63 protein-coding genes and 3 pseudogenes are annotated in these 85,746 nt (G+C 42.5%); 31 read left to right on the forward strand and 35 right to left on the reverse strand.

All coding sequences use genetic code 11. The annotated features are described in order from the left end of the window. The coding region (locus V7K62_RS22425; RefSeq protein WP_334867971.1) for a WD40 repeat domain-containing protein at window positions 1-236 on the forward strand (236 nt) is incomplete at its 5' end. 420 nt (window positions 237-656) lie between these two features. Further along, window positions 657-1,325 (forward strand): HAD family hydrolase, encoded by a 669-nt coding sequence (locus tag V7K62_RS22430; RefSeq protein WP_334867973.1) that lies wholly within the window; start codon window positions 657-659, stop codon window positions 1,323-1,325. A gap of 466 nt (window positions 1,326-1,791) precedes the next feature. Here the strand turns inward: V7K62_RS22430 and V7K62_RS22435 are convergent, their stop codons facing one another. The 3 genes from V7K62_RS22435 to V7K62_RS22445 all read right to left on the reverse strand — a co-directional run bounded on the left by V7K62_RS22435 (window position 1,792) and on the right by V7K62_RS22445 (window position 8,019). Next, window positions 1,792-2,229 (reverse strand): DUF6918 family protein, encoded by a 438-nt coding sequence (locus V7K62_RS22435; protein WP_334867975.1) that lies wholly within the window; start codon window positions 2,227-2,229, stop codon window positions 1,792-1,794. A gap of 372 nt (window positions 2,230-2,601) precedes the next feature. Continuing rightward, window positions 2,602-5,943 carry an efflux RND transporter permease subunit gene (locus V7K62_RS22440; protein ID WP_334867977.1) on the reverse strand — a complete coding sequence of 1,114 codons (3,342 nt, stop codon included), beginning with the start codon at window positions 5,941-5,943 and terminating at the stop codon, window positions 2,602-2,604. Between the two features lie 429 nt (window positions 5,944-6,372). Next, window positions 6,373-8,019 (reverse strand): mechanosensitive ion channel family protein, encoded by a 1,647-nt coding sequence (locus tag V7K62_RS22445; protein ID WP_334867979.1) that lies wholly within the window; start codon window positions 8,017-8,019, stop codon window positions 6,373-6,375. Window positions 8,020-8,411: 392 nt separating this feature from the next. On the opposite strand from V7K62_RS22445, the gene ahcY reads away from it, so the two are divergent. Further along, complete coding sequence (gene ahcY / locus V7K62_RS22450; protein ID WP_334867981.1) at window positions 8,412-9,689, forward strand: adenosylhomocysteinase; 1,278 nt, start codon at window positions 8,412-8,414, stop codon at window positions 9,687-9,689. Window positions 9,690-10,093: 404 nt separating this feature from the next. Here ahcY and V7K62_RS22455 read toward each other — a convergent pair whose 3' ends face one another. After that, entirely contained in the window at window positions 10,094-10,348 is a 255-nt protein-coding gene (locus V7K62_RS22455) for a hypothetical protein (RefSeq protein ID WP_334867983.1), read from the reverse strand. Between the two features lie 1,093 nt (window positions 10,349-11,441). Between V7K62_RS22455 and V7K62_RS22460 the strand changes: the two genes are divergently transcribed. The 7 genes from V7K62_RS22460 (at window position 11,442) to V7K62_RS22485 (ending at window position 19,143) form a co-directional block, all read left to right on the forward strand. After that, window positions 11,442-12,734: a hypothetical protein gene (locus V7K62_RS22460; protein WP_334867985.1), complete on the forward strand. Its 1,293-nt coding sequence runs from the start codon at window positions 11,442-11,444 to the stop codon at window positions 12,732-12,734. Window positions 12,735-13,432: 698 nt separating this feature from the next. After that, window positions 13,433-14,602: a PAS domain S-box protein gene (locus V7K62_RS22465; protein ID WP_334867987.1), complete on the forward strand. Its 1,170-nt coding sequence runs from the start codon at window positions 13,433-13,435 to the stop codon at window positions 14,600-14,602. A 799-nt stretch (window positions 14,603-15,401) separates the two neighbouring features. Then, on the forward strand, window positions 15,402-16,937 hold the full coding sequence (gene glpK / locus V7K62_RS22470; protein WP_334868081.1) for a glycerol kinase GlpK: 1,536 nt from the start codon (window positions 15,402-15,404) through the stop codon (window positions 16,935-16,937). A 109-nt stretch (window positions 16,938-17,046) separates the two neighbouring features. Then, window positions 17,047-17,202 carry a hypothetical protein gene (locus V7K62_RS31615; protein ID WP_442937323.1) on the forward strand — a complete coding sequence of 52 codons (156 nt, stop codon included), beginning with the start codon at window positions 17,047-17,049 and terminating at the stop codon, window positions 17,200-17,202. After that, window positions 17,187-17,672, forward strand: coding sequence for a hypothetical protein (locus tag V7K62_RS22475; protein WP_442937324.1), 486 nt, complete (start codon window positions 17,187-17,189; stop codon window positions 17,670-17,672). Before V7K62_RS31615 ends, V7K62_RS22475 begins: the two co-directional genes overlap by 16 nt. A 197-nt stretch (window positions 17,673-17,869) precedes the next feature. Continuing rightward, complete coding sequence (gene argC, locus V7K62_RS22480) at window positions 17,870-18,844, forward strand: N-acetyl-gamma-glutamyl-phosphate reductase (RefSeq protein ID WP_334867989.1); 975 nt, start codon at window positions 17,870-17,872, stop codon at window positions 18,842-18,844. A 200-nt stretch (window positions 18,845-19,044) separates the two neighbouring features. Further along, a complete protein-coding gene (locus V7K62_RS22485; protein ID WP_334867991.1) occupies window positions 19,045-19,143 on the forward strand; it encodes a MoaD/ThiS family protein in 99 nt (32 codons plus the stop codon). Between the two features lie 2 nt (window positions 19,144-19,145). On the opposite strand, the gene V7K62_RS22490 is transcribed toward V7K62_RS22485, so the two are convergent. The 5 genes from V7K62_RS22490 to V7K62_RS22510 all read right to left on the reverse strand — a co-directional run bounded on the left by V7K62_RS22490 (window position 19,146) and on the right by V7K62_RS22510 (window position 31,347). Then, complete coding sequence (locus V7K62_RS22490; protein WP_334867993.1) at window positions 19,146-22,013, reverse strand: isopeptide-forming domain-containing fimbrial protein; 2,868 nt, start codon at window positions 22,011-22,013, stop codon at window positions 19,146-19,148. A gap of 451 nt (window positions 22,014-22,464) precedes the next feature. Beyond that, entirely contained in the window at window positions 22,465-26,349 is a 3,885-nt protein-coding gene (locus V7K62_RS22495) for an Ig-like domain-containing protein (RefSeq protein ID WP_334867995.1), read from the reverse strand. Beyond that, window positions 26,346-27,896: a hypothetical protein gene (locus V7K62_RS22500; RefSeq protein ID WP_334867996.1), complete on the reverse strand. Its 1,551-nt coding sequence runs from the start codon at window positions 27,894-27,896 to the stop codon at window positions 26,346-26,348. Before V7K62_RS22500 ends, V7K62_RS22495 begins: the two co-directional genes overlap by 4 nt. A 165-nt stretch (window positions 27,897-28,061) precedes the next feature. Continuing rightward, the gene (locus V7K62_RS22505; protein WP_334867998.1) at window positions 28,062-28,625 is read right to left on the reverse strand and encodes a hypothetical protein; all 564 of its coding nucleotides are present in this window, start codon (window positions 28,623-28,625) and stop codon (window positions 28,062-28,064) included. 181 nt (window positions 28,626-28,806) lie between these two features. Beyond that, entirely contained in the window at window positions 28,807-31,347 is a 2,541-nt protein-coding gene (locus V7K62_RS22510; RefSeq protein WP_334868000.1) for a beta strand repeat-containing protein, read from the reverse strand. Window positions 31,348-32,176: 829 nt separating this feature from the next. Here V7K62_RS22510 and thrC (V7K62_RS22515) point away from each other — a divergent pair. Continuing rightward, window positions 32,177-33,487, forward strand: coding sequence for a threonine synthase (gene thrC / locus V7K62_RS22515; RefSeq protein WP_334868002.1), 1,311 nt, complete (start codon window positions 32,177-32,179; stop codon window positions 33,485-33,487). 83 nt (window positions 33,488-33,570) lie between these two features. Continuing rightward, complete coding sequence (locus tag V7K62_RS22520; protein WP_179064724.1) at window positions 33,571-33,846, forward strand: ubiquitin-like small modifier protein 1; 276 nt, start codon at window positions 33,571-33,573, stop codon at window positions 33,844-33,846. Between the two features lie 260 nt (window positions 33,847-34,106). On the opposite strand, the gene V7K62_RS22525 is transcribed toward V7K62_RS22520, so the two are convergent. Both V7K62_RS22525 and V7K62_RS22530 read right to left on the reverse strand, forming a co-directional pair. Further along, on the reverse strand, window positions 34,107-34,460 hold the full coding sequence (locus V7K62_RS22525; protein ID WP_334868004.1) for a hypothetical protein: 354 nt from the start codon (window positions 34,458-34,460) through the stop codon (window positions 34,107-34,109). Window positions 34,461-35,354: 894 nt separating this feature from the next. Then, window positions 35,355-37,022, reverse strand: coding sequence for an iron uptake porin (locus V7K62_RS22530; protein WP_334868083.1), 1,668 nt, complete (start codon window positions 37,020-37,022; stop codon window positions 35,355-35,357). A 269-nt stretch (window positions 37,023-37,291) separates the two neighbouring features. On the opposite strand from V7K62_RS22530, the gene V7K62_RS22535 reads away from it, so the two are divergent. Beyond that, on the forward strand, window positions 37,292-39,652 hold the full coding sequence (locus V7K62_RS22535) for a hypothetical protein (RefSeq protein WP_334868006.1): 2,361 nt from the start codon (window positions 37,292-37,294) through the stop codon (window positions 39,650-39,652). Window positions 39,653-39,714: 62 nt separating this feature from the next. Here the strand turns inward: V7K62_RS22535 and V7K62_RS22540 are convergent, their stop codons facing one another. Continuing rightward, complete coding sequence (locus V7K62_RS22540) at window positions 39,715-39,906, reverse strand: hypothetical protein (RefSeq protein WP_334868008.1); 192 nt, start codon at window positions 39,904-39,906, stop codon at window positions 39,715-39,717. 744 nt (window positions 39,907-40,650) lie between these two features. On the opposite strand from V7K62_RS22540, the gene thrC (V7K62_RS22545) reads away from it, so the two are divergent. Next, window positions 40,651-41,742 (forward strand): threonine synthase, encoded by a 1,092-nt coding sequence (gene thrC, locus V7K62_RS22545; protein WP_334868010.1) that lies wholly within the window; start codon window positions 40,651-40,653, stop codon window positions 41,740-41,742. 94 nt (window positions 41,743-41,836) lie between these two features. Here thrC (V7K62_RS22545) and V7K62_RS22550 read toward each other — a convergent pair whose 3' ends face one another. After that, window positions 41,837-42,298, reverse strand: a complete 462-nt coding sequence (locus V7K62_RS22550) for a hypothetical protein (RefSeq protein ID WP_334868012.1) — start codon at window positions 42,296-42,298, stop codon at window positions 41,837-41,839. A 184-nt stretch (window positions 42,299-42,482) separates the two neighbouring features. On the opposite strand from V7K62_RS22550, the gene V7K62_RS22555 reads away from it, so the two are divergent. From V7K62_RS22555 to V7K62_RS22565, 3 genes are all read left to right on the forward strand, one after another. Continuing rightward, window positions 42,483-43,382, forward strand: coding sequence for a YihY/virulence factor BrkB family protein (locus tag V7K62_RS22555; RefSeq protein ID WP_334868014.1), 900 nt, complete (start codon window positions 42,483-42,485; stop codon window positions 43,380-43,382). Between the two features lie 87 nt (window positions 43,383-43,469). Continuing rightward, a complete protein-coding gene (locus tag V7K62_RS22560; RefSeq protein WP_334868016.1) occupies window positions 43,470-43,976 on the forward strand; it encodes a DUF4112 domain-containing protein in 507 nt (168 codons plus the stop codon). A 19-nt stretch (window positions 43,977-43,995) separates the two neighbouring features. Continuing rightward, window positions 43,996-44,928, forward strand: coding sequence for an alpha/beta fold hydrolase (locus tag V7K62_RS22565; protein WP_334868017.1), 933 nt, complete (start codon window positions 43,996-43,998; stop codon window positions 44,926-44,928). A 1,156-nt stretch (window positions 44,929-46,084) separates the two neighbouring features. Here V7K62_RS22565 and V7K62_RS22570 read toward each other — a convergent pair. Next, on the reverse strand, window positions 46,085-46,579 hold the full coding sequence (locus V7K62_RS22570) for a hypothetical protein (protein ID WP_334868019.1): 495 nt from the start codon (window positions 46,577-46,579) through the stop codon (window positions 46,085-46,087). A 356-nt stretch (window positions 46,580-46,935) separates the two neighbouring features. After that, window positions 46,936-48,036 carry a D-alanine--D-alanine ligase family protein gene (locus tag V7K62_RS22575; protein ID WP_334868021.1) on the reverse strand — a complete coding sequence of 367 codons (1,101 nt, stop codon included), beginning with the start codon at window positions 48,034-48,036 and terminating at the stop codon, window positions 46,936-46,938. A gap of 141 nt (window positions 48,037-48,177) precedes the next feature. Here V7K62_RS22575 and V7K62_RS22580 point away from each other — a divergent pair. Further along, window positions 48,178-48,270, forward strand: a pseudogene (locus V7K62_RS22580) (S-layer homology domain-containing protein); the annotation flags it as partial. Window positions 48,271-48,273: 3 nt separating this feature from the next. Next, window positions 48,274-48,417: a hypothetical protein gene (locus V7K62_RS22585; RefSeq protein ID WP_334868023.1), complete on the forward strand. Its 144-nt coding sequence runs from the start codon at window positions 48,274-48,276 to the stop codon at window positions 48,415-48,417. A gap of 187 nt (window positions 48,418-48,604) precedes the next feature. On the opposite strand, the gene V7K62_RS22590 is transcribed toward V7K62_RS22585, so the two are convergent. The 5 genes from V7K62_RS22590 to V7K62_RS22610 form a co-directional block, all read right to left on the reverse strand. Continuing rightward, window positions 48,605-49,918, reverse strand: a complete 1,314-nt coding sequence (locus V7K62_RS22590; protein ID WP_334868025.1) for a helix-hairpin-helix domain-containing protein — start codon at window positions 49,916-49,918, stop codon at window positions 48,605-48,607. A gap of 42 nt (window positions 49,919-49,960) precedes the next feature. Beyond that, on the reverse strand, window positions 49,961-51,292 hold the full coding sequence (locus V7K62_RS22595; RefSeq protein WP_334868027.1) for a PP2C family serine/threonine-protein phosphatase: 1,332 nt from the start codon (window positions 51,290-51,292) through the stop codon (window positions 49,961-49,963). 20 nt (window positions 51,293-51,312) lie between these two features. After that, window positions 51,313-51,987 carry a vWA domain-containing protein gene (locus V7K62_RS22600; RefSeq protein ID WP_334868028.1) on the reverse strand — a complete coding sequence of 225 codons (675 nt, stop codon included), beginning with the start codon at window positions 51,985-51,987 and terminating at the stop codon, window positions 51,313-51,315. 38 nt (window positions 51,988-52,025) lie between these two features. Next, window positions 52,026-53,936, reverse strand: coding sequence for a tetratricopeptide repeat protein (locus tag V7K62_RS22605; protein ID WP_334868030.1), 1,911 nt, complete (start codon window positions 53,934-53,936; stop codon window positions 52,026-52,028). A gap of 609 nt (window positions 53,937-54,545) precedes the next feature. Then, the gene (locus V7K62_RS22610) at window positions 54,546-54,872 is read right to left on the reverse strand and encodes a site-specific integrase (protein ID WP_334868032.1); all 327 of its coding nucleotides are present in this window, start codon (window positions 54,870-54,872) and stop codon (window positions 54,546-54,548) included. 277 nt (window positions 54,873-55,149) lie between these two features. Between V7K62_RS22610 and V7K62_RS22615 the strand changes: the two genes are divergently transcribed. Next, entirely contained in the window at window positions 55,150-56,841 is a 1,692-nt protein-coding gene (locus V7K62_RS22615; protein ID WP_334868034.1) for an NAD-binding protein, read from the forward strand. Window positions 56,842-57,153: 312 nt separating this feature from the next. Here the strand turns inward: V7K62_RS22615 and def are convergent, their stop codons facing one another. Together def and V7K62_RS22625 are read right to left on the reverse strand one after the other, a co-directional pair. Beyond that, entirely contained in the window at window positions 57,154-57,684 is a 531-nt protein-coding gene (gene def, locus V7K62_RS22620; RefSeq protein ID WP_334868036.1) for a peptide deformylase, read from the reverse strand. Window positions 57,685-57,775: 91 nt separating this feature from the next. Beyond that, the gene (locus V7K62_RS22625; protein WP_334868038.1) at window positions 57,776-59,035 is read right to left on the reverse strand and encodes an HhoA/HhoB/HtrA family serine endopeptidase; all 1,260 of its coding nucleotides are present in this window, start codon (window positions 59,033-59,035) and stop codon (window positions 57,776-57,778) included. Between the two features lie 164 nt (window positions 59,036-59,199). Between V7K62_RS22625 and dnaA the strand changes: the two genes are divergently transcribed. Both dnaA and V7K62_RS22635 read left to right on the forward strand, forming a co-directional pair. After that, entirely contained in the window at window positions 59,200-60,582 is a 1,383-nt protein-coding gene (dnaA, locus tag V7K62_RS22630; protein WP_334868040.1) for a chromosomal replication initiator protein DnaA, read from the forward strand. Between the two features lie 351 nt (window positions 60,583-60,933). Then, window positions 60,934-61,179, forward strand: a pseudogene (locus V7K62_RS22635) (MFS transporter); the annotation flags it as partial. A gap of 56 nt (window positions 61,180-61,235) precedes the next feature. On the opposite strand, the gene V7K62_RS22640 reads toward V7K62_RS22635, so the two are convergent. Next, a complete protein-coding gene (locus V7K62_RS22640; RefSeq protein ID WP_334868042.1) occupies window positions 61,236-61,499 on the reverse strand; it encodes a phosphopantetheine-binding protein in 264 nt (87 codons plus the stop codon). Window positions 61,500-62,004: 505 nt separating this feature from the next. Here V7K62_RS22640 and V7K62_RS22645 point away from each other — a divergent pair. From V7K62_RS22645 to V7K62_RS22655, 3 genes are all read left to right on the forward strand, one after another. Further along, entirely contained in the window at window positions 62,005-67,209 is a 5,205-nt protein-coding gene (locus tag V7K62_RS22645; protein WP_334868044.1) for a GAF domain-containing protein, read from the forward strand. 200 nt (window positions 67,210-67,409) lie between these two features. After that, window positions 67,410-68,531, forward strand: coding sequence for a hybrid sensor histidine kinase/response regulator (locus tag V7K62_RS22650; protein ID WP_334868046.1), 1,122 nt, complete (start codon window positions 67,410-67,412; stop codon window positions 68,529-68,531). Window positions 68,532-69,207: 676 nt separating this feature from the next. Beyond that, entirely contained in the window at window positions 69,208-70,005 is a 798-nt protein-coding gene (locus V7K62_RS22655; RefSeq protein WP_334868048.1) for a sulfite exporter TauE/SafE family protein, read from the forward strand. Between the two features lie 43 nt (window positions 70,006-70,048). Here the strand turns inward: V7K62_RS22655 and V7K62_RS22660 are convergent, their stop codons facing one another. Next, complete coding sequence (locus V7K62_RS22660; protein WP_334868050.1) at window positions 70,049-70,711, reverse strand: cadmium resistance transporter; 663 nt, start codon at window positions 70,709-70,711, stop codon at window positions 70,049-70,051. 184 nt (window positions 70,712-70,895) lie between these two features. On the opposite strand from V7K62_RS22660, the gene V7K62_RS22665 reads away from it, so the two are divergent. From V7K62_RS22665 to V7K62_RS22675, 3 genes are all read left to right on the forward strand, one after another. Continuing rightward, on the forward strand, window positions 70,896-71,099 hold the full coding sequence (locus V7K62_RS22665; protein ID WP_334868052.1) for a hypothetical protein: 204 nt from the start codon (window positions 70,896-70,898) through the stop codon (window positions 71,097-71,099). Window positions 71,100-71,548: 449 nt separating this feature from the next. After that, window positions 71,549-71,722 carry a hypothetical protein gene (locus V7K62_RS22670; RefSeq protein ID WP_334868054.1) on the forward strand — a complete coding sequence of 58 codons (174 nt, stop codon included), beginning with the start codon at window positions 71,549-71,551 and terminating at the stop codon, window positions 71,720-71,722. A 113-nt stretch (window positions 71,723-71,835) separates the two neighbouring features. Further along, on the forward strand, window positions 71,836-72,546 hold the full coding sequence (locus tag V7K62_RS22675) for a cadmium resistance transporter (RefSeq protein ID WP_334868056.1): 711 nt from the start codon (window positions 71,836-71,838) through the stop codon (window positions 72,544-72,546). Between the two features lie 236 nt (window positions 72,547-72,782). Here the strand turns inward: V7K62_RS22675 and cysK are convergent, their stop codons facing one another. Together cysK and V7K62_RS22685 are read right to left on the reverse strand one after the other, a co-directional pair. Continuing rightward, entirely contained in the window at window positions 72,783-73,745 is a 963-nt protein-coding gene (gene cysK, locus V7K62_RS22680) for a cysteine synthase A (protein WP_334868058.1), read from the reverse strand. 18 nt (window positions 73,746-73,763) lie between these two features. Further along, window positions 73,764-74,246 (reverse strand): RrF2 family transcriptional regulator, encoded by a 483-nt coding sequence (locus V7K62_RS22685; protein ID WP_334868085.1) that lies wholly within the window; start codon window positions 74,244-74,246, stop codon window positions 73,764-73,766. A 212-nt stretch (window positions 74,247-74,458) separates the two neighbouring features. On the opposite strand from V7K62_RS22685, the gene cysE reads away from it, so the two are divergent. Then, the gene (gene cysE / locus V7K62_RS22690; RefSeq protein WP_334868060.1) at window positions 74,459-75,187 is read left to right on the forward strand and encodes a serine O-acetyltransferase; all 729 of its coding nucleotides are present in this window, start codon (window positions 74,459-74,461) and stop codon (window positions 75,185-75,187) included. A gap of 364 nt (window positions 75,188-75,551) precedes the next feature. Next, window positions 75,552-76,142, forward strand: a complete 591-nt coding sequence (locus V7K62_RS22695) for a Crp/Fnr family transcriptional regulator (protein ID WP_334868062.1) — start codon at window positions 75,552-75,554, stop codon at window positions 76,140-76,142. A 6-nt stretch (window positions 76,143-76,148) separates the two neighbouring features. Here V7K62_RS22695 and V7K62_RS22700 read toward each other — a convergent pair whose 3' ends face one another. Continuing rightward, window positions 76,149-76,487, reverse strand: coding sequence for an NIL domain-containing protein (locus V7K62_RS22700; RefSeq protein ID WP_334868064.1), 339 nt, complete (start codon window positions 76,485-76,487; stop codon window positions 76,149-76,151). Between the two features lie 22 nt (window positions 76,488-76,509). Then, window positions 76,510-77,196: pseudogene (locus tag V7K62_RS31620) on the reverse strand (NIL domain-containing protein). A gap of 792 nt (window positions 77,197-77,988) precedes the next feature. On the opposite strand from V7K62_RS31620, the gene V7K62_RS22715 reads away from it, so the two are divergent. Then, the gene (locus tag V7K62_RS22715; protein ID WP_334868069.1) at window positions 77,989-79,500 is read left to right on the forward strand and encodes a hypothetical protein; all 1,512 of its coding nucleotides are present in this window, start codon (window positions 77,989-77,991) and stop codon (window positions 79,498-79,500) included. 213 nt (window positions 79,501-79,713) lie between these two features. Here the strand turns inward: V7K62_RS22715 and V7K62_RS22720 are convergent, their stop codons facing one another. From V7K62_RS22720 to purE, 7 genes are all read right to left on the reverse strand, one after another. Beyond that, complete coding sequence (locus V7K62_RS22720; protein ID WP_118168346.1) at window positions 79,714-79,980, reverse strand: NIL domain-containing protein; 267 nt, start codon at window positions 79,978-79,980, stop codon at window positions 79,714-79,716. Window positions 79,981-80,338: 358 nt separating this feature from the next. Continuing rightward, window positions 80,339-81,214: a sulfate ABC transporter permease subunit CysW gene (gene cysW, locus V7K62_RS22725; protein ID WP_334868071.1), complete on the reverse strand. Its 876-nt coding sequence runs from the start codon at window positions 81,212-81,214 to the stop codon at window positions 80,339-80,341. After that, window positions 81,201-82,061 carry a sulfate ABC transporter permease subunit CysT gene (cysT, locus tag V7K62_RS22730; protein WP_334868073.1) on the reverse strand — a complete coding sequence of 287 codons (861 nt, stop codon included), beginning with the start codon at window positions 82,059-82,061 and terminating at the stop codon, window positions 81,201-81,203. The genes cysW and cysT overlap by 14 nt, the downstream gene beginning before the upstream one ends. A gap of 93 nt (window positions 82,062-82,154) precedes the next feature. Further along, on the reverse strand, window positions 82,155-83,309 hold the full coding sequence (locus V7K62_RS22735; RefSeq protein ID WP_334868075.1) for a sulfate ABC transporter substrate-binding protein: 1,155 nt from the start codon (window positions 83,307-83,309) through the stop codon (window positions 82,155-82,157). A 481-nt stretch (window positions 83,310-83,790) separates the two neighbouring features. After that, entirely contained in the window at window positions 83,791-84,570 is a 780-nt protein-coding gene (locus V7K62_RS22740) for a class II glutamine amidotransferase (protein ID WP_334868077.1), read from the reverse strand. 219 nt (window positions 84,571-84,789) lie between these two features. Further along, window positions 84,790-85,032, reverse strand: coding sequence for a putative quinol monooxygenase (locus V7K62_RS22745; protein WP_442937325.1), 243 nt, complete (start codon window positions 85,030-85,032; stop codon window positions 84,790-84,792). A 91-nt stretch (window positions 85,033-85,123) separates the two neighbouring features. Beyond that, entirely contained in the window at window positions 85,124-85,642 is a 519-nt protein-coding gene (gene purE, locus V7K62_RS22750) for a 5-(carboxyamino)imidazole ribonucleotide mutase (protein ID WP_334868079.1), read from the reverse strand. Window positions 85,643-85,746 lie beyond the last annotated feature (104 nt).

Genomic DNA, 85,746 nt, shown 5'->3' on the forward strand with positions numbered 1-85,746 from the left:
TGCAAGGGCAACTGCTCCATGAATTCAAAGGGCATCAAGGCATTGTCAGTAGTGTGAGTTTCAGCCCGGACGGCAAAACCATCGCCACGGCATCATCTGACAAGACAGCGCGGTTGTGGCCTGTGGAGAATTTAGATCAATTGCTGGTGCGGGGTTGCAATTGGCTGCATGATTATTTGCAGAATAACCCGAATTTGAATGAGAGCGATAAGCATCTGTGTGATGATATCAAGTAAGAGCCAATCTCTTCTCTAAGAGGATGTTTGAAAAGTCCTCTTCTCGGTAATAAAACGTTCTAGATCCCCCTAAATCCCCCTTAAAAAGGGGGACTTTAATTCCAGTTCCCCCCTTTTTAAGGGGGGTTAGGGGGGATCAACAAGTGCCTATAGCGGTTCTCAGTTGAGTCCAATACAGACCTAACCCCCAGCCCCTTCCCTAGTAGGGAAGGGGAGTAAGATTCAAAGCCTCTCCCCTTTTAGGAGAGAGGAATGGAAGTGAGGTCAAAGTATATTGCATACAAACGAAAAGCGCTATAAAATCACACCTAACTACTTTTCAAACAACCTCTAACCCTTTTCTCTTCAGATGGGATGATGAAGTAAACTATTTGTCATGCCATGATGAGCAATGAAACAAAACGTCAGCCGAGGTTTTTCATGGCATTAGAAGGAGTGATTTTAGATGTTGATGGCACACTGGTTTTAAGTAATGATGCTCATGCAAATACCTGGGTAGAGGCATTTGCAGCTTATGACTTAGAAGTGCCATTTGAAACAGTTAGACCACTTATGGGCATGGGTGGAGATCAACTGATTCCCAAAGTAGTGCCAGAATTAAATGGTGAAGAAGGAACTGGTAAAGCGATCGCTCAACTACGCAAAGAACTATTATTTGATAAATATATACCGCAAATTACTGCTGCCAATGGGAGCAGAAACTTAATATTAAAGATGCAAAAATCGGGATTGCATCTGGTTGTTGCTAGTTCAGCGAGTTCTGAAGAACTTGACATCATGCTCAAAATCGCCCAAGTAGATGATTTGCTAACGGAAGTAACTACATCCGATGATGCCGAAGCATCTAAACCTGCTCCTGACATTGTAGAAGCTGCCTTGAACAAAGGGCAAATGACACCTGATAAAGTAGTGATGCTAGGAGATTCGCCCTACGATATTGAGTCTGCCGGCAAAGCCGGGGTAGGTGTGATTGCTTTACGCTGCGGTGGCTTTAGCGATGAACAACTGTCGGGAGCGATCGCAATTTACAACGATCCAGAAGATTTGCTACAGCACTATGACTCTTCTATTCTGGGCGCAAATGCTTAAATACTAAAAGGGTATGCGATCGCACTTCTACCACAACTATACATATTTTAGATGTGAACTATAAAATTGCCGTGCAAGACAAAGCAAAAAATTATACATAGCCGGATTAATATTACCTTGCCAGAACGGACAATTGACTAATCGATCGAGTCATTCAAAAAGGCGATTTTCCGAAACAGACGGTATGCGATCGCAGTCAATTCATCAACGAAGCTGTGCAATATTATATTACTCAAAAAGCCTTAATTCAATCTCAGAGAACAGTTAAAAGAAGGAGCCATCCAACGGGCGGAACTTGATTTAGAGTTGGTGAAGTTTTGAGGCGATGTCTGGCGACAAGCCGCTTCTCTAAGAGACGCTGCGCGAATGCGTCTACGCACTTTCCCCAATTTAATATCTGCCCCGTATGCCAGCCACCGACGCATCGAACGGCGGCATACGTTTATTGTGATTCTTCTCTTCTATCTCAAACCTTAGTGTAATTATTGATTACCTTAGCTAAATCTGGCACTGCTTCTTCTACGTGCTTCTTGGCGGAACCGCGAAATTTTTCATAGGTTCCTCGCACGATTTGGCGGTTTGAGTTCTTGACTCTCGCATCAGTAACACTCAATAGCGCATCTGCCGTATGAGAGCGATTCGCACTCAAGTATTCAACTGGGTCGCCTTTTTCTACGCCTTTACTCCAAAGGGGATCAAGTGCTGTGAAGCATTGCGGTAATATCTGCTCAACCACATAGGGGATGTACCCTGGCTTAACCCCCTTCAGGGCGGCAAAGGCAGCTTTTAAAGCCATGCCACTTATGCCTGACTTGGATGCAAGCTGCCCTTCGATCATCTTGCAACAGTCATCTATGACCATAGCCTTTTTGGTCGGGTTCAAAAGTCCGTCGCTAAGTCCCATTTCACTCTTCCTTATCTAAGTACTTAATTCTATTCGACTAGTTTTTTTAGCAAGCAGGAAATTACAGAAAATGGTATCAGAGTTAAGTCATATTATGTCCGCATAATTAGTTATGCTAACCACAGTCATTACACCCCACCCCCAACCCCTCCCCGCTCTTCGGGAGGGGAGACAAAGCGTAGCTTTGGCGGGGTGGGGAACTCCTGAGTTTAATAAGCAATCAAGCGGACATGATATCAATTGCTGTCAACTTAAGTTTGCTGGGTAAGCCAGTTCGTAGTAAGGACTTTATTCCTTATTTTCTAAGCACTAAAGTCCTGACTACAAACCCTCAAAACTAGGCACTTTGCTAAAGAGACTTAAGGGCAAAAATCAGGTTATCCCATCCTGCTGAGACCTGAGTTGTGTGTCTGGCTGACTTGGGCCAGCAGGTAGAGCTTCATGTCTAGATCCGGAAGTTCCATTTGGAGAATCTGGAGGGTTTGAACCTCCCGATCGCTTCCGAGAAAATATAGCTTGAGCCAAACTCTTAACCAAAATATATAGAATTGGCACTAAGAACAAACTCAAGAACGTCGAAAGCATCAGCCCCCCAAACAGCGCTGTTCCTAAAGACCAACGACTGCTAGCTCCAGCCCCTTGAGAAATCACCAAGGGTAAAAATCCTAACAAGGCTGCAAAGGAAGTCATTAAGATCGGTCGCAGACGTTCTTGTCCCGCTTTTACCGCCGCCCGCGTGTAGCTCATGCCCTGCTCATGCAGTTGATTGGCAAATTCCACGACTAAAATCGCGTTCTTGGCAGCTAGACCAATCAAAGTTACCAAACCTACCTGGCAATAGATATCATCCACCACTTTCGGGAAGAGGCTACCTGCCATGAAAATATTGGAACGTATCCAAATCGCCGTCATTGCTCCTAAAACTGCCAGGGGAACTGTCAGCAAAATAATGATTGGATCAACGTAGCTTTCATACTGAGCTGACAGCACCAGAAAGACAATAACGATCGCTAAGGCAAAAATCAAGCCTGTAGATCCCCCAGATGTCTTTTCCTGGAGATAAGTCCCTGTCCACTCGTAACCAAACCCTTGAGGTAAAACCTCTGCTGCTACCTCCTCCATCGCTTTAATTGCCTCTCCAGAACTAGAACCGGGAGCCGGAGCGCCCTGGACTTTGATTGACCTGTACAAGTTGTAATGAGAAATGGTTTTTGGCCCTACAAAGGGAGTAATTTTCACCAAACTGCTCAATGGAATCATCGTCCCACTGGCAGAGCGAACATACAGCTTGCCAATATCATCTGGATTAGAGCGGAAAATCCCATCTGCTTGGACATATACTCGATACTGTCGCTGTCCCTGCACAAAGTCATTCACATATTGCGACCCCAAGTAACTTTGCAATGTCCCAAAGATATCGTTGAGTTCGACGTTGAGAGCTTTGGCTTGGTTGCGGTTTACCTGAATATCAAATTGGGGAGTGTCTGCGGTGAACTGAGTGAAGACTCGTTGGAGAGCAGGCTTTTTATTTGCCGCCGCAATCAATTTTTGAGCAGTAGCAATCAGGGTTTCAATCGGCGCACTTCCGGTTTTGTCTTGAATGATAAACTCAAAACCACCTGTAGTACTTAATCCTCTAACTGGAGGAGCATTCACCGCGATCGCTCTAGCATCTGTAATTGTAGAGAGCTTTTTGTTCAGCCTCTGAAGTATGCCATAAACAGACTGAGATTCTTGAGTTCTTTCTTTCCAGGGTTTCAGGTTAGCAAAGGCAATGCCTAAATTAGAAGCATTGCCATCGAAACCAAAGCCACTGATCATAAAACTAGCTTGAACTTCGGGAAGCGATGTTACTTCCTTGACAACCCGATTCATGACAGATTCGGTGTATTTCAAAGAAACCCCATCAGGCCCCTGAACAACTACAAAGAAGTAACCCTGGTCTTCCTCTGGAATAAATCCGGTAGGCACTGCTCTGTACATCAAAACTGTTGCGACTAAACCAGTGATGAAAACCCCAATTACAATCGGTTTGATATGAGTAAGATAGCTAACAAACCCCACATAGCGGCGTGTGAACCAGCTAAATGCCCGATTAAACTGCGTAAAAAACCACCCCAAAGGGCCCCGTGGAGTCTGAGCAGGGCGCATGAGGATAGCTGCCATACTCGGAGAGAAGGTTAAAGCATTGAAAGTCGAAATGCCAATGGAGCAAGCAACGGTTAACGCAAATTGTTTGTAGACAATCCCAGTAGTACCCGGAATAAATGCAACTGGAATAAATACCGCCATGAGTACAAGTGAAGTGGCAATGATTGCCCCAGTCAACTCTTTCATCGCTTCGACAGCTGCCTCAAAGGGCCTCATACCCTCCTCTAGTTTGACTGCAACTGCCTCCACCACAATAATGGCATCATCGACGACGATCCCGATCGCCAGAACGAAACCAAATAAGGTGAGTGTATTAATCTGAAATCCTAAAACCAACAGAGCCGCACACGTCCCAATCAGGGAGACGGGGATCGCCACAGTGGGAATGATCGTGGTACGCCAGTCTTGCAAAAAGACAAAAATTACCAAGACCACCAGAATAATCGCTTCAACCAGAGTGTGCAGAACTTCTTCTAAAGAAATTTCTACAAATGGAGTGGTATCAAATGCTAACTGGGCTTTTAGTCCAGGTGGAAAACTCTTCTCTAATATTTTGATCTGGTTTTCAACAGCATGGGCAACATTCAGGGCATTACTACCCGGAAGTTGATATATACCCAAACCCACGGCTGCCTTGGGAGCATTTCCGGGAATAGTGAATTTGGCATCAGCAAGATAGCTCTCGGCTCCCAGTTCAACTCGACCGACATCTCTGACTTTAACTAGGGTGCTATTAGTAGTGCTATTAGTAGTGCTATTAGTAGTGCTATTAGTAGTGCTATTAGTGCCACCTTGACTCACCTTCAGCACCATATCTTCAAATTCAGCCGCATCTTTAAATCGACTAGTTGCCCGTAAAGCAAATTCAAAGCTTTGATTATCTGGTGCTGGTTCCTTACCAATCGCCCCTGCACCCACCTGAATATTTTGTTCTTGCAGGGCGGCTGTCACATCTTGAGGAGTTAGTTGATGTTGGGCAAGCTTGTTGGGATCAAGCCAGAGACGCATGGCATATTTGCGCTCCCCAAAAACCCTGGCACTTCCTACACCAGGAAGCCGTTTGATCTGATCGAAAATATACAGATCGACGTAGTTACTGATAAAAATGTTGTCATACTCATTATTTTCTGAGTAAAACCCGTAGACCAGAAGCAGACTGCTCGATGCCGTTTCAACGGTGACACCTGTTCGTTGAACAGTATCTGGCAGTTGAGGATCAGCAAGTGCTTGTTTATTTTGAACGTTTACTTGAGCAATATCGCTATTGACATTGGTTGGAAAGGAGACAGTTATATTGCTAGAACCATCATTACCCGTGTTAGAAGATATATAAGATACATCTTTAACACCATTAATTTGTCGCTCAATGATGTTGGTAACAGTATTTTCTGTTGTTTGAGCATCCGCACCAGTATTGTTGGAGCTAACGGTGATTTGCACCGGAGCGAGGTCTGGTAGCTGAGAAATGGGAAGGATCGGAATACAGATGCTTCCCAGCAGCAAAATGATGAACGTACAGACCGTCGTCAAGACTGGACGTCTGATGAAGGTATTGACAAACATAAATCCAGGAATAAAGGAAAAGTTTAAGACTGGTTAGGAACGTAGTAGCTTTTTATTAATATAAGGATTTATTAAGGTTTAATGTTGGCGATCGCGCCAGATTGAGGATTGGGGATTGGGGATTGGGCATTGGAGATTTTTCTCTGAAGTTGATACGCAATACACAGATGTGCATTTATCCCGTGTCTTGTATTCTCTCGTTCCTATACGGAGCATAGGAACGAGTCATATCATGTCCGCTTAATAACTTACGATAGTCGTTGCGAGTGCAACGAAGTGGAACGTTCGCAATGACAACTAATCAGCCGGACATGATATCAAGCCTGATCAAGCTAGGTTTTTAGGACTTGTGTGTACACCGTAGCTTGAGAAAAGACAGGTCAGGGTTTGGTTTAATAAAATGAAAAATGCGGTAATGAATCCAAATTTCTAATTAGCTTTGCCATTACTCTGAAAATTTAACAGATGATCGTCATTGACCCAAATTGCTTGTTGAGGCACAGAGATGGAAATTCCAGCTTCGTCTAGGGCAACTTTCAGGCGGCGGCGAAGTTCCCGTGCGACATCCCATTGCTTGAGAGGCTGTGTTTTAATCCAGACACGAATAATCAAACCGCGATCGCCAAATTGATCTATTCCCAAAACTTGCGGCGGTTCCAAAATTTGACGCTGCCATTGCATTTCTTGATTCATCTTATCGGCAATAGTTGCAATCAACTTCAAAGCCTCTTCTGTATCAGCTTGGTAGGCGATGGGAATTGTTAAATCGGCTCGTGACCAACGACTAGAAAGATTGGCAACAACTTTAATTTCACCATTGGGAATCGTGATCAAGCGCCCTTCGGAATCCCGCACTTGGGTCATCCGCAGATTCAGATTTTCTACTAAGCCTCCCACGTCTCCCACAGTAATCACATCGCCTAAAGCGTACTGGTCTTCTAAAATGATCAGGAAACCGTTAATCGCATCTTTAATTAAGTTTTGCGACGCCAAAGACAATGCAACACCAACTAAACTAGCACCCGCTAGCAAGGGAACGATATCTATCCCCAAGGATACCAGCGCTAGCAAGAAGCCTACTCCTATCCAGATAGCAGTAGTGATACTTTTAGTTACACCAGAAAATGTAGAAACTCGCAGTTGCAGCCGTGCAGAACTTTCTGGGGTAAGGAAAGCACCACTGCTAATCAGAGTGGAGGCGAAGCGGTCAATCAGGGCGTAGGTCAAACGAATTGCTACATAGGTTCCCAGGCATACGACACCTAATCGCAAAGGAAATTGGGCGGCGATGAGAATTGCTACCTGAAAACCTCGTGTATAGGGAAATAGACCCAAAATAAAGAAGCTTCCACCTCCCCAAATTCCGGCTTGACTTAGCTGAAACAATCGTCTCTTGGCTTCTTGGAGATGTTGCTGTTGTCGTTGATTTAGTTGTGTTGTAATTGCTTGATCTACTGGTGTTGCGTAGTTGAAGAGTTCCCTTTGGGGTTGGGCGGCAATGGGGTGTTCTAAATTCTTTTGGGAACGCCGCTGCCAGCTATATACCCCCCAACTCATCAGAATCATTGCCAGTCCGGTACCGGCAGCAATTTTACCTTGGTCGATTAAAGATTGAGTTTGCCTTTCTTGCTTTGCTTGTTGCAAGTCTTCTTGTAATGATTCGGCGACTTGATTTGCCGATGTCGATATATCTACCTGTCGCAGTGCAGCATCTTCAGAAGTAACGGTCATCAGATACTGTTCGTTGACATAAATTACTGGTAATTCGTTTACTTTGCGAACTTCTACCTTGACTGCTGTTTTTGCTGGTGATTGAAAGTAATTTTGAGCAATTTTCTGCAACTTCTTTTGAATATCTTCTGAACGCTCAGGAAAGTTGGTTCTTGATGCCGCTATTTGAAATAACCGACGACCATCTAAATAAATCCAGCCCGAAACAACTCTGTTATCGGAATCATTACTGACACTGCTGGGAGCTTGCAGTTGCGGTACAAAAGGAATCTGGGCTGTGGCTTTTGGCACAGATACAACGCCTATAGCCATTGAACTGGCGATCGCCAAAAATTGAAAGCGCACTCAAACACCTCCTTGAGTAAAATCTACTAGTAACTACTTCTACAACCATCCTCCGCAATAACTTTGGGTAAATGTACTTATCTTAAGTTGAGGTTTTCCCTTTAGACGATGAAATTCTCATGTTTTTTTATTTGTCCTCTATCTTTAGACAGATGACAAGGTACTGAAAATCAGCATGTAAGGCAGATAAGAGTCTTACTCTTACCAAAGATAAAACAAAAAGGAAGAAGCTGGGGAGGAAGTTGACATTCCGCCGATCAAACGTCAAGCTAGTTTTGAGGACTATTTACTAGTGATTTGCTTTCTTTCAAGCAAAAATCGCCAGTAGTAGAATAACCTAGTAGAGTGCGTAAATTTTACGTAGCTTTTTTTATTTTTTGAGGTAACTTTTGATGACCGCAACTTCTCCCCGATTAAAGCACGAGGTTAAAGACCTCGGCCTAGCTGCCTTGGGAAGACAGCGCATTGAATGGGCTGGACGCGAAATGCCAGTTTTGCGGCAAATTCGCGATCGCTTTGCTATCGAAAAGCCCTTCGCTGGTTTACGCCTTGTAGCTTGTGCCCACATTACAACAGAAACAGCACATTTGGCGATCGCTCTGAAAGCTGGTGGTGCAGATGCGCTTTTAATTGCTAGCAATCCCTTATCAACGCAAGATGATGTCGCCGCTAGCCTCGTCGTCGATCATCAAATTCCCGTCTTTGCTCAAAAAGGCGAAGATAACGAAACTTATAACCGCCACGTCCAAATAGCTTTAGATCATCGCCCCAACATTATTGTTGATGACGGTAGCGATGTAGTTGCGGCTTTAATCCAACACCGCCAACACCAAATCGCTGATTTGATTGGTAGCACCGAAGAAACCACCACCGGTATTGTGCGCCTACGCGCCATGTTTAGAGAAGGCGTTCTCACCTTCCCCGCCGTCAACGTCAACGACGCCGACACCAAGCACTTCTTTGATAATCGCTATGGTACTGGGCAATCAACCCTAGATGGCATTATCCGCGCCACGAATATTTTGTTGGCTGGTAAAAACATTGTTGTCGTCGGTTATGGCTGGTGTGGTAAAGGTACAGCCCTCCGCGCCCGTGGGATGGGTGCTAACGTCATCGTCACCGAAATCGACCCCATCAAGGCAATTGAAGCCGTAATGGATGGCTTCCGCGTGCTGCCAATGGCTGAAGCTGCACACCAAGGTGATATTTTTATCACTGTGACCGGCAACAAGCACGTGGTTCGCGGTGAACACTTCGATGTGATGAAAGATGGTGCGATAGTTTGTAACTCAGGTCACTTTGACTTGGAACTTGATTTGAAATACTTGGCTGCACAAGCTAAGGAAATCAAAGATGTTCGTCCTTTCACCGAAGAGTATAAATTGAAAAATGGTAAATCAGTTGTCGTTCTTGGACAAGGACGCTTGATTAACCTGGCTGCGGCTGAAGGACACCCCAGCGCAGTTATGGATATGAGTTTTGCAAACCAAGCTTTGGCTTGTGAATACCTGGTGAAGAATAAAGGTAAGTTAGAACCTGGTTTGCATTCAATTCCTGTTGAAGTTGATCAAGAAATTGCTCGGTTGAAGTTGGAGGCTATTGGTATTAAGATTGATAGCTTAACTGCTGATCAAATTGAGTACATCAACTCTTGGACTTCGGGAACTTAATACATTGATTAGTTAATTTTTTGAGGGATAGGCTTTTGGGCTTATCCCTTTTTTTGTTAAAGGCGCAAAAGAAGAAGCAAGTTTACTATTCATTACCTTTGATTAAAATTCGCAACTTTCTTCAGGGGGCTTTTTGTTTGGAATTGATACACTTCATCAACTGTAACTGTATTAATTTCTAGTGTACTAAATTTGTAGTCTACTCAATTGAAAACTGCTGTAATGAAGATCGGTATCATATTATGTCCGCTTGATTACTTATTAAACCCGAATCACCCCGCCAAAGCTAGGCTTTGTCTTCCCTGCCCTTAACAACGGCAGGGGTGCAATGACTGTGGGAATCATAACTAATTATGCGGACATGATCTCAGCCCAAGCAAGTAAACTAAATGTTTAGCCGCTAATTATTGCTGCATCGAAGGTGTGGGAAAAATTCTGCTGAAAATAGGAATCCGTGGCTGAGGCTTATTTGCTGTTATATTGGCATTGGCAGCAGAAGGGTTATTAACTGCCTCAGAGAGGATGGGTGGTTTGCTATTAGTAGAATTGACCAAATCACTCAATTGGATAGCCGCAGGTGAACTTGAAGATATGGAAGCAACATTCTCAGCATTTTGACTGTTGGTTTTTACCGGAGTTTGAGCTTGACATGGAGTCATGAGTAAAGTTGAACTTGTTCCTAATACCATTACGAGCAAATGAGAAATATATTCTTGCATGGGGACTGGTAAAATGGGTTGATAAATATTCAAAGCTTAAAGAAGTTGTGTTTGTTCTTAGTTAGAAATAAAACTGCAATTTTCCAATAGAAATCATGACGCTGTTATCCAATAAAACTTGAACACAGCGATTTACAAATGAATAGACTATTAATGCTTAGTACATTAATTCGCTAACAACAATCCAACCTACCTCAATCAAGGGCAATGTAAACTTCTCTTTCGTAAAAAGAGAGCGTTTATTTTCAGACTCCTGAATCTGCCTGAAAGAGAATTAGCAAATAGATACACTTGGAATAATTGGCGTTTTTTTATCAACTAAGCCAGCACAACCATTAATATCTTAGTTATATTTTACTTATTAATAAAAGAGGAATTTCACTGAACTTTTTGAAAAGGCTGATTTATCTAGGATAAAATCTAATTCGCATATTTAACTAAGTAAAGCAAAAAGTATATGAACTTTTAACAAAACCTAAGTTTGATAAATTAGCTTTCGTCAATAAAAAAGCATTTATAAAGTAAAAATAAAATTACTGTATAGTCTGTTAGGCGCATATTTAAATATGGTTTGTCACTAAAAATTTTGGTCAAGCGCCTAACGCACCGTACTCTGTGGCGGTGCGTTAGGCTAAAGCCATAACACACCCTAACTTTTGATTTACTTTATAAATCAACTCTCAATACGTGTATAGTTCAGCAATATATACTAATCTGACTATGTTAGGTAGATACTGAGAATAGAAACCTACAGAACCCCGACTTATTTGAGAAGTCAGGGTTCTTGTTTCTCATAAATGATTTAGGATTGCTAGATATGAGTTTAGCTGTAGACATCCTCAAGCCGCAACTCATTCCTATTAGACAAGACAGGCAACAATTGATTAAATGATAATTTTTTGATTTATGTTGATATTGTAAGGTTTACCACCTCATCAGAAACTTTCAGAGCAACTGTTGATTATTACAAGTTAAAGTAGACTTCTCTGGTGACTAATGGCGAGACCCGCACCCCCTATTTTTGTGAAAATATATGAAATTTAGAACCTTCAAATATCCTTTTGCACTCATGCTAGTCAGCTTCAGTTTTTTGCAGACAGCTGATGCTCAAACACCTGGAACTGAAATCTCCAAGCTATCTCAAGAAGTTTCTGTACTTCGGAAACAGGGCCCAAGAGGGTTACAAGTATTTCTTAAATCCTATGCTAATACGCTAAATACCGATTCTTTAGGTGCAGTTATACCTTCCCCTACGCTTCGGGTAGCTTTAGACGAACTTTGCCAACAACGGGACTGTTACGCCTCTCATCTGTACTGGTACACTGATATAGAACAGGCCAAAGCTGCTGCTAGAACCAGTGGTAAACCCATTCTATCTCTGCGGTTATTGGGCAGGCTCGATCAGGATTTGAGTTGTGCTAATAGTAGGTTCTTCAGAGTAGCGCTCTATCCGAATGTTGAAATTTCTAAATTACTTCAAGACCGCTTCATTTTGCACTGGGAATCAGTGCGCCCTGTACCCAAAGTAACTATTGATTTTGGCGATGGACGCAAGTTGGAGCGAACGATTACAGGCAATAGCATTCATTATATATTAGATGCATCAGGTCGTCCAATCGATGCAATTCCAGGGTTATATAGTCCCAAAGCATTTTTGCGTCAGCTACAGCAGGCTGAATTAGCAGTAAAAAATTACAGTAAACTTACACCAAGCGATCGCGAGTCTTATTTAAGAAAATACCACAGCGATCGCCTAAATTCTATCCAAGCCCAATGGGTTGCAGATTTATCCCGCCTGGGTATCCAGTCTCCCCCTAAGTTGGTGCAAATTCCGAGCAATCCCAGTCAACCACCGACAGCAGAAATAGCAAGCTCTCTAGCAGTTTCTAAAATGAGAGTTGAAACACCAATGCTAACTGCTCTCCAATCTAATGCTGAACGAAATCAAAACGCCTTAGCTGAAATTACTGACCAGAAAGTTTGGAACAAAATCGCTCAACTTTATGCCGCAGATGTCAAGCTAGATCAAAACAGCATCTCTCTAATCAGAGCTAAAAAGTCTCAGTCTGCGAACACTCAAGAAGATAATTTGCCGATAATCCTGAAAAAATTTGAAGCCACAATGGCTTTAGATACAGTCAGAAATGAATATATGTTGCATAGCCAAATTCATCAATGGTTTATGCAGGGTAAGCAAACAAGGAGTGTGGAAGCGCTCAATGAACAAGTATACGCCCAACTATTTTTAACCCCTAGTTCTGACCCTTGGTTGGGGCTTTTCCCCAGCGACAGCTACAGCGCCATTGATAATGATGGCATCCGTTAAGCTAATAAACTGAAGTAAGTAAAAAGGAGTGACGAGATTTTATAGTATTGACACCTCACCCATCACTCCTTATAAGTTGCGCGTTGATTAGCTGTTACGCATTGTTAAATTACACCAGCTTAGTACTTCATTTATCCTCTAACTAAAGAGGCGGATAATTGTTAAGTTAATACGTGCTTTTATATACAAACATTTTTAACTTATTAATCTCTATCTTTGGAATTCTAGATATAGTAGTTCGACTCTTGCTTGTTTTCAGTAGTTTTACTCTTGCCTGTGCCAGATAGTTCCATAATGAATTTGAAAATCGAGAGGCTCAGATTCCCAACTTTTTTAAGAAGTTGGGAATCTTGTTGTAAATTTTATTAATATGCAATGTATTCAGGATCACAAACAAACTTAACTTTCATTCTATGTCTTTGGTGGTATTAGACTAATTCTTGTGATGGAAGTTGAGGAAAATCTTATCAGTTATTCTGGGTAGCAATGGAAACAATTATCATTAGCAGTAAATCATTCACTGGGGGAATGACAAAGCGGGTTAAACAATAACAGTCAGAAATTAAGGTTCAGATGCAGGGTTTTTACAAATAGTTAAATTTATCACTCAGTAAAGTTAGGAATGCTGCAATTTTTTCAAGGATTTACCTAGTAGATTTTTTTGCTCAACCTCTGCAAGTAAGTAGCGGGAATTTAAGGTGAACATAGAAAAATTTATCCAACGCGCAGAAGTATTGCACAAGCGTTTAGCAGATTTATACCAAACTGCTAGTGTATTACCTTGGATTTCCCCAGATTTGCTGCCGCAAGCTTTTAAGGAACTCTATAACACCTCAAAGATAGTACAGTTAGCGGCGGAGGAACTTTATCAGCAAAATGAGGAACTAGTAAAAACACGGAATTGGCTAGAAGCAGAACGCCAACACTACCAAGATTTATTCGAGTTGGCACCAGATGGCTATTTAGTGACTAATACAGAAGGGATTATCCAAGAAGCTAACCTCACCGCAGCTAAGTTGCTCAATGTTTCAAAGCATTTTTTAGTGGGCAAACCAATAATTAACTTCGTCCTTCTAGAAGAACGTCAGCAAGTTCGCAACGAACTGATGCAGCTATCGCAATCAGACAGAGTTAGAGAGTTATTGGTACGTTTGCAACAACGTTATGGCGAGTTCTTTGAGGCAGCTTTGACAGTGGCAGTTGTCCGCAATCGCCAAGGTAAGGAAATCTCTCTGCGCTGGATGCTGCGTAATATTACTGAGCGTCAGCACTTAGAATCAGCAATAGTCAAGGACGACGGCGACATCTTCAACGACCGTCCCATACACAAACATACTAAAGGAGAAACTATTCCCCTAAACCCATTAGTAATTTGGTATGTTTGTCAGGGTTTGGTTAAACTCAGTACCTACTGTGAAACCGGTGAAGAAGTGCTGATAGGATTGGCAACAGCAGGAATGGTTTTTGGTTCTAGTTTGACATCTTTAAACATTTATCAAGCAACAGCTCTTGCTGATGTTGACTTGGTGTCAATTTACACGGCAGAGATAGCAGCTTCTCCAACACTAAGCCATACGCTTTTACCAAAAATTAATCAGCGGTTACAGCAAACAGAATCTTTTTTGGTCATTTGTGGAAGACGACGGGTACAAGAACGCTTGCACCACCTATTACAACTTTTGAAACGAGAAGTGGGTGAAACTGTACCAGAGGGAACTCGCCTAAGTGTTCGCTTTACTCACGAAGATTTTGCTAGCGCTTGCTGCACCACCAGGGTAACGATTACACGATTGATGGGTAAATTACAAGAAGAAGGTATAATCAGTTTCGATTTCAAAAAACACATTATCTTGAGAGATATTGATTAATTAGTTCACTGTAGATTGATTATATTTTTGTTAAGCAAAGATCAGTATAGTTGAGTTGTAATACCAATGCTCGGAACTGGCACAAGTAACAACAGAGCTAGTAGTGCATTTTGATTTTGGTTAGCTTTTAGCATGGGGAGATTTTATTGTATTTCGCTAGTTTTAACTTTTAAACCACATCTAGTTTTAAATCCATAGTTTTTATATCAAGTTAAGATGATTACTTGTAATAAAATCTATATTAACGAGGTTTACTCTCAATACTGTTCGGTTAAGCAAGAGACGCGATGAATCGCCGTCTCTACAATAATTAGTCTTTTGAGAGACGACGATTTGCGTCTTTGCGATCTAAAATTTTCATCAAAAAACCTTAACAGAACCGTATTGGGTTTACTATTATTTTTTATATGCAAACTATAAAACATGAGTATCATATAGCGGTTCTCGCTTAAGTGAGGTACAAGAACCCCACCCCCAACTCCCTCCCCGCTCTTCGAGAGGGGACTATGATGTACCTCATGTGATTAGGAAACGCTATAAGTACAATTTTGCGTAAAATTGTAGCGTTTTTCAACTTACAGAGACGTAACGCTATGCAAACAGGGAATTCAAAATGTACCCAAAATAATGTATATGTGATTGAGGGCGTATTGCTAAAATCGCGATGTCTAGTACAGCACGGTGGAAGTAAACCACCCATTTCAAATCTATGAAACGCTTACGCTGTATTAATTTTTAATTTTTAATTCCGCTTTGCGGTACTAGGTTGGGCTACGCCTACGCAGCATTCAAAGCAGCTATGCACACATTTGGCAAAAAAACTCCATCATTGGGCTACATCTTAGCACTGGATTTAGGTACGACAGGCAACCGCGCCTTTGTATTTAACGCAGACGGCAAAATTGTTGGGCAAGCATATAAAGAATTAACTCAGTATTATCCTCAGCCTGGATGGTTAGAACATGACCCTCAACAAATCTGGCAGGATACCTGTTGGGTGATGCAAACCGCAATTGCAAATGCCCAGATTGCGCCATCAGCGATCGCCGCCTTGGGACTAACTGTACAGCGCGAAACCTGTTTGATTTGGGACAAAACTACTGGTAAACCACTCCATAGAGCGATCGTCTGGCAAGATCGCCGCACTGCTCCCCTTTGCCACCAGTTACAAGAGCAAGGCTACGCTGAAGAAATTTACGATCGCACCGGATTAATCATTGATGCTTACTTTTCTGCTACCAAACTCCGATGGCTATTAGACAATTTTACTGATATTGACCTGAACAATATCTTAGCAGGTACTATTGATACCTGGGTGTTGTGGAATCTCACAGGTGGGAAAGTCCATGCTACTGACCACAGCAACGCCAGCCGTACAATGTTGATGAATCTCAAAACCTGTGAGTGGGATGAGATTTTGCTGGATCTGTTTCAAATTCCGGCTCATATTTTGCCCCAGATTCAGCCGAGTTTAGGAGTATTTGGAGTCACTGATGCGACATTGTTAGGTGCAGAAATTCCCATTACTGCCATCTTGGGAGATCAGCAAGCTGCTCTATTTGGTCATGGCTGCGTAGGCGTAGCCCGTCGTAGACATCGCCCCGGTTTGATGAAATGCACTTACGGGACAGGTAGCTTTTTAGTAGCTCACACAGGCGATCAAATTGTGCGCTCGCACCATCAACTTATTTCGACAGTGGCATGGACACAAGCAAATACCAGCGATACTTTAGATGTAGGCTATGCACTAGAAGGCAGTATGTTTACTACTGGTGCTTGTATTCAATGGTTGCGCGATCGCCTCAAGCTGATTAAAACTGCTGCTGAAACTGAAGCGATGGCCAATCAGGTAAAAGATAATGGCGGAGTCTACTTTGTGCCAGCATTTAGTGGATTGGGCGCACCCTACTGGGATATGAGCGCCAGGGGAGCTTTTTTCGGGATTACCGCCAGTGTACAACCAGAGCATCTAGTTCGCGCCGTGTTGGAAGCGATCGCTTATCAAGTTCTGGAAGTGGTACAGGCGATAAATGCATCTAGCAGTACTTCAGTTGGGCGATTAACCGTAGATGGTGGTGCTTGTGAGAACAATTTCCTGATGCAGTTTCAGGCTGATGTGTTGGGTATTCCAGTTGAACGTCCGATAATGCGCGATACGACCGTTCAGGGTGCAGCATTTGCGGCAGGTTTAGCTGTAGGATTTTGGGAGAGCTATGAAGCACTGGTGGAACAACGGCAAATTGAGCGTGTGTTTGAGCCAAGGAGCGATAACCCATTATCCAACTTTGGTACTTGGCAAAAGGCAGTGAAACGTACTCTGGCTTGGGAGGAATAGCCGATCCAAAAACGAGTTAAAGCGAAAATTCATATCTTGAAAGGGGGAAGGTAAAGGAAAAAATAACAATCTATTACAATCAAGCAAATTGATGGAGTATTGATTTATCATGCCCTACAGTCAATTCAACATTGACCGAGTGAAACAAGATTTTCACCTGAATACTGTGCAAGGAGTCCGCTTTTTCCCAGACTCGATTGAACCCATTACTTCAAGTTTCAGACTCCAAGGTATTTTAGAGGATTTACCGTGGGCGATTCTCTAAAGAGACGCTGCGAGGAAGCAGTAGATACAGAAAAAGCTCGTTCAGAGGCGATAATTAATCCGATATTGCTGGAAGTACGACGCATCTTCAATTCCTCCATCAGCGTATTTTCAGAGGAAGAGTTTAACGTTGATGCGAGTATTGGACTCAACGATGTATGTGACTTTCTACTTTGCCGTTCACCTGAACAATTAACAGTGGAAGCACCTGCAATTGTCATTGTTGAAGCGAAAAAATCAGATTTTAAATCTGGATTGGGACAATGCATTGCAGAAATGGTAGCTGCACAGCGATTCAATCAAGCAAGAGTTCAACCCTTAACAGCAGTTTACGGTACTGTAAGCAGTGGAACCCAATGGCGATTTCTGAAACTAGAGGGGCAAACAGTGACAATTGATTTAATGGATTATTCTCTTCCTCCTATCGAACCAATTCTGAGCTTTTTGGTGTGGATGGTGAAAGCAGGTTAATTTCATTCAAAAATTGATCGTTAAAATAACTCTTACTTTTATAATTCATAAGACATCTAATGAAAAAGTAGAGATGTATCACTGCTACGTCTCTACAAGGGTTCTGGATAACAGATATTTAATTTCTGGAGATATCTATTTAGCAGAAGTCAAGTAAGTATTAATCAGTCAAAATATCACTCACATATAAGAAACGCATGACTACTAAACCGAAGATTTTCATTGATGGGGAATCGGGAACCACAGGCTTACAAATATATTCACGTCTCAACCAACGGGATGACATGGAGTTAGTTAGCATTGAAGCATCTAAACATAGAGATGCAACTGAGCGAGCTAAACTAATCAATGCCGTCGATGTTGTCATTCTCTGCTTACCTGATGACGCAGCCCGCGAAGCTGTTAGCTTAGTCAGTAATACTACGGTTAAAATCCTTGATGCTAGTACTGCCCATCGCACAGCTAAGAACTGGGTATATGGCTTCCCTGAACTAAATCCAGGACAGCGAGAGAAAATCGCCAGCGCCCAGTTTGTCAGCAATCCGGGCTGTTATCCCACAGGATTTTTAGCCTGTATCCGTCCGTTAATTGCCAAGGGACTCCTGAATAGTAACTTTCCCATCACCGTTAATGCAGTGTCAGGTTACTCTGGTGGCGGCAAGAATCTCATTAAACAATATCATACCTTCCACGAACAGCAAGCTGGAGCGGAGTCGCTCTACCCTTATGGCATCTACGGTTTGCAGTTTGGGCATAAGCACGTCAAGGAAATGCATCAGTATTCGGGGTTAGCATCACCGCCGCTGTTCGTACCCGCAGTGGGAGATTTTGAGCAGGGGATGCTGGTACAGGTGCCTTTGCCACTGGGGACTTTGGATAATCCACCATCAGGTGAGGTTATTCATCAAGCAATTGCTGACTACTACCAAAGTGAAAAGTTTGTGCAGGTTGCTTCATTCCAAGATTCTACTCTACTCAGAGACGGAACATTTCTGGATGCGAGCGCACTGAACGGTACTAATATTGTTCAGGTTTTTGTATTCGCCAATGACACTAGCAAAGAAGTGTTGCTAGTTGCTCGTCTTGACAACTTGGGTAAGGGCGCATCGGGAGCCGCAATCCAAAACCTAAACATCATGCTGGGTTTTCCAGAAGAGTTGGGATTGTCGTGAAAGGCTCAGATTAGGGGATGGGCAAAAATTTTACTAAGGGACTGACAAATAAAAAAACATCCCAAATTCTCTTGTGGGATGGGTGTCCGCACTACGTGCCGCTACGCGAACACCCGTCCGATATTCAGGGCGGGCTTTCCTGCCCACCCCACAAGATGGATAATTTATTTCTTGTCAGTCCCTAATACCCAATGCCCATTATGTTGATTTTTCTTTCAGTTCCTCAATCCATTGAACCAGATACCCTCTTAGAAGATGGCGATGAAGTAGTGTTAATTCCCTTAGTTAGCGGTGGTTAAAGCTATTTCACCTTAGCGCGGAAGCGGACAAAACCATAAGAATTAGCTGGTGTGCCAGATCCAGTAGCTGCGGGTAGATTGGGCAAACTTGGGACTGTAATATTAACCACTACTCCCCCATTGCTATTAACACCGCAGTATGATGGTGTGGCTGAGTCGTTAGCTGTATAAAAACGCCCGCGATCGCTATCTCCTATATTAGTGAGATAAAGCGTAGGTGTAGTAGAACCAATAGCTAGGGCAATTCCTTGATCTGCTCCTGGTAAGCCACCATCATTAGGAGTCATACCATTAAAAGCACTAGGAATCAAACTAACATTAGTCGGAACTAAATCACAGAATTTCACATTAGTTGCATTACCAAGACCATTGGAAAGAAAATAGATAGTGTATTCCAATTCATCTCCGGGTTTGACAGTGCCAGCATTAATTAATCCTCGCAAGTAGCCAACAGGCCATTTAGGATCGCTATCATCAGTAGCATAAGGTTCTGGTACATAGTTACTGGCATTAGTCGCAACGTCACTGCGACCATCCACAATATCAGTTAAATCTTGGTTATTGAGGCGGGTAATCCGTTTAATTAACAGCAACTTAGGATTAGAATTAATAATATTTAATACTGTAAATAAAGTGGGGTCATCATCTGCCGTACTGGTAGGGTCATTGCCAGTATTTACACCATTATCAGTAATTTGCAAGAACGAATTACCAAGAGTAGGTGGATTATTGGTAGCACCAGCAGAGTCTGCATCTGTAAACACTGTACCAACAGTTCCTGTAGGATTATCAGGTGTGTTAAAAGTAGCATTTGCTTGGTTACTAATTGGATTACCGCCATTGGCATTATTAATCGTGGCAGTAATTTTAATGGTAATTGTATCACCTACACGTAGAATTCCAGAATTTATTACAGCAACAATACCAGCACCGTTGTAACTGGGATTGAGTGTAATGTTATTCCCTGAAGTTGCAGCAGTAATTGCTGCACTCACAAAGGTTAACTGTGAGGGTAATGAGTCGTTAATGACAAAGTTAATTGCATTGCTATTACCTGGATTTAGGTTGGAGTAAGTGATGGTATATTCGATGCGATCGCCTACAGTCACTGTTCCGCTACTATCATTGTCTGTGAGGAAGCGAACAGATTTGGTTCCTTTAACATTTGCTTGAGTGTTAGTAGTAATTACCAAGGGAGTAAGGATTGCTTGACTTGGGAAATATGTCCAAGTATCTATTCCCTTAAAGTCACCATAATTACTACTAAATTCATGCTCTCCTAACGCACTATTGATCCCTCTAGCAGCATTACGCGGGCTAGTAGCTCCCGTACCATTTAAGTTAATCGCCGTACCATTGGCAGTAGTATAATTGTTGTCGTTGTAATAAATGGTAGTCGATCCAATTTGCTGGCCATTTTGATCTACAAGGCTAGGAAAAGCAGCAGGAGGATTTTCCATTGTGATTTTAAACCCCAGCGGATTATTCTCAGCATCCAACATGGGAAAGTGATATTCACCTGATCGTGTTGTGATTATGGCATTGTATGCTGTATTTCCTGGTAGAGGTTGGAGATTTGTCCCACTTGCATCCTTTCCATTCCAAAGCACCACATTTGAGCCAACAGCTAGCACATTTTGTAGTACTCGATCGCTACTAGGGTCAAAAATGCCATCATTATTGGTGTCAATAATTATTTGATAGCTACCAGTTGAGACAGCATTGAAGCTAAAATTGCCTCCCACACCCACAGAAGTTTGGTTCCCACTACCTCCATTACCCCCAGTGAATTTGAACGAAGTCGGTACTGTGGGAATCGTTGCTGCTATAGGAATACTCAAAGAATTGAGGGTTGCGGTGTCGGGTCGATTGAAGAAAACTAGGTGGGTAATATCTGTTGTAGTATCAGCAACACTTGGATTTTGAACTTGCACATTGCCGGGAAAGATCAAACTATTATTACTAGCGCCGCCAGCAGAATGGTAAACAGTGCTGTTATTTGTTGTATCAAGATATCCCCGGTTATTAGCAAAAAAGATGAAGCCAAAGGGATCGACTCCATTCATGTCAGTTTCGTAACGATACCCATCTTTGGTTTGAATATAAAGCTTAGAGTTGAGTGCTACGGGAGTACCACCACTGGCATTTGCCCCCATATTCATAGCAATATAGTTAGAAAATACTCGCCCTTTTTTGGCAACACCGTTACTATCTCGAACTGTGATATCCCAAGCAGCTACCCCTGAAAATTGCGTATTATCTGTAGGAAATGCCGCCGTTGCAGCTGTTGGCGGCGGATTGCTTGCACCAGCTGTATTCGGAGAATGAAATTCAACTTCGTAAATACCTGTTTCTGTAGCGACGAAACTACAAGGGGTATAGCCACCACTATTAGGTAAAGGGCCGGCCGTTTCTTTGGCAACAGTGTCAATAAAACCAAAACCAGTCGCTAGAACATTACAAGAGGCATTTTGAGTACCAAAGGGACTGCGGTAAACGATATCTTGTGGGTTCGAGAAACTATTAGACACACTAGAGCCAAGATTAACTGTTTCTCCTTGTTGAACATAAACTTTGAGTACGGTTTTCCGAACAATACCTGCCAGTAGTAAATCTGACCATTCCAGGTAAGGTCTGTATCCACCATCAGAAACTAACTCTTTGCTGCCTTCAGCCCAGCTAGGTTGGATACTATTTCCGAAAATACATAAAAAAAAGCCCAGGCTACTTAGCCATAGTTTTTGACGGCTACTTGTTAATGGCTTTTCCATAGTTTTTTTGACTGGGTTGTCCACAGTCGGAGAAAATCGATCATTTTCATCAATATTTACTGTGGCGATCGCTCTTAAGTTCTTAAATAAAGATTTCATGATTTAGTTCCAATAAAAATACATAGAATAATATTGACTTTATAGATATACAGATACCAGAATGAAAATTGAAATGTTTTTGCACTAGATTCAAAGCGGATAAAAAATCGTTACGACAATAGTATTCCCAGAAGGAAGGGTTAAATTCGTAAGAGAGGTTGCAATCAACGTCTCTACATCGAATGGCACTAAGAAAAGATACAGTCTTTGCTCTGACTGGTTAAGAGCCTAGAGGCTCTTAACCGAATGGCACTAAGTTAAGATATAACCCTTGCCCTGACTGGTTCCTAGCCTGAAGGCTGGGAACCCATCCTGGGAGGCTCCGCCTCCTCTTTCTTGATGAGAGGCAGAGCCTCTTGGAATACATTCCCAGCCTCCAGGCTGGGAACGAGACGACACAAGCCTTTGGGCTTTACAAGCGTGCCATTCGTCTCTACATCAAATAACCGTTTTATATTTCAGGCTTTTGCATCCCCCTCGTTGCGGCCTTGAGTTTACTTACCAAAGTTTTCATCGCCGATTCCGGTTGCTGGCGTGCTACAGGTTTTTGTTGTCCAAAGCCGTCAAATAATTCATTGAGCTTAACCGTAAAGCCCAAATACGCCCCACCTGCGGAACGTGTTCCTGAGAAATCCCGGTCATCAACTTTACCAAAGACGTAACCAGCAGAAACGCGCAGGTTAGGCGTGAGGTAGTAGCCTGTTTCCACAACAAAGCCTGTCTCACTGTAGCTAGACTGACTAATTACACGAGCTTCACCCACCAAATCCCAGCTATATCCCAAACGATAGGTAGCACGTACTTGGGCCAGATTTACTGTGCTAGTACCGGCTAAATCGTTAGCTATGTAAGAGGTACTGTTACGCAACGCATACTTCCCGTAGAATTCCCATTGCCAGTTAGGAGCGTAAATCGCTTCTAAAGCAAAGGTATGGTCTTGGGAACCCGTACCACTTCCTAACAGGATGGTGTCAGGGATGGTTGACGGATTTTGACGATATTCATAACGCAATAAAGCATTAAATTTATCGCTATTGGGGTCGCGGTAGGCTAAACCCAGCTTCAGGTTAGCAGTTTCTCCCAATCCTGAAAGCTTTTGATTGGAAGAACCGGCTTGTTGATAACGTACCAAAGCTGTGAGAGCCGGAGAAATTTTACCCGCTGCACCTGCGGTAATTACTGTATTACCACCACCAGAAGAGGAACGATGTTCATAACGGACGCTAGCCTGAAACTGCGGATTATCACTGTATTCCAGCCCCACACTGTAGCTATCTCCCCCATCAAATCCGATCGCAGATGCTGCTTGACCAAAGGCGTAGGGTTGGGCATATTGTTGACCCGCCGCAGTGCGTCCGAAGAAGTTGCCAAATACGTGTTCGTAAGCAACGTTCAGCCGCAATCCAGAAGCAATAGTCCAGTGATTATTTAGACCAATCGCCCCTTGGGTAGTCATTTCGTTAGCACCACCCAAAATTGAGTAACGACCGGTCAAGGTAGTATCAGTACCGAGTTTGTGTTCACCGTTGACACTCAAGCTAGTGATGGAATTACCCGAATATTGACCGCTACTGTAATACTGTTGGGCTAAACTGACATTGACACCAGGAATTACCGCCCAATTCAACCCTAAAATGGTACGGTCTGGGTAAACAGTATCTTTTTGGGAAGATAAGCTGAGTTCATTTTGGGCTTGGAATGTCAGGTTTTTAGCTAGAGGAATAGAAAAACGCGATCGCAGTTGATCCGAATTACTACTTAAACTACTGTCAGGGATGCGATCTTCTAAATGACGATGAATCCAATCCAAATCGATAGTGGCGCTACCCAAGCGTTGTTGAATCCCAGCAGAAATCGTAGTTAGCGAATTATCAACCTTGCTACCAGGTATCGCCTCATAACGCGGTGCAAACAGTTCTTCAAAAGTGTCTAGGGGTTGGGGAGCAATCCCAAAATTGTCTTCGTGGTCGTATTGCGCTCTAACATTGGTAGTTGAGGTGAGTCTAGCTGTAACCTGCGCTCCATAACGGGCTTGTCCTGGGACAAAGCTGATAGTGGCATTATTGGCAAAACCTGTATCAGCAAAGCGATAATAGGCACGACCTTGAATCCCATTAGCAATCTTTCCTTCAGCTTCTAAACGGTAGGCATCACCTCTGACTTTTCCCACAACATCAGAATCATTTGTTGAATGGGCATATTCTGCGATTAACTTACCGTTGTCACCCAAAGCAATCAGCGCATCTGCACCGTAGAGTTGAAAGTCGCGCACCCCGTGATTTTCTTGAACGTAAGTTGCTCCAATCCAACTTTCGGAGTTAAGTTTGCGGGAAAGGTTATATTGCAAACGACCAGCATAGATGCTACCGTCAGAGTCTTCGCTGTCATATTGATAGCTAACAACGATCCGGCGTACCAACACTTGTCCGGTTTGATCGATATCGGTGCGAAGAATAGGTTCGCGGAATATTAATGTACCGCGATCGTAGTCGATTTCGTAGTCTGGGCCTCGATTAAGCTGTTTGCGTTCTAATACAGTCCCAGGACGATTGAGTTCTTCTAACTCGATAAAGACATTTTCACTACCTGCTTGTAGTAGTCTGCGAGAGAGGAAGTAATAACCACTAGTACCATCAGGAGCAATGGTATCCCGTTGAAACCCCTCTAAGTGGTCGCCATAGAAACCTGTAATTTGTAGGTTTCCTAAGTTGTAGTTAGCTTTAAAACCGTGGAGTTGACGCGTAATAGAAGTAAATTGCTGCGATCGCCGCGCAAATTCTTCTGTGTTATAGTCACCCCACATAGCATAATCAGGATCGGAACCAGGGGTACGGGCTGAACGCTCAAAACGCAGAAATACACTGTCAATAGAAGGAGCGACCACATCAACTTTTGAGCTATCGCCGTAGACAGGATAGTTTTGCTCGCTGAATTGGTAAGTTCTAAACAGGCGATTATCGCAGTTGCAATCTTCATTGAGACTACGAGAACTGTTATATGCGCCTGTAAATAACCATTCCCCGATCGCACCAGTGGCAAATATCGCTGAATGGAAATCTAATTGGGTTCCGTTATTTTTGTCAGGAGGGAGGAAATCACGGAAACTGCCGTAATAATTTGTACCTCTAGCGCCCAAACGTAAATCTATGACACCAGTCACCAAACTCGGACGCAGTGCCGTTTCAAATTGTAGTTGGGTAAAGGCTTCTAAATCATTAGCGATCGCGCGAATTGTGACAGTTTCCGCCTTCAATTGCGATCGCAAAGTCGCTGTAAATTGCCCCGCTTTCGCCTCCACTTGAAATCCGGGTTCATCAGGTTTGAAGTCTTTCCCGACCAACTCCCCAGCAGTGGGTATAAGAGTGACAACAGCATCACGATTAGAACGATTGCCACTTGCATCGATGAGTTGACCTCGGATTGTCGCCGTAGAACGTCCATCTGCTGGAATACGAGACTCAACTGTTTCTAAAGTTAATTGCTGCGGCGTTCCCCGGACTGCGACTTGCACTGTTACAGGGGGTTCTGTTCCTCCAACAACTTGTGCAGAAATGGTGTTTGCACCTTCTTTTAACGAGACACCATACCATGTCTGCGTTACCAAGTTGGTGGTAGCATCAGTTTCCGTCCGTCCTACTAAAGAAGGGTCTACCAACGCCCCATTCACCCGCAATTCCACTTGACTACCTGCGGGAAACTGCACAATTACCGTGCTAGCTTGTACATCTACAACACTCTCAGCCGTCGGACTCAGGATTTTGATTGTTGTAGAGATCGGGACAGTGGGGGACACGGGAAGATTTTCATTTACCCTTTGTCCCCTTGTCTCCTTATCTTCTACTCCGGCAATTTTGCGTAATCCTCTAGGCAAACCTACAGAAGTTGCGGGTTGAAATGGTTGTATTTCCCTTGTAGAAACATGAAATAGTGTTTCAGTATTTTTGCGTCCGTCGTTCTTGTTCTCTATTCCGGCAATTTTGCGTAAGCCTCTGGGCAAATCAACAGAAGTTGCGGGTTGAAATGGTTGTATTTCCGTTTCACTTGGCTGGATATCTGGAATTTCAGGAGCCGATACTGAAGAAGTTGAGGCAAATTCGAGAGGTGGAGAATTCAAAGCCTCTCTCCTAGAAGGGGAGAGATTTTCCAGGGATCTGGAAAAATCAGGATCTTCAACACCTTTGTCGGCTTGCAAATGGGAATCAGGGAAAAGGAGTTTTTCACTAGTGATTTCTGCTTTGACAATTCCAGGGTACAAAACAAGGCTGAGAGCTAGTATTGGCATTGCCCCCATCAATCTCAGGTTAAATGTAGTTATACAGTGCAGTCTGGGTTTCATTTCTTGACTGGCTCCTGAAATGTGGGGGTGACAGCGAAGTTCATGCGTACCAAGCCACCAGGCTCTAAATGCACCAAGCGAGATTGGCTATTTCGTTCGCGGAATTTTTCGTTATGAGCTAGGGTGTAACCAGCTACACTGCTAAGGTCTAGTACACCTGTGTGGTATCCAGGTAAGGCATTAGCTAAGGAGAACAAACCATTAGGATCTGTAGTGATGCGGTTTCCGTCCTCCAGAAAAATCACTGCATTGGGTACTCCCGGCTCACCACGCTGTTGTTCCCCGTCAAAGTTTTTATCAACAAACACCCGACCGATAATCGTGCCACAGTCAGAAACGATTCCTGGACGAATTTTCAATTGGTGTGTTGCTGGGCCATCCTTAGTACTAAAACGGTTATCAGCTCGTTGAGCATTAACGATCGCAGTGTTACGACCATTACCACGCACCGCATCGGTTGTTAATTGAGCAGCGTAGGCAATATTCAGGACTTTATCAGTAGGAATCGTTACGTCTGTGCGGAATGTGACTGTGTTACCATTGCGTTCTGAGGTAATAGTGATTAGTTGACCATCTAGCTCTCCCCGCACAGATTTCGGCAAAAACTGGAATCCTAAAGGTAGGTTGTCGGTGACAAATATATTATTCAAACCAGCATCAGCAAGATTTTTTACCGACAGGCGGTAGATTACCGTATCTCCAGGTTCAGCAGTAGCGCGATCGCCTGTTTTGATAATCTGCAACTGATTGGCTTGACACAAATTTGTGGTGAATTCAAAGGCTAATAAATCCAGTCCCACCGTTTCTGCATTGGGTACTAAAACAACTGTTTGCTCTACCCTGGTTTCGCCTGTGAGACTGATTGGTTGACCATCCAGAGAACTAGCGACATATCGCACAACACCATTAGCTTGTGTGCCACTGCTAGCAAGGATTTCAATCTTGACCCGCCGCTGTTTGTAGATAGAATTTGGTGGTGGATTAACTACAAAAATGTAGGTTCTACCTGGAGCAGTTTGACCCTTATTCGGATCGAGTAGAAAATTGTAGACACCCGCAGGGTTATTCGTAACGAAGTAGGGGTTACTATTCTCGGTATTCGGCGATTTCCCACCAGGAACGTTGTTATTAGGAATATCTGGTAACTCCGTTCGAGTCAAAGCAACCAAGCTACCCAATTCTGTCCCCGTTGGGTCGCTAGAGTTAGGTTCGTATACCCCAACTGAAAAACCTGTATAGTCAGCTAAAATTGTCCCAGCGCAACCTAGAATCCGCCCTAATGGATCGAGTAATGGGCTAGGACTAACATTGATTTGCTCAGAACTTCCTTGATATTGGTAATTACTAGCAGAATCTGTATAAGTATAAGTAGCTTGATTTATTAATGGCACAGACGCAACCAGATTGTTAGTCTGTTGCGCGATCGCTGGTATAGATATAGTAGTATGCAAAAAACTTCCCAGAAGAACAGTCACTGTTAACCGTCGCCACCAGCTACCGCTAGAAGTAATTTGCTTTTGGTTTTGAGGACGGCTCACTGAACACATCTCCTCTGAAATGTCAAGCTTGTTGTGAATAAAAGCACTTATTTATTTGGGGAAATCCAGTTAGGCCAAAACCCTTTAAAAATCTCGTTTCCAGGTTTCATCTGAAAATATTGTTGATTGCGGCTATTTTTCGAGTCAGAAAAGCGGCGTGTCCTTGCGTCCCAATCAGCGAACTTGGGTTTGATAAGTCGCCTTGACTGTTGTCTTAGCTGCAAGTGACGGAATCTGCAAACGGATATGTGTGTAAGCAGTGGCTGGGGCTGGTTTTGTTTCCACCTTGCCACCGGGAAGAGTAACTTTAACAGTGGGATTTTCGACGAAGCTACGCCCGCCATCAATGCTGTAAATAACTTTGGCATTGTTGGCGACATTGGTAGAATTCAGCACGTAGACCATTCCTTTGGGAATAGGTTGATTAAAAGTCAAATTCTTCACTGGGCGATCGCTCTTATTTTCGCCACTCAAGGTATATCGCAATACATCTCCTGGTCGCACCACAACTTGACCTTTCAAAGGTTCCCATTTCTGGCTTTGCTTACCCTGCTGATCCTGTGCTACTACTTGCTTTTCTGCTTCTAAACGCAATTGAATTTGCCCTTGAGTTTTGATATTCTGAGCAACAGCACTGCCTGAATGCCATACATTTGCGAGTCCCGGAATTTGACCAACAAATGGAACTGTCGCAATGAGTGCGATCGCTCCTAAACCTGCAAGAGAAACACGCTTCATATAAATAACCTCAAAAAACTTCCAGAATGTTGATTGTTGACTTATCTTTCCCAGCTTTGGCTCAGAAAAAGTCACTCTCCTATTTGCTTGCTGTTTAGGGGTTGGGGATAAGGTTAAATGGTTGCGGCGATAGCACAATTTCTTAGAATCTGCGAACGTCACAGTCCCCAATCCCAACGAATTAGTTAACCTTGCGTTGGAAGGTAAATGTTCTTTGAATACCCGGTGCGATCGCGCCAGTAACAGTATCTACATACTTAGCAACATCAGTGTTTACCGTAGTTCCAGTTTGGTCGATGCCAGAGTTAGTAGCTGGATTACCACTGAAGAATTGGATGGTTGCAGTCCCAGAATCCTTGGCTGAACCAACAATGTTGCTAGTATCAATTTGACCGCTGGCATCGTTGTCTAATGCCCAGTTATTGGGGCTTTGCGTACCATCTTCAGTAATCACAACTTTGTTAGCATTCAAAATCACGTTACCGGTTCCAGCTTGAGGATCGGAAATATTTGTGTACTGAATTTGGTACTCAATAATGTTTCCTGGTGCGGGCTTCTTCGGAGCGATACTGAATGTGCCATCATTCCCCTGGACTACTGGCCCAGTTCCTTGTAAGACTCGTGACACTTTCAGCAGTTTCAAAAAGCCAGTATACACGCGATCGATAGTGATGTTGGATGAATCAAAGGTATTATCATTCCCACTATCCTTGATTCCATCAGCATTAGTATCCGTTGTGTAGTTATCAATCGAAGCAGTGATGGGTACTGGGAAGCCTCTATTAATATCAGTAGATAACTGCGTACCTGGAGGTAAATCAACTTCTACACCATAGTTGATACTTGCACCAGGAGCAACGTTGGAGATTGTAATTGCTGTACCAGGTGTTGTAAACACTCCATTATTGTAAGTATAAACAGTAGACAGACTATTATAGGTAATAGTCACCTTCGTATTATTCGGTAAATCTCCTATATTTACTGGTGGCGTTGGCTCTATCTTCAAAACACCTGAGTCAGTACCACTATTCTTAACTGTATTGGTGAAACCAACTGATTGGGGATCAAGTGTACTACCAGGTGCTGTACCAGCAGGAACGAGAGAAGATTTGTTAGTGAAGTCATCGTTGGTCAGACCTGATGGTCCAGTGGCATCTGGGGCATTTTGTGGGCCGTTGAGTAACGCTGAAGCAATAGGTGCTTGCACCGTGAAGACGTTCGCCTCACCGCCAGTACCAGTACCACTGTTGTTATTACCTGTGTCAGTTCCAGTTTCTGGAGTTGCTGGAGTGTTAATATAGCCATCATCAACGCTAGCAGGTGGTAGAGTATCAGGAATACCATCACCGTTGGTATCTGTACCCGCAGGAGGTGTCATACTGCCTGGAGGCCCGTCGTAGTTGCTGGGATTTTGGTCGCCAGATTCGTCGTATACTGGGAGATTACTGGTAGGCGTTTGACCAAACAATTGAGCGATATTAGCGACAGTTAAGGGTGAAGTTGCAGTTGATTCAACAGCTAGCTGAATCGAGAAGCCATTTACCGTTGTACCAGGGGCAATGGAAGTAATAGTCGCTGGATTATTGATAAAACCAACGCGAGTGACTGAGGCCAGAGAGGCTGGTGCTGTCGTAGTCCAACTAGCTGTATTCGCATTAGTTGTAACTGGGTCAGTGGTATAGACAGTTTGCCAACCAGGAGGTGCAGTTGGTGCTACTGCCAAATCTGTACCCGCAGGAATCGCATCAGAAACCAAAATATAGTTGCCAGTAACAGTATTAACTTTGATGCTTGTACCCGTCAAAGCTGCTGGTGTAATTCCCTGCCCTGTGGGATCATTGGACTCAACTCGCAAACTCAAATCGTAGGTCAACTTGTCATCTGTAATCGCAGTGGTGCCAGCATTGTTATAGCCACTGCGAACCTTGAGAATGGTGGCTAAAGCGTAGGTCTTCAGCGTTACACCAACTTTAATTTGCTCGGTGGCGCTAGCTTCCCGTGTACCATTAACTGGTGTACCAGATACCTCACCAGTAACACTATTATCGGGGTTATCTACGCTGAACACGTCACCACCATCAGGATTCCGCAGTTGGTTTTGAGCATCACCAGGAGTGTTACCAAGGGTAACGGTAATTATGTCATTAGCTTGGGCACCAGCTTGTACAGTGACTGGCACACGCACCAAGACAGTACCATTAACCGGAACTGAGGGTGTATCTACGCCGCCTTGTGGGACGTTTATCCAAGTTTGACCGCCGTCGGTGCTATATTGCAGGCTATTAGGTGTACCACCATTTGGTAATGTGCCAGAAACTGTACCCGGCCCAGTTGTTGTTGCTTGGTTGGGAATGTGGAATTTAGTGGGGTCATTACCTACGTTGGTCAGGTTGTAGGTGTAGATTAGTAAGTCGCCAACCTGAACTGTTGTATTAGTAGGGCTAGTGGTGTTGTCTGTTACACCAGACGCTGTAACGGTGATTCCAGCAACCTCCGCTACAGTAACTACGACCGTGTTAGAAGTGGCATTTATAGTTGTCCCTGGATTGTTGGGATCTTCATAGGTCGCTGTCGCAGTGTTACTAATAGATGTACCCGCAGTAGTTCCGTCAGCTAATACAGGTGCAACAAATTGGAAAAGGCTACCAGTTAATAATGCTGTTGCTACTAGAGATTGGTAAGGCTTATGCTTCCTGTTGACAGATTTATTTCGATTTATCATAGAAGTAGTTTATTTATTTGCTGAACTTGTATCTCAGATTTTGAGACAGGATAAAGTTCGGCAATTCTTTAAAGAATTACCGATTACATCTCCCCAAAACCTTAATGTTTCGGGTAGCGTATATTTGATTTGTTAAATTATTGACACTCCTTAAAACTACATTGAGGCAATAAGCAGAAATAACTTGCCTACTTGTTTTACGCTTACCCTTGAAACTCAAGGTTGTCAATCGCAAAAATGTGTAATTTATTACTGTATTTTGCTGAATTATCGATGTAAATAGTAATGTAGCTTTTGTAGCAAAAAAAATCTTCCGTATAAATAAGTAACTTCTCTAGCTGTGAATAAGTGCATCAAAGCTGAAAAATTAACTTTATTTTGGCAACACACATCGGAATTTTAATGGTTTAATCAGATGCTAAAAACACTAAAACTTATATATGAAAATGCTTTTGAGTCTTTGTTGTCAGAAATGTATACTGTTCTCTGGAGTCATTTAGATAAAAAAATTGAAGGTTAACTAAGTGATCTAGATCACTTAAATAGGATAGTAATTTCAATAGATGCAATTTTCTCATAATATCAATGCAATTTAATCATATTTATTTAACGTGTTAATACTGACTAGATTAAACTATTTACTTTTTTTTCAACATGTAATGTGTACGTATAAACACTAAAAATAGGTATTACTAGTATTAAAGTTTTACAAGATTCATTCCTCTCAATACTAAACATACCCGATATTTTTAGTCGGGTATGTTTGACTGGTATTTTTGCTCGTGTTAGTATCAGGCGACAGTGACAGACAAATAGGGAAAGCTAGTTTATGACTCAGGCAATCAAAACCCAAACCCAAACCCAAACCAGCACTGCCTACTTTCAAGCCTTGAAGTGTAAGGAATGTGGTGCGGAATATGAACTCAAAGCCAGTAATGTTTGTGAGTTATGTTTTGGGCCGTTGGAAGTCAAGTATGACTACAACGCCCTACGTCTGACTGTCACTCGTGAAACAATTCAAGCTGGGCCCAATTCAATTTGGCGCTACCGTCCCTTTTTGCCTGTCGCAACTGACAATGTTATAGATGTGGGAACTGGTATGACTCCCTTGGTTCGTTCCCACCGTCTTGCCCGTCGTCTGGGTCTAAATAAACTTTATATAAAAAATGATGCCGTGAATATGCCCACCCTGAGCTTTAAAGATCGGGTGGTGTCAGTCGCCCTCTCTAGGGCGCGGGAGTTGGGTTTTACTACTGTTTCTTGTGCTAGCACTGGTAATTTGGCAAATTCTACAGCTGCGATCGCAGCTCACGCCGGTTTAGACTGCTGTGTGTTTATCCCCGCAGATTTAGAAGCCGGTAAAATTATCGGTAGCCTGATCTACAGTCCCACCCTAATGGCCGTCAAGGGCAACTACGATCAAGTAAATCGTCTCTGTTCGGAAGTTGCTAATACATACGGCTGGGGTTTTGTCAACATCAATCTGCGTCCTTATTACTCTGAAGGTTCTAAGACGCTAGGCTTTGAAGTTGCAGAACAACTAGGCTGGGAACTACCCGATCATGTTGTTGCTCCTTTGGCATCTGGTTCACTATTTACAAAAATTTACAAAGGGTTCCAAGAATTTGTCGAAGTTGGTTTGGTAGAAAACAAGAGCGTCCGTTTCAGCGGCGCTCAAGCTGAAGGTTGTTCACCCATTGCCCAAGCCTTCAAAGAAGGACGCGACTTTATTAAGCCAGTTAAACCGAATACAATTGCGAAATCCCTAGCGATCGGCAACCCAGCAGACGGTATTTATGCTGTGGAGTTAGCTCAGAAGACTGGTGGTAACATTGAATCAGTCAATGATGCCGAAATTATTGATGGCATCAAGCTGCTGGCAGAAACCGAAGGCATCTTCACCGAAACGGCTGGTGGTACAACCGTTGCCGTCCTGAAAAAACTGGTAGAAGCTGGCAAAATTGATCCAGATGAAACTACCGTGATTTACATTACCGGCAATGGTCTGAAAACCCAAGAAGCAATCCAAGGCTACGTTGGCGAACCCTTGACTATTGATGCCAAACTCGATAGTTTTGAACGGGCCCTTGAGCGATCGCGTACTCTCGATCGCTTGGAATGGCAACAAGTCCTTGTTTAGTTATTTGTCATCAGTCATTTGTCCTTTGTTCTTACAAAGGACAAATGCAAATCCCCACTTTTCACTCCTAAATTTCTACTTGTATGGCTGTAAAAGTTTTAGTTCCTACGACTCTTCAGAGTTTTACTAATAATCAAGCTACTCTAGAATCCACCGGTAGCACTATTGCTGAATTGTTAGATTCCTTAGAACAAAGCTTTCCTGGTATTAAATCCCGGTTGTGCGATGAACAAGGTAAGCTACGCCGATTTGTAAATTTTTACGTCGATAGCGAAGATATCCGCCATTTAGATGGTATAAACACAACTCTTAAAGATGGCGATGAAGTAAGTATTGTCCCCGCTGTCGCAGGTGGTTAATACAGAGAACACCAAATAAAATAGAAGCCTGACTAGACAATTAAATTATTTGAGAGATTACCTCATTCCCAGTCCCCAACTGGGAATGCCCATTAGTGGGCTGCTGCCTCTCTTACTCGCTACAGAGACGATGCAGCCCAGCCAGTATTTCCAGATGATTATTAGGTGAAAACGAGATTTTCTCCCATATTTTGGCTGAAGTTGACACTAATAAGCAATGCCGCACAACTTATCTTGTGGGATTGATTCTACTTGGCTAACTATGCAGCAATTATCTGAGCAAGTCTTTGTTGCCAAGACTCGTTGTTATCAATAGTTAAGATAATCCGCTTGTAGGATTCATCTCGCAATTCAAGGGTTAAATAATTTGTCTCTCGATTCACATACCAAAATTCTTTACCCCGGTTAGTGTAATAAGTTCCAGCCTTAATCACTCCAGGAATAAAGCTACCAGGGGCACGCAATTCTCGCCAATTACTTTGGGCTTCCGCTGTTGTAACTTGTTCAATATGGGCTAGTGATATTTGCCAAAGCTTATTCAAGCGAACAGCTAGCAGTTGCTCTTTAAACGTAAATTCTATCTGCAATTTATCATCAACTATACTTAGGTTCATGATTAACTTTTTCGTCAGTAATTTGTTATCTAGTATTACCCACAAAAGTCCAATCATAAACAGTATTTGCTAGGTATTAGCAAGTGCCAAAATTATTCATTATGACTGTAAAAATATTTACAAAAAACTAAAATATGATACTAAATATATATAGCAATCCTATTTGATTTGTTCTCCACCGACAGACTCAGATTCGCGACTGATTGAAGAAGTCGGGGATCTTTTTGTTCGTAACGTAAGTATATCCAATTAATGACAGGCTTTTTTGATGTCCTAAGAGGATGTTTTAAAAGTTCTTTGGTCGGTAACAAAACGTTTTAGATCCCCCTAAATCCCCCTTAAAAAGGGGGACTTTGATTCCGGTTCCCCCCTTGTTAAGGGGGGTTAGGGGGGATCTAGAAGTGCCTAAAATTACATCTGACCACTTTTAAAACATCCTCTAAAGTCGCACACTTATGGGAGCTTAATTAACGACAAGATAAAACTATATTTTCTTGTTACAATTCATAACTATCTACTTCGAGTAACTATTAATTTGTGCTAGTGGTAAAATTTATAGCTGATAAAAATATCCAATTACAGAGAAATCAATATTTGTATTTTATGGGTAAGTATTTGGCAATTTGGCAGATTGTGATTAGAGTATCTTGATATATTGCAGAAATTACCAAGATGTTTTTACTTATTATACAGAGGACGGGCTAAACCCCGTCTTTTTTTATTGCTGATTATTTAGCATTTTGGCATTAACTTACAATCAAACTGTGATATACAGCAGATTGCAAATGATTAAAACATTAAGAGTAAGCTCAACTACCATTCTTGTTGTTCATATTATTTGCTAGCCTTACAAACTATTGAGTTTTATTTGTGCTAATTTATTTGTAAGCAGAATTAGAAAGTAAAAGTACTCCGCAGAATACCAATGGTAACTGAGTCACTATCTGGTGTGTTACCAGGCTGTATAAGATGAATTATCCCTGGTGTAATACTGATATTATCTGTTAGCTGTAAACGATAAAATGCCTCAATTTGAGTTGTCGTTCCTGGTTGTCCACCAGCACGTCCTAAACCTGTATTGATAAAATCAGGGACATTATTCCCTACAGGTAAGTCGCTACTAGTGATTTTAGGGGGTTGACCGACATAAATTCCCCCTAAATTTCCTTTAGCAAATAAATCAGGGAAATTGAGAAACACCATATAATTTGTCGTTTCTACATTTCCCGATTGCCCAGGAATATAAGATTTAGTATAACCACCCCACGCACCTGCGGTAATGCGAGGAGAAATTTGCCAAGTGAGAGTCGCGCCCACGGCGTTAGTTTGCAGGGGTGCTGATTTCCCGGTAGTGGTATTAACTGTAGTTAAGCATTCATCGCCAACAAAGGTTAGCAAACAACCATCTGAAGCGTAATTGTTAACGTAATACAAACTTAAATCTAGAGTATCGGTTGGGGTCAGCAGTAATTGCACACCTGTAGTGGTGGTTCCATCAAACAAACCGCTACTTTTATCGGGATTTCCTGGTTGATAACTAGTATAAATTGCCTGCAAACTAGCGCGTTTAGCAAATTGCCAATCAATAGCTATACCGCCGTGACCGTATCCCATATTTAAAATTGGGTTTCTTTGGGCAAAATAAGATAATGGCCCTGTTGCAGCACTTTCTACCCGATTGGGGCCTCGGAAAGCGGCTGGCATACTTACGCCTTCTGTTCCCACCATTACTGCTAATTTATCTGTCACCAGCCAATGAAAATTGAGGTCACTTACAATCAAGTTGTCTGTAGGAAATTCGTAGCCAAGTAAAACATCATTCCGAGAAACACTATTGGTAAATCTAGGCACAGTAGTACCTTTCCCATCTATAAGACCTGTAAACAAGTAACTACTGGGAGTGATTTGACTAGTTAAATATAGTTGCGCCAGGGATATAACATTAATGTTTGTTCCTGCATCATCTGTATCTTTTTGTCCATCTCTAGGATTAACATCACCACGATTGTTAGTCCGTCCTTGAATGCCAACTATTAATAGTCCACTGAGTTTGGTTGTTGTTGAGAATTGGTTGGCTTTGATTTCGGCGGTTCTGGCTTCTAAATTATCGACACGACCCCGCAAAGTTGCTAATTCAGGGGCAAATTCTGACTGCAATTTTTGTAATATTGCTAAATCTTCGCGAGTGACTAAATCACTGGTAGCTGTAGTGATTAATTCGTTGACTCTATCTAAACAAGCATTCACACCCGCAGCAAATTCATACCGAGTTAAGGCGCGATTACCACGATAGCTGCTATCTGGATAGCCGGCTATACAACCATAGCGTTCTACTAAAGACTGTAGTGCTTGGAATGCCCAATCGTTAGGTTGTACATCCTTGAGTTGAGATACCGATGTAACTTGCGCCATCGGTTCTTCTGGAGAGAGGGAGGGAGATGAGGGAATAATATTATCGCTCTTAACTCCTGACTCTTGAGTAGTTCGTGTATTTATGTACTCTTGTGCTAGTGCTTTTTGTGCAACTCCATTCACTCCCGCAATTAGTAACCATGCGAGCATCCAGGTTTGGCAATGACTGCGGCTAATAAGTATAGCTTTCAACTTTTTACACTCGGCTCACATACTTAAGTGAAGAGTGTATTCGCGATCATATAACGTTTACATGGGGACATTTACGGATTTTGTCCCAAATTAGACTTAACGCTTCTGGGCAACTTCTGAAAGGGCGAGTATAACAGGGTATTGGGTATTGGGGACTGGGGACTAGGTACTGGGTACTAGGAAAGAGTTTTCTCAATCCCCAATCTCCAATCTCTAATCCCTAATCTATGGCAAATCGCTCACGCAAGCTCACGCCAAAAGCCTCGAAACTAAATAAACCTCCTGCTGGTGCGATGAAACGTGTCGCTAAAAAACCCCAGAAAAAGCTAAAACGGGGAAGTTGGTTGTCGTCAATGCTAGCGATCGCAATTCTGTTAAGTAGTGCTAGTCTAGTTATAGCTTTTGCCTGGATTAGTGTTCTCTTCATCTTCAATCCAGATCAAGTAAGCTGGCTAAATAAAATTTTACCTGCATGGGCACAAATCCCCCTTGGTAAGCACGAACGCCCCCAAACCCTCAAACAAATCCAACTCGATTTGAGTAAAAAAAACCAAATATTTGGGAAAACTCTGCCTTTACATGAAGATGTGAAAACCTCATTTTTACTACCAGTTTTTCAACAACGTGCTAATTGTCAATCTGATTGTGAAGAACTGGTGGAACTCAGGGTTTACGAGCTATCACAAGAGTTAGAGTTTAAATCTCAGTCAGAAAATTATTACTATCTAACGACTCAATTACCTGTAACTGGCCCAGATGAATCCTTTGTGATTTCTTCTTTGCTTGATGGGACATCAGAACCCCAGGATATCAGCATTCCTCTACCTTTAACTGAAGTGCAACGCTTTGAAGGTGGGACACCATCACCAGGGGTTTGGTTTGATTTGCGGGGTAAACGCCAACAAGGAACTGGTGCGATCCGCTACGGTTACGTCGTATACTACAATCCAGAACGCACGAATTTACTACAAATGTTGTCTTGGACTAGTCCTAATGGACAATTACCCAAATGGCAGCAGGTAACTGGTGATGGTACAAAAGAGTTAGTTATCGATGAAACAGTAGGTTTAGAACCGCACTTACAGGTTTACCAAGTCAAACCTCTGAAGTTATTCCTCAAACCAATTCAATTGGAGGCGATTACCCTCAAATCATCAGTCTTCAAGGATTCTGGATACGAAAATGCCCTGTCAATTGCCCGTAGTGGATTGTGGACACCAGCCTTTGAATGGTTGAAATTCATCAAGAAACAGCGCAAAGGAATTTTACCAGAGGCGGCGCAAGCGCAAATGGATTTGATTCGCTTGCATTCCCAACTTACTAAAACTCAAGCCCAGAAAATTTGGGCAAGTCCTAGTCAAGAAGTGTTGGCAGATTTGATTGATGGTCGCTGGGAGAAAGCTTTACAGGTGTTTGAAGCGTCGTCACATAATGCCCAAGAAATTGCGACTCTACTCAAAGCTGATGAAAAACGGTTGTGGAATCGCACAGCCGCGGCGTTGCGGGTGAACCCAAATAGACTAGAGGTGCAAGCTTGGTTTGCCTTGATTTTAGCAGTTCAGCAAGGAGAAGGACATGCTAATTCTTGGTTAAAGGCGCAACCAAAAGTTACAAAAGAGAATCTTGCCTATATTCAAGGTCTGTTGGCAAGACTCAATGGTGAAGGTACAAAGTCGCAAATATCCTCTACTCACCTTAGTCAGATTGTTGGTACGGTGCAACCAATTACTCAAGTTACCAACACCGAGTGGCTGCAACCAAATTCCCCAGCAGATTTGAAACTCACAGATAACCAAGTTTGGTATCAGGTGGAGGTGAGTGCATTTAATGACGGGAAACGCTGGCTGAATTTCCCCTTTGAGAATTTCAACCCACCGAAAACTGACGCGGCGAAATTTTTCTGGAAAACTTTGGGAATCACTTCTGACCCGGAAATCCAAATTGTGGTCTGGTTGCCAAATGGAGAACAAAAAATTACTATAGCCGCTATCAAAGCGGTGCAACTACGGGATAAAGTTTTACGCCTGTTAGCTGCTGGGCCAAAAATTCCAGATAATCAAAACGATGTTCTTCAACCCAAACCTTTAGCCCTGACCAATGCAGCACTGGAATGGGTGCAACCATCTCCCATTACTCTACGAGAACTGCATCAACAAAATCCCCAAGCGGTGAAGGTAATGCTATCGAGTCTGTGGCAATCTTTACAGCAATCTGGTGAAGTTCCGGCTGGTGCTATTCCTAGCTTTGAGCAGATGCAGGAAAAGTTGGGTGATTGGCCCGTTCAAGTGATTGATTTAACAAATAACGCTCAACCAGAAATAATACTGACTATCTCACCAGAAGCAATAGCATCTTTGAATCAGCCGACACCTGGAATTCAGGGGGGGAACACAGAGCAACGCCGTGACCGGACGATAATTTTGTCTGATAGCAATGAAGTTATTTACACTGATTTTACAGGAAATTACTTACAAAAACTCTCGGCGATCGCCAAGCTTTCAGGGGTGCAATCCTTAGCTTTATTGGTAGAAAATGCTCATAACTACAGTTTGAGACGCTGGTCAGAAAAAAATCAACGCTTTGAATAGCACGCCCCTGACTCAAATTTAAATTAAAGAGGGGAAAAGCTAAAGCTATCGACAAGACTGACTTATTCTTTTTGGTTAGTTTCGGCTAGACGTTGGTGCTTCAGGTTTTCCAACTGCTGCAACAGAGAGTCTACCTCTGCTTGCAAATGCATCAATTTAGCTTGCTGATCGTCTTGATAGTAAGACTTGGTTAACTTACTGACCCAGCTAGTCTGGGAATCGCGATCGGAAACACTAGATAAACAAATAGGCATTGCTAATTAAATCCACAATTTAACTCACACCATTAGAAATATTATAATAATGCTTTTTTAAGCTTTATTAAATTATTATATATTTTCAATCAATTACTCTAATGGCTTTTAGGTTCAATCATAAGAGACGGTGATCATAAGGGCTGTGTTCCAAAGAAAACATCGCCCCAAGTGTGTAAAGCTGACTTCGACTCGACCGTACTTATGCAGTACTTAATTGATAGCTTGTCAATTATGATTGTAATAATTATTATCGCTGATTTAGGGAATTTACGCAAGAAATTATATGTAGACCATATCAAGAATTACGCTAAATTTATGAAAAAACGTAGGGCGAAGCACTCAGCAGTGTTCATGTAAGTCCCATATATTATTAAAACTAGCCCTTTCAAGGTGGGTAAAATTTTTGGTCAAAAAATTCCTCTTTAATCTCTTTAGTCTGTGTTCTCTGCGTCAATCTGGTTAAATAAATTACTTTTAAACCGCAGAGGCACAGAGAAGCCAGTGCGCCCTTGCGGTTAAGAGACTTGTTCGCGCAGCGTCTTTGACAGGAGAAGCAACTGGCGCGACGCAGAGAGAAAAAAAGAGATTTTACGAGTCACCTTGAAAGCGTTAGTCGCAATTATTTTGCTTATCATTTTTCACTTTGTCAGCATCACCCAAGCTAATTTGTTGAACCGAAGGTCACTGTGGCGGTTATGATAAACTCACATTCTAAATAAAATATAAGAAATTTTAAATCCCGTGACTTTGAGCCTGTCTGTTGCTACATCTCATCGCCAACCCTGGCCCGGACTGATAGAAGCCTATCGTGAATACTTGCCTGTTAGCGAAAAAACACCGATTGTCACTCTATTGGAGGGTAATACACCTCTAATACCAGTGCCAGCGATCGCAGAACGCATTGGTAGACAAGTACAGGTTTTTGTAAAATACGACGGTCTCAATCCCACCGGCAGCTTCAAAGATCGGGGGATGACTATGGCAATTTCCAAGGCCAAGGAAGCAGGGGCAAAAGCAGTAATTTGTGCCAGCACGGGCAATACCTCAGCCGCCGCCGCCGCCTATGCCAAGCGTGGGGGCATGGATGCCTTTGTACTGATTCCCGACGGTTATGTGGCGCTGGGCAAGTTAGCTCAAGCTTTACTGTATGGGGCAGAAGTATTATCAATTAAAGGTAATTTTGACCAAGCCCTAGAAATTGTCCGCAAGATGGCCGAAAGCTATCCGATCACTTTGGTGAATTCGGTCAATCCCTACCGCCTAGAAGGACAGAAAACAGCAGCCTTTGAAATTGTCGATGCGTTGGGTGATGCACCAGACTGGTTGTGTATTCCCGTGGGCAATGCGGGAAATATCACAGCATATTGGATGGGTTTTTGTCAATATCATCAAGCCAGAAAGTGCGATCGCTTACCCAGAATGATGGGATTCCAAGCCGCAGGAGCCGCCCCCTTAGTACACGGTCAGCCAGTGGCGCATCCCGAAACCCTCGCGACAGCAATTCGCATTGGCAACCCTGCTAGTTGGGATTTAGCGATCGCGGCCCAAACCGCCAGTCAGGGAAATTTCCACGCCGTTACCGATACAGAAATTCTCGACGCTTATCGACTTTTGGCAGCATCAGAAGGAATCTTCTGCGAACCTGCTAGCGCCGCTTCTATCGCTGGGTTGTTGCAGGTGAAAGACCAAATTCCCACAGGAGCGACAGTGGTTTGTGTACTCACAGGCAATGGTCTCAAAGACCCGGATACAGCCATTAAACACAATCACAGTAAATTTCAACAGGGTATCGCGGCGGAACTGGGCGCAGTAGCTCAGGCAATGGGATTTTAGGGCATTGGGCAATTCAATTTTGGATTTTGGATTTTAGATTTGGGATTAAATTTCAATCTAAAATCCCAAATCTAAAATCTAAAATTCTTACTCCTTACCCCCCTTTTTCCCCTGCCACTGCTCGTTCGCGTGTCAAGCTATCAATAGCATCACCCAAGGCAGTAGTCAGGCTATTGCGGCTTTGGGCGTGGTTGTCTTGCTCAGTTTTTAAAGCTTGCAAGAGGCGATCGCGTTCTTTAATCACGGCGATGAGTTTAGCTTGCAAGTCTTCCACAGATTTTAGTTGTTCTATTTCTTCTTGAATCGCGACTGGTGTCCCAGCAGTCAGTGTGTCTACTTCAAAACCTTGAAGTTTATGCAGTTCTGCTTTGAGGGATGCGATCGTCTGTTGGGACAGTTGGGTATCTGTGCGGCGTTGTTCTGCTTCTGTGTTGTAAAGCTGACGCCATTTTTGGGCACTTTCCCAAGCAGTATCGCGATCATTTTGCAGCCCTGCCATCTGCTCTTTGATTACCTGGATTTCTGTCAACCACTGTTGTGTTAAATCTTGATTCATAGATTAATAGTCATTAGTCATTAGTCAATGGTCATTAGTCAACGCTCATTAGTCAAGAGTCATTAGTTAGAAACTCTCCCCTTGCTGCCCCACTCAGTATTCTTGCGGTAAAAAGATAGATGCGATCGCTACGCAAAATTTGGCACAGTAGTTAACAAACGCAACCAGTTTTAACTCTAACATCATGCCAAATACTCGTTTTTTTCGCTTCTTTCGCCACCTCAATTGGCGCACGCTCAAAAAAACTTTTTCTAGGACAATCGAAAGGCGACTTTTGGGACTCGCCTCGGAAATCGCCTTCAATGCCATACTATCCCTGTTTCCAGCAATTCTTGCCATTATCACAGCTATTGGCTTATTGGCAGAATCTTTACAAAACACCTTTAGACAACTGGCGGTGCAACTAAGTCAAGTCTTACCTGAAGAAGCCCTGGATCTGATTCGTAATTTTGCCACCACAGAAATTACCAACTCCAAAAATAGCGGTTTGTTTTCTCTAAGCTTTGTATTAGCAATTTGGACTGCTTCTGGGGCGGTAAGTACCGCTATGACAGCCCTCGATCAAATCCATCAAATTCCCTCAAAAAATATACGCCCCTTTTGGAAAGCCAAGCTTGTCTCTCTGGGATTAACAGTCGGTACTATGTTGCTTTTAGTATTGGCTTCTTTCTTAGTGTTTACCAGTGACTGGCTGTTGCGAATATTAGTACACGGAAATGGTTCTTTGAGCTTCTTGTTGCATCTTTGGCAGCTGTTACGCTGGCCTTTAGCTTTGAGTATTGTTGCTGTCGCCTTTGGCTTTGTCTATCGCTATGGCCCAAGCAAATGGAACTCAGGCACGCCAATGATGCCTGGAGCAATTTTAGCAGCTGTTTTTTGGGCAATATTATCTGCCCTATTTCGGTTGTATGTGGCGAATTTTGGCAATTATAATAAAGTATATGGTGCTGTAGGGGCTGTGATAGTTTTAATGCTCTGGCTGTCAATGAGCGCTGCTGTTCTGTTAATCGGCGATCAGTTGAACGTGACTGTCGGCGAAGACATGCGCTTAAAAGCGCAGCCGCAATCGAAAGAAAAATATTAATTCGTAAATCCCTGAGAAAATTATTGCAAAAGCTCAGTAGGGGAGTAGAATATCTAACGATTCAATACAAAATTAGCGATCGCTTTTATGTCTGATTCTCCTCCTCGATTTTCAATGATTGAACCTGATGCCAAAGCACCCACATTGAAGCGCCTGCGTCAGTTAAGTCGGCTGCTGGATAATGTTATTACCATTCCTGGCACAAAAATTGGTTTTGGTCTAGATCCAATTTTAGGACTCATACCGATTGGTGGTGATTTTTTGGGAGTCATGTTTTCTAGCTACATCATCCTAGAAGCAGCGCGACTGGGTGTATCTAGAGCGACTTTAGGGAAAATGGTTTTGAATGTGATCATTGATGGTTTGGTAGGCGCTGTCCCAGTTTTGGGAGACTTTTTTGATTTTGCCTGGAGAGCTAACACCAATAATATCAAGCTATTAGAAGAGTACTTAAAGTTTCCCAGCGAGCAAAAGAGTGCAGACAAGTGGTTTATCTTTGCCGTTTTAGCTGGATTGTTGCTAATCTCTATTGTCTTAGTAGCGTTGCCCGTGATCCTAATTAGAATCCTGTGGAGCGCCTTTACAGGCGGTTAAATTGTTTATTGATAAAAGAATGAAAGATTGGTGGCAAGCTACTTTTCCCAAAGGGCGGCAAAGTCTAGTTATTACTGATGCTAAAGGATATCCTGTACAAATTGCTTATGGCGAAAAAGGTAGAGGTAAACCGCTCATTTTATTACATGGCATGGGAAGTTGGAGCTATAATTGGCGTCACTGTATAGCACCATTATCTAAATATTACCGAGTAATTTGTTTTGATGCCAAAGGTTTTGGTTTTTCCGAAAAACCATTGTCTCGTAGAGAAGACAATGGTCATCAAGTTATTGAGTTTCAAAGAGTTATTCAGGCATTATGTGATGAACCCGCAGTGATTGTGGCAGAATCTCTGGGGGGATTAGTTGCCCTTGCTCTTGCTCAAGAAAATCCCCAGTTAATCGGGCGGCTGGTAGTAGTAAACGTACCTGTTTTTGCCGAACATCTACCCCATTGGTCTATGTGGTTACTTGCCCAAACGCCCCTAGAAGTAATGCAGACAATTGATTCTTTACGTCTGGCATATTTGTTTGCACCTTTATTTAGAGAAGTTATGGCAATAGAAAGACGTGGGGTATTATTCGATCCCTCAATCTTGACGCAGGAAGATATTTATTGGATAACTTACCCGTTTACTGAATTGCCTGGTACGATCGCAAAAGTTGCTGAAGAATTACAAATAGCAGCGCGAGAAATTGAGAATTGGCAAGCAAATAAGCCAAATATGCTCACCCAAATTCAAAATAATCTGAGTGCAATTAAGTGTCCTACACTAGTTTTGTGGGGTGAGCAAGATAGCTGGTTTCCTGCTAGTCATGGTGAAAAGTTGCATCAGCATATCCCCAATTCCAAATTACAGATTTTGCCTAACTGCTGTCATGATGCCTCAACTGGTGCTTTTGAGGTGCTGAATACAGTGATTCTTAAGTTTTTACAAGATACTAACTTTTAAAGACAATTCGTATTTTGATAATAACATCCCAAATATGCCGAAATACCTCACAATGACGTGCGAGTGTTTCGCCAATAATTACGAATTACGTAGCTTGCTTCTCGCTGGAGGCGAGTATTACGAATTACGTTAGCGAGTAATCGTACTCTTACAGAGAAGCAAGCTACGCGCAGCGTCATTACGAATTAGGAATATAAATAAAAAAGAGAGTGGAAGGAAGCATATCAGTCAGCTTTCAAACTCCCACTCTGCCATTTGCTGCTGAAGTGAACAGGAATGTATACAGACGTTGCCCGTTATTTGGGGGCTAATGCGTACTTCAACAAGAACGCCCGCACGCATTTAATATTCCTGTTGCAGCAAATGCCAAATTTAATTATTGATATTTATTTACTGAGATAAATACTCTGCAAATAATTGGTAGAGATAGCTTTTTTTGTTTGTAAATCACTTACTAAATAGTGTTTTGCAAAAGGAATTTGCTTTCGTGGTAGCCCAGGGTAATCAAACCCTTGAAGTCGTTTATCTTCATACAATTTAACTTGGTTAATCAAAAACTGGTTGCCATTTTGGCAGGTTTTTAAATTTCCTAATTGCTCATATCTAACTTTTTAAAAGCAGTTAAACCGTTATATAGCGTTTCCTAATCATATCAGGTACATTATAGTCCCCTCATCGCTTGCTCTTAGGGGGTTGGGGGTGGGGTTCTTGTATCTCACTCAAGCGAGAACCGTTATATAGCGCTTCTCGTTTGCGTGAGGTACACCCGTAGGGGCACGGCAGTGCCCATTGGTGTCAACTTAACGTGAAAGCAAGTCTAGAACTAACTTTTAGATTGCCTCGTTCCCAGTCTCCGACTGGGAATGCTCGTCCTTGAGGCTCCGCCTCTCTTGCTGGCGGCTCTGCCGCCAGGAGCAGCATTTCCAGCCAGAGGCTAGAAACGAGATTTTAAAGGAGTTTAAGCTTAAGTTGACACCAATGGGCAGTGCCCCTACACCCCGTGATAAATGTTGTACCGCATCTGAATGGGAAACGTTATATAGCAATAAATCATTCGTACATAACAAGATTCCCGACTTTTTAGGGAAGTCGGGAATCTAAGCCAAGCTAATTGGCAAAAAGTGTTAATTTAACGTGATTTTACTTTACAGTAGTATTAATACTGGCGTAAAATTGCAGACAATGAACTATTTTTACGAAGATCCATCAAGTCTGCTAAAGGTTCTGTGCGCGTATCCAGGTGGTGCTTGTGTTCTGCTGGTAGAACCGTCACCAGATGTTTTGTTTTAAGTGGCATCTGCATAACGGGCATCAGTTGTGGCTGTGGCACAAAAATTGGCTGGTTCTTAGGAAGATGTGGTTCCAATTTTTGGTAATGGTTCTGTGCCAAGCGTACCTGATGGCGATTAACCTGTTTTTGGACTTTTTGCGGTTGCTTTGTGCGGTTAAGCATTCGGAAAATGAGCAAGGAACCACCACCACAGCTGAGGACGATCGCAGCCACCATCCATAAAGGTGTAGGATTACTACTCTCAGAGGGCGGATTGATTGGTTCTTCAACTATAACTGGGATTTTTTCTGGTTCTTCTTGTGCCATCGGCCCGGCGTTACCTAAGCTATATAAGGCAAAGGCACCACCTCCCAAAAACATGGCTAAACACCCAGTCAACAATAGCCAAGGATGATGTCCAACCAGATATATCAGAACGTTCGAGCTGTTTTTTAGTCTCGATTTCCTGTTTGTCAGCTCTGGAGTAGCCCTTTTTAAATGGGTTCGCTCGCGCTGTACACTCTGACTTTTTTCCATGATTACTTTCAGATTTGTACCCCTCTAGTCAATAAATTGTACTGGAGGAGTCAAGCATCAGGTATCCGTAACAAAGTTCAGATTTAAGTAGCTTTTTTGTAAAACAGATACTACCAAATCTGGCTAACTTTTGCCAAAGTTCTGTATTTATTGTGACTTTTTGCCGTAATAATCTGAAATCAGTTCGCTTATTTTCTCTGTCAGCTAGGAGAATGCCTTTCAAGAGCAAGTTGAATTAACCGATCAACTAATTCTGGAAAGGGGACTCCACTATGGGCCCAGAGTTGAGGATACATACTTGTTGCTGTAAAGCCTGGCAACGTATTGATTTCGTTAATAAAAACTTCTTGTGTCGCTTCCACATAGAAAAAATCTACCCTTGCTAACCCAGCAGCGTCAACAGCTGCAAAAGCTTGCAAAGCTATGTCCTGAATTTGACGGGCGATCGCATCTGGAATTGGTGCCGGTATCAGTAAATCTGCCCGACCCTCAGTATATTTAGTTTCATAATCATAAAAATCGCTGTCATAAGTAATCTCTCCAATGACAGAGGCTTGGGGTTGATCGTTACCCAAAACGGCACACTCGACTTCTCTAGCTACCACACCAGCTTCTACAACTAGTCGGCGATCGTAACTGGCAGCATTATCTAAAGCGGCTTCTAATTCTGGGCGCGATCGCACTTTGGCAATACCCACTGATGAACCCAAATTAGCAGGTTTGACAAAAGCAGGATAACCTAATGCAGCCTCAATTTCATCACACAGCTTCGGAAATACGCAAGGATTAGACCAAACCTGCGCTCTCGTGATCGCCTTATATTTTACCTGTGCTAGTCCCGCTTGCTCAAAAGCTATTTTCATGGCAATTTTATCCATCCCCATTGCCGAACCTAACACCCCAGAACCAACAAAGGGGACTTGCATCAAAGTTAGTAACCCTTGAATTGTCCCGTCTTCACCGTTGGGGCCGTGGAGAATAGGAAACCAGACATCCACTTGGGCAACTTGAGAGGGAGATTGCCACTTACTTAGGCTTTGGGCTTGAGGGTTGGATGTCAGATTTCCAACAGATGTTGATTCTTCCGATTCCAGAAGCGGACTACCGCTTTCTAAAACCTTTTGGGGTGCTTCTCCCGCAAGCCAGCGGCCATCTTTTTGGATGTAAAAAGGCAGTATTTCGTACTTACTAGCATTTTGCTCTGCACTCAAGGCTTTAGCGATCGCCCGGGCTGAGTTGATCGAAACTTCATGTTCTCCCGAACGACCGCCAAACAGTAACCCCACGCGCAGCTTAGTCATTTTCGGTTCCTCTACACTTCTCAAGCAGATAGCGTATCACAACCTACAAAAGTTGCCATATTTTTCTATATTATTTTATTGCCTGTTCAAACCCTGGTTAGAAAAAACTCTACTATTTGAGGTGTCAAAATTTTTTCAGATATTCAAAACCATTGGGACAAAGCATCTATCCTCGCAGCAGCCAAGCAAAATATATTCAAAGGTTATCTAGACGGGACTTTTCGTCCCAATGCACCTGTGACTCATGATAAATTTGCGGCGATTATTTGCATAGCCTTACCGAAACAGCCATCATCTCGCCCTGCTATCACCTTTACAGATGTGACCGCTAATCACTGGGCAGATGCTAAAGCCATCGCCGAAGCGTATCAGACAAAATAAAGGTGAGCGTCGCTTGCCTCCTCCCCCTCTCCCCACGCACGATTATCATGTTTATTAAGAAGGTTTTGAGTATTTTAACTGATTGACCAAAGTAATCGTACTTTGGTGTGTCAGGAATGACCCCTGGTTCACAAGTTCTATTTATAAAGATTTCAGCCTCGTCAATCTTAATTACTTAACTGACATCTTAAGGCAAATTATTTTGATGAGATAAATTGCTACGATCTCCACGTTCAGTATTTGAATCTTTACTAAACGGTAACGAACAACCAAAAAACATAGCACAGACCACTATGATCGCAATAATGGCAAAAATCCCGAGGAAACAACCCAGCAAGTTGGAGTTTTTAGGCTGAGTGGATGTCGGTTGAGTGGATGTCGGTTGAGTGGATGTCGGTTGAGTGGATGTCGGTTGAGTGGATGTCGGTTGAGTGGATGTCGGTTGAGTGGATGTCGGTTGAGAAGCCTTAACTGTTGAAACAAAAATATCAGCTTTAAGAGTTTTTGCTCGATTACACCAGTAACACTCTTTTCCTGCTAAAACCGAAGTCTGGCTATAAAAATGGTTTTTAGGCAGTTTACTGCAAGGTTTTAAATCTTTAAACGCAATCTCTAAGGCATCATACCAATCCTCAGCAGATGGACGCTTAGTGGGGTTTGAATGTCCATCATTGAAACATTTAAGAAAATTATCCTTTATTCTAGGATGTACAACATCAAGAGAAATCGTGCGAGGACTTTTCTGTATCAAACTGTTTTGACCATAAGGCCAGAAACCAAGATGAATCAGTTTATCTTGGCTAGGCGGTTCTCCTGTGCCTACCCACATTCCTTCAAAAGGATGCTGACCAAAAAGTAACAAGTGAATAATTATGGCTAGCCTAAAGCGGTCATTAGCTTTAGTTTGAACCAACTTTTCTAATTCTTGATCTATAAGTTCAGGTGGAGTTAAGCCCTCAGAGCCAACAGAACAACGGTAAAGTGTGTTGTTTTTCGGATCTGTTACTTGAAACGAATCAGTGTCAACAATAGAAACAAGAGATCGACTATTTACTAAAAGATTTTGTGGCTTCAGATCTCCCACAACATAGCCTTTTTGATGAATTATATGAATAATCCAAGCAATATTTTTTGCTGTTGTGTGTATGTACTTCCAATTAAAATCAGGGTATTGCTTGTTACGAATCCTTGGACTATAGATATGAACTAGTTCCTTACTATTCTGAATATCTGCCATAAGAAAACCTTTAAAGTTTCCTCTTTCATCTTTTAGTAAGTCTGTAGGCCAAGCGATCGCAACATGGTTCAGATCTTTTGTAGGATTGTCAGGTGGATTTGCAATCATCACTTCCAACTTTCTCAACCGCATCTGATCAGGTGAATTATAGATTTTTGCTACATATTCACCAATGTTAGTCTTCCAAATACTACCTTCTCCACCACCTCCAATTTTTCTTTCAAGAGAAATTCTTCTCTTTTGACTGTCATAGACATTAGTCATATAAGCTACACCTTTTAATTGTTAGTATTTTAAAAATAATTACTAAATAGGTAACAGCCGTTTTCCTACACTGGAAATTTTCCAGTTATCATCTTCTTTAGATAATTCAATACAATACTGATCATTTTCAATATTAACTATAGCTATAATCCTATTATTTTTCTCAGCCAAAATTCTGATTTCTTTAGGTTCTTTTTTAGGAATATCCTTAAATTCCTCATTTACTAATTTCAGAATATGTCTATTATCAAGATATTTTTTTGAATTACTTTTTATTTCCTTTTCTGAAAAGAGTTTTTTCTGTTCTTGAGGTAGCTGATCTTTAGGTAAAGTAAATTTTGGATAATCTGATTCGGTAAGTAGTGCTTTTTCAAATTTTTTAGAGAATTGTGGATTAATTTGATATCTGTCTACTAATAATTTTATTATTATAAATAAAATCAATATCGATAATATAGTAATTCCAGCTAAAACAACTTTATATGCTAATGAAAATGAAGACTTTGGTTTTATCGGTAAATTAGAATCCGGTGATAATGAGTGTTTAGACATAGATATCGCTTTTGGATTTGGTATCCATGCGGCATCAATTGTGGGAAAACTGGTGTTATGCAGACATAAAAGTAGAGTTTTATCATCATCAGTCCGGGCATTGAGTTGTTCAGAATCTAGAAAATCTTGAACGTATCCTCCCTTTTCCTCTAATTTTTTTGTAGTCTTCAGATAATTTTCCAAAGGGAGAAAGAAAGCTTCGGAAGGTTTCCAATCACTTAAACGAATTGCTAGCCTTTCAAGCCCATCAGTTGACGCACAAATAAACTCTGGATAAAAATTACATATCCACTCAATTTGTACATTCTCTTCAGCATTATTCGATGTGACAAATGTTGTCTCGTTAGCAAATTCTCCCTTATCTGGTTTAAAGAGCAAAGTGTACTCTTGCATAGGTGCTTTTACCACAATAAATCCGTCACCTATCTGCATAGCAGCAATCCAATCTGGAGCAGCTAAGAAAAGCAATAGTGTACAGGCAAAATCATTTAATTCACAATCATTTTCTTGCGCTTGTGTATTTAATTGATTCACAACTTTTTTTAAAGTAGAGTTAAAGAGGCTTACAGCTTCTTCTTGGGAATTAAAGCATATTTGACCCTTATTTTTCTTAGATTTAAGCCACTCTTTTAAAGATATTAGTGCTACTCTAACTGCTAGCTTAGAGCCAGTCTCAGAAAACTTGGCACTACCTGCTCCATCTGAGACTACACCAATAATAATGTCTTCAAAGCAAATATAACCTCCACTATCTTGGATGGGAATATCCTGCTTAATATGGCTCACTCCACGAGAAACACGAACTAAGGCTTTCCATCCCATAATATATTCTCCTTACTTAGCTAACTAGATATTTGACCCCATCCCACAGGTGGCAAGTCAGTCATTCCACCACCTACCTTGCCACTAGAAACTCGAGTCATCGATTGACTTAGCCAAACAAACATAGACTGGAAATCTAATCCTTTCAGCATCAAAGGCGGGCGGATAGGTGGAGCAATTTGTTTCAAAATATTCATGTCTGCACCCTCTACTCCAACTGTAAAGAAAGAGAGTTTCTTTTCACTGTCACTTCGTCTAACTAGCTGTGATGCTCTTTGCCAAGGTGAATCAAGGTCAGGAGCACCATCAGTAATTAAAAAAACCCAAGGCTGATAATACTGCATTCCATTATTTCTATAAGTCTCTTTGCGGTCTTCTAACAAATTCATTGCATACTCAATAGCCTCACCCATTGGAGTTGTATTATTTGCGGTGAGAACAGGAGAAATAAAATCATCAATAGTTATAAAATCTTGAGCTAAGTGAACTGGACCAAACGTAATAATAGCTACTTCTACCCGAAGCGCTGCTATCGGATCTTGTTGAATTTCACGCTTAAAAACTTCGATACCCTTATTCAATTCTTCAATTGGCTTACCTTTCATAGAACCAGATGTATCCAGCAAAAGTATTACTGGGCATCTAGGTTCAGGATTATTCACAAATTCTGGAAACTCCGGTTGTCCAACTGCCATAATAAATCCTCCATTTTTACTTATTTAATAATTACTAATTATTGCATCTTTTCAACAGTTATTTGATTGATTGCTAGATTCCGATATTTAGATACCTCTGTAATAGCAGGATTAAGTTGAAGAGCGCTATCATAATCTCTAATAGCTGCTTCATAATCTCCCATTCTATAATGGGCATTACCTCGATTTACGTATGCATCACTAACGTTAGGATTAAAATGGATAACTTGAGTGTAGTCTTTGATTGCCTCAGTATGATTCCCCATTTGAGTATGAGTAAACCCTCTACTAAAGTAGCATTCAGTAAAGTAGGGGTTGAGATAAATAGCTTGGCTAAATTCCGCAATTGCCTCTACATATCTTTTTTTCTCACCTTTTTCAATACCCTTTCTGTAGTAGGCTTCGGACTCTTTCTTTTTTCGGCTCATTGCCCAATCAATATTAAGTATTTCCTGCTTTTCTTTAGAGTCACCAATTAAATTAAAACAATCTTTAATAGCTTCAAAATATTTAGAATCTCCAACTGTTAAAAAAGACTTCATTTCTTTCAAAGCATCTATTCCTTCTTGTGAAGATTCCTGATGTAACTTCAACCAAGATTTAACTGAAAAATATATCTGCTCTCGTGCCCATGATTTTTCAGGTAAGCTTATCAAACTTTTAGCTAAGTCCAAAGACAGTTCTGGCATCCAAGAAGGTCTCTCGTTTAAAAGAGAAGCGTAAAGCATTCTGTAGCCTGTAACAATTCCTTGTAGCAAGGGTTGCAAAACCTGTGGATTATGGATATCATCAGTTAATAATTCTGATAGTAACTTGGGCAACAATGGAGGCACATCATAATGAATAAGATAATGAGCATCTATAATCCATCCTGCTACAAGACAGTGACATATAACTAGAATCTGACAAAAATCTTCAAAATCTTCGTTATTTACTTTGTAACTATGGTGAATAGGTAAATCTTTAGTTTCTATACCATTATTCTTTAAGTTTTCTTCTTCCTCTAATATATTTAAATTAAAATCTTTTTCTCCTCCTATCTTACTTATTTCCTCTAAAGTACGTCCTAAATTCAAAAGCTTCGTTCTATCTTCTTTCCATTTCAAGGCACGACCTTTAGCAAAATCATACATTATTTCTCGATAAGGTAGTTTGCTAATAGATTGATAAGAATAATTATCTTGTCCTATACCCCAGTAGCCAAAACGTAAAACAATTTCATTATTAATAATTTCTGATTCTAAAATTAAGCTTGGCTCAGATTTTAACATTCCAAATAGTGCTTTAATGCTAGCTTCTCTTCGAGCACGGTTACTATCCCAAGCTCCACCTAAAAACTCTGTAGGTCTTAATTTATCTTGTAAAGGATAGTATTTATCCAAAAACTCTGATAATCCTTGCTCCAATTTTAGTTTAATTTCTGGAAATCCCTCAGAAAAATCGCCATCTTTTTTAAATAAGACTTTAGAAAGTTTAGGAGGCGAGAGGAAAATTCGGATGGGAATTAGGGAATTATCTCTACGTTCATTCAAAATCTGTGAGGGGACAATAGTCAAAGGCCAGTTATCAAATATTTTTTGAACTTCGGGTAACTGTAATGCAGTTTGTCGTTGATAATCTGCAATTTTTAATTGTGTTTGACGATTGTAAATAGCTAATTGCTGCTCCATCTGTTTTTGCTGCTTAAATAGCTCTCTTTGAGCTTCTTGGCTTCCAATCTCAAGCTGGTCTTGTTGCTTGATTTGCTCTTGTTGTAAGCTCTGTCTCAATTCTTGAAGTTCTTGCTGAATGTTTTGACGTTCTTCATCTATATTTGAGTTTGGTAATTGTTTAGACGCTCTATTTCTTTCAGAAATTACTTGGATGAGGTCAGGTACTATAGCTATAAATGATTGAGCTATAGGTGCTATTGCACCTAGCAATGCCAATGTTGTTACTGGTTCCACCATATATCTATATCCTGCTGATAACTAAGGTAAGTAAATTTTTAGCACTGGCATTTAAAAATATCAGTGTATTCACTGAAAAACAAGTAGTGAAAACATAAATTTTTGTGATGCATTGTCGTAATATTTACATCATTCCTCTCTTAGAGGATGTTTTAAAAGTCCCAGAAGGTATAATTTTACTGTTATGCACTGAGTTAAGTGCAACGAAAAATAAAAGTTATAGCTATGTACTGAGATATTTCACGGTGCTAACTATGAAAGCAAAAGACCTTTTAAAACATCCTCTAAGGCACTGAAATGAGAGCAGAATAACTTAACAAAAATAATTTAAAAACCTTTCAAGCGAAAACTTTAGTTTTATGCACTTAGAGGATGTTTTAAAAGTCCCAGAAGGTATAATTTTGTGGTTCTGACTTGGAGCAACTACAACGAAAAAACAAGGTTTCAGCCATGTACTGAGATGCTTCGGTGTGCTGATCATGAAAGTAAAAGACCCTTTTAAAACATCCTCTAAGTATTAAAGTTATTTTTGCAAAACTCCTAAGTTGAGTTTGACATCTCAATTTTCGCTCGATAATTCAGTAGAATTTCTGATTTATGAAGTAAACACTACATTAATTTATCATAATACGTCAAGGCGTATTCATAAAGAAAAATAAAGCAAAGAAATATCGACGAAAACTCATGATCTAAAACTGGTGGGATGTCCACAATCCGAGTTTTATGCTTGCCTTTGGTGGTAGACTTCCGAAAAGTAATGGTTCCAGACTTCATATCAGTCATGTTGAGAGCCAACGCTTCTGACACGCGACAAGCGGTAAACAGGCACATGCCAAACAGAGCGCGATCGCGGCGGGTAAGGAATCCTTCTGTGAACAATCGCCTTAATTCGTCTTGGGTTAATATCTTGCCTTGTCCATTGCCATCTACTTTCATTTTTGCTAGCAAAGAGGATTACACGTTATACCGATAACGTGGAATTACTGACCAAAAGTATTGTATCTTCGTTGAGGACACAAAAGCAATCTCAAGCAATCAAATCCAACTTATCAATCTAAATCGCTACAACCCTTGTTTTTTGGTTGGCTGATAATCCTCTTTATCAAATTGAAACAATCGTGTTGTCAGCTACAGTTATATCCCAGGAAAGTGGGCAACAATATTGATGAATAACTAGAAATGCAGCCCTACATGTAAAAGATGCTGCCGTTTCATGAAACCCAGAATTATTGTTTGTGGCTTAGGACGTACCGGATATAAAACCTTTCGTCTGCTGAGACACCAGGGAGCCTTCGTTGTTGGTATTCATCACCAATCTATCCCTGACGAAACAGCAGGAGATGTGATTGTTGGAGATTTACAAGCAGCTGCTACCCTAACAGCAGCAGGAATTCAACAGGCACACACTTTAGTAATCGCTGGTTCTAAAGATGCTCTGAATTTGTCTATTATGATGCAAGCGCGGGTGCTGAATCCCCAGATTCGGATTATCAACCGTTTTTATAATACAAATTTGGGGGAGCGCCTAGATCAAAGTTTGCCAGACCACTTGAGTATGAGTGTTGTGGGATTAGCAGCACCCGTATTCACCTTTGCAGCGCTGGGAAACCGAGCGATCGGACAAATCAAATTATTTCAGCAAACTTGGCCAATTCACGAAGAATACATCGATGAAAACCACTTGTGGAAGGGTCGAAAGCTGAGTGAATTGTGGGAAGATCGATCGCGGATGCTGATTTATTACTTGCCAGTCAAAGGTGAGATGGATTTGGTATCAGCTGTCATATCTAGACAAGAGATCCAAGTAGGCGATCGCTTAATTATTGGTACACAACCCCGTATCCGTTCTCCCCGGAGATCATTGATTAGAAAACTGCTGAAAGTCATAACTAATCTTAAGCAGTTTCAGCAACACGGGCGATCGGTAGTGGTGGGTGCTATTGCACTATTGGCGGTTATTGCGATCGCGACATTCACCTATATGTCCACTGAGTTGAGTTTGTCTCCTGTCGATGCTCTATATTTTTCTGTAGGCATGATTACTGGAGCAGGTGGTAATGATAAAGTAGTAGAAAATGCTCCTAACAGTATTAAGTTATTTACCGTTGTGATGATGCTGGTTGGAGCAGTGGTGATTGGTATTTGGTATGCAATGCTCACCGATTTTGTCTTAGGAAGCCGCTTTAAGCAATTTTGGGATGCAGCCCGAATTCCCCAGCGATATCACTACATTGTCTGTGGCTTGAGTGGTATTGGGGTGAGAATTGTCCAGCAACTCCACGCCAGCGGACATGAAGTTGTAGTAGTTGAACCCGACTCCAACAACAAATATATCAACACCGCCCGCGAACTCGGTATTCCCGTAATTCAGGGCGATGCCAGCTTCCGCACAATACTCAAAGCCAGCAATATAGAATCTGCCGCCGCAGTGCTTGCTGTTACTAGCAATGATGCTACTAATCTGGAAATTGCCCTTAAAGCTAAAGGCTTGACACCCAGCATTCCGGTGATTGTTCATTATGCCGATCCCGATTTTGCTGGCATAGCGCAGCAACTATTTGGCTTCGAGGCCGTACTGAGTCCGGCTGAACTAGCAGCCCCAGCTTTTGCTGCTGCTGCACTAGGGGGACGCATCCTCGGCAATGGCATTACAGCCGATAGTCTTTGGGTGGCTTTTGCCACTGTAATTACACCTTCACACGCCTTTTGTGGTCAGTGGGTGAAAGATGTAGCCATGTCCGCTGACTGTGTACCTTTGTATGTAGAAACTAATCACCAAACTCTTCATGGCTGGGATTTACTAGAAACTCACCTCAGTGCTGGTGATGTTTTATATATGACGATGCCAGCAACGCGGCTATATCAATTATGGCGGGACGAACTGGTTTGTGAAACACACACTTAATGCGATCGCAGCGCTTTTTCAATTAATTGAACTATAGCAATCCTATTTAATTTGTGATCATTGCAACCCGCATATTCCCCTGACTTTTTACAACATCTGGAAAACCTCACTTCTATTTCTCTCTTCTAAAAGGAGAGAGACTTTAAATTTTCCCTCTTCCCGCATCGGGAAGGGGGTTAGGGGGTTAGGTTAATCGTTAGCTTTTCCACATGATCTGAATTGTCAGGCAGATCCCCGACTTCGTAAAAGTTGTCGGGGATCTTGTTTCTCACAAATTATTCAAGATTGCCATACACCACTCCCCACTCCCATTTATTTGTTAACTACTCGTTGCTGATATTCCTGCTCAGTAATCATATCGAGAGTGTTCTCTAGGCGATCAACAAATACGATACCGTCGAGATGATCGTACTCGTGTTGAAAAATCCGAGCGATAAAATCGGTTAATTCTTGCTTTTGTAAGTTGCCTTGAGAGTCAGTGTATTCCACTTCAATAGCTTTATATCGAGGAACTAACCCTCTAATTCCTGGAACACTTAAACAACCTTCCCAATCTTTGACAACTTCAGTTGAATGGGCAATGATTTTAGGATTAATCATCGCAGTAGGTTCCATTTGCGGGGCGTTGGGATACCTGTCATTAGGACGGGAAGCCACAATAAATAAACGATAGGATTGTGCAACTTGAGGCGCAGCAATTCCCACACCGTTAGCCTTAGCAACAGTGGCGATTAAGTCTTCAATTAATTTTTGGACATGTTCATCTTGAATATTCTCAACCCAAGCAGCTTTTTGGCGCAATGTTGGATTGCCTAATTGAATTATTGGCGCTAATTCAGTCATGATAAAACTCCTTTAGGTAATGGGGAGTGAGAAGTAAAGAATGGGAAGTATGTCAGTTGTTTTTCAAATGACAAATGACAAATCACAAACATCATCCTTCACGTCTTACGGGCAAAGGAGCAGGTTGAACTCCAACTTGGACAATTTGCCCATTGCGTTCCACTTCTATTGGTAACTTTGTACCGATTTTGCTCTTTTCTACTAGCTTTTGTACTTCTTCAATTTTAGTAACAGGCTGGCGATTAATGCTTTTAATCACATCACCGACTCGTAGTCCAGCCGCAGATGCAGGCGATCGCGGCACAATCTCAACCAGCAAAACGCCCTCATCGGCTGTAAGATTTAAGCGATCGCCAGCTACATTTTTGATTCTTTCTTTATTTTCTGGTGTCAATGTCACCATCTGAACACCCAAATAAGGATGATCCACCTTGCCTGTAGCAATTAATTCCTGGGCAATTTTTTGCACAGTATTAATGGGGATAGCAAATCCCAAACCTTGAGCGCCTCGAATAATCGCTGTATTCATCGCAATCACTTGACCACGAGCATTGAGCAATGGGCCACCAGAATTGCCAGGGTTAATCGCAGCATCCGTTTGGATGTAATCAACACGCTTGTCACTAGCACCAATATCGCTACTAGAACGACCTGTAGCACTAATAATTCCAGAAGTAACGGTATTATTCAAGCCTAATGGATTACCAATGGCAATTACAGCCTCTCCTGGTTGCAAAGCATCGGAGTTACCCACAGCTAGAGTTGGCAGATTATTCGCATCAATTTTGATCGCAGCCACATCCGTTACCGGGTCTTCACCCAAAACTTTACCATCAAAAGTCCGGCCATCTTTAAGTGTAACAGTCACTCTATCAGCACCGTCTACCACATGGGAATTGGTCACAATTTGACCTGAAGAATTAATAATAAATCCAGAGCCACTACCCCGCTCTACGCGTTGTCTAGGCTGTGGCGTTGCGTCTCCAAAAAACCGCCGGAAAAATGGATCGTTGTTAAATTCGTCTGGTACGCGAGAAGTGATTGTTCGGGAAGAATCAATGCGAACTACCGCAGGCCCCACCTGTTGCACTACTTTCACCACAAAATTAGGATCTCCAGACGAAGAGAAAATCGGCGGGGGGACAATTACCGGATTAGGTTGTGTTGTCTTTTGAGCTTCAGTCTCGCTTTGTTGAGTCTCAAAGGTCTTAGCAGGTAGAAGAGAGCAGCTCGCCAGGAACACCACTGCTACCCCTGAGAGCATCCCCAGAATATTATCTGCTCCCCATCTGTGGGGCAAACGCCTGGTATTAATCTTTTTGGGCGCTGAGTGATGGTTTGTTGTCTTCATGTGTCGTTGCTGCTCCGTGTCAGTCAGTGGGTGTTAGGATCTTGCCTACTGGGTATGTCCCAAAATGATTACAACTTAAAAGCTTATTTTAGGTCTAGCGTGTCTCAATGCTAAATTAGTGCTTTCTCTTCTATTGTGACGATTAGCAGCAAAGCTGGTGGATAATGGAAATTCCCATAGAAAGTTTGTGGAGTCAGGTACTAGAGCGCCTAAAGCTTGAACTATCCCGACCTACCTTTGAAACTTGGATCAAAACTGCTAGTGCGGAGCGATTAGAAAATAATTGCTTGGTTATCCGCACTCCTAACCCATTTGCTCGTAATTGGTTACAGAAGTATTACATAAATACTATTGCTCATGTAGTGCAAGATATTCTCGGTCATCCCGTAGGAATTTACATTACCGTTGCTCAAGGTGATGAAGTTTCTCATTTTAGTGAACGAGAGGTTTCTTGGGAATCACCAAATCCCAGCAGTATTTCCAAAGCTGTTCCTAATCACAATCATAAAACTACTGACTTAAACTCTAAATATGTCTTTTCGCGATTTGTAGTTGGTGCTAACAATCGCATGGCTCATGCTGCTTCTTTGGCAGTTGCAGAATCTCCAGGTAAAGAGTTTAATCCTTTATTTTTATGCGGTGGTGTAGGTTTAGGTAAAACTCATCTTATGCAAGCTATTGGTCATTATCGCTATGAAATTTGTCCTGATTGTAAAATATTTTATGTTTCTACTGAGCAGTTTACGAATGATTTAATTACAGCGATTCGCAAGGATAGTATGCAGAGTTTCCGAGAGCATTATCGAGCCGCTGATCTTTTATTAGTTGATGATATTCAGTTTCTTGAAGGGAAGGAATACACCCAAGAAGAATTCTTTTATACTTTTAATACTTTACATGAAGCTGGTAAACAAGTTGTCATTGCTTCCGACCGTCCTCCTAACCAGATTCCTAGTTTACAAGAACGTCTTTGTTCTCGGTTTTCTATGGGGTTAATTGCAGATATTCAAAAGCCTGATTTAGAAACTAGAATGGCAATTTTGCAGAAAAAAGCTGAAGATGAAAATATTTGTCTTCCCCGCGACGTGATTGAGTATATTGCTTCTAACTATACTTCTAATATTCGAGAATTAGAAGGAGCTTTAATTCGGGCGGTGGCTTATATTTCTATTTGGGGCTTACCGATGACGGTGGAAAATATCACACCAGTTTTAGAACCGCCTAACGAAAAAATGGCAGCTACCCCAGAAGCAATTTTAAAGGTGGTAGCGGATAATTTTGATGTTTCAATAGACGACCTAAAAAGTAACTCGCGACGAAGAGAGATTAGCTGGGCGCGTCAATTAGGGATGTATTTAATGCGCCAACATACGTCTCTGAGTTTGCCGAGAATTGGTGAGGAGTTTGGTGGCAAAGACCATACAACGGTAATCTACAGTTGCGATAAAATTACCCAACTTCAGCAGAGCGATCGCACTTTAGCACAAACACTACGCCAACTGAGCGATCGCATCAATATGACTAGCCGTTCTCAAAAACCATCGTGAAGATTTATTTTAAGTTTTCCACAAGCAGCAGTCTGAATTATGAGTTTTGACGGCTAAATAATTAGTCGATAATATTAAGTAATGTATAAAAATTGATTAAATTTAACTTAGATTATGGAAAAAACATTACTTTTTGTGCGGAAAACTGGGGAAAACTTGATTTTTTCCAGTAAAACTTAATTAAGTATAATTACCTTGTAGAAAATTGCCTGAGTTTTTCCACAAGTTTTCCACAGGTAGTTAACTTACCTAATATCATATCCGATTTAACACTCGCATCCTCCCTGCCACTTAGAGATTTCAGCCTAGCCACAAAGTAAAGGAAGTGCAATATTATTTATAACAGGTACGATGTTTTCTAAACTGATTTTGCTCGCTACCATTTATACTTCTCAGTTTATCCCTGCTACATTCTTCATCCAAGCCTTACCTGTTTTTATGCGACAACAAAAAATGTCCCTGAATGTGATTGGATTTCTGGGTTTGTTAATTCTTCCATCAGGGTTAAAGTTTCTTTGGTCGCCATTAATTGACCGCTACCGCTTAGGTAAGTTAGGATATTATCGCGGTTGGATTATTTGCTTTCAATTATTGCTAACCCCGCCACAGTTAGGATACTGAAAAATTGTACTGATAGCTATATTTTTCCCAAGTTATTGATGAATTTTGGCGATTAATTGCAATGCCAAAAACGAGTGTCCGCCCAATTCAAAGAAGTTATCATTGATGCCTAGTTGATTAATCTGGAATACTTCTGCCCAAATTGATATTAGTGTTTCGTCAGTTTGGTTACGTGGTAGTACCAAAGTTTTTTCTAATTCTGGTGTTTTGATTGGTACAGTAAGTGCTTGACGATTCACTTTACCATTAGCTGTGAGTGGCAATAATTCTAACAGCATAAAGGTAGAAGGTATCATGTATTCTGGTAACTTTGTTTGGAGAAAATCACGTAGTTCACTAAGAGGATGTTTGAAAAGTGGTCGGCTGTGATTTTAGGCACTTATCGATCCCCCCTAGCCCCCCTTAAAAAGGGGGGAACCGGAATCAAAGTCCCCCAATTTATCGGGGGATTTAGGGGGATCTAAGAGTATTTGATACATCACTAAGGACTTTTCAAACAACCTCTAAGATTAATTTCCGAGATTTTCTCAGATTTGGGGACTATATAACCTATCAGTGACCTATTGCCTTGTTCTTCTAGCACATTAGCGATCGCTTCTTTAATTGCGGTATGTTGTTGCAATTATGATGGTAAGTAGGTGGGCGGGAAAATTTATAACTATGTCATTGCGTTCGCCCTTGGCGTTCCCGCAGGGTACGCAACGGAGTGGAGTGAAGCAATCGCAAGGTTTTCACCGTTTTTACTTTTCGTTATTTGTGTATTGTTAACGGGAACAATAAAAAATAAATGCTTTTACATAAATGTTTAACCGCGCAACGGCTTTCACTCCATCAAAACTCAAGTCTGCGATCGCCTGCGATCCCCTGATAGTTAAACCGGATACGACGGTGATGGACGCGATCGCCCTAATGATCAGCGTGCCGACTATCTATAATACCACGAAAACTGCGGATGGGCAACTGGATGAACTCTATCTAGAGTCCCGCTCAAGCTGCGTGTTGGTAGTGGAAGACGGGCAGTTGCTAGGCATTTTTACAGAGCGGGACGTGGTGCGCCTGAGTGTCCAGCAGCGTTCTCTGGAGAATCTAGCGATTCGGGGGGTGATGGTACATCCAGTTATCACCCTGCACGAATCTGCTTTTACCGATTTATTTTTTGCGATTAATCTGCTCCAGCAGCATCAGATTCGCTACTTACCCATCCTGGATGAGCAGGATCGCCTGGTGGGGCTGGTGACTGACGAAAGTCTACGGCAAATCTCCCGCAATATAGATATTTTGCGCTTAGAAGCAGAGAAAATCGAAGTATTGGAAACCCTTAGCGTTGCACTAGAACAACAAGTTGAAGCCCGAACCATCGCCCTGAAAGCTAAGGCAGAGCGGGAGAAATTGGTAGCAGCGATCGCTACCCAAATCCGATCCTCCCTGAGTCTGCAAACCATTCTGGAGACGACTGTAGCACAGGTGCGGCAATTGTTGGGCTGCGATCGCGTTAACATTTGGCAGTTGAATGGAGATTGGCAAATGATCGTCGTCGCCGAGTCCACCAACTCCTCACTGTCACTGATGACCGAGCAGATTAACGATACCTGGTTTCACCAAGACTGCACGCAAATTTATCGCCAGGGGCGGATTCGTGTTGTGCCGGATATCTACACGATCGAAATGTCAGATTGTCACCGCAATATGCTAATCCGCCTTCATACCCGGGCTAAAATTTTGGTGCCCCTCCTGTGCGGCGATCAATTCTGGGGTTTCCTCAATGCCACCGAAAGCCAGCACGCGCGGGAGTGGTTGCCGGAAGAAGTTGAACTGCTGCAAGCCTTATCAATGCATCTGGCGATCGCCCTTGGGCAAGCCATTACATACCAAAAATTGCAAGAGCAACTGATCGAGCGCCAACAAGCGGAAACTCGGCTGCGGGAGAGCGAACAGCGCTATATCACATTAACCACCTCTGCCCCCGTGGGGATTTTTCGCACCGATGCGGCTCTTAATTGCACCTATGTCAACGATCACTGGTGTCAGATTGCAGGACTCACCCCAGAAGCCGCCACCGGAGACGGATGGCGACAAGGGTTGCACGCCGACGATCGAGACATGATCGCGGCAGAGTGGTATCAATCTGCCCAAGAAAACCGCTCTTTTCGCCGAGAGTATCGCCTTCAACGCCCCAATGGTACAGTGATTTGGGTTTATGGGCAGGCGGTGGCGGAGCAGAATGCCGAGGGGCAGGTGATTGGTTATGTGGGTACGATTACTGACATTAGCGATGTCTACGAGGAGCTACGCTTACGCAAACGGGCGGAATTAACACTGCAAAAACTAGTGACAGGAACCGCCGCCGTCACTGGAGAGGACTTTTTTCCAGCCTTAGTACGCCACATTTCCGAAGCGTTAGATGTTCACTATGCCCTCGTCACCGAACTGGTGGACGACAAACTCCATACGCTAGGATTCTGGGCAAATGGAGCCTTACAGCCGGAAATTTCCGACCATCCGGCTCGCACTCCCGGCGAATATGTTCTCAGAGATGGGGAATTTTACTGCCAAAGCCAAGTTCAAGAACTCTTTCCTGACGATTCCGACTTGGTGATCATGCAGGCAGATAGCTATCTGGGCATTGCCTTAAAAGACGATCTGGGCAATGCGATTGGCAACCTTTGCATTCTAGACGTGCAGCCCTTGGGAGAGGGGAAACGCGCCGAAGCGATCGCCATTCTCCAGGTATTTGCAGCACGGGCAGCCGCCGAATTGCAGCGTCAAGTCGCAAATAATGCACTACATCGCTTGAATCAGGACTTGGAAGTGAGGGTAAAACAGCGAACTCAAGAACTCCAAGCGCGAGAGGCTCAACTGCGCGATCTCTTCGACAATGCCACCGATTTGATCCAAAGCGTTTCGCCCGACGGTCGGATTTTATTTGTGAATCGGGCATGGAAAGAAACCTTGGGATACAATGATGCCGATTTGGAGCAGTTGTCTATTTTCCAGGTTATCCATCCCGATGACCTTGGGTATTTCCAGACAGCGATCCAAAGCCTATTTACTGGCGCACTCAGTTTAGATATCGAAACCAGATTCCTGACCAAAGATGGCAGAGAAATCATCGTCGAGGGGAATATCAATTGTCAGTTTCAAGATGAACAGCAGATTGCCACGCGGGGGATCTTTCGGGACATTACCCAGCGCAAACAAGCCCAAGCGCAACTCCATAAACTATCGGAGCGCCTCGCCTTGTCCCTGAAATCTGGGGCCTTCGGCTGTTGGGACTGGGATATTTTACAAAATACCATCCTTTGGGATGAGCGGATGTACGAACTGTATGGTGTCACAAAACAATCTGATTCCCCTGTGTTTTACGACATTTGGGCAAACAGTCTACATGCCGATGACCGCACTGCCGCCGAAACATTAGCCCAGCAAGCCGTTTTAGGACAGGGAGAATACGATACCGAGTTTCGGGTTGTGCATCTCGATGGAAGTATTCACTTTATTAAAGCCTATGGGGTGGTGGTGCGAGATGCTCAGGGCAATCCTCAGAGCATGATTGGAGTTAACTTTAATATTAGCGATCGCAAACAAGCCGAGAAAACCATTGGCCAACAGGTCGAACGAGAACAACTGCTGCGAGAAATCACCCAGAGGATTCGTCAATCCCTAGACCTCCAGACCATTTTCGACACCGCTTGTCAGGAAATCCGCTCAGTGATTCAGGCCGATCGGGTGGCCATTTTCAAATTTTATCCCGAATCCAACTTTGATGATGGCGAATTTGTGGCTGAATCAGCTGTAGAAGGGTTTTCCTCAGTGGTGGCGATTCGGGTACACGACCACTGCTTTGGCGAAAACTATTCATCCCTCTATGCCTTGGGTAGGTCTTATGTTGTCGATGATATTTATAACGGTGGGATGACAATCTGCCACAGTGACATCCTGGCTCAGTTTCAGGTGCGTGCCAATCTGATTATGCCATTCCTCTGCGGTAATAAGTTGTGGGGCTTGCTGTGCGTCCATCAATGTGCGACAACCCGCCACTGGCAGCAGTCTGAAATTGACTTTACCCTACAACTTGCCAACCAGTTAGCGATCGCCATTCAACAAGCGAATCTCTACGAGCAAATTCAGTCGGAACTATTGGTGCGGCAGCAAGCCGAAGCGAGAATTGCCCTGCAACTGCGACGAGAACACGCCTTGGGGGCGATTATCCAAAAAATTCGCCAGTCGCTAGATATCAACGAGATCCTGGCAACGGTAACTCAGCAGGTCAAAGACGTGATGCACAGCGATCGCGTCATCGTCTTCCGGCTCTTTGCTGACGGCAGAAGTCAAATTGTCGAAGAAGCCTTATCTGATGAGTTCCCCACCCTCAAAGACCGCCACTGGGATAACGAAATGTGGTCTCCAGAAATCCTCGATTGCTACTGGCAGGGCAAGCCGCGCATTGTCCCCGATGTGATGAACGATATTTGGACGGATTGCCTGGTGGAATACGCAATTGAAGGTCAAATCCAGTCGAAAATTATCGCACCGATTTTACAAGACGTGCGAGGCAGCGAAACCCATCGCTGGGCTGCCCCTTGGCAAACTAACAAGCTGTGGGGGGTTTTGGTTGTCCATGCCTGCCAAGAAAAACGAGTGTGGAAAGACTCCGAAGCGCAACTTCTGCAACAAATTGCCAACCAGTTAGCGATCGCCATTCAGCAAGCGAGTCTTTTTGAGCAATTACAGCAAGAACTCGCAAAAGGACAGCAGGCAGAGGCAAAACTAACCGAGAGCAATCAACAACTGGCAGTTTCTAACCAAGAACTCGCCCGCGCCACCCGTCTCAAAGACGAATTCCTGGCGAACATGAGCCACGAACTTCGCACCCCCCTCAACGCCATTTTGGGCATGACCGAAGGGCTAGAAGAGGAAGTCTTTGGCATCGTCAACGAGCAACAACTCAAAGCCTTGCAAACCATTGAGGGCAGCGGCTCTCATTTGCTGGAGTTGATCAACGACATCCTGGATGTGGCAACCATTGAAGCCGGACAGATTAAACTGGAATTCACCTCAACTTCGGTGGCTGATCTATGTCAATCCAGTCTGGCGTTTATCAAACAGCAGGCATTCCAAAAAGGGATTAAGGTTGAAATCAAACTTCAGCTGAATCTACCTGACCTGCTGGTGGATGAACGCCGCATTCGCCAAGTGTTAATTAACCTGCTTAACAATGCGGTCAAATTCACCTCAGAGGGGGGACGCATTACCCTAGAAGTTGCTGAACTTTCCCCCGACACTACCGATTCCTCAGAGCAACACTTTCTGCGAATTGCCGTGAACGATACAGGCATCGGCATCTCGTCAGAGAATATCAAACAACTATTTCAGCCCTTTGTCCAAATCGATAGCGCCCTGAACCGTCAATATCCGGGTACAGGCTTGGGACTGGCATTGGTGAAGCGGATTGTCCAACTCCACGGCGGTAGGGTGGGGCTAACCAGTGAATTGGATGTGGGCAGTTGCTTCACGATTGAGTTACCCTGTACTCCCGGTTCTCCCTTCTCGCCGGAATTGACGGCAGGTAATCAACCCCCTGCTATTCTCAAACTGGATTCTCCTCCTGCCAACGATTCGCACCCTGCCCCCCTGATCTTGCTAGCAGAAGATAACCAAGCCAATATCAGTACAGTTTCTAGCTACCTCGGAGCCAAGGGCTATCAGATTCTATTAGCAACAAATGGTCAAGAAGCGATCGACCTGGCTACAACTCACCAGCCTGACTTAATTTTGATGGATATCCAAATGTCGGGAATCGACGGTTTAGAGGCAATGAGACAGATTCGCCTCGATTCTAACTTGATTGATATTCCGATCCTTGCCTTGACAGCGTTAGCCATGACGGGCGATCGCGATCGCTGTTTAGAAGCAGGAGCCAACGAGTACCTAACTAAACCCGTGAAACTCAAGCAACTGGCCACCACCATTCAACAGCTTTTAATCGGAACAAAGGCTAACAAATGAATGGCACTAAGAAAAGATATAGCCCTTGCCCTAACTGGTTCCCAGCCTCCAGGCTGGGAACCGATTCTGGGAGGGCTGCCGCCTCCAGTAGCTTGACGGGAGGCGGAGCCTCTTTGAATACATTCCCAGCCTAGAGGCTGGGAACGAGGCGACACATGCCTTTAGGCTTTTATTAATGCCATTCGGCTAACAAATAAATAATGCCCTCTATTTTAGTAATTGACGATCAACCCGATAACTTTGATGTGATTGAAACCCTCTTAAGTAAGCAAGATTATCTGCTACACTACGCTGCCAGTGGTCAAGAGGCGATCGCATCTCTCAACCTATTTCAGCCAGATGTGATTTTGCTAGACCTAATGATGCCGGGAATGGATGGGATAGAAGTGTGCCAGCGAATTAAAGCCATGCCGCAATGGCAGCCAGTTCCGATCATCATGGTGACGGCTCTCACCGCCAAAGAAGACCTCGCTCGCTGCCTAAAATCAGGTGCCGACGACTTCATTAGTAAACCCGTTAATGCTGTCGAATTGCGGGCACGCATTCATTCAATGCTCAGGATTAAGCAACACTACGACAACATCCAAACTTTATCGAATATCCAAGTAAGTACGATCAAAGTCTTGGAAAGCACACTGAATGAACTGCGCGGCAACTTGGTTTCTAGTTTACCCCATGAACTCAATACACCACTAAATGGCATTGTCGGAACCATCAGCCTACTCATCGAAGATATTGACGACATGGATACTGCCGAAATCCGTGAACTTTTAGGCATGGCAGATCAATCCGCCCGTCGTCTAGAACAATTAACCAAACAATTCTTGATCTATTTAGAACTAGAGTTATCAACACACCAGCAGCAAAACATCGAACCTCAGTCAACTCACTTTTCAATGGCAGCGATTGAAGCGGCTTTGCAATCTCATCCTCAAAGTGTTAATCGCAGCAACGATTTCATCTTTGCAATTGAGGAGGCTGATGTGTCAATATCGGAGCGATATCTAGCGATTATCCTCGATGAATTAGTTGGTAATGCGCTCAAATTCTCCCACAATGGGACAGCGATTAAGATCAGTAGTCAGGTGGTGGCAGGAATGCTAAATCTCTCCGTCCATGATTTCGGATGGGGCATGACAGAAGAACAGATATCTAAAATTGGTGCTTTCATGCAGTTTGAACGCAAAACCTACGAACAGCAGGGCACAGGTATGGGCTTAAAGCTTGTCCAAAAAATCCTCGAAGGTTGTGGTGGACAGTTCTCAATTTCAAGTGTCTATCAGCAAGAAACAACGGTACATATTAAAATGGCACGCTTGTAAAGCCGAAACACTTGTGGTTTAAGCAGTTTGCAATTGGATCAAACATCAGAGTTTTTCGATGAAGTGTAGATAATCAATCGTATTTTAGCGTCGGCGTAGCCCACCGTAGCGATCGCAGGTTTTTTGCCTAACCTCACTTTGGAGCGTTGCTCCCTTTGACTTGTAGGTAATTTTTTTTAGCAACCAGTCCTAAGAAGTTTAACTGACTGCGGAGTATTATCCAGATAATTGAGCGATATACAACGCGAGTACGCTGGACGTTTAATCATGCTTTCGAGTAAAATACGGTAAGTGCATCGCCTTACGTGCTTTTATATGTAAAACTGTAGAAAAACCCAGTTAGAAGTTGATTTGAGCAGAGCGACTGACCAATAAGCAGTTATCAAAGTCTATTTCAGCTAAATGCCAGTTGTCATGCTTACAAAAACTTCCAGACAGGTTTTAAGTTGTCGAGGAATCCTTGAGAAACACAATAACTTGCCATCACTAGCTCTGTCTACCACTGGGCTATAGTTTGGCTGACTTTCAGTTCTAGCTGCTCGTAGTTAAGTCAGTGAACAGTTATCAACGCTTCGTTTGGGGATTTAAACCCTAACCAACGCGGCTCACTTCTAAAAGTGGGAGATTCAACAGGACTCTGATAACTGATAACTAATTGTTGAAACCCCCGAAGAGTATGGACTATTTATTACTACCGTTCTTAAGCTTTTTTGTTGGCATCATCGTTGGTTTGACGGGAATTGGCGGAGCCTCGCTGATTACGCCAATGTTGATTTTTGTTTTTCAGGTTCCGCCTTCTATCGCTGTGAGTTCTGATGTTATGGCCGCCACCTTGATGAAAATTGTTGGTAGCGTCAAGCATTGGGAACAGAAAACCCTTGACACAAAAGTTGTCAAATGGCTAGCCTTCGGGAGTGTTCCAGGCTCACTGTTCGGCGTGGGGATTTTGCACCTGATTAAACGTACAGGTGAGTATAATCTGGATAACATCTTGCTGCGTTTGCTTGGCGGGATGATTTTACTAGTCACAGTGTTAGCACTAGTGCAATTGTTGTTATTGACTTTTTTCCCCAAATTTAATTTACCCGAACTGCCAAAATTAGACTTAGAAACTAACTTTGGTCGCTTTTTGACAATCACTTTGGGAGCAATTTTAGGCTGTTTTGTCGGTCTAACCAGCGTCTCATCAGGTTCAATGTTTGCCCTAGTGCTGATTGGGTTTTTCCGTCTTGATGCACGGAAGTTAGTGGGTACAGATATTTCACACGCAGCAATTTTACTGGTGTTTACAGCCCTTGGTCATCTCAGCCTGGGAACAGTTGATTGGAGTTTGGTACTACCTATCTGGCTAGGCTCTGTGCCTGGGGTGTTACTAGGCGCTAAAATCTGCCAGATAGCTCCGCAACGCCCACTACGGTTTATTATTTACGCCATTTTGATGATGGTAAGTTGGAAATTAGTTCATCAGGTGTAACCAATTTGAGATTTTCAACCCTAAATCCAGCATCCCACATTGATTAACTTCTGACCCCAGGTAGTAGAGTAAATGTACCTCGCTCATACATAATGAACAGACCCAAGCCAATTAACACAAAAGGTACGACAGCTTGACCGTAGCGACTTAAAATATCAGCAATGGTAGGTTGACGGCTTAAAAAATAAGCGATCGCACACCAAACCCCTACCATGATAAAAAATATACTTAGAATTACTCCCAAGCTGGCAAGATTGTGACCAGCGAATAAAGGGATATATATACTAATATTGTCACCACCATTAGCGATCGTTACTGCTGCCACTTTATAGGTTTGGGGGTGCAAAACGCTCAAAATAAAAGACAATACCGGGTTAGTCGGTGTAGACTGCCTAAAATCACTACTGACTGTCTGAACTGTTGCAGCTTCTTCTTTTCTAGATATTAATTGTTGAATACCAATTGCTATTGGTAGCAATCCTAGCAATCCTATCCATTCTCGCTGTACAACCAATCCCCCAAAAAATCCTGGTAAGCTAGCGATGATAATGGCTGTAAAACCCAGATATTGACCAAGTAAGATATGCCGCCGCCGAAAATTCCCATCTACCTGTGAAAAAAATATTAACAAGATAATGATGTCATCTATGTTAGTGGCGATGAAGGCAATTATCCCTTCACTGAAGGCTGTCCCTAGCTGACTCATGCTCGATTTTTAGAATCTACGATTTACCACCATACCAAATTAACTAATTCGTAATTATTGAGTTTAAGTCCCCCACTCTCCACAGAAAGCGCGAGAATGCATCTTATCTACAGCTTTGGTAGTTTCAAGTTGAGTATGGGAATACTTATAAATAGAGGTTTAATAGTATCGGGCTAATACCAATATGTTCGGACTTGAAAAAATAACACCAGAAAAAATTCTAAAAGCAGGACTGATTGGCGCTGGTGCTTGTGTTGCTGCAATAGCAGCACCTATAGGAGTAGTAGCAGTTGTAGGAATTACAGTTGCAACGGCTGCTACAACTTGGGCTGCTGAGAGTATTGACGATGAACTTAAGCGGAAAAATGACGACGAAAATAAAAGCTAATTCGCCTATTTAAATTAGCTTCAGTTTATTGTCATATAGCAAGTAATATAGCGTTTACTAAGCAACTGAACTACACCCAAATCTTGTTTAACAAGGTTAGTAGCTTTGAAAACGTACCTCACAAGGTCAGTAAGAGGATGTTTGAAAAGTGGTTGGCTGTGATTTTAGGCACTTCTAGATCCCCCCTAACCCACGCCAGTCGCTCATGGGGGAAACCCCATCGCTTTTAGCGTCTCCCCTTGGGAGAAGACCGCGCTGGCTCCCCTTAAAAAAGGGGGGCAACCTCTCTCAAAGTCCCCCTTCTTTAAGGGGGATTTAGGGGGATCTCAAAGTATTTGCTACCAAGAAGAGGACTTGTTCATTCATCCTCTAAGCGCTATAAACCCTTGCATAGTACGGACAAGATTTTGAATTGGGAATACTAAAATTACTTCATTGAAAATAAATTTATGGGGATGATTAATACAGGTTTTTTAATTGGAATGACCTTTAAAGAAGGTAAAAAATACGTAGAAGATAATGGGGAAAAATTGGCAGAATACAAAATTTATGGAGAAGTCGCCCAAGGCACTATTAGAGTCATCGTAGAAAACGGAATAATAATCGAAGTTATCCAACCCTAACCCCACAACCAACACAACAGCCTCCCTAGCTCAAAACTACGGGAGGTTTTGAATTAGACTAAATAATACTTAAACAACAAACCAAGTTTTAGTGATAAAAATACCCAGGAAATATGAGCGAGTTAGTTACTGCAATTACTACAGGGGCGATCGCGTTCATTGCCACTAACATTGATGATATTGTCATTCTATTGTTGTTTTTTTCTCAAATAAACGCTAACTTTCGCCCCCGGCATATCGTTGCTGGTCAATTTCTAGGTTTTACGGTTCTGTTAATCCTTAGTCTTCCGGGTTTATTTGGTGGGTTAGTTTTATCAAAAAACTGGATTGGATTACTTGGTTTACTCCCAATGTCCATAGGTATCAGTAGCTTAGTGAATCGGGAAGAAGATTCATCAAAAGAAGTTGTAGTTGCAACAGAAGAAGGTGAAGCATCAACAATTCCTAGCTTTTTTTCTCCCCAAGTTTATAGTGTGGCAGCCGTTACAATTGCCAATGGTAGCGATAATATTAGTGTCTACGTACCTTTATTTGCTAGCAGCAACTTAGAGACTTTTTTGGTAATTATTGGATTATTTTTTCTATTATTAGGAGTTTGGTGCTACGTTGCATACAAATTAATTAACAATAGAGTCATAGCTGATGTATTGACTCGCTACGTTAATCATCTTGTGCCTTTTGTTTTGATCGGATTAGGCGCTTTTATTGTATTAACAAGTGAAGCTTTGAGCTTAATAAAGCTAGCTGCTAGTTGTATCTGTTTGATGATTTTGGTGAAAAATAATCAAAGTGTCGATGAAATGGGCGAAAATTCTAATAGATAACAAAGCCAATTTTAGATTTTAATTTAGAGGATTTTTTAAAAGTCCTCTTGTCGGTAACAAAACATTTTAGATCCCCCTAAATCCCCCGATAAATTGTGGGACTTTGATTCCGGTTCCCCCCTTAAAAAGGGGGGCTAGGGGGGATCAATAAGTGCCTAAAATTACAGCAAACTACTTTTAAAACATCCTCTTAAATTAAAAATCTCAAATCTCAAATCTAAAATTGGTATGCGGAATCAAACTTTACTCAACCACTCATTCTCGTCTGGGTCTTTGAACAGTGAAGTACTGAGGTAACGTTCGCCGAAGCTAGGCTGGATCATGACGATGAGGCGACCTGCATTTTCTGGCCGTTGTGCCACTTGAATAGCCGCGTATAAAGCAGCGCCAGTAGAAATCCCCGATAGTAATCCTTCTTCTTTTGCGAGGCGACGGCTGTAAGCGATCGCTTGCTCATCCGCTACCTGAATCACTTCATCTACCAGTTCTGAACGGTAAATTGCTGGGACAAATCCCGCGCCAATACCCTGGATTTTGTGAGGCCCTGATTTACCACCTGTTAATACCGGACTATTGCTGGGTTCAACTGCGATCGCTTGGAAACTCGGCTTCCGTCCTTTAATAACTTCTGCAACTCCGGTAATCGTCCCACCAGTACCCACTCCCGCCACTAGAATATCTACCTCTCCATCGGTATCATTCCAGATTTCTTCGGCTGTGGTTTCGGCGTGGACTTTCGGGTTAGCAGGGTTGCGGAACTGCTGCAACATATAAGCATTGGGCGTTTTAGCTACAATCAGCTCTGCATGAGCGATCGCCCCTCGCATCCCTTCTACCCCTGGCGTTAACTCTAATTGAGCGCCATAAGCTTTGAGCATGGATCGTCTTTCCTGGCTCATTGTGTCAGGCATCGTTAGAATAAGATGATAACCCTTGGCGGCTGCTACCATCGCTAGCGCAATTCCTGTATTTCCAGAAGTCGGCTCTACTAAAACAGTTTTTCCGGGGTGAATCAAACCTGCTTCTTCTGCCGCTTCCACCATACTCGCGCCAATCCGATCTTTCACAGAAGATGCTGGATTCATGCTTTCTAGCTTCACCACAATCCGAGCAACCGCTCCTGAAGCTTGGGGAATCTTGTTTAATTGAACTAAAGGAGTTCGGCCGATTAACTCTGTGATATCTTTCGCTATCCGCATGTGGGTACTCCGTCGTGTCTAAATATAATACATTGGACTCTGCTGGGCGCGAGTTTCTCTTTCCTCGCACAAGTCTTGAAGTGTATAACGACCCAAAACTTCAATTGAGGCAGCGTTAGCTTGCTCCCAAACTTCATAAACCAGAGTCTTTTCTAGAGTCAGAGAGTTAGAGGTATCTTTCTCTTTCCGCTCGCCTTCAACCAAAGTGACAATTTCAAGTATTGTAATCTGCCAAGGTTCACGAGCTAAAACAAAACCTCCTTTAGAGCCGCGTTGACTCTGCACCACACCAGCACGCCGGAGGTTGGTCAAAATTTGTTCCAGATAGCGCTCAGGTATGGGTTGTTTGGCAGTGATCTCGCTCATGGTTAGAGGAAGTTTTTTTCCGTGGTGGCTTGCCAGTTCTAAGAGTGCCAGCAGCGCGTATTCCACTTTGGAAGACAGATCCAAGAGAGCGTAGTTTTGGCTATTCAAGACTGTACTCAATATACTACGGTGAATTGAGGGACTTATCGCAGTTTACGCGAAATTAATTTTTTCCAAGTGTGGAATGTGATAGCATCCCACTTATTACCCACAAAAACACTATACCCTATCGACTTACCGTAGATTTTTTCTTAGACAATTCCCATAAATGACTTAATCTTTTTGTGGGAATTATCCGGAGTTTCTGTTTTCAGAGCCTCACTTACCAACGAAAACCCCAACAGAGTATGCTACTAACTGATTTGCGAACCATTTTTGAGCGTGACCCAGCAGCCCGTAACTGGCTAGAAGTATTGTTCTGTTACCCTGGACTTCATGCCCTAGTGTTTCATCGATTGGCGCACTGGCTGTATAAAATTGGAATTCCTTTTATACCTCGATTCATCTCTCATATTAGTCGCTTTTTAACCGGAATTGAAATCCATCCTGGGGCATTAATTGGTCAGGGAGTGTTTATTGACCACGGCATGGGAGTAGTGATTGGTGAGACTGCGATCGTGGGGGACTATGCCCTGATTTATCAAGGTGTCACCCTTGGCGGGACTGGGAAAGAAACCGGCAAACGCCATCCTACTTTAGGCTCTCATGTAGTTGTAGGAACGGGTGCAAAGGTATTGGGAAATATTCAAATTGGCGATCGCGTCCGTATTGGAGCCGGTTCTGTGGTGCTGCGAGATGTGCCCAGTAACACTACTGTAGTTGGCATTCCAGGGCGCGTAACTCGTCAAAACAACTCGTCTAGCAACGTCCTGGATCATGATAAAGTACGCGACGTAGAAGCTGAAGTCATCCGCGCTTTATTTGAACGTGTCAAGGCTTTAGAGAAAGAGTTCGAGCAGTTGCAAGATCAATCAAGTTCGTCCCCAACCGAGCTTGGCGACGAACCAACCGACAAACCTCAGAGCAAAAATTCTGATGGGATAATTGAAGATTTTCTGGATGGTGCGGGAATTTAAGGGAACTCCAAGAAATAAATTATCTAATATTGTGGGGTGGGCCGAAAAGCTTGCCCTATGGACTGGGCGGGCTTTTCGGCCCACCCCACAAGAGTTAATTGGATACTTTTTATTTAGGAAGTCCCTAATTTAGAGAATTGGACATTGGGGAAGAGGAGGCAGGTAGCGGTAGCAAGTCCGCGTACTCTTACAGGGAAGCAAGCTACGCTTTTAGCGTCTGTCTGCGACACACTGCGCGAACGTAGAGAGCGTCATTTTGAATTGATTTCTCCCCTGCTCCCCCTTTTAAAATACCCATAGATTCTTAGAACCTGATATAAATGTAATACTACGGTTAGTTTATCGGAGAATAGTTTTACGTAATATGGTGTCTTTGTACACAAGCTTATCCAGTTCAAGCAGTAATAATACTAAGCAACTTTTTGCCCGTAGGTCATTTCTGCCAGAGCATCATAACGGCCTTTGGAAGATTGAAACGGGTTTTGTCAGGACTTTTACCTATCTGGAAGATGGTACAACTGTCGCACTGGGATTGTGGGGCCCTGGAGATGTAGTTGGTAAGAGTTTGTCAAAAATAGAACCTTATCAGATGGAATGCCTAACTAAAGTGGAGGCGACAGTCTTACCTTTAGAGGAGTGGACTCAACTAACAGAAACTCTACTTGCCCATATCCAACAGGCTCAAGAATTGATGATCATTCGTAGCCATAAAAAAGTGGATACTATGCTCATCAAGCTGTTGGCATGGTTATCCAAAAAGTTTGGTTCGGAAGTTGAGAAGGGACGTTTAATAGATATGCGTCTGACTCATGAAGACCTCGCGGAAATGCTCGGTTCAACTCGTGTTACCATCACTCGTGTTCTTGGGCAATTTGAGCAAGAGGGCTTGATTAATCGTCTTTCCCTGCATCGAATTGTGCTGCGAGAAGAAGAAATTTGGTACTACGAAATTTAGATGATTTCAGCAAAACCAGCTATCGCCGTCAGCATTCGGTTTGCCCACAATTCTAAGATTCAAGGATTCTAGGTAAGCTAAACCGCTAGAAATTTGTGGCACTGTTCCCCGCAGTTCAATGTCAAAGCATCCTTCTCCATCTATATTTGGTTGTAGCATAGCCTTGGTAATATTAACTACCAAGCCGTAAGCAGAAATTAACTGCGAAATCACAGGCGCTTGCAGATAGCATTTAGGAATATGTATCCGCAGACGAATCTGAGTGACTTGGCTTTTTTTATAAACTGAAGAAACCAGTGATAATCTGGTTTGAGAATTGGTTTTTTGGTTATTTAGTGCTGCCATTGGATAGTGATAATTTTATTAATTAGCGTAGGCGTAGCCCGTCGTAGACATTGCTATAAACGCTAGACAAATCCACCCAAATCGGTAGCCCCAGTTTTTCTAAATAACTCAGGCTAGAGTAGAGTTGCTTTGTTGTCCCCCACAAATCCAAGTCAAACCAGCCGTCATCTTGCGTATCGGGTTGAAGTAAGGCACTGGTGATATTGACTGTTAGTCCATAACGAGAAACTAACTCGGAAATTACCGGTTCTTCGTAATAAGATTTTAAGACGCACAGTTGCAAACGCAATCGATTGGTTTGACCTAGAGAAATCCACTGCTGGAATTGTTCTTGCCATTTATTTGTCAGCCATGCAGAGTCTTTGGAACTCAGTTTGCTAGCTGGATTTGGGAAAGGTAGAGAGTGCTGGTTGGGTTGAATCTGGTTAGCGATGTCTACGACGGGCTACGCCTACGCTAGTTGCAGCAAATTTACTCCCAATCCTTGTAAGTAAGATAGGCTATTTGTCAGTTTTTGGGGATTTCCCGAAAGTTCCAAATCAAACCAGCCATCGCTGTCACTGTCTGATGTCAGGGATGCAGCTTTGATATTGACGGTTAAACCATAACGAGATACCAGTCGGGAAATTACAGGTTGCCTGTTATACCTTTGAGGCACGAGAATTCGACTGTGGATTGAAGCGGGTTCTATAGATTTACTCTGAGACATCAGATTAGTTCCCAATAGTAATGCCTACGGTGGGCTGCGCCTACACAATTTTTTGGTTCGGCAGAGATTCTTGCTGATGCCGTACCCCTAAAATTAAACTGTGGGTGGTTGAATGTCAGCCTCATAGAAATTTTCATATTTTTGGCTTTGATTAAACTACGGTAACTTTATCGATTTAATGCATTTAATTGTTATGTAAAGGAGAGTCCCACAAAGACCGCAAAAAAACAATGAGCAAATTCACGTAAATTATACTCACTTTATTTAGATTAATTTTAGTCTAATACGGTTGATATTTTAGGTAACCTGGTGTATGTATATTTCAAGAGGCAGTCAGGTTTCAGCAATCCATGTGTAACTACGTGGGACTTAGGCTGCCGAACTGCTGACTGTGAGACTTGTCGTTGGCGCAGCCTTTCGTAGAGAAGAAAAGTTTTCATTCATCCTTCTTTCCTCCAGCAAGAACTGCCATCTCTTGTAAGAAGTAGAACGGCGTTAATAATTAAAGGTTTGTACTATAGCGGTTCTAGCCCTACTTTGAGAACTAAAACCTTCAAAGTGGAGCCAACTTCGGTTTATTTACATTGCGTAACATACTTTAATTTATTCCCGCCTACTGACTTAAATACTTTTTGGTACTTCAGCTAATTATTAACAAACTAACAAGTTAACACTGACGCGATCGCAGAAACTTTAAACTTTAAGTTCATATCCTAAAATTAGCTTGCTCTCTAGCCTGTTAGGATATTAATCAGCATCGGATAGTGGGTTAAGTTTTGATTATAAACTTTGATGATTAATATTACTAAGCTTAATAAAATTGACTTTCTAGTTTTGATTGGGATTGTGATTATTGGTCTTATACATTTACCTTTTCCATTTGACGGAGATCAAGCATTTTTTAGGCTAGGTGCTTTGGAGATGCAACAAGGAGAGGTGCTATATCGTGATTTTTGGGATGTGAAGCAACCGGGGATTTTTTGCTTTTACTTTTTGGCGGGGACTTTCTTTGGGTTTAATGAGATTGGCATCCATCTCTTTGAACTTATTTACATGGTGTTTCTTTCTATAGTATTGTTGCTAAGTCTCAAAAGCTATTTTCGGCATCGGATAATCGCCAGTCTAGTACCTTTGTTAACGGTTGGAGTTTACTATACTGTTTCACAGCCTTGGCATCTTACTCAAGTAGAAGCGCTGGTTAGTTTTCCTTTATTTATTTGTATTTGGCTGACTTATCTATCTTGTAAATATGAAGGAAAGCAAAGATTTTTTATACTTTTACTGTCAGGATTTATTGGTGGAATTGTCCTGATATTTAAATTAATACTTTTACTAATACTACTATCAATTTGGCTGACTATTTTAATATATTCTGTGCTAATCAAACGGCAGAAAATTCCCCAAGTTTTTGTAGAAATCTTTATTCCACTTTTTCTAGGGATTATATTTCCTCTTTTATTTGTTATTAGCTATTTTGCCTGGTTTAATAGTTTACCAATTTTGTATCAGACATTCTTTTTATATCCACCTCGGATTGTTGCTAATTTCCCATTTGAACCAAGTGGGCTTTTTCCGGGAATAAAATGGTTCTTAAATAGTTTTTACCCTCTAATTTTAGCTGCGACTGTAGCAGTAGATGTATCATTGCGTAAGTCTAAGAATATATTGACTTTGCTACTTGTTGTTTGGTGTATTTTTGCTTGGGGTGTGATTGTTCTACAACGTGGGGCATTTTGGGAATACCATTATTTACTATTATTTGTACCTTTAGGCATTTTAGCAACTAAAGGATTAGATGTTTTATGGGAGTCTTTAAAAAAATTGAGTTCCCCACTTACTACAATTCTGCTTATATTTTTGTTTTTCTTACCTTTATCAAACACTCTGATAAAAAAGAGCGTTGTTCTGGTTAATAACAACTTTGCTTTAACTGAAGATACACGATTTAAATATCAGACTTTTTTTAGAGAAAAATATCCATCTCTTCGTTCAGAGGCTGACTTGATCTCCCAGCCAGGTAGTCTTCCTGGTAAGATTTATGTAGCTGGCGATCCATCTATTTACTACTTTTCTGATCGGACTCAGGCAACATCACTACGTGGTTGGGCACTTGAATATTTTCTGCCTGAGCAATGGAAAAAACTTCTAGAGGAATTAGATTCATCTAAGCCTCCTTATATCTTTATTGATTATATTCAGCTGCCTACTATCAAAGAAAATTTCCCAAAGATGCTGGAATTTGTTGAGCAAAAATACCGTATTTTACGTCAAAATGATCACGGTATTTGGTATATCCTTTTGTAGACAACCCACTACAGCAATCCTGAATCATTCATGAGAAACCAGATCCTCGATAACTTTTACGAAATCGGGGATCTGCGAGATAAGTAAACTGTTTGTGTTGCTATATAGCGGTTCTCAGTTGAGTGAGGTACAAGAACCCCACCCCCAACCCGCTCCCCGCAAGCGAAGAGGGGGCTATGCTGTACCTCATTTGATTAGGAAACGCTATAACCCTTACCAATCGCTTGCTTTAGTGTCATCCCAGACTTCCAATTCCAAGTCGCGGAGATAAGTTAACCCGCTCTGAATTTGTGCATCTGTTCCTTGTAGTTCAAGGTCAAACCAACCATCACCGACAGCATTGGCTCCCAAAATTGCTGCCGTGATATTCACAGTTAGTCCATAGTCAGACACCAGGCGAGAAATGACAGGTTCCTGGTGATAATCTTTAGGAATTCTGAGTCGAATCCGTTTATTGGTAAGTGTATTGTCGGTAGCCATATCTGAGTTATTTCAATCCCTAATCGGGATTGGTACAGAACTACTCTTAGAGGATGTTTGAAAAGTCCTATTGTCGGTATCAAATAGTTTTAGATCCCCCTAAATCCCCCTTAAAAAGGGGGACTTTGATTCCGGTTTCCCCCTTTTTAAGGGGAGCCAGCGCGGTCTTGGGGTCTCCCCAAGTGGAGCGACTGGCGTGGGTTAGGGGGGATCAAAGTGCCTAAAGTCACAGCCAAATACTTTTCAAACAACCTCTTAACCCTAACGGTAATTTCCTGATAGGTACTGGGTAGATCGTACCATGTCCCATGATTTGCTTGTATCCTCTTCAAAGGATAACTATAATCGCTTGATTTTTCTATTCAACATCTTTAATGCGGGTTTTCCGTTCTAGAATCTCCTTCAGTACCAAGGTTACTACTGCTAGCAACGCTAACAGTACAGCCGCAGAGAAAGCAGCTTCAGTTTCGTATTGTTTGTAAGCGTCTTCTACAAACAGTGGTAGGCTCTGGGTTTGGTCAGCAATGTTACCAGATACCACTGAAACCGCTCCGAATTCACCCATTGCTCTGGCATTGGTCAAAATTAAACCATAGAGTAAGCCCCAACGGATACTAGGTAGGGTAACGCGCAAAAATATCTGCCAATCTTTCGCACCGAGAGTTCTAGCAGCTTCTTCTTGATCTTTGCCAAACTCTTCTAAAACCGGAATCACTTCCCGCGCCACAAAGGGCATACTCACAAAGGCTGTAGCCAATACCATACCTGGAAAGGCAAAGACAATCTTGATATCATGGGCCTGGAGCCAAGGGCCAAACCAGCCATTCCGACCGTAAAGTAAGACAATCATTAATCCTGCAACTACGGGCGAAATCGAAAAAGGTAGGTCGATAATGCTCAATACTATGGCGCGTCCAGGAAATTTATGACGAGCGATCGCCCAAGCTGCACATAGCCCAAACACTGTGTTCACAGGCAAAGCAATCAAAGCCAATAACAGTGTCAGCCAAGCTGCATGGAGAAAGGCTGGTCGCGTCAGGTTGGACAGAAACGGCCCAACACCCTTACTAAAGGCTTGGACAAAAACGTTAATTGCCGGGATATATTGAACTAGGGCTAAATAGGCGATCGCTATCCCAATCAAAACTATTGGCACCCAACTCTTCTGCTCTTTCGGCTTGGCTATATCTGATACAGATGCAGATGAGTGAAAACTTGGCTTATCTACTGTCATATCGCCTTGCCCATGCTTGTAAGAAATTAATTGCCAATAGCATTACCAATGAAATTAATAGTAGAACTATGCCAATTACTGTTGCACCAGAATAGTCATACTGCTCTAATCGCTGGAAAATCAGTACAGGTGCGATCAAATCTTGATAGGGCGTATTAGAAGAGATAATCACAGTTGACCCATATTCCCCAACTGCACGGGAGAAACCCAAGGCAACACCAGTCAAAATTGTCGGAAATAAAGGCGGAAAAATCACTTTCCAGAAGGTCTGCCATTGAGAAGCACCCAGACACCAGGAAGCTTCTTCAATTTCATGTTCCATTTCCTGAAGCACTGGTTGCACAGTTCTCACAATAAAAGGTAGTGAGATAAATATCATTGCTACCGCTACTCCCGTGCGGGTAAAAGACACCTTAATTCCCAGTGGTGCTAGTAGCGAACCTATCCAGCCATTATCGCTGTAGACTGTTGCCAGGGTTAGCCCCGCTACCGAAGTTGGTAATGCAAAGGGTAAATCTACTGTGGCATCAATCAAACGCTTTAAGGGAAAGTCGTAGCGAACCAGAACCCAAGCAATCAGAGTTCCAAATACGCCATTGAGTAAGGCAGCAAATATTGCCGTAACAAAAGTTACGTTGTATGTTGCTAGTGCGATATCACTGGTGGCGATCGCCCAAAATCTCGCTGGAGTTTCCGTACTTGCTTTCAGGAACATGGCAACTATGGGGATAAACAACATCACCGTCAGATATGCAATGGTGATTCGCCAAGTCCAAGGAACCCGCCCCAATCTCTTCCAGAATGGCGTTTTGCGTTCAACTTCCATAGAAGGAGATACAGATGTCATAGTGAAAAATTCAAAATTTAAAAATTACAAGAAGTTTTCTGCCACTGGTCGGTTGTTTTTTCTACTGACCACCGACCATTGACTAATGACTAATTACCGTTTATTTTGGGCTTGAATCTTGTCAAACACGCCCCCATCTGCGAAGAACTTCTTATCAATTGCTTCCCAACCGCCCAAGTCTGCAACTGTACCCAAAGTTTTCACCTTGGGAAATTTGTCTGTAACTTCTTTAGTTTGAGCTATAGTTTCATCCACAGGACGGAATCCCAATTTAACAAACTCTTGCTGTGCTTCTGGGCTATAGAGGTATTTCACAAAACCTTCAGCAACTTCGCGGGTTCCGTGCTTATCGACGTTTTTATCCACCACGGCGATCGGATTGTCAATGGATATATTCACATCAGGAACTATATAATCAACCTTTTCGCCTTTTTGCTGTGCCAAAATAACTTCGTTTTCGTAGTTGATTAAGACATCACCCTGCCCTTGCTTGGCAAATGTATCAGTAGCTTCCCGCGCATCTTTAGGCAAGATTGGCACATTTTTGTAAACTTTAGTCACAAATTCAGTAGCTTTAGCCTCATCGCCACCTGTTTTAATCACAGAATCCCATAGTGCTAAGAAATTCCACTTAGCAACGCCTGACGTTTTGGGATTAGCAGTAATCAATTTGACACCATCTTTGGCTAAATCTGCCCAGTTCTTGATGCCTTTAGGATTGCCTGAACGAGTGACTAATGCTGCAACTGATTTAGAGACAATACCATTGTTGGGAACTTCTTTCTCCCATCCTGGCTGAATCAATCCAGCCTTCTCAATCTTTGAGGTGTCTCCAGCTAGGGCCAAGTGGACAACATCTGCTTCCAAACCATCGATAACGGCACGAGTTTGGGAACCAGAACCGCCATAGCTTTGTTTGAAGACGACAGTTTGATTATGATCTTTCTTCCACTGTTCTACAAACTTAGGAATAATTGCTTCGTGAGCTGCTTTGGTGACAGCAAAGGAAACTAGAGTTAATTCAACATTATCTTTGCTTGCAGCCACAGGAGTAGCATTAGCAGCAGGGGTTTCAGAGGAAGAAGTACTCCCAGTTCCTCCACCAGAGCAAGCGGCAAGGGCTACACTCAATACAGTACCTACCAAAAATAGTGATACAAAGCCTTTGAGCGAATTTAGTCTGAACCGATACGTTCTATGTTCAGCCATCGCTTGTAACCTTTTCAGTGGGCGTTGCCACAAACTCATTCTATTTCCTCCACTAAATCTACAGATAATTGATGGGAATACAGTTATATACTGTTTATAATACTGGATGATTCTATGTATCTAGTTACAAACACCAAAATACACCATATTCTTTATCAAGAACATGGTGATTTTAGCAGTTTTGTGAGGAATTACAAATGCTTTTATTTTCAATTATCAAATTGCGTAGGCGCAGCCCGCCGTCGGCATCGCAATCAGCGACCTGGTGCATCAAGCAACTTGCTAGGGAATAGCTAATTTGGATGCTTGGTTTGTAGGTAAGTGACGACAAATTGGATTATTTTGTTATGCTTCATGATTGATCGTAGCGGTAACAGACCCGACAATTCTCTGTGCGATCGCATCCAATGCATCAAACGCACTTTAATTTCTGCCGCTAAAGCTGTACAGCACCATCTTGGTTAAAACAAAACCCATCTAGAAATTATCTAAATGGGAAAAATCGAACAAATACTTATTATTAACTGAATGCATATTTCCGGGGTAAACCATCCTGAAAAACTAGTAATTCTCCCGGTTGAATTTGTGTCCAAATTTCGTTGTCAGTGAGGGGTGTAGTAGCAATGACAGCGACGCGATCGCGTTCAGTAGTCACTTCCCGAAAATCTACGGTCATATCTTGGTCAATTAAATGGGCAGCAGCAAAGGGCGCTTGGCGAACAATGTAGCTGAGATTAGTTGAGCAATAAGCAAAAAAGTGTTCTCCATCTGATAATAAGTAATTAAAGATACCTGTTGTTGCAATTAACTCAGTAATTTTTGTGAGTACAGGGTACAGTTCCTTTATGTCAGGCTTACCCTCAGGAAAGCGCGATCGCAGTGTTTCTAAGATCATACAGAATGCTTTTTCACTATCGGTGTCACCTACGGCTTGATAAAAGCCCAAATTTTCTGGATCAAAATTTGGCAAATTACCGTTGTGGGCAAACACCCAATACTGACCCCACAATTCTCTGCGGAAAGGATGACAGTTGTGTAGGGCAACTTCACCCTGAGTAGCTTTACGGATATGGGCTATGACATGGGTTGAGTGGATGGGATAACTCCGCACAAACTCCGCTACCGGAGAAGCAATAGAAGGTTGGGCATCTAAAAACATTCGACATCCCTTTCCTTCAAAGAAAGCAATGCCCCAACCATCGCTATGGTCATCCGTTTTTCCTCCCCGTGCAGAAAACCCTTCAAAAGAAAAGCAAATATCCGTTGGAACATTGCAATTCATTCCGAGCAGTTGGCACATGGATGTTGCATCTCTCAATTTTTGACTAAGGTCTCAGGATCAAGATACTTCAGAATGCTGCATTGATTCTGGAGCGATCGCTTCAATCTTAGAATTTAAGGCTGAGATATTTCAAATTATCCCCAACAATGAAGAGTCTGCTTCAAGTTAGCAAGATGACACTATGCCAAAAGATGGTAGCGGCGAATATCTGGTGCAGCAGTCACTAAACCTTCGAGTTTAGCTGCTGCCGCTTGGAAATGGGGGTGAATCTAGATGAGTATTCAGAGCTTCTGATGAAGCCCACTCCTCTACAAAAGTAAAGTCTGTTGGATCGTCTTGGTTTTGCAAAAGTTTATACTCAATCACACCTGCTTCCTGACGGATTGGCTCAATGAGTTCCAACAATACAGCTTTTAGTTCTTCTACTTTGTTAGGCAAAGCAATAATATGGGCAACAATGCGAATAGTTTGGTTAGTCATTTGTCATTTGTCATTTGTCATTGTCATTGTTATTGGGCATTGGGCAGAGGAAAAAGACTTGCTGCCCCCCTACTCTGGTGTTTAAATAAATTTAAAACATTTGCTGTAAATATTGCTCATAGCCTAATTGTTCTAATTTTGCTTGCTTTGCAATTACTGATTCACAGAGGGTTTGGCGATATTGTTGCACTTTCTCTAACAATTTTGGTTGGTGAGTTGCGAGGATTTGTACTGCTAAAAGTCCGGCATTTTTGGCATTCCCGATCGCTACTGTTGCCACAGGAATACCCGCAGGCATCTGTAAAATAGAATACAAAGAATCTACACCTTGTAAGTTACGAGTGGGTATAGGAACACCGATGACAGGAAGTGGAGTTAAAGACGCTACCATTCCAGGTAGATGGGCAGCACCACCGGCACCAGCAATAATTACCTTAATACCGCGTTGGTGTGCAAGTTGAGCATACTGCACCATACGTTCTGGGGTACGGTGAGCCGAAACGATCGCCACTTCGCTCTCAACGCCAAATTCTTCACAAACTGCGATCGCATCTTTCATAGTGGGCAAATCGGAATCGCTGCCCATGATAATACCAACTATGGGAGTCATAGAATTTTAGATTTTGGATTTTGGATTTTGGATTTTGGATTTTGGATTTTGGATTTTGGATTTTGGATTTTGGATTTTGGATTTTGGATTTTGGATTTTGGATT

The sequence above is a fragment of the Nostoc sp. genome, assembly GCF_036917935.1.
Lineage (GTDB): Bacteria > Cyanobacteriota > Cyanobacteriia > Cyanobacteriales > Nostocaceae > Nostoc.

Excerpts from the sequence above, each read along its gene's own strand:
- V7K62_RS22430 (WP_334867973.1), top strand. The coding sequence starts at position 657 with ATGGCATTAGAAGGAGTGATTTTAGATGTTGATGGCACACTGGTTTTA.
- V7K62_RS22435 (WP_334867975.1), bottom strand. The coding sequence starts at position 2,229 with ATGGGACTTAGCGACGGACTTTTGAACCCGACCAAAAAGGCTATGGTC.
- V7K62_RS22440 (WP_334867977.1), bottom strand. The coding sequence starts at position 5,943 with ATGTTTGTCAATACCTTCATCAGACGTCCAGTCTTGACGACGGTCTGT.
- ahcY (WP_334867981.1), top strand. The coding sequence starts at position 8,412 with ATGACCGCAACTTCTCCCCGATTAAAGCACGAGGTTAAAGACCTCGGC.
- V7K62_RS22455 (WP_334867983.1), bottom strand. The coding sequence starts at position 10,348 with ATGACTCCATGTCAAGCTCAAACTCCGGTAAAAACCAACAGTCAAAAT.
- V7K62_RS22460 (WP_334867985.1), top strand. The coding sequence starts at position 11,442 with ATGAAATTTAGAACCTTCAAATATCCTTTTGCACTCATGCTAGTCAGC.
- glpK (WP_334868081.1), top strand. The coding sequence starts at position 15,402 with ATGCACACATTTGGCAAAAAAACTCCATCATTGGGCTACATCTTAGCA.
- V7K62_RS31615 (WP_442937323.1), top strand. The coding sequence starts at position 17,047 with ATGCCCTACAGTCAATTCAACATTGACCGAGTGAAACAAGATTTTCAC.
- argC (WP_334867989.1), top strand. The coding sequence starts at position 17,870 with ATGACTACTAAACCGAAGATTTTCATTGATGGGGAATCGGGAACCACA.
- V7K62_RS22485 (WP_334867991.1), top strand. The coding sequence starts at position 19,045 with ATGTTGATTTTTCTTTCAGTTCCTCAATCCATTGAACCAGATACCCTC.
- V7K62_RS22490 (WP_334867993.1), bottom strand. The coding sequence starts at position 22,013 with ATGAAATCTTTATTTAAGAACTTAAGAGCGATCGCCACAGTAAATATT.
- V7K62_RS22495 (WP_334867995.1), bottom strand. The coding sequence starts at position 26,349 with ATGAAACCCAGACTGCACTGTATAACTACATTTAACCTGAGATTGATG.
- V7K62_RS22500 (WP_334867996.1), bottom strand. The coding sequence starts at position 27,896 with ATGTGTTCAGTGAGCCGTCCTCAAAACCAAAAGCAAATTACTTCTAGC.
- V7K62_RS22505 (WP_334867998.1), bottom strand. The coding sequence starts at position 28,625 with ATGAAGCGTGTTTCTCTTGCAGGTTTAGGAGCGATCGCACTCATTGCG.
- V7K62_RS22510 (WP_334868000.1), bottom strand. The coding sequence starts at position 31,347 with ATGATAAATCGAAATAAATCTGTCAACAGGAAGCATAAGCCTTACCAA.
- thrC (WP_334868002.1), top strand. The coding sequence starts at position 32,177 with ATGACTCAGGCAATCAAAACCCAAACCCAAACCCAAACCAGCACTGCC.
- V7K62_RS22520 (WP_179064724.1), top strand. The coding sequence starts at position 33,571 with ATGGCTGTAAAAGTTTTAGTTCCTACGACTCTTCAGAGTTTTACTAAT.
- V7K62_RS22525 (WP_334868004.1), bottom strand. The coding sequence starts at position 34,460 with ATGAACCTAAGTATAGTTGATGATAAATTGCAGATAGAATTTACGTTT.
- V7K62_RS22530 (WP_334868083.1), bottom strand. The coding sequence starts at position 37,022 with ATGCTCGCATGGTTACTAATTGCGGGAGTGAATGGAGTTGCACAAAAA.
- V7K62_RS22535 (WP_334868006.1), top strand. The coding sequence starts at position 37,292 with ATGGCAAATCGCTCACGCAAGCTCACGCCAAAAGCCTCGAAACTAAAT.
- V7K62_RS22540 (WP_334868008.1), bottom strand. The coding sequence starts at position 39,906 with ATGCCTATTTGTTTATCTAGTGTTTCCGATCGCGATTCCCAGACTAGC.
- V7K62_RS22550 (WP_334868012.1), bottom strand. The coding sequence starts at position 42,298 with ATGAATCAAGATTTAACACAACAGTGGTTGACAGAAATCCAGGTAATC.
- V7K62_RS22555 (WP_334868014.1), top strand. The coding sequence starts at position 42,483 with ATGCCAAATACTCGTTTTTTTCGCTTCTTTCGCCACCTCAATTGGCGC.
- V7K62_RS22560 (WP_334868016.1), top strand. The coding sequence starts at position 43,470 with ATGTCTGATTCTCCTCCTCGATTTTCAATGATTGAACCTGATGCCAAA.
- V7K62_RS22565 (WP_334868017.1), top strand. The coding sequence starts at position 43,996 with ATGAAAGATTGGTGGCAAGCTACTTTTCCCAAAGGGCGGCAAAGTCTA.
- V7K62_RS22570 (WP_334868019.1), bottom strand. The coding sequence starts at position 46,579 with ATGTTTTTGGGAGGTGGTGCCTTTGCCTTATATAGCTTAGGTAACGCC.
- V7K62_RS22575 (WP_334868021.1), bottom strand. The coding sequence starts at position 48,036 with ATGACTAAGCTGCGCGTGGGGTTACTGTTTGGCGGTCGTTCGGGAGAA.
- V7K62_RS22590 (WP_334868025.1), bottom strand. The coding sequence starts at position 49,918 with ATGACTAATGTCTATGACAGTCAAAAGAGAAGAATTTCTCTTGAAAGA.
- V7K62_RS22595 (WP_334868027.1), bottom strand. The coding sequence starts at position 51,292 with ATGGGATGGAAAGCCTTAGTTCGTGTTTCTCGTGGAGTGAGCCATATT.
- V7K62_RS22600 (WP_334868028.1), bottom strand. The coding sequence starts at position 51,987 with ATGGCAGTTGGACAACCGGAGTTTCCAGAATTTGTGAATAATCCTGAA.
- V7K62_RS22605 (WP_334868030.1), bottom strand. The coding sequence starts at position 53,936 with ATGGTGGAACCAGTAACAACATTGGCATTGCTAGGTGCAATAGCACCT.
- V7K62_RS22610 (WP_334868032.1), bottom strand. The coding sequence starts at position 54,872 with ATGAAAGTAGATGGCAATGGACAAGGCAAGATATTAACCCAAGACGAA.
- V7K62_RS22615 (WP_334868034.1), top strand. The coding sequence starts at position 55,150 with ATGAAACCCAGAATTATTGTTTGTGGCTTAGGACGTACCGGATATAAA.
- def (WP_334868036.1), bottom strand. The coding sequence starts at position 57,684 with ATGACTGAATTAGCGCCAATAATTCAATTAGGCAATCCAACATTGCGC.
- V7K62_RS22625 (WP_334868038.1), bottom strand. The coding sequence starts at position 59,035 with ATGAAGACAACAAACCATCACTCAGCGCCCAAAAAGATTAATACCAGG.
- dnaA (WP_334868040.1), top strand. The coding sequence starts at position 59,200 with ATGGAAATTCCCATAGAAAGTTTGTGGAGTCAGGTACTAGAGCGCCTA.
- V7K62_RS22640 (WP_334868042.1), bottom strand. The coding sequence starts at position 61,499 with ATGATACCTTCTACCTTTATGCTGTTAGAATTATTGCCACTCACAGCT.
- V7K62_RS22645 (WP_334868044.1), top strand. The coding sequence starts at position 62,005 with ATGTTTAACCGCGCAACGGCTTTCACTCCATCAAAACTCAAGTCTGCG.
- V7K62_RS22650 (WP_334868046.1), top strand. The coding sequence starts at position 67,410 with ATGCCCTCTATTTTAGTAATTGACGATCAACCCGATAACTTTGATGTG.
- V7K62_RS22655 (WP_334868048.1), top strand. The coding sequence starts at position 69,208 with ATGGACTATTTATTACTACCGTTCTTAAGCTTTTTTGTTGGCATCATC.
- V7K62_RS22660 (WP_334868050.1), bottom strand. The coding sequence starts at position 70,711 with ATGAGTCAGCTAGGGACAGCCTTCAGTGAAGGGATAATTGCCTTCATC.
- V7K62_RS22665 (WP_334868052.1), top strand. The coding sequence starts at position 70,896 with ATGTTCGGACTTGAAAAAATAACACCAGAAAAAATTCTAAAAGCAGGA.
- V7K62_RS22670 (WP_334868054.1), top strand. The coding sequence starts at position 71,549 with ATGGGGATGATTAATACAGGTTTTTTAATTGGAATGACCTTTAAAGAA.
- V7K62_RS22675 (WP_334868056.1), top strand. The coding sequence starts at position 71,836 with ATGAGCGAGTTAGTTACTGCAATTACTACAGGGGCGATCGCGTTCATT.
- cysK (WP_334868058.1), bottom strand. The coding sequence starts at position 73,745 with ATGCGGATAGCGAAAGATATCACAGAGTTAATCGGCCGAACTCCTTTA.
- cysE (WP_334868060.1), top strand. The coding sequence starts at position 74,459 with ATGCTACTAACTGATTTGCGAACCATTTTTGAGCGTGACCCAGCAGCC.
- V7K62_RS22695 (WP_334868062.1), top strand. The coding sequence starts at position 75,552 with ATGGTGTCTTTGTACACAAGCTTATCCAGTTCAAGCAGTAATAATACT.
- V7K62_RS22700 (WP_334868064.1), bottom strand. The coding sequence starts at position 76,487 with ATGGCAGCACTAAATAACCAAAAAACCAATTCTCAAACCAGATTATCA.
- V7K62_RS22715 (WP_334868069.1), top strand. The coding sequence starts at position 77,989 with ATGATTAATATTACTAAGCTTAATAAAATTGACTTTCTAGTTTTGATT.
- V7K62_RS22720 (WP_118168346.1), bottom strand. The coding sequence starts at position 79,980 with ATGGCTACCGACAATACACTTACCAATAAACGGATTCGACTCAGAATT.
- cysW (WP_334868071.1), bottom strand. The coding sequence starts at position 81,214 with ATGACAGTAGATAAGCCAAGTTTTCACTCATCTGCATCTGTATCAGAT.
- cysT (WP_334868073.1), bottom strand. The coding sequence starts at position 82,061 with ATGACATCTGTATCTCCTTCTATGGAAGTTGAACGCAAAACGCCATTC.
- V7K62_RS22735 (WP_334868075.1), bottom strand. The coding sequence starts at position 83,309 with ATGAGTTTGTGGCAACGCCCACTGAAAAGGTTACAAGCGATGGCTGAA.
- V7K62_RS22740 (WP_334868077.1), bottom strand. The coding sequence starts at position 84,570 with ATGTGCCAACTGCTCGGAATGAATTGCAATGTTCCAACGGATATTTGC.
- V7K62_RS22745 (WP_442937325.1), bottom strand. The coding sequence starts at position 85,032 with ATGACTAACCAAACTATTCGCATTGTTGCCCATATTATTGCTTTGCCT.
- purE (WP_334868079.1), bottom strand. The coding sequence starts at position 85,642 with ATGACTCCCATAGTTGGTATTATCATGGGCAGCGATTCCGATTTGCCC.